The following is a 114802-nucleotide window of genomic DNA, read 5'->3' on the forward strand; positions in this document are numbered from 1 at the left end:
GAATTATGATTATTTATGTAATTACATAAAGGAGGAGAAAGAATGACAACTTACACGATTGACCAACTTGCGCAAATGATTGACCACACCAACCTGAAGCCTTATGCCGCCCCCGAGGATATGAAGCAGCTTTGTGACGAAGCGAAGGCTTACCACTTTAAAATGGTAGCGATTAACCAGGTGCAGTCTAAGCGGTGTCAGGAGTATTTAGCAGGCAGCCATATCGAAATTGGGGCGGCCATCAGCTTTCCGTTAGGCCAAACAACCATAGATGCGAAGGTTTTTGAAACGAAAAATGCGATTGAATGCGGGGCAACTGAGATTGATTACGTCATTAACATAACCGAAGTTAAAGGGAAAAATTGGGCGTATCTAAAAGAAGAGATGCAGCAAATTGTTGCAGTCTGTCGGGAAAAAGGCGTGGTTTCCAAAGTGATTTTTGAAAATGCCTACTTAGAAGATGAAGAAAAAATCGAATTGTGTAGAATTGCGAAAGAAGTCGAGCCGGATTTCATCAAGACTTCCACCGGCTTTGCGCCAAGCGGAGCCACCTTTGACGATGTGAAACTAATGAAGGAACATGTGGGCGATAAAGTGAAGGTGAAAGCCGCTGGCGGGATTCGTGATGCGGAAACCTTCAAGAAAATGATCGCCTGCGGGGCAGAACGAATCGGCTCCAGTTCAGGCATGACCATCATCGACGCGTTAAAAGCAGAAGCGGTGGATGGAGAAATTACGATATAAGTTTGACCCAGCATGTCTGCAATTCGGCATGCTGTTTTTTTAGTTCTCACTCAACTTAATTCCAGGCTTCAAGAATATGTTGACACGATTCCTTAAGAAACGTATGCTTTCATTAGCTAAATACCGCTTGTTACTATGACCTAGCGGATGGAAAATGGGAGGAACTATCATGTTATCATTTGAAAACGATTATTCAGAGGGCGCTCACGAGAAGGTGCTGCAGCTTTTAATGGAAACAAATATGGTGCAGGAATCAGGCTATGGCTCGGATTCATACACTCAGCAAGCGATTGAAAAAATTAAGGAGCGGCTGGACTGCCCGGAAGCTGAGATTAAATTTTTAGTTGGCGGTACGCAAACCAACCAGATCGTCATCACAACTTTGTTGAAGAATTACGAAGGTGTTCTGGCAGCTGATACTGGTCACGTCAGCACCCACGAAGCTGGGGCCATCGAAGCTGGCGGCCACAAAGTCTTGACCTTGCCTCACACTTTAGGCAAAATCGACGCAAGCCAAGTAAAGGATTACTTGGAAACCTACTATGCTGATCCGGTTTACCAGCATATGGTAGCACCGGGAATGGTCTATATTTCTCAACCAACCGAATACGGCACGTTGTATTCTTTAGAAGAACTGACCGCCCTTTCGGCTGTTTGTCGTGAATACGAAATTCCATTATATATGGATGGTGCACGTTTAGGCTACGGTTTGATGAGTAAAGAAAATGATGTGGCGCTGGTAGATATCGCGCAGTTGTGTGATGTATTCTACATTGGAGCGACTAAAATTGGGGCCTTGTGTGGAGAAGCTTTGGTTTTCACGAAAAAGAATATGCCGAAGCATTTTCTTTCTTCAATTAAACAGCATGGTGGATTGTTGGCAAAGGGCCGCTTGCTAGGCGTGCAGTTTTTAGCTTTGTTCAGCGACAATTTGTATTTTGATATTAGCCAAAATGCCATCGACATGGCGGAGTTGTTGAAGACAGGCTTTAAGGAAAAAGGTTATAAAACTTTGATTGACTCACCAACTAACCAGCAGTTTTTCATTATCGATAATGCTAAGCTGGAGGAACTGTCAGAAAAAGTCAAATTCTCTTTCTGGGAAAAATATGATGATCAGCATTCCGTAGTGCGTTTTGCGACTTCTTGGGCAACGACTGAAGAAGCCGTAGCGGAGTTGTTGGAGATGATTTAAAAAAGATACCCAAGACAGGAAAAATTTCTTATCTTGGGTATTTGTATTGACTTATTTCTTACTCGCCACGACATCCTCAACCAGCTGATCAATCACTGGATCTTGCAGATAATTTTTTAATGTGACTACCTGCATATTCGGGTGAGACTTGCGGGTTCGTTCTTCCAAATCTTGATGGACGACTACGATATCGCTATCGGTCGGCACATCCTCAATCCGATAATTCTTCACTTCCACATCTTCCACACCAGCCTTTTTCAGCTTGTTTTTGAAGGTAGTGGCTCCCATTGCGCTGCTGCCCATACCAGCATCACAAGCGAAAGAAATTTTAGCAAAGCTAGTTGCAGCTTGTGGATTCAATAGACTTTTGCCTTCTGATTTCATCGATTTTGATTTTTCCGCAGCTTCCGCAAAAGCATCTTCTTCATCTGAAGTTTTGTCCGCTTTCAAAATGACCGAAGTAACTAAGAAGGAAACCAGTGTCGCAGTTGCTACCCCAGCAATCACGCCAACAAAATTTCCGCGAGGGGTTAAGGCCAGGTAAGAGAAAATCGAACCCGGACTAGGTCCAGCTACCAAACCAGCACCGAACAATTGGAAAGTGATCGTTCCGGTCATTCCCCCGGCAATCATTGCAAGAATCGTAATCGGTTTCATCAGTACATAAGGGAAATACAATTCGTGAATCCCGCCAAAGAAGTGGATAATAATCGCGCCTGGAGCTGTCTTTTTGGCTGCTTTTTTGCCAAAGAAAGAGTAGGCCAATAACAATCCTAAACCAGGTCCAGGGTTTGAAGCTACCATGAAGTAAATGGATTTGCCGGCTTCAAGGGTTTGCTGCATCCCTAATGGATAGTAGACACCTTGGTCGATCACGTTATTCAGGAACAAGACTTTTGCTGGTTCATTGATCAGTGACAATAATGGCAAGAATCCAGTTGAAACTAAGGCTTCAATCGCATTGGTGACAAATTGATTGGCCCCTTGAATCGTTGGTCCAATTAATAAGTAAGACAAGATCATTAACAAGAAGCCGATAATTCCGATGGAGAAATTGTTAACCACCATTTCAAAGCCGGCGGGAATTTTACCGTCTAAGAATTTGTCGGTTTTCTTCATAATCCAGCCGCCTAAAGGTCCTACAATCATCGCACCCATGAACATCGGGATGTCTGCACCAATGATTAGACCCATTGTTCCTAATGCCCCAAGAACCGCTCCCCGCTGACCGCCGATCATCCGTCCGCCGGTGTAAGCTAATAATAATGGCAATAAGTAACTAACTGTCGGCCCGACAAGTTCATTTAAGGACTCATTGGGGAACCAGCCACTTGGAATAAATAGCGCTGTCGCAATCCCCCATGCAATGAAGGCGCCAATATTTGGCAAAACCATATTGGTCAAAAAGCCACCAAAAGCTTGAACCCGTGCTCTGGTCGACACTTGCTTCTTTTCATTCGAAATTTCCATCTTTTTTCCTCCTGATTCGTTTCAGTCGTTCGTTCTCTACCCGTTTAATAAAGCCAACAACTCTTCTTCTGTTTGTACTTGCAATAAATCTTCATACAATTCTACGTCGCTTAAAATTTCCGCCAATTCCGCCATTAATTCTAAATGGCCATCTGGTGTATTAGAGGCCAAGACGAAAAACAGCTCCACAGGCTCCTCTTTGGGAAAAAGCACTGGTTCCTGCAGCCGCAGAAAACTCATACCCACTCCTTGACTGCCGAATTCTGGTCGTGCGTGGGGCATCGCCACTTTCGGTAGAATAATAATGTAATTCCCGTTGTCCAGTACATTTTGAATCATCGCTTCGATATATTCTTCAGTAATTGTTCCTTTTTCTAATAAGGGCTGAGCTGCAAGTTTTGTCGCAGCCTGCCAGTTGGATACTTTTTGTTGGAAATGACTGTTGCCTTCAAGGTAATCTTTAAGCATGCTCTTCACCTTCAATCAAATAGTGTTTGTCTTCTTTTACTTTATTATAAAGCGGGTTCAACTTGACTGCCAACTCTCCTTCAATCTCCGAAATTTGAGAAAATGCAGCTAGTGGCCCTTTTTCTTCTATTAATTGTTGCAATTCTAGTGCTTCCTCGTCGTCTGCATTTTTATAAAGATAGGCGGCCACGATGACCTTCAAGCCATTTTGATAAGGCAAATTCATTTCTGCTAATGCCTTAACTGGTGCTACTAATCGATCTTGGCTGTTCAATTTCCGGATTGGTGAGCGGCCAACTCGGTGGACACTATCTGCCAGCATTGGATTACCGTGCCGTTTCAATGTTTTCGCGATAAAGGTATCCAATTCAGCTTCGCTGCTTTGGTACTTTTGCTGGAAATAGGCTTTGTTTTCCGTTAAAAATCCGTGGACAATTTTGACTAGCGTCAAATCTTGCATCGCTTCCTGCACGGTTTCGTAGTCGAACAGAGACCCTAAATAGGCAAACGCCGCATGAGCCGCATTGACAATGTACAGCTTTCGCTCGATAAACGGCTGCATATCCTCAACAAACGTCACTCCTTGCAGGTTTACGCCGGTTTCCGGATTCCACTGACTTTGACTGATCACCCACTCATAATAAGGTTCTACCACGGCCACACTTTTGCCAGCTATTTCTTTGGCTAACGCCTGCCGGTCGATTGCCGTATCCACAAATGAGGCATATTGGTCAAACAGCTGCCGCTGGGATTCAGTTAATTCCTGATAAACATGTTCCTTCAGCAGTGAACTGGCATTGATGATATTTTCGTTCGCCAAAATATTGATGGGTGCCTGTTTTTCAGTAAAACGAGTGGTTAACGCTTTGGCAATCGTTGGTGCGATTCGTACTAAGTTGTTTGCGCCCACTGAAGTTGTCAGTAAATCCGCCGTTTGAATTTCCGGCAGCACTTGATCCGTCTGATTCAACGAATGGAGTGCCCGAACGTGGTCAATAAATACGGTAGATTGCTGCTCCTCTAAAAACTCAATCGGATAGCCGTGATCCTGATTCAGCTGGTCAATCACCGGCTGGGCTGTGTCCACATAACAAAGTTCGAAGCCATTGTTATGCAGCACCTGCCCGATAAAGCCGCGGCCGATATTCCCGGCACCAAAATGTACTGCTTTCATCTGATCACCTACTCCAAATTGGCATGATAGCGCCACAAGCCATGCATGTCGATATTTTTTTCTTCTATTAAGGTTAAGGCAATTGCATCCCCTAAGAGTAATAAGCTTTGTTCAAATAAACTGGTCATTGGTTGAACCGATGGGATTTCGCCGTCTAGATTCAATTTTGTTTGGACCGGAATTCTAACGAAAATATCGGCATACTCCTTCATGGAGCTGTTAGGATTTGAGCCAATATGGGCAACTTTTGCATCAAAAGTTTTAGCTTTTCTAGCAATTGCCAAAGGAAAGGCACTTTCGCCGCTGCCAGATCCGACAATCAGTAAATCTTTGTCAGTGATGGCGGGTTCCGTGATCTGGCCTACAACCACCGTTTGAATGCCGATGTGAGCTAGACGTTTGGCGATGGCTTCTAATGAAAGCAGCACCCGACCGACGCCGACGAAAAAGACTTTTTCGGCCTGTTGAATTGCGGCGATCAGTTGATCGACTTGCGCCTCATCAATGCCAGCTAAAGTGGATTCAATTTCTTTGACCATTTTTTGTTCCGATGTTCTAAAGGACATGTGCATTCACCTCACCCAATCCTTGCCGGACTGCTTCTTCTACTTTTTGCTTGTTTTCTGTTAAGGTATTGCCTTTAATGAACAAACTGGTACTGCCTAAAACTAAATTATTGGCGCCGGCTTCCACTAATTGCGGAATACTGTCTAATGACACCCGACCGTCTACCTGCAGCTGAACTGCTGGGTTCACTTCGGCAATTTTTGCCTGTAAATCGCGAATTTTCTTCGTCGCATACGGCACTTGTTTTTCATTTTTATTAGTAGCAAAGCCTGGATTAATCAGCATCAGGCAAACCAAATCAATTTCCGGCAGCACATAATCCAATACGGTTAATGAAGTCGATGGGTTCAAAGCCACACCGACTTTAGTGCCAGCTTGTTTGATTAATTGAATGTAACGATCCACATGCAAGCTGGTTTCGTGATGGAAGGTAATGCTTTCCACGCCGATTTTCAGCATTTCTTGGATAAAAAACTCGTTGTCATTGGCCATAATGTGAATATCAAAATTCATGCTGGTCACTTCCCGCATCCGTTTGATGGTTTCCAAGCCTAAAGGCATGCTGGGACTAAAGGTACCATCGATGACATCAATGTGCAGCGTGTCTAAGCCTAATTCCTCCAGCTCCTTCATGCCATTTTCCAAATTGACTAAATCGGCGCACATGATCGAAGGGGACAATTTCACTTGCTTTTCCATAATTGCAACTCCTAACTTCTTGTCGTAAAGTTTTTAATCAGAAATGCTCCGCCCGCGCGTTGGTTAACAGCGATGCCTCCCTTGATTACACCCTCATTGTAAACGCTCTTAAGGCATAAGTCAACACAAACATGCAAATATTTGCGCGTTTCATGCCTGTTTATGCCGCAAAGATAAAAACAAATTGACACAAAACCGCATACATGGGAAAATTAAAGCAAAGAAAAACAAAGGAGCAGCGTATGTTAAAAGAGGAACGGCAACAGAAAATCATCGACATTTTAAATATTGAACAAAAAGTCATTGCCAGCGATTTAAGCCACCGGTTTCAAGTTTCGGAAGACACGATTCGTCGCGATTTAAAGGAATTGGACAGTCAAGGATTGCTGAAGCGGGTCCACAGCGGCGCCTTGCGGGTAGGACCACCAGTCACTGATTTTACTTATCGCGAGACTGTCGACAGCGAAAGAAAAAAGGCACTTGCCCATAAGGCACTGCCTTTTTTAAAAGAAGATTCCGTGATTATTATTGATGGCAGCACCACTAATTTGGCTTTAGTGAAGGAAATTCCCAACGATTTTCGGGCAACTATCATTACTAACAGTCCGCCGATTGCCGTTGAGTTGGCCCAGCACGCCAACATTGAAGTGATCAACATTGGTGGTATTTTCTACAAACAGTCTATGATTAACTTAGGTGTAGAAACCTACAAAAGCCTGCAAAAAGTTCGTGCCGATTTGTACGTGATGGGCATCTACAATGTCGACATTGATGCCGGAACCAGCGTGCCAACCTTGCAGGAAGCCGAAATCAAGCAGCAAATGACCCGTGTTTCTACGGAAGTTCTGGGGATGATTACCAACGACAAATTCGGCACCGTCAGCAACGCCATCGTCGGTCCGGTGGATGAATTGAGTTTTCTGATTTCAGAGGATATTCCGGAGAAGGTGCGGAAGGAATACAATAAGCAGAAGCTGTTGTTAATTGATTGATTGAAGTTGGATAAACATGAAAAATCCCTCTTTGAGCGAGACTTCCAAGTGGTTTGGGGGTCGCTGTGGAGAGGGATTTTTTTATGTGCGGTTATTCTTTTTCAGGATCGATGTTCATTTTTTTCATGTATTCCTCAAATGGTATAGCCATTTCTGGATTCTTTCTATACTCTTCACTCCCCAACTCAGCAGCATGAAGATCATAGATATCCTCAAAAGATTCAAATAACTGATCTTTTAATAGATCACCCAAATCTTCACCTTTTATTTTAGCCACTTCCTCCAAGAAAGCTTTCTCTTCCTCGGTTACTTCAATTATTAATTTCGGCATACGCTCGCCTCCTATTCAATCATATTTTAACGCATAGTAAGCTAGTGTCAAAGCCGATTTTAAGAAGATCACTGATAATTTATGACCAGAAAGATATAAAAAACCTACCAAACGAAATCTCTCATCCCATTTGATAGGTTATCACTCATTCACTATTCATATTATTTAGCCGCTAACACGCTCACCGTCTTCAACAATTCTCTAGGACTTTCTACTACATAATCAGGAATCACCGTTTCATCAACCGCTTCATGTTCCCTGTAGTTTGCCCAAACGGTTTTCCAGCCAGCAGATTGAGCACCGATTATATCATTCAGAAAATTATCACCAATGTAGTAAATATTTTCTTTCGCGACAGGCAGTTTGTCTTCCAAAGCTTTAAAAATACTAATGTTCGGCTTGGAAATTCCTACTTCTTCTGAAACCAACATGTTTCCTGGAGAAATCCAGTGACTCAGCTCCAACTTTTGGATTTTATGCGTTTGTTTTTCTTTGGTGCCGTTGGTGATAATTCCCACAATTTTTTTTTGGCTGACGAGGTTATCGAAAAGTTGTTTCACCTCTGGGAATAGTTGAATTTCTTTTTGGAATTTCTCGAAATCCAGCTGAAAATTTAAAGCTTGCTGGTCATCAATAACGATAGCATAATCCTGCAATGCCCGTCGGATCCGATGGATTTGCATGCTTCGCAATTTGCTTTGGTCAAAACCGTCACGGAAGGTTTCGTCGCCGTATTCTCTGGTAAGTTTATATAAATGGGAACAATCGACTGTGGCACTTTCGGGAATGCGCTGATTTTCAAAGGCTCGCTGAAAAGCCTGCTGCTGATCATAAATTGTGTCATCAATATCAAAAATGAAGGCTTTGTTCATGATTTAGGTCCTTTCTAGATAAAAGAAAAAGTACTGCACCGGTTTGTCAGATGCAGTACTTTTATAGGCTATTTGACGTTATTTTTAATTCGTGTTGTCACACCATTTAAATTGTAGCATTCTGCGTAGTCGCGAATTGGACGCTTGATGTGATCGACTACATAGCGTTGACCGTCAATGTTATGGGCCTTCAAGTTAGCATACATTTTTTCGATTTCTGCTTTGACTTCGTCATCATTGAAGGTATAGTGTCCGGCAATATCAAGGATTTCTGCCTGCAGCTGTGCATCATCTTGTTCCATGATTTGCTCAACTGTCAGCTCTTTTTGTTCGCCTACCATCCATTTTCTCCAGCGTTCGCTCTTGATAGCATGCTCTAACAATACTTCGCGGGTATTGGACACATCTTCGACTAATCCATATTCCACTAATTTAGCTTCAACAGCAGCCAAGTTCAAGTAGGCCCGCGTTTCTTCCGTGCCATATTGAGGGGCTACGTTGGTTGCAGTAATTTGTGAAGGGATGTGTTCCAGCAACGTAACATCATCTAAGTAATCGCCGTTGTGTTCCTTCAAGCCAACACCATATGATTTTGCCATTTGAGCCAAGTCATAGGCATTTTTGAAATTGAAGGTGCCGACTTGTTCGGTCTTACGGGTTAAGGTTCCAGTTTGACCGACGATGAAGGTTGGCATTGGCAAACCACGTTTTTCCAATTCTTCCTTCAAACGTAAAATGAAGGTTTCGTAGGTTTCAGTTGAAGTCAACCCGCCATTGGTTTCTTCGGTCCCCACTTCGTAACCAATTTCTGGTAAATTCCGAGCTTTACGTTCTTGCTCACAAAATTCAATTAAATCCACCGTTCGAGTTAACACTGTGTCTAGCGGAATGACTTTACCTACTTCAAAGGGATCTTTGGTTGGGTCGATCATCAGTAAATCAAAGCCGGCTTCAATATCTGCCACATAAGATTTTTTGCCTAATTCCATCGCTTTTTCCGTTGGTAAATGGTCGTTACGTTCTTTATCTCGTTGCCAAGGACCGCCATGATCTCGGCATAAGTAATATAAATTGTCATAACCAATTTCAGCCGCTACTTCTTCCACTGCTTTGGCAAAGGTGAATTGATTCCAGCCATTTACATAGCCGCCGCCTAATTCGTCTGCGTCCACCTGGTTACGACTGGCAATAAACATTACTGGATAATCATCGTCTTGTGATAACTCCAAGGTAGCCTGCACACAGTTTTTGGACATTGGTCCGATCCCCAGCAGGGTAGCGCTTTCTCCGGTAGCCTGTAAATCTAGCAGTCCCTCTACGACTTTTTTGATAGGTAATTTTTCCATGTTTAGTACATCTCCATTTCCTAACTTTTTTGATAACAGTTCCTTATCACACTTAAAGTATAGGATGGATCGCCGCCGCTGAATATTACATTTCCCTGCAACAAGTCTGTGCATCAACACGGGACTTGTTGCAGTAGATAATTACTTGTTGCAGGGAGATTTTCTTGCTGTAAAAGCCAATTAAATCAACGAAAGAAGCAGCTGCTTAACATTGGTATTGTTGTCGATTAGATAATCAGGTAAAAATTCTTCAGACTCTGTTGGATGGTTCCGTCGATTTACCCAAATAGCTTTCCATCCAGCCCTTTTCGCACCAATGATATCGTTAAAATAAGAGTCGCCGATGTAGTAAGTAGTTTCTTTCTCTAGTTGCATCACCTGCTCCACTTGCTGAAACACCCGAATATCCGGTTTGGCAATTCCCAGATCACCGGAGACAAAAATATACTCTTTGGGTACCCATTTCTCCAACTGCAAACAGTTGACTTTTTTCCATTGATGTTCAGCTGGCCCATTGGTGATAATGCCAATTTGAACCTGTTGCTCCACGCAAAAATCCAAGGCTTCATTCATGCGCGGATCCAGCTGCAATTTACTTTGATACTGTTGATAGATTTCCTGGAATTTGATCGCTTGTTCATCCATTATCTGCTGGTCGAAGTGTTCCATCGCCTTTTTTATACGATAAATCTGCATCTCCAACTTAGTGATTGTGCCGTCTTCTGATTGTTGGAACACTTCATCGCTATAAATGCGGCTGTACTTAAACAGCTCCTCCAGCGGAATCGACGGGTCATTGAATACTGCATCAAAAGCTTGTTGAAAAGGCGTTAATTGGTCATATAAAGTATCATCCACATCAAAAATAATCGTAGTCATTGTATCTCCTCCTATGTAAGAAAGGTTGAAGCTGGTTCACTTCAATCTTCTTCATTTTACCTTAAAACACGCGTGGTTACGACCTGAGCAAAAAAACAGCACTTGCCCCATGATAAAAACCGACTCCTAAAATAGGAGTCGGCTCATATTCTTTCATCTATTTTACTACTTCTACTTGCTCTGTTGCTTCTTCTTTTTTGGCTTTCGGCTTTTCTTCTACCAAGCTTGGTTTGGTGAAATGAAGAATGGCCGCCGATACTGCCGCGCCAGCAATAATCGCAATCGCATACCACACCTTGCCATTGACTACTGGTAAAATAATGAATCCCCCATGGGGAACTAAAGCCTCCACGCCTGCGGCCATACCAATCGCACCGCCAACCGCACTACCTACAATAATGGCTGGCAGCACTCGTTTGATATCTTTTGCAGCAAAAGGAATCGCCCCTTCTGTGATCCCGATTAAGGCCATGAAGAAAGCCGAAATCCCTAAATCTTTATCTTCAGAAGTATATTTCTTGCGGTCGATGAAGGTAGACATCGCCATTGCCAATGGAGGAATCGCACAGGCAATCCGGTGAGCACCGTTTGGTCCATAAACGCCTTCAGCCATTAAAGCTAAAGTAAAGGCAGTCGCTGTTTTATTAATCGGACCACCCATATCGATAGCCGTCATTGCGCCAATAATTACACCAAGCAGAATCGCACTGCCGCCTTGCATTTGGCCTAGAACTTGAACTAACCAATCCATCGCTGCACCGATCGGAATTGAAATCACGTAGATATAGAACATCCCTAAAACAAAAGTGGAGACTACTGGTACGATTAAAATTGGCATAATCGTACGAATAGTTGCTGGAACTTTCCAAGTTTTACACCAACGAACAAAGTAGCCGGCTGCCACACCCATGATCATGGCTCCAAGGAAACCAGTCTTAACTTGACCCTCACCAATTGGATTATTGGCAACAAATCCTAAAATCATCCCTGGGACCAAGCCTGGCTTGCCTGCTAATGAATTGGCAATATAACCAGATAATAGCGGAATCATCATGGCAAACCCAGCTGCTCCCAGATCGTTTAAATTCTGCATGAAGGGACTGGTAATTTCCATCCCTGCGTCAGTGGCTGTCCCCGTCGCTAGTGCGACAGCTAAGAAAATACCTCCGACTACTACTGATGGCAGCATGAAGGAAACACCGGTGTTAAAGGCTTTTTGAACGTCTTTAAAGAACTTGTTTTCTTTCTTCATTTTTTGTCACTCCTACTTGATTTTATTGTTTTTATCAGCACGAATACCATTCAGCTTTTTATAATTTTTCAGCTTGATCGATATATTTTGCCGGATACTTAATCATTTCTCCTGGCTCTACCGACAATGATTTTCCTGAATCAATTTTTTCTTCAAAACGTTCGGCATCCTCTACGTCGATAGCAACGGCTAGAATCAATACATCGGCTTGATCGATGGTATCTTGCTCTAGTTCGTTCTCGATCCCCATACTTCCTTGGGTTTCTACTTGAACCTCATATCCCCGTTTTTTGCATTCCTTTTCGATTGCCTCTTGTGCCATATACGTATGTGCGATCCCTGTTGGACACGCGGTAACTGCTACTACTTTCATGTTGTTTTCCTCCTTAGATTGAAATTGCATTTAATTGTTCAAATATTTTGTTTTTATCCGTTTCCGTTAATAACTTGGCTCTAAATTCGTCGTCTAATAATTTTTTGCTTAATTGGGAAATAAACTTAAGATGCAGCTTGCCTTCACTAGTTTCTGGAACACCAATTAAAAAGACTAAACGGACCATTTCTTCCGTTTTGGTCGTCCATTGAAAAGCTTCCTTGGTTCGTAAGAAAGCTATAAATGGATGAATCACCGCTTCGGTTTTCCCATGTGGGATGGCAATGTCATACCCAATCGCAGTCGGAACTTCTGCTTCCCGGCGTTTGACTGCTTCATACAGCTCATCGGCTTCCTCCACATAACCGACAAATTCGGAATTTTCCACAATAAACTGCAGAACAGCGTCTTGATTATCTAGTTCGCTATCTAAATAAATCAGATCCGTGGAGATGACGCCCTTATTGCTCTCCTGAATTTTTTCCATACTAATCACTCCCGAGTTTTTTGTACAACTCATCTTTCGAGGTTGCTTCACGTATTTGTTTTAGTTGATCACTGTTGTCGATAATGTTGTAAATATCTGATAAGATGTTTCTCGTTTGGAAGGTGTCTTGTTTGGCAATACAAATCAGAAAAACAATATCTACGTAATACTTGTTCCACTTAAATTTTTTGCTGTTTTTCACTACCACGATCGTTGTTTGATTAACGTAAAGCGAATTCCCATGAGGGACCGCTGTACCTGTTGGAAGATCTGTGCCACCTAACGCTTCTCTTTCAAGAACTGTCTCAGAAAAGGCAGGTTTAATACTTTTCTGCTTGAGGAGTACCTCGCCTATTTGAGTAATCAGCTCTTCCTTAGAAGTAAAATCGGAATTAACATACAGCGCATCCATAGGAACAAATTTCTTTAGATGATGGGAACGAGCTAATTTGACAATTTTATTAATTTTGTTCGGTCGGTACCCAGAATTCTTAATCCGTTCGATATCTTGACTGCTGAGAAACGGTGAAACCAAGATCACATCTTTTCCTGGAATCTCCACTTTGATCGTAGAGATGATCAAATCATATTGGTCAACATCTGTATGCGCCAGCTCTGGCACCGAGGCAATCTCAAAGCTGTCTAATGAAGGCAGTACATTTTTAATGCGATTAATTAATAATTCCGAGGTGGCAATTCCCATTTGGCATACAATTAATATCTTGCGGTTCATTCTAGCCCGTTCGATCGCTGCTTGGAAATACATGGTCAAAAAAGCAATCTCATCTTCATTAAAGCTGAAGCCCAGCTCCTGCTCGTATTCACTTAAAACCACCCAAATCACATTAAAGGTAAGGGAAAATTCATTTTTGATTTGTGATGTAAAGGGATTTTCCGTCTTATTATTGGATTTCAACCGATAAATCATCGGCGGAATATGATTTTTCAACTGTTCCTCCAACTTCTGGTCACTGGAAAAATTAATGTTTAAGGCTTCAGACACCTTAGCCAGCAGCTGATCCACAATCACTTCATCAATCTCATCTTCAGGTAGCGGCTCAAACCGATTAGAAACCAAATGCAGTGATAAATATTGCACGTCTTCATTGGTATAAGAGAACCCCAACCGTAAAGCAGCTTTATGGAGCATTCGGACAGCACTTTCCTCGAAAAACACATTGGATTCCAGCGGACTAGCACTTCTCTGTTCCTCCATATGCTTATTCTGAGAGATGCGGTAAACTAAAATGATGAAGATGTTCAGGATATTTTGAACATAATAATCAGAAATCGCATTCACATTTTCCCGGACATAAGTGTACAAAATATTGGAACACACACTAATCAAACTATCTCCATAATAAGGATTCAGCAGCTTAATTTTTTCCGCAAAGTCATCGTTTGAATAAATATCCGAATTACTTAATAAATAGCGATTAAATTGCAGCAGCGCTTTTTGAATATCTTCCTCAGAACCCACTAAAGAAGTTCCGTGAATATCGCTGCATAATTTAATCTCAGAACCTACATTCAGGATCTTCATAATGAACTCAAAATCCTTGATAATAGAAGATTTGCTGACCATAAAATTGTCTGACAAATAATTAAAACTTACGAGTTTTTCTTCAAACAGCAGCTGATTCATGATTTGAATTCGGCGGTTAAAAGTATCGTAAACATCACTTCCTTCGCTGTTTTCTTTAGTTGTTTCAACTTCTTTTAATCCTCTTAACGCAATGCCAACACCACGCTTTTTTTCCAGGTATTTACCTGAACTTTGAACATATTCTTCAATAATCTGCAGTTCGATATGGGTGGTTCGCTTGGAAACGCCCAGCTTGCCGGCAAAATATTCTACGGTCTGAAAGTCATTTTCTTGTGTTAATAACTCCAGCAGTTCTTTTTGTCTTCTTGTGAGCATAATGATACACACTTCCTAACTATCTTGAATAAAGGCCTTCATCTCTGATAGCGTTATCATGATCATGGCTTAATTATACGGGCTGAATAAAAACTTGAATATTACAATTCCTTGCAACAAGTCCCTACAACATCCTGTTCACTTGTTGCAAAAAGCAATTGCTTCATTTACGACATGTTGCAAAGGCTCCAAGTACCTCTTTACAAACATGTACTTTTTATTATAGAAGTAACAGATGCAAATTTGGTGCTTTATTGAGAATAATCTATCTGAAATTTTCTTTCAGCCTTGGAATTGCTGATTTAAGGTTATTTCAAAAAAATTGAGCCTACCATTGATGAACCCTACCTCCAACACAAGAAAACCAGCCAACATCATCAATTTATTTCTCATTAATTTCCATTTGTAATTAACACTTGTGACATATGTAACAATGTTTATCTTTATCATCAGAAAACTTTTACACATCTTAAGAAAACGCTTGATTTCCGTCATGTAGTTTTGTATTATATTTGAAAACATATAACTTACATAGAACTGACTCAAAAGAATTTATGGAAAAGTTCGGACTCGGTCGCCTAATGCGCCGCTCAAGCGTGGACTGTCTGTCTTCGAAAAATGACTGCCCGAAGTCTCTAGCTCAGTTCTTAGTATCAGTAAATTTTCCCACTTAAGTGTTCATACCCACCAAACTAAGTAAAAATAAACCAGCACAAATAAGGCTTTGTTAAGTACTTCTAACCGCAAGCCAAGTTTAGAACACCTTTACCAACAAATCATTTTAAATAATGCAAACAGACGAGGAGCAGTGAACTATGACAACCGCAAAATACGTATTATCTTCCAGACAGATCAACACCATGAAAAGAGCATCTCTCGAAAAACGCGTTCAGGATTTCCATTCGGAATCAGGTAACGATGTCTATACCATCCAAGCAGCTTTAGCCGTGATGATTCGCAACGCCCTATCGACAGAGGACTTTTCTTTCTTGGCGGAGGAGTTAATCCGTAATATATTTTTGACTAGTAAGGCTGTCCACGAGATTCGCTTGTCCTGCGTCTATTTCCGTGATTACTTCGATGCTGATCAGTGGAAAAAGGTCAAAAACCGTTTATTTGCCAGTGAAGCCGAGTTCGAGCAGCTGACGAAAAGTACAGAGCTTTACATAGAAAAACTGCGTCCGCGCCTGATTTCCAAGGCCCGACCCACCGAAAAGAAAACCAACATGATCTCTTATTTTAAGGATGGAAACGGCAAAAGACACAGCTGGAGTCTAAGCAACGTGAACCCTGATATCACCAAGGAGGAGCACTACGCCTTGATGTCTATTTTGGGTACGCTGAATATCTTCCACAAAGACGGTGTTCAGCGTTTTGCGGAGCCTATTTATGCTGATTTCACAGTTTACGAACCCAGTTTTGATCGTCGGGATGAAGAAGCGGCGGCAGAATTGATGGCAAAAGCTGGACAGCTGTTGCCGCTTGATGCATCGTTATCTGCTGCGGTTGAATCTAATGAAGCTGCTATCGATACTCAAATTGAAAACGCAACCGGGGAAGAAGACACTATTGTAGCAGAATCGGCAGAAATCATTGATGGCCCTCCCAGCAAAACCTTATCCGAAGAAGAAGCGCAAGCTTTAAATGATTTCTATACCGCTGGCTTTGATTCTTCCTCCGTTACTGATGAAGAACGCGAAGTAATCGCCTTTAAAGCCGCCTTAGACAAACGGCCGATGCGGGAGATTCAGCTGGAAATGGAAAAAGAGAAGGAACGGGAGCGTAAAAAAGCGGAAGCAGCCGATGCGCCCGCTAAAGGCAAGAAGAATTTGACCAAAAAGGAACGAAAGAAACTAGCCCAAGAGCGAGCAGATAAAATACAGCGGAATAAACAGAATAAACGCGGAATCTTAAGCCAGATCAATAAACGTGGCGGGAAAAAGCGGAAGTAAGCTGCAGAAATCGTCGGGGCGAGCAAAAAGTCGACAACCTCACTCGTCTCGCGGGGCTGTCGACTAAAAATATAGTTTGATTTATCATTTTTTTCCGTCCAGTGTCGGGGATAGTTAACTAAATTCCTTCACGAAACGCTTGATTGTTTCAACCTTATCCAGTTTTTCCCAGGGGAAGGCACTGAGGTTGTTAAAGTGGCCGTAGACAGAGGTTTGTTTGAACAATGGCGTCTTCAGCTGCAATGTGTCAATCATACCTCTCGGTGACAGGTCGAAGGTTTTCAGCACAGCGATTTTCAGCAGCTCTTCAGGTAGACAGCTGGTGCCGAAGGTCTTGATGTCAATCGCCACCGGTTCTTGATAGCCAATCGCATAAGATAGCGCGATCTGGCATCGCTGGCAAAATCCCGCTGCGACAATATTTTTGGCGATATAGCGGGCCATGTAAGCTCCCGAGCGATCCACCTTGGTGCCGTCTTTTCCTGAAAAAGCTCCGCCGCCGTGGGGAATGACACCGCCATAGGTATCGACAATAATTTTCCGGCCGGTAAGCCCAGTATCGCCGAAGGGTCCGCCGATGACAAAACGACCAGTGGGATTAATCAAATAGCGGGTTTTTTCATTCAGCAATTTGGCTGGCAAAACAGGCGCAATGATTTTTTCTCTGACCTGGTTCCGCAGCTCTTCAACGGTAATTTCTTCAATGTGCTGCGTAGAAAGAACCACATCAGAAATCTGAATCGCCTGCTGTTTTTCATTATAAAGAATCGTCACCTGCGCTTTGCCGTCCGGCAATAAGAAGGGCAACTCGCTGCTTTGTCTGGCTGTATCTAATTTTCGCGTCAAAGCATGGGCCAAATGAATCGGAAGCGGCATAAAGTCCACCGTTTCGTTACAGGCATAGCCGTAGACACTTCCTTGATCGCCAGCACCGATTGAGCCCGCGGCTTGATCTACGCCTTGGCTGATGTCTGGTGACTGCTGATGAAGATTGGTGAGAACAATACAGTTTTTGGCATCAATCCCGATTACATTACTGGTATAACCTACTTCCTGCAGAAGTGTTCTTGCTACCGCTTCTATGTCTACTTGTGCACTGCTGGTTACTTCGCCGGCAATGACTAGCAGGTTATTGGAAATCATGCATTCAACGGCGACACGGGATTCCGGATCGCCGGTCAAAAAAGCGTCCAAAATGCGATCGGAAATTTGATCGCACAATTTATCAGGATGCCCTTTTGTAACGGATTCAGAAGTTAAATAGTTCATCTTATTTGCTCCTTTTATTCATCGAAGGTGTCAATGATTCCGATAATGGCGGCGTCGATGGGTGCGTCATGCTTTTTGGTGGCCATTCGAGCCGAGCTTCCTCTGACGACTAATACAAACTCGCCCCGTCCAGCACCTACTAGATCAATGGCGACAATTTCCTCCAGTTTTTCTTGGGTATTTCGCTGGATCAATTCCACAATCATCAATTTATAGCCAGTTAAGGCTGCTTCTTTTTTAGTGGAAACTACATTTCCTACAACTTTTCCAATATACATAGACTCATCTTCTTTCTAAAATAGTTGGCTCGTCCGCGATTTTGGTGGAGTATTCGCGACGTAACTTATCCGTCACAGTTCTCCTCTCCTTCTTGTCCTTAATAATAAATAGAAGCGTTTCTATTCATTATTGAGGACAAGAACTGTCCTCAATTTTTTTATAGCTGAGGTAAAATATTTTCTACATCTGTATGCGGGCGTGGAATCACATGAACAGAAACTACTTCTCCCACGTTAGCCGCTGCCGCAGAGCCAGCGTCGACTGCTGATTTTACTGCGCCGACATCGCCTCTAACCAAGACAGTTACTAGCCCTGATCCGATTTGTTGGTAGCCGACTAATTGAACATTGGCTGATTTCACCATTGCGTCAGCCGCCTCAACTGCTCCGATAAATCCTCGTGTTTCTACCATTCCTAATGCATCATTCATTGTTCTTCCTCCTTGAGCTTACTTCGACTTTTTCTTGGTCGTTTTTTTCCCGCTTGGTTTTTTCTCGGGTTGTTTTTTTGCTTCCGTCTTCGACTTTTCAGCCGTGACTTCTTTTTTGGTTTCGGTTTGTTTTGGTTCGGGTTTGGCAGACTCGCTTGGTTTCTTATCGGCTGCTGCCTCGGAATCATTTGGTTTTGATTCCTCAGGTTTTACTTCTTCTGCTTTCGTTTCCTCTACCTTTGCTTCCTCGGTTTTCGGTTCCTCAGCTTTTGCTTCTTCTACTTTTGCTTCTTCCTTTTCTTCCGGCTTTTCCGGCTCAAAAAAGATATTTTCGATGGGGCGTGGAATGACTTTGCTGGAAATAAGGCTGTTTTCTTGAGCAGCGAGGTGTTTGCCGCAATCGACTGCCGCATTAACTGCCCCCACGTCACCAAAGACCTTGACTACAATCCAGCCGTTGCCTTTGGTTTTGGTTAGTTCTCCTAAGCGGACATTGGCCGCCTTCACCATTGCATCGGCAATTTCGATCGCTACGACGAGGCCGCGGACTTCCACCATTCCTAAAGATTCTCTGTTCAATTCATCTCCTCCTTTCCAAAATCAATTTCTCCTAGCTCTTTTAGCAGCTGATAGTTAAGATAGCGCTGCTTGGCTACCGTAAATAGTCGTTTGACTCGCTCCTGAGTAAAATCAGGATGCTGAAATCTTGGTTGTTTTTGTAAAAACGCGTTAAAGGCTTTGGCATCTGGCGGCTTACTGTACAGCTTCATTTGCCCATCACAGTAGGTATAAAGCGGCCAGTACCCACAGGCCACAGCTTCTTTGCTGCTTTCAACCGCCGAAAAATTGGTATTATTCATGATACAAGGACTGTAAGCAATCACGATCGAGGTCCCAGGGTACGCTTCAGCTTCCTGAAATACCTTCTGAACATGGGCCGGATGCGAAAACAACGAAACCTGTGCTACGAAAATTTCCTCATACTGCATGGCATAATACCCAAAATCCTTTTTCATGCGGCGATTGCCTTTAGAAGCAAATTTTACTTTGGCCCCTAACGGCGTTCCTTTTGACAGTTGGTTTCCAGTATTGGCATAGCCCTCATTGTCTAAAATCAGAACGTTGCAATCTTCGCCGCGGGAAATGAGATGGTCCAATCCCCCAAAGTCGATATCATAAGCCCAGCCATCGCCACCGACAATCCAGTGGGTTCTTTTGACTAAATAGGCCTTCATTTCGACAATCCGCTGCAGCTTTTGATCCTTAGAATCAGCGACCAGAGTTAAAAATTGTTGAATCGCAATCAGATCTCTTCCCGCCAGCTTCAGCAGGTCTTCAGCGAATTTACGAATGACAATTCCCTGCTGTTTGTCGACAGACACTTCCTCCAGCAGCTGATACACTTGCTTATGGCGAAGCTTAAAGCCTTGCTCCATCCCTAATCCAAAGGCACTATTGTTTTCAAACAAGGAGCTGGACCAAATCGGGCCGGTTTGCTGCTTGGTTTGATAAAAGGCGGAAAAAGGTGCACTAGCTGACCAAATCGATGAACAACCAGTGGCGTTAGCAATACTTAACCGTTCCCCAAACAATTGGGTCAGTAATTTTACATAAGGTGTTTCGCCGCAGCCGGCACACGCACCGGAATATTTCAATAACGGCTCTACAAATTGAGTTTCCCGTACATTTCGTTTGGTTGGAGCAACACTTTCGTTTAGGTTCCCAGATTCCGCTGCTTCCCATTGTTTCTGCTTATCCTTCCGTTCAGCTTGAGGAAGACGTTGTAAACTTAACGCATTTTCAGCTTTGGCCGGACAAGCTTCGACACATAATTGGCAGCCGGTACATTTCTCAGGATTAAGCAAAACTTGATAATCCAGCTTGGGCTTCCCTTTAAAATCCCCCTGCGCTTCTTTAGCCTCTGTCACAAACGGGCGAATCGCTCCGTGAGGACAAACCAGCGAACACAGGTTGCACTGACGACAAGCGTCCTTTTGCCAGCAAGGAATTTCCTCCGCCGGCGGCACCAGCATATCTCGGCTGCCCCCTAACGGAATTGAGCCATCCGCCATCCCGTTGACTAACAGGTCGCAAGTAGAAATCGTGTCGCCTGAACGTTTTTGCACCGGCAAGGAAATCGCCTGTTGAAACTTGTTCAGTTTTCGATTGGCTGGTAAGGGTTCATCCACCAAGTTTGACCATGTAGAATCAATGGTAAGCTCCTCACTTGTGGCTAACACTTGAGCCATCGCCGCAAACACAGACTGGCGATATTCTGAATCTTCCATATAACTATGCTGCTGCACAAGTTCGCGATAACTTTCCTGCACTGAATCAATCGCTAAAAAGTCAGTCTTCTCTAACAAACTCGCCATCATCAATGGTCCGATTTTAGGGCCCAGTTGATACTGGCGGGCAATTCGATTGGCATCCGTTACAAACACTTTGATGTTTTTGTCAGCCATCACCCGCTTCACCTGATTAGTCAGATGCTGCGGCAGGTTTTCTGTTCGATAACTGGTATTTAAAAGTAAGGTTCCCCCATCCTTCAACGATTCGAGGGCCTGATATTCATTTAAGTAACTCAGCTCATGGCACATTAGAAAATCGACTGGCACCTCTTCGTCAACACCGCGGATCTTCTCTTTAGCAAAGAAAAGGCGGGCTGAGGTAAGTCCGCGAGACTTAGTAGCGGGATAGACGAAATCAGCCTTCACATCAAAATTGGTTTCTTGACTAATCAGCTGAACAAAATCCTTGGCACTGGAAACCGTACCGTCGGAGCCAACACCGAGAATTTCAATCCCGATCACTTCTGCTTCACGAGTTCTTTTACTGGGTGTTAATGAAAGCTTGGTCACATCATCGGTAATTCCGATGGTGAATTCGGACTTTCTCCCGGTTTTCTTCAATTCAGCAAACACCGCCAACAGTTGAGCCACGGTGGTCTTTTTACCACCTAACCCATAACGGCCGCCAATTACTTCGATGGCGGGATCATGGGCAGCAATCACTCGTTGAACATCCAGCAATAAAGGTTCCCCAGAAGCGCCAGGCTCCTTGGTACGATCCAAAACCGCCAGTTGTTTCACTGTAGCAGGCAAGGCGTCAATAAATTTATTTTTCGGAAACGGTCGATACACATGAACCGTTAGTAGTCCCACCTTTTCATTCCGAGCTAAGCACTCATCCACGGCGGCTTCCGCAATTTCTCTGGCAGAACCCATCAGAACCATCACTGACTCAGCCTGAGGATCACCATAATAATTAACGGAAGAACAGTCGGTTCCAAAAAGCGGGTTCAGCTGCTGGATCGTTTCCTCAATGATTCCTTCAATTGAAAGATAGAAAAGATTGGCGGCTTCCCGTTGCTGAAAATACAACTCCGGTCCTTGGGCGGTCCCGCTGACCTTAGGTGAAAAATTGGAAACGCCCTGACTTTTGAACAATGTCAAGGCCTCCTGATCCACCTGCTGGGCCAGCTCACTATAAGTCGGTAATTGAATTTTCCGCAATTCATGGCTGGTATCAAAGCCGTCGAAAAAGTGCACGACTGGCAAGCGGCCTCGAATAGCGGTTAAGTGAGCAGCCGCCGAAAACAGAGCGGCTTCTTGCACACTGCTGGCCGAAAGCATTACCGCGCCGGTTTGACGCAGGGCCATCACATCGCTATGATCCCCGTGAATATTCAAGGTACTGGTGGAAACCGAGCGGGCCGCCACCTGAAAGACGCCCGGCAAAAGCTCCCCTACCATTTTGTATAAGGTAGGAACCATTAACAACAATCCTTGTGAGGAAGTATAGGTAGTGGTCAACACACCTGACTTTAAAAGTCCGTGCATCGAGCCCGCCACATTGGCCTCCGAATCCATCACTAGCGTTTCCACCGTTTCCCCCAACGCATTTACTTTCTGCTGCTGGGACCAGGCTTCCACCACTTCGCTCATTTTGGAAGAAGGGGTGATCGGGAAAAGGCTGACTGCCTCTGAAAAAGCATAGGAACTGTAAGCGGCTGCTTGATTGCCGTCCATGACTTGTTTCATTTCCCGTTCCTCCTTTCCATTTATTTACCCACCAATTTTACAAGGCACTCCGATTCCTTCGACTAATTCCTGTAAAATCGTCATGCGATTGGTGGACGGTGTATCAATATCGGCTGCCAAATACGTCATATCCAAATGGCCATACTTGTTGGAACCATAGGGATGATACGGCAGCAAATTGATTCTGGTTGCCTTCAAATGCTTGGCGATTAATGCAATCGCCGCAATGTCCTCGGGACTATCGTTAAAATCCGGAATCACTGGGATTCTCACCACCAGCTCGACTCCTGGAAATTCAGCGATCACCTGAGCGGCTTTCAAAATTAAATCATTAGGCTGGCCGATATATTTCTGATGCTTCACGCTATTTAAATGTTTAATATCCAACAACACTAAATCGGTATAGGGCAGTAGTTTTTCCAATACTTCTTTTCGCGCATAACCAGTCGTTTCAACCGCGGTATGCCACCCCTGTTCCTTGCAGGCAGCCAAAAGTGCTGCGGCCATTTCCGGCTGAGCCAATGCTTCGCCGCCGGATAAGGTAATGCCGCCGTTGGATTTCCGGTAATGAACCTCGTCTTTTCTCAGCTCGACAATCAAGTCGTTAACCGTCATTTCTTTTCCGGTCATCGTCAAGGCCTCGCTAAAGCAAACATCGGTACATTTGCCGCAATTGATACATTTGTCCCGGTCAATCGTTACCTCCGGCGTGTAAGAAATCGCACCTTGAGGACAAACCGGCGCACACATACCGCAGCTGATACAGTTTTTCTGAATCAGCATCAGCTGCTTGCTGAAGACCTGACTTTCGGGATTACAACACCATTCGCAACGCAGCGGACAGCCTTTGAAAAAGACAATCGTCCGAATGCCGGGCCCGTCATGAACCGAAAAGCGCTGGATATCAAAAATCATGCCGGTCTTTTCTTTTGTCGCATTCATACATCCACCTCAGTCGTATTGCCTAGAATACTTGTTCCGTCCGGGCAATAATATCTTCTTGAATTGATTTATCCAGTGAAACAAAGTGTGCACTGTAGCCGGCTACCCGAACCACCAAGTTTTTGTATTTGTCTGGATTCTTTTGAGCATCTACCAGTTTTTCACGACTGATTACGTTAAATTGTACGTGCATGCCTTTTTGTTCAAAGTAACCGCGAACCAACGCTGACAAGTTGTTCAAGCCTTCTTCACCCTGCAAAGCAGATGGATGGAATTTTTGGTTCAGCAAAGTACCATTTGAAGCAATGTGGTGATCCAATTTCGCTACTGAATTCATAGCAGCTGTCGGGCCATTTTGGTCGCGACCAGAAGTTGGTGATACCCCATCAGCTAAAGGTTCGCCTTCATAACGTCCATCCGCCGAAGCTTTGGTTTCCATTCCGCAAGAAACGTTGGCAGAAACTGGGTACAAGCCTGGTTGGAAGGTGCCCCCACGTGGGTTAGTATATTTTTGGACTTCTTCACAATAAATCAAAGCCACTTCGCGAACGATATCATCGACTTCATCGATGTCATTCCCAAATTTTGGTGCGCCGTTGATTAACAATTGACGAATGTATTCGCCGTCTTTGTTCGTCGCTGCAGCTGCAACCGGTGTTGGATTTTGTTGTTCTGCTAATAGATCCTTCAACAGATCCACCAATTTTTCGCTAGTCAGGTTGGTCAAATCAACATTGGTTAATTTATCAGCTGGCGCAGCTTGACTGATGGACGCACCTTTGCCAAAGTTGCTGTCTAAAACTTGTTTTAATTCTGGTAAAGTCAGCTTGCCTTCTTCAAAGACCACTTTCTTGATCGCCATCAATGAATCCCCAGCGTTGGCAATCCCAACCCCTTGAGGTCCAGTGAAGTTGTAATGTGCGCCGCCTTCTTGCAATGATTTGCCTTTTTTAATACAGCAATCTACCATTGAAGATAAGAAAGGCAATGGTGTTCTTTGGCCGTGAGCCACATCCACTGAGTTATCGGCATTGATTAACAGCTTAACGAAATATTCCATTTGTTTTTTGAAGGCTGCTTCCAGTTGTTCGTAGCTGGTATAAGAAGCGGCATCGCCGGTTTGCAAACCAACTTTTTTGCCGTCTGCGTAGCCGTTGTTCAAAGTAAGTTCCAATACTTTTGGAATGTTGAAGAACGCTGCATCATGCCAGCCTTCGGTTTTTCCGCCTACTTGCGGTTCCACACAGCCGATAATGCCGTAATCCCGCGCATCTTGTAAGCTGATGCCGCGATTTTCCAACGCTGGAATGATTACTTCATCGCTGTAGTATGCTGGCATCCCTAAGCCCATGCGAGAAACATCGCCGGCTTTATGCAGCAGCGCTTCTGGCGTTTTATTCCAAACGCGAATCGAAAGTGATGGCTGCGGTAATTTGGTATGAGCAGTTGCTTCTAAACAAGCGAATGACAATGGATTGGTGGCATCAATTCCGCGGCCGTTTTGTCCACCAACAATTAAGTTTTGGAACATTGGGTAACCACCAAAGGCTTTAGTTGAGCCTTCATCACGAATTTTGTTGACGTCATTGAATTTCACCCATAGGCAATCCAATAATTCTTGAGCGCAATCTTCGGAAATACGTCCACCTTCCACGTCTTTTTTGTAGAATGGGTAAACATATTGGTCAAAACGCATTGGTGAAATTGAATGACCGTTAGATTCAATTTGAATTACCGCTTGAATAATCCAGAAGGACTGCAGGGCTTCATAGAAACTTTCTGCTGGGTATTCTGGTACGCGACGCAGATTTTCGGAAATTTTAGCTAATTCGTTTTTGCGTTGGCTGTCGCTAGTCCGGTTCGCTTCTTCAGCAGCCAAACTTGCTAAACGATTGGCATAATTAATTACCGCATTTGTCGAAATAATCACGGCTTCCAAGAAATGTGATTTAGTCACGGCTTCTGGATCGCCATAGTCTAAGGAATCTAATTCTTGTTGTGCTTCATCTTTGATGCCCTTCAAGCCGATTTCCAATACTTTGCCGTAGTCCACCGAAATATGACCCACGCCGTTAAAGTAGTAATTACCAACTGTGAACACGCCAGCATTCATAGCATCTTTGGTTTCTGGGAACATTAATTCAGTCGCTAATTCGTTAGTGGTGCGGCCTTTCCAATATTTGAAGGCTTCGGAAAGCTCCCGTTTTACTTCTTCAGAAATTCTGAACAAGTCGCCGGTTCTTTTTTCGATGCGATCAAATTCATCCTCTAACCATTGATTCGAAAACTCAGGGAAAATTTGCGTTCCCCGCGGTGATTTGGTTAAGTTTCCGACAATTAACTCGTCAGGGCGAATCACTAAACTCATGTTGCCGAGAATTTTTTCCAAGGCTTTTGCGCGACGGATAATTACTGGTTGGTTTTCGGTTTCTTTATAAGATTCTGTAATCAATAGCACCCTTTCAGACTCAATTCTTGGGTCCACCGAATACAAATCATCAATTAACTTATCAATACGTTTACTTTTTTCTACCATTTTAAAACTCCTCTCAATTTTCAGTATCTACTTCTTGGTATATAGAGATAGATAGATTTCCTTTAGTGCTTCCTCCGTTACTGCGCGTGGATTGGTTTTCGTGCAGTCGTCCTGTAAAGCAAAGGCCGCGATGGTTTCACCCGCCTGCTGATAAACCGACTCAGAAATTCCAAAGCAGCTAAAGCTCTTTTCCATCTCTAAGGCTTCATTTAATAATTCAATTGCTAAAATCAAATTGGCTGTGCCTTCTTCGGTTGTAGCCGCCGGCAAACCTAAAAGCTTAGCTAGCCGACAATATTTCTGACCATTTTCTGATTGGGCATTGTAGGCAATCACCGCTGGCAAAAGCAGCGCATTGATACGACCATGGGGCAAATGATGAATCCCGCCAATCGCGTGGGCCAAGCTGTGATTGATCCCTAAGGAACTGTTGGTAAAGGCCATACCCGCTAAGGCTGAGGCCTCGTGCATTTTTTGTCGCGCCGATAAGTTATCCGGATGCTGAAAAACTTCGATCAGTTTTTCAAAAACCAGCTGCACCGTTTTTTCGGCTAAGGCATCGGTGAAGGTACTGGCATTGGTTGAAACATAGGCTTCCAGGGCATGGGTCAGTACGTCCATCCCGGTATCGGCCGTAATTTTAGCCGGTACGGTTTTCACCAAATCAACATCCAAAATCGCTACCTCTGGCACTAGCCGTTGATCAACATAGGGCTTTTTATCGTTACTGTTAGTAATCACCGTAAAGGATGTTACCTCGCTGCCGGTTCCGCTGGTTGACGGAATCGCGATGAAATCCGGCTTTTGATAAGCGGCAGACAATTTGTAGTTGGCTAAAATCATACCCTTAGCTGCATCAATCGCTGAACCGCCGCCGATGGCAATCAGGCAGTCCGGTTGAAATTGATTCATCTGCCAAACTCCTTCACCGATCGTTTCTACTGTGGGATCCGGTGTGATGGCATCAAAGAGTAAAAAGGCTTTATCGGTTTGATGGAACTGTGAACTGATCTGATCGACAAATCCCAGCTGCACCATCATCGGGTCCGCCACAATCATGGCCCGTTGATAAGGGCTTTGACTGAAATACTCCCTTAGCGACGTATCAAAAATGACCTTTGAGGCAATCGTAAAATCTTTCATTCTTGACTCCTTTCTAAGAAGTTTCAGACAGTTTCTTCAAGGCTGCTTCAATTAATTTACGCACATCGTTGTCCGAAATATCCACGGTGCTTGCGCCGATAGAAATCGCTGCTTGAGCTGTATCCTCTGAGCCTCGCAAACTTTCCATCGATTTCACGCCGTAAGCGGCTTTTCTAATGTTGATTAAATGAAGCGGCGTGATGTTATCCGAGGTTGAGCTGCCACCTACTGCGCCACAGCCTAAAGTTAAAGCCGGTTCAAGATTGGTGGTGCCGCCGATTCCTCCCAACGCACCAGGTGTGTTGATCAACATTCTAGAAACGGGTTTATGCAAAGCAAATTCTTTAATGACCTCTTCGTCTTGGGAATGGATACATAAGGTATGCCCTCTGCCTTCCACATTTAGCAATTCAATCGAACGGTTGCAGGCATCCAGCCAATTTTCTTCAATGTAAAAGGCAATCACTGGGCAAAGCTTTTCTTTGCAGTAAGGATTGCTTGGTGCTACCGTTTCTTGCGGTGAGACTAAAATCGTCGTATTCTCAGGAACAATAATATCGGCCATCTTCGCCACCTGAACCGCCGTTTTCCCAACAATCTGCGGATTCATCGTCCCGTTGCCGCGTAAAATGAAACCGGCTAATTTGTCGCTTTCAGATTCAGAAAGGAAATAAGCTTGGTGCTTCTTCAATTCAACAATCACTTGTTCTGCGATCACTCGCTCTACCACAATTGATTGCTCCGACGCACAAATCACGCCGTTATCAAAAGTTTTACTGGCAATAATATCAGCAACGGCTTGTTCCACATTGGCTGTTCGTTCGATGAAGGCTGGACCATTTCCCGGACCCACACCAATGGCCGGATTGCCGGAACTGTACGCCGCCCGAACCATTGCTTCGCCGCCGGTTGCTAGAATCAAGGCGGTGTCGCGATGCTTCATCAGCTCTTCGGTGCCTTTGGCAGTTAAAGTCGTTAGCGCACCGATAATTCCATTAGGCGCTCCCGCTTCTGAAGCTGCTTGACGCAAAATTTTGACCGTTTCTAAAATCGCATTTTTCGCCCCGGGATGAGGTGAAATGACAATGCCGTTGCCGGCTTTGACCGCGATTAAGGCTTTGTAGATGGTGGTGGAGGTTGGATTCGTTGAGGGAATCAACCCGGCGATTACGCCCATCGGTACCGCCACATCCATGATCCGTTTGTCCTTGTCATCTTTCAAAATTCCAACGGTCTTCAGATCCTTAATACTGGACCAAACCACGTCGCTAGCAAATTTATTTTTTAAGGTTTTGTCTGTCACATTGCCAAAGCCGGTTTCTTCGTTGGCTAGCTTGGCTAGGTAAGCCGCATTTTCGCTGGTCTTCTTAACCATCGCTTCCACGATGGCGTCGATTTGCTCCTGCGACATTTCAGCTAATTTCTTTTGGGCCTTTTTAGCGGCTTCGATCACGAATCTTGCTTCTTGGATCGATTGTAAATCTTTATCGTATTCCACTAGTTATGTCTCCCTTCTCCTTGATGCTCGTTAAGAAATTCTCGTGCTAAGTCCGTCATTTTTTGAGAAGAACTTAAGTAAGCTAGCGGGTCTTGCTTTACATCCTTCAAGGTTAAAACTTTGGTTGAGGAATGTACTTGCGGTGTTTCCATTTGTTTGATTATTCGGCTCTTTTTAGTAATAAAATCTTCAAAGGCTTCCTTCCAGTCTTGCAAGGTCAGGCTTTGGACACCCAGCGTCTTCAGCTTGGCTTCATGATCATAGTAAAGCTGCTGCATCGCTGGATTTTGATTGATTTCTCGAAAGGCAGCAAATTCATTGTCGGTCAGCCAGCAGTGATTTGCGGCCATGACCGGCTTTGCCATCAGCAATCCTTGATTCACCAAGGTAAGCGGCAAATTATCAGCAACGCCTAAGGCCAGCTTGGCTAGACTATTGCGGGTCAAGTAGGGAATTAAAATCAAGTCTACCTGAGCTAAATCCGCCAGCACAGTTGCATCAGCTGTTTGAATTAACCCACCTAGCTGCTCCCATTTCGAGGAATCGAAAAATTCTTGGTAGGCCTTGGAAAATACAAACTGGTACTGACAGTGACTTTGGTGCTTCTCCAATAAAGAAAAGATATGCTCTTCCTTTTGATTGCTGCCAAATCCCACCACCAACACGTGATACTGTCTTTCCGTCAATTCAGCCAATACTTTCTTCAGCAAAAGCTCTAATTCTTCGGCATTCATCGGCCTCACCTCAATTATCTTTGACGATTTCGACAAAGGTATTTTTATTGGCTAATCCGGCCGCATTCGCTTCATCAGTGTCAAGATGACATTCCAGTCGGTAGCGATCGCTGATTCGCACAAGCGTGTTGTAAAAAACTGCTTGGCGTTCACCGACTGTCTTGATCGCCACGGCATCCCCTTGAACAACCTCAAAACGTTGTGCATCTTCTGGGGTCATGTGAATGTGGCGTTTGGCGATAATCACGTTTTGTTTCAGCTGAACCGAGCCTATAGGTCCCACAATTAAAGCCGAACCGGCATTGGTTAAATCTCCAGATTCATTGGTGGGAGCCTTGATGCCTAACTGGAAGGAATCCGAACGGGAGATTTCCAGCTGCGATTCGCTGCGAACCGGACCTAACACCCGAACGTTGTGAATCGTACCTTTAAGACCCACCACGGTAACCGTCTGCGCTGCCGCAAATTGCCCAGGCTGCGACAAATAGTTTTTACGAGTCAGCTCAAAGCCTTTTCCAAACAACGTCTCAAGATCCTGCTGACAAAGATGAATATGCCGATTAGAAATCCCCACGGGAATCTTCTTTTCTGCCGACTGTTCCTGCTTCTGGTTTATCTGACTCAACAGCTGCTGGGCAACTGCTAGTAATTGTTCATCAGAAAATTTCGTGCGATTCATCTATTTTCGCCCCTGTCTAATATAGAGTAGGTGTAGATGAAGAAGGAGCATCTCCGCCCAGTGCTTCCAGTGAAGCCAAACCAACTTCTTGTGCACTAAGCAATGCTTGCTTCACAGCGCCAGAGTCGCCAGTAATGGTAACAATAATTTCATTCGAGCGAGCCGTTCCGCTGTTAGGACTTGCAAAGGTAACGATGGAAACGTTGGCTGTCTTCACCGCTGTATCGGCCATTAGCAAACCAATCGCAGCCGGTGCACCAACAATAATCCCAAATGATTTTCCAACCGGTGCGGTAAAGCCCATTTCCAAGGCTTGACTTGCCCGTGCGGTATAATGCAATTCAATATGTCCAGCGTCATTGCCGTACACATTGCCAAAGTTTTTCTCAACGGCTGACAACGTAATTTCAACTGCTCGACGTGCATCAGACACATCTTCTGCTGCAAAGATAATGGTAGCTCCATGTCCAGCACCGCCCTTTGTATCCCGAGCCATTTCGATTTTAACGATTTCAGTATTTGTCGCTTTCACTGCTTCATCGGCGGACATGATATGCGGCGCGCCGCCGGTACGGGCACTTAAGAACCCAATCGAGCGATATTTACGATCCAAGCCTAAATGTTCATGCAGCTGAGGATCAATATTGGCGATCACCATGCCGATGGTATCTCCCATAGCTGTTCCCACAAATTCAGTTAAATGGACTTCTCTGCTGGTTCTTGCTGGCGCCGAGTTGGTATTGTTTACCCGTTTCTGCGCTTCAGATAGTACTCTTTCTAGTAATTCTTCGTTCATTGTATTTCCTCCTATTATTTTGTATTAAGTTGGACTGTCATCCTAAACTGATTATTTTGGCAAGATAACTGATTCGATATCTGAATGTGGTCTAGGGATTACATGCGTAGACACGACTTCACCCACTCCGTTTGCCGCAGATGCTCCAGCATCAACCGCCGCCTTGACTGCCCCGACGTCTCCTCTAACAAGCATAGTGACTAATCCTGATCCAATTTTTTCTGATCCCACCAGCTGCACATTGGCTGCCTTAACCATTGCATCCGCGGCTTCAACCGATGCGATAAATCCCCGCGTTTCGATCATTCCTAAAGCTTCCTGACCCATAATGTACCCTCCTATAGCGTTTTTTATTCACAAGTAAATTTTAACGAGAAAACGTTTCCTTTTATTTGCTGGAGACGACCAATTATTGGCGGCAGATGACTAGCAAAAATATAACTATTTTGACTTTATATAATAGAAATGACCTGCCCATGAACCTTCCCAAGTCATACATTTCATTAAATAAATTTGATATAATGAAGGAAATCGTGCAAATGTATTCTGGGGAGGATAACTATGGATTCGAGGGAAAAGTTACACTTAACTGACGTAATCGATATCGATCTTTTGCAAAATGTACAAGACAAGCTGTCTAAGCTGGTAAATGTATCCGTTGTCACTGTTGATTCTGAGGGAAATCCAGTGGGCGATTTAAACAACTTCACGCCCTTTTGTGATTTGGTGCGTTCGTCAAACGTAGGAGCCCAGCAATGCATCGCCTGTGATGCCCAAGCCGAAAAGAAATCATTTTTAGAAAATCGCTCCATTACATATGATTGCCATTTAGGCCTGAAGGATTGCTGCGTGCCGATTATCGTGGATGGTGAGCTTTTGGGGGCCGTACTAGGGGCGCAGGTCTTAATCAAAGACCCCAACAGTGAGGAAGATCCTCGTAAAAAATTTAATGTACCTGAATTAGCCGCTCAGCTTGAGGTCACTGAAAGCAAACTGCAAGAAGCCATTGATCAACTAGCCATTGTTGAGGAAAGCTATTTGCAGGATTGTGTGGATCTGTATGAATTAATTGCCAATTACTTAAAAGAAATGGGCTTAAAATCCATCGCTCAAAAGCAGTTCGTCCAAGAGTACCAAGAAAAACTAGCCTACGAAAAGCGCCTGAAAAGTGCCGAGCTGAAAACCATCGAGGCTCAGATCAATCCGCACTTTCTCTTTAATACCTTAAATACGATTGCCCGCATTGCCATGAAGGAAAACGCCGAGGACACTGAAGAGATGATTTACAACTTGTCCGACCTGTTACGCTACAACTTGCGGCAAACGGAAGAATTCCCAACCTTGGAAAGTGAGTTAGCTAACATCAAGCGTTATCTGTACATTCAAAAAACCCGTTATCAAGATCGTTTAAATTATACGATTGACGTACCAGATGAACTGCTGCAATGCTGCATCCCAAACATGATCATGCAGCCGATCGTTGAAAATGCCATCATTCACGGGATTGAACCGCTGTTAAAAGGCGGCCAGGTGGCGGTGTCCGTTACTAAAGAAGATGACTCGATTATTGTGGATGTCAGTGATACCGGCGTAGGGATGTCGGAATTTATCAAATCAACCATTTTGGATTATTCAGCCAGTAAAAAGCATCCGGGATTAGGCGTGAACAACTCCCATCTGCGTTTGAAGGATTATTTTGGCGAAGGGTATGGGCTGGTGCTGGAGAAAAAAGAAGGGTTTGCTACGACGGTTAAGATTATTTTTCCCGCTTTTACGGATATTCGACAGCTTAAAACGAAGGAGCGTGCCTAAATGAAATACAAGTTGCTCATTGTCGAGGATGAGAATTTCGAAAAAGAAGCCTTAGAAATGATCGTCAAAAAGACATACAGTGAAATCAGTATTGTCGGCATCGCCAGCAGCGGCAAGGAAGCCATCAAAAAAGCCAAAGTGTTTAAACCAGATATTATTCTGATGGATATTGGCATCCCCGAGCTGGACGGCCTTTCGGCTCAACGGCAGATTTTAGAATTTTTGCCGGACGTTCGCACGATTATCCTAACTGCCTACTCAGATTTTCAACACGCCCAGGACGCCATTAACTGCCGAGTGGTGGACTACTTAGTCAAGCCGATCCGAACCAAGAAACTCACCCAGTCCATTGATCGGGTGCTGGCTGATTTACAAAAAAATCCCGTCCATACCTCGTTCATCCAAGAAACTACCAAAATTTCCCAGAACGAGTTTATCCAACAGGCCTTGGTATACATTGAAAATCATTACCTGGAAAATATTCAGGTGGCTGAGCTGGCTAAATTGCTCTATCTTAATCCCCAGTACTTCAGCCGCTTGTTCAAAAAAGAAATGAACATCAGCTTCAGCGAATTTTTGCTGCTTTATCGTTTAGAAAAATCAAAGGATTTGTTGATCGAAACCGACCTGCCGATTTACGCCATCGCCAGCAATTCCGGCTTTACCGATTCTTCCTATTATTGCAAGACCTTCAAAAAATACGTCCACATCAGTCCGTTGAAGTTCCGCAATCAACAAAGAAAAGGGGACCTTGCTTCTCCAAGCTAATTTTAATGCTGCCAAAAAACCGCCTGAGTCTGTCGCAGATTCAGGCGGTTCAATTTTTATTGGCTTATTTCAATATCCGCCGTATCCACTTCAAATTCTCCTCATTATACGGGGGAAAAATAAACGGCGTATCCATTTTCTTCGATGACAAAATACTGCGAGCGTTAGAGAAGGTTTCAAAGCTGTATTTGCCGTGATAAGAACCAATCCCGGACATTCCGACACCGCCAAAAGGCATTTTGTCAGAAACTAGATGCATAATTGTGTTGTTGATGCACAAGCCGCCGGAGCTGGTCCGATCGATAATGTATTCCTGCTCCTTCTGGTCCTGAGAAAAAATGTACATCGCCAATGGTTTCGGCATTTGATTGATTTTTTCGATGGTGGCATCCAGATTCGTATAAGAAATAATCGGCAAAATCGGGCCGAAAATTTCTTCCTGCATGGCTGCGGAATTCCAAGAATTTTCCAACAGCGTCGGCTCAATATAGCGATCATCCGGATTGACCTCGCCGCCGAACAGCCACTCATCCTGGCAGGCTTCCAGCAAATCCATCAGCCGCTCAAAATGTTTCCGGTTCACAATGCGAGCATAGCTGTCGCTGCGGGCAATTCGGGTGCCATAAAATTCCTCCAGCACTTTGCGGGCCTCATGAATAAAGGCATCCTTCACCTGCTGATGCACCACTACGTAATCGGGAGCAACGCAAGTCTGACCGGCATTAATCGTTTTACCCCAAATGATTCGTTTGGCAGCCAGCCGGATATCGGCGTCTTTGGTGACAATTGCTGGACTTTTGCCGCCAAGTTCTAAAGTTACCGGCGTCAGATGCTCGGCGGCAGCCTGCATCACAATTTTGCCGACTTTTTCGCTGCCGGTGAAAAAGATGTAATCAAAAGGACAGCTTAATAAAGCATTGTTGGTATCCACGCCGCCTTCCACCACCGAAACATATTGTTGATCAAAGGTGTTTTTAATCATGCTGGACACCACTCGGGAAAAATTCGGTGTCAGCTCAGAAGGCTTAACCACCGCACAATTCCCCGCCGCCAGTGCGCCAATCAGCGGTTCAATCAACAGCTGGAAGGGATAATTAAACGGTCCGATCACCAATACCGTGCCATAGGGTTCATAATGAATACGGCTAGATGAAGGCCACAAGAAAAAAGGCGTACTCACCCGCTGATCCTTCGCCCACTTAGGAACTTTTTTGATCATGCTGCTAAGACTTTTTAATACAAAACCGATCTCAGTCGCATAGGATTCCTGGGGATGCTTGCCTAAATCCCGCTGGAGCGCCTCCATTAATTGCGTTTCATAATCGATAATGCTTTGTTTTAATCGTTTTAATTGCTCCACCCGGAACCTTGGATCTTTGGTTTGATGGGTGGCGAAAAACTGCTGATGCTGAGCCAGCAGCTGATGGGCATCTTCTTTGGTCCATTCTTGTACCAAGGTTATCCTCTCCTTCAGAGTATCATTTATCCTTACTATAGAGGAAATAGGCTAGAATGAACATTTTTTCGCTTAAATCAGCAATTTATTGACAATTTCTCTAAAACATCGCCGTAATCTCCTGCTGAATCAACGCCAACCAATCCTTCGCTTCCGACATAAACAACCCTGTCATGGAAACCACCAGCTGCTTTTGCGGATTCACATAAATCGTATTACCGCCATCCCCAAGCGCCGCAAACGAACGCTCATCATCCAACGCCCACCACAAATAACCGTATTTCAGCCCCAACTTTTTCCAAGCACTCTGCTCTCTGGTACTTTCTTTAATCCATTTCTCAGGAACCAGCTGCTGTCCTTCCCAAACGCCGCCATTCAAATAAAGCTGTCCGATTTTCGCCAACTCTCGCGCAGTTAAGCTCAGTCCCCAGCCAGCCGTATGCACACCAGTCGGTCCGGCCACCCACCCCCTCACACCAGTTGTTTGATAAAAGGCCATCTGTTCCTCCTTGTCACGAAAAGTAATCGTCTCCTCCATCTGAATCCCCATCGGATCAAACAAATTTTCCCGCGCAAAATCCAGCACTGATTGCCCCGTAGCTTTCACCAAAATCCCCGACAAAATGTCTGGCCCAATTAAAGGCGCATACTTAAACTCGCCCACACGACCTCTGCCCCCGATTGCCTCCAAAGAAAACTTCACCCAATCAGGACTAGTAAAATATTGGGGATACGGATTAAGCATTCGTTTGTAAGGCACCGTCATCGTCAGCAAGTGCCGCAGCGTAATCGCCGAAAGCATCTTTTCTTTTTTAGGAAACGAATATTCCGGGAAAAAGTCCAACACCTTTTGATCCAAACTCGTGATATATCCCTTTTCCAACGCGATCCCAATCAAGGCTGAGACGATACTTTTCGTCACCGAAAAAATGTGCACCGCCGTATCTGCTTCGCATCCGTTGAAATACTTTTCGTAAACAATCGTACCCTCTTGACTAACAGTTATCCCCGCCGTATTCCCATACTCCCGCTGAATTTTCGCTTCCAAAGCGACAAATTTTTCGTTTTCCATTGTGCATCCCTCCATTACTTACTATCAGGTTAAGCGTTCCAGTAAGGGCAAAGTCAACCAAAAAAACCTCAGAGAAATTGCTCTCCAAGGCTCCCCACATTAAGTTAATTCATCTCTTAACGCATCAATAATATTTTCCTTTCTCAACTGGCTCACGGCGTACAGCATGGTAATAATCACGATCAGAAAAACACTCAAGATGCTAATGGCCAGACTGCTCCAAGGGAAAATAAAAGAAATTTCTCCGCCTCCCATGACGATCCCTTGATAAATCAACCACGACGCACCCGCCGCAATCGGCACACCCACCAGTAAGGACTGCATGCCATAAAAGAAGCATTCGAAAATCATCATCTTGTTAAAATCACGGTCTGCCATTCCCACCGAACGCAGCATCGCCAACTCCCGCCGCCGCAGTTTGATGTTGGTGGAAATCGTGTTGAAAACATTCGCCACCGCAATCAAGGAGATCATCACTACAAAGACATAGGTGAACACATCCACTACAAAAAGTATATTGCGATTTTGGTCAAACATTTCCTTGGTGTTGTAAAGGTTATAGGCCGCGGAGTGTCCTGTGCCTTCAATGATCTCTTTCATTTCCTTGACTGACTGGGCCGGGTTATTCGACAAGAAGGTCAGGCCTAAATTCTCCTTGATTCCCGGCGGCGAAAACTGTTCCTTCAATTTATAAGGTGCCACAATCATAAAGACAAAAGGCTTGTTTTCACCGGGCTGACTTGGCAGCGTGTCTAACGGAATCGTATCCACAAAGGTGATCGCGATATCCTGCGTCTTACCAGTTACAGGCTCACTTTCCAGTTCGGGGGTAACTGAGAAATTCTGCTCGCCGGCTTTGAACATGTCGATCAATTCACTCTTTTCCTTCGCTTCACCCTCCCCTTGGACCTTGGCAACCGCCGTCATTTTGCTAGGATTTTCCAAATATTCGTCGGCAGGCAAATCCAAAGCCGCAAGAAATTTTTCGTATTCACTGTCTTCAATAAACTGGATGTCCAGTGGCAAGGTTATCTCTTCATCTGATTGATCATAACCTGCTTGTGCTCGGTAATCTTTTGAAAAAGCGCTGATCGGCACAGTAGTGGAATAAGTAGAAATTGCCTGATAGGAACTATCGGTAACTCCATCCACCTGTTGGAATTTCTCGTACAGCTGAAACAGCTCCGCTTCCGGCAGGTCAGTGGTGGCAAAGATGATATCAAAATCTGTATCCACTACGGAAGTTTCCGCCGCTTGCTTCAAGTGACTGCCGAAAGACTGCGCGGAGACGAACAGAATCACACTTAGCGCCAAGGACAAGACAATACTACGGTAACGTTTCTTGTTTCGTTTGAAATTTTTCAAAGCCAAGGTGCCTTCCAAGCCATAAATGCGTTGCGCCAGCCTTGACGTTTTGACTTTTTTCGCTTCAATCTTGACCTCATTGGTTTGCCGAATGCTTTCCATCACCGGCGTGTTCGCGGCTTTCCGCGCCGGAATATAGGCCGAAATCAGAATCGTAACTAGACTCACCAAAGCCGCAAGAGCCAAAACCGGCAGCGAGATGTTCAAGGTCAGGGGAACGCTGTTATAAAGAATGTTGCTGAAATTTTTCGCTACTACTGAAATCACCAAACGAATACTGCCTAAGCCGGCCAAAATTCCTAAGGGTATACCGATTACCCCGATGCAAATCCCTTCAAACAACACCGAATTCCGCAACTGCCGAGGAGTTGCCCCAACAGAAGAAAGAATGCCGAATTGCTGGGTCCGTTCATTTAACGAAATCACAAAAGAATTGTAAATCAGAAAAATCGATCCCACCATCACCAAAATTACCAGGATGCCGCCTACCGCATAAAGCAGCGCATTAAAAATCTTGTCATTGGAGGCACCCATAAAACGCAACATATTTTCGTTAAATACATAGGCGTGTTTGCCAGCCTTTTCTTCTCCGTAGGCATTTGCTTTGCGAGGATTTTTCAAGGTAACAAAAACACTGCGGGTTTTCGATTAATCCGTGGCTGCAGTGATCAAGGTATAGCCCGGCGCCGTAGATTCCTCAAAGCTGGGTCGCTGACAAATTCCGACGATCCGATACGTTTTTTCCGTAGTCGGCACTACCGCTTCACCTTCCGAAAGGTATGGATCATGCTGTCCCAGAATTTTGTTGCCCTCAATCCGATCACCCACAGCTAAAGTTAACGTGTCGCCAATTGCATAATTGACCCCGCCGTTTGCGGCAAGATGCGCCGGCAGCAAAACCTCCTGACTATTTTTCGGCAACCGGCCGGCTGTAATCTTTAGCGGCAGCTGGTCAAAAGCTTCCTGGCCAAAACCAGCAACAAACAAATAAGGCTTGTCCGGATTGTTCCCGTTTTCTAGCGTGGCATAACCCAGGTTTTGAAATTCTGTGGTACTGACAGCCTCTTCGTCCTGCGCCCGCGCCGCCGCAAATTTTTCATCAACGTCTAAAAATTCCACATGCCAATCGCCGTACTTCACCATCGAACCTTCCACCATATAATTCTGCAAAGAAATCGCAAATGTCGCCACCGCCGTAATCATCGCCGCCGACAAGATCACCCCAATAATAGTGACCAGCGTACGGGTGCGGTTTTGCTTCATATTTTCCAGCGTGACTTTATTGAAGATGTTCATGATTGCATCACCCGCTCATCACGAACCACCTTGCCATCGGAAATACCGATAATCCGATCCGCCTGTAACGCAATGTTTTCATCATGGGTCACCACAATCAAGGTTTGACCATATTTCCGGTTGCTCAGCTTCAATAAGTTAATAATTTCATGTCCATTGCGGCTGTCCAAACTCCCAGTCGGCTCATCGGCTAACATCACAGCTGGCGCATTCATCAAGGCCCGCCCCACCGAAACCCGCTGCTGCTGACCGCCTGAAAGCTGATTGGGCAAATGATTTTGCCGCTTTTCCAAACCTAATAAATCCAGCAATTCCCGTAAGCGTTCCTGATTTACTTCCCGTTTGTCCATCAGGATCGGCAAGGTGATGTTTTCCACCACATTCAGAGTAGGAATTAAATTGTGAAACTGGTAAATCAACCCCACCTGCCGCCGCCGGAAAATCGCCAGCTTTTCATTGTTTTGGGCATAGACATCCTGTCCATCCAGATACACCTTGCCGCTGGTGGGCACATCCACGCCGCCAATCACATGCAAAAGTGTCGATTTCCCCGAACCCGAGGAGCCGATGATGGCGGTGAATTCGCTTTTTTCGATCGTCAACGAGACATCATCCAAGGCGACCACCCGACTTTCCCCTTTGCCGTAGATCTTGCTGAGGTTTTCAATTTTTAATAGCTCCATTTTACGAGACTCCCTTCTTCTTGACTCACCTCTATCATAGAGCCTTCAGCTTGCAGCCAGGTGACTTTCAGGTGAGAGATCCGTCACTTGGGAAAACGAATCGTAAAAAGCGCGCCGCCTTGGGGAACATTCTTGGCCGTAATCGAGCCGCCTTGCCGGACAATGATCATTTTACTAAGAGCTAATCCAATGCCGAAACCAGTGGCGTTGGCGCTCTTCCCTCGATAAAACCGTTCAAATAAATGAGGCAAATCGACTGGATCGAAGCCTGGACCGCTATCTTGAATCTCCAGCTGGGTAAACAGCGGATTGTCAGTGCAATGAATAGTTATCTCTCCCTTTTCACCAGCACTTTCCATGCCATTTTTCAAAATATTTTGCAGCGCCTCCGCCAACCAGCCCATATCTCCAATGATCACAGCTCCCTCAGGCACCTCTAGCTGCACCGTCAAATCACGCAGCTCCATCGGAATCGCCAACGGTCGCAACGCAGTTTGAAGCAAAGCCTCAACCTCCACTGGGTCGTTTTGAAACTCCACTACCCCAGCATCCAAACGAGAAATTTTCAATAATGCTGTCAGCAGCCAATCCATCCGCACCAGCAGTTCTTCCGTTTCCCGCACAAAAGCTTTACGTCCTGCTTCCTCAGAAGAATTCTCCAACAATGACAAAGTAAGATTCGCCGAAGTCAAAGGTGTCCGAAGCTGATGGGCCACATCCGCCAGCGAATCTGCCAAGTGTGCCTTCTCCTTTTTCAAGGCCTCATTTTGTTCCCGGATACGCTGAGTCATTTTGACAATCTCACTTTGTAAAATCGACAGCTCCCCTTCGTCCAATTCTTCAATAAATAAACGCTCCTCATTATGCAGCACCAAATCAATTTGACTGGATATCCGGTTTATACTTTGGTACCTCTTTTGAGTAAACAGAAAAAAGACCGCACCAAAAATCGCGGCCGAAACTAGCAGTAAAAGGCCCGTCGCCAGACTAAGCATGAAGCCAACAACACTAAATAAGACAACTAAGACCAAAAATAAAAGCGAAAACTGCCGAAACTCCCTATTGCGAAACATGGTCTGTGCCTCCCAACCGATACCCCGTTCCCCGAACCGTCAAAATAATCGTCGGCTGGCTGGGATCATCCTCGATCTTTTCCCGCAGCCGCTTGATATAAACCGTCAGGGTATTGTCATTAACAAACTCCCCGGCGGCATCCCACAACTCATCCAGCAAGCGCGCCCGCGGAATAATACTCTTAGGATTATTAACAAATACCAGCAGCAGCCGATATTCCAAAGCCGAAAGAAACACCTCGCTGCCGGCCTTTTTCACCACACCGTTGGCGGTATCTACCTGCAGCCCCTGAATCTCAAAAACCGCCTGCCCGCCGCTGCTCTTCCGCAACGCATTCTTGATCCGAGCCACCAGCTCCCGCGGACGAAAAGGCTTCGTCACATAATCTTCCGCTCCCATGTTCAAGCCAGTCACCACACTCGCCTCATCATCAGAAGCCGTCAAAAAAATCACCGGGATATTCTGTGCCGCCTTCACCTCGGTGCAAACCGCAAAACCATTACCATCCGGCAAAGAAATATCAATCAGTGCCAAATCAAAGCGATTGTCTGCGATCAATTCCAAAGCTTCACTCCGCGTCGCCCCATGAGTCACCGTGTATCCCTCTCCCCGCAACAGCACATTCAAATTCTTAGCAATCGCTGCATCATCTTCAACCAGTAAAATTTGCGTCATCGGTCACCCCTCCACTCTCTATCTATTTATAAAAAATAGTTTCCTATATAATGCTCACTTAAGTATACCACGCTGAAAATTTACGCTTCAAAACTCTTCAGTCACATTTGCTTGCATACAAAAAAGCACCACAAGACTTCATTGGCAAAATCTTCCAACAAAAATCTGCGATGCTTTTACATGACCGTAATCAGTTTTACGGCGAACCGATAGAACAAAGACATTCCCACTACTGTATTTTTCCGCGAATACAGCTGAAAAAACTCATTTTGAGTCATCAGATTCAAAAAAAGTGTAGCCCGAGTTTTTCCGATACCTTTATTTACCGGTTCATATCTAATATACGACAAAAAAGACGAATTGTTTTAATTTTTCCGAAAAATTTTTATCTTCAATTTATGAGAAAAAAATGTTGCGTTAGCTCACCCTCCTAATTTTGCTAAGAGATCTATCCTTAAGCTAACAAAACGAAACTCATTTAGTTGCCAGCCACTCAATCTACCGATAAACTATTGATAAAATAGAACAAAGAAAGAAGCGTGCCAAATGAAATCAATATTACTGATCGGTCAGTCCAACATGGCTGGACGAGGCTTTATCGAAGACGTCCCCCTTATTCACCACGAAAATATCCATATGCTGCGTAATGGCCGCTGGCAGATGATGGCCGAACCGATTCATTTTGATCGGGAAATTGCCGGAATCGGACCAGCAGCATCCTTTGCCTTGGAGTGGGTAAAAGCTCACTCTGGTGAATCATTGGGACTGATTCCTTGTGCGGAAGGTGGAAGCGCAATGGATGAATGGGCGCCGGATAGCGTGCTGACTCGCCACGCTCTAAACGAAGCAAAATTTGCGATGGAGAGCAGCGAACTCATCGGAATCTTATGGCACCAAGGTGAAAATGACAGTCTGAACCAGCTGTACAAAACCTATGCAGCCAAATTGAAAACACTATTCGATCATCTGAGGAAAGAGTTAGACGCCCAAGAAATCCCCATCATCATCGGCGGCTTAGGCGATTTTCTAGGCAAAAGCGGTTTTGGGGCCAGTGCCGTTGAACACGGGGAAATCAATCAGCTGCTGCAGCAGACCGCGGAACAAGAAGATAACTGCTATTTTGTGACCGCCCAAAATCTCACGGCCAATCCAGACGGCATCCATCTTGACGCTGTCTCCCAACGAAAATTCGGCCTGCGATATTACCAAGCCTTCTCCCAGGAAAAATCAGTTTTCGAACCTTTATCGGAAGAAGACAATCGGCTGGAACAGTTGAAGACAGAACCAACTGCCGCCATTCGGATGTATTTGTTAACAAAAGAATTTGCGTTGGGGAAACTGACCGAAGAAGAATTTTTCACAATTTATTCAGAAATTATGCAGGGAAATTAACGTAAAGCGGTGGAGAGCAAAAAAACTCCACCGCTTTTCAGAATGTTTTTTACTCACAGAATATCATCGTGAGACCCGGTGCGAGTTAAGGTTAAAACCAACTCAACTTCATTTATCTTATAGATCAATAGTCAATCTTGTTGAATATGTAATTCACGGTATCCTTGACAGTTCCCCCTTGCTGATTTCTGCATGCCTCCTTGCAAAAACACATCAGACTCATACGTGGCACATTTCTCGATAATTTAACTCTCCCATCACAAAAATAAATACCCACTATTCTCTTTTAGATAAATCCGCAAAACAAACTTTGCTATACTATAGATAGCAAAATCTGTCACAAAGGAGCGTTTAAAATGAGTGAGATTAGAGAGTTGTCCGCAGAAGATTTAGCCGCCCATACGGAAATCGCCTTCCACGCCTACCCTAGCTTTAAAGATTTTTCGCCAGAAGGCAAACTACGGTTTACGAATCGCATGCAAACGATGCGAGTGCAGGACCCGCAAATTAAATTTTATGGTTTATTTGAAGAAGACAAGCTAATTGCCCAAATGCGCCTGCTGCCCTTTGAAATGAATCTTTTTGGCAAAATGACTTTAACCGCTGGTTTAGGTTCTTTAGGTGTACATTTGTTTCATAAAAAACAAGGTATTGGTCACAAAATGCTGGCTTATTTCGAAGACTACTTTCGTGAAAAAAACATCCCACTCGCTATGCTTCTCCCCTTCGAACCAAGTTTTTATCATCAGGCGGAGTATGGCTACGGTACAAAGCTGAACCATTACTGCCTGGCAACTCCAGCCTTGCCGAAATACAAAGCGCCTTGTCATTTGGTTTATTTAACATCGAAGGACGAAAGTAAATTACGGAATTTTCACGAAAAAATAGTCCAACAAACTCATGGCATGGCAAAGAGATATAACTATGAATGGCAGGACATCTTTACTGATCCTGAGAACATCCTCGTTGCCAGCCTGAATGAAGCGGCCGAAATTGAAGGTTATCTAGTATTTCAGTTTAAAAATACGAAGGCTGATAATTATACTCGTAATCAAATTGTTGTTAAGGAAATGCTTTATCAGAATCCCTTGGTTCTACGAAAACTCTTGGGCTTTTTACGCAATCAAGATGATCAAGCACAATCCGTTCAATTCAAAACGTTTGAGCCAGGTTTCCATTTTCTGTTTGACAATCCGTTAAATGATTCCAGGAACTTTCTTGATTTCGGCTATTTGGAAACCAACCAACAGTATATTGGCAACATGTACAAAATCCTAGACATCCCAGCTATCGTCCAGCAAACGCAGCATCGCAATTACAATAGCGCAGATTTGTCGGTTGCCTTCACAATTTCCGATGGTTATCGTAAAAAAACCGCGGAATATCAGCTGCTAATTGAACAGGGAAAGGCCAGACTTTTAGACTCTTCCAAGACCGCGGAGATTTCAGTTGCGCTATCCTTGGCTGATTTTACTTCAGCTTTTGTGGGGGCCGTTAGTTTTAATGATTTATATCGAATGGGGCAGCTGCAGACAGAACAGCCACAGGTACTGCTGAAATTGGATCAAGCCTTTTACCTGGAAACTCCGCCAGTCGGTTGGAGTGACTATTAATCACAACAAATTTTATATTCATCTAATAACAGTCAACTTGGCAGATCAAAGCAGCAACTTTTGCTCAATCGCCAAAACAGAGAGCGACTCAGAAGTTGAGCCGCTCTCTGTTTGTGTTTAAATTGTCATTGATTGAACAAATTCTTCTTTGATTTTGTATGCATTTTATTTTCAGGTCGTTAATTCCACTGGAGCTTTTTTTACTTTCTTCTACTGCAGATCTTCGTTCCCGTTCTATCAACTATCTCCCTTAATCAAACTTCCATTCTACCGACTATTCATCTGACTTTTTTAATTTCAAAAAAAAATATTGTTTAGCAAGAAAGGAATACCTGCTATTCCATTTAAGTATATTTTGCCTTCAATAAAGCTTTACATTATTAGTAAAGAAACTGTAAATTCTCCAACTTTTGTAATAGCGAACTCAGTTTTTCTTGCTGATTATTTAAGTGTTAAAAATAACGAAGAAGGCGTTTACAAAACGGAATCTTACGCTATACTTGAACTATAGCAGTTGCATGATGGCAATAACTAACCAAAAAAGGTTTGTGTTGTGATCATCGAGGGTTATATCTGGAAAGGAGATGAACTAATCTAAAATTAAATGCATTGGGAGGAGAAAGGATGGAAATTAGAACGCTGCAAACATTTCAAGTAGTTGCCGAGGAGCTTAACTTAACTCGGGCAGCCATGAAATTGAATTATTCACAACCGACTGTTACAAAACATCTGAAAAGCTTGGAAGAGGATTTAGGAACGCAGCTTTTAGAAAAACGCAATGGTCATTATGTACTAACCTACGCTGGGGAAGAACTGTATAAGCGAGTCATCACCATTTTGAAAGAGGTGAATATGATCAAAGGAATTCCAGCCGATTACGGCGCACGATCCTTTGTGAAGGTACAAGGTCATGATTATTATTGCTACCGCTATTTGATACCTGCTATTCGCCAAATCAGCCGCAACGATCCCACAATATCCTTTAAGGTGAAGGGATCATCTAATGAGGAAACCATCAGTCAGCTATTAAAACAAGAGATCGATATAGGCATTGTATCCGGCAACATTGCTTCTTCCGACTTGAAGTATGAAGTCATTGATTATGAGAGTGTCGCATTGTGTATTCATTCAAAATACTATCGAAGCTCTTATCAGTTAGAAGATTACTTTGATCGATACCCCATCGTCATCGATCAATCAGAATACTACAACTACCAAAACTTATTCAAGCAATCCTTGAATACGCCGCAAATTATTGATACCACCAGTGATGAAGTAGTCCAAGAAGCCGTCATTAATAATGCGATGCTTGGTATCGTACGCACCGGACGGCTTCAGTCCTACATTGATTCGGGAGAGCTGAAGGTGATTAAAGAACTAACCATGCATGAACCGGTCAACGTGGTCATTAATAAAGCAAGTGTCCAACGTGAAACCATCGATCAGCTTTATAATGCCATTAAACAGCAATCCAGTTCCTTTAAATCCACGACTCATGTTCACTGGGTTTAACCCATTTCAAAAGAGCACTCCGACATGCTCTAAATAGATGAAAACAAAAATAGCCGCTTTGTCTTTAGACAAAAAGCGGCTATTCGTTTGCATGCTAGCCACTTTTTTACTCCCGAAAAAGTGAATTAGAATATCGTCAATGTTCCTGACTTGGATGACAGCATCCTTACAGTTGCGGGTACAGCGTTGGCTTTTCACCAACTTCCATTGTAATCTTCCGATTAAATATTCTAATCTATTCAATTGAGTTCAGTATAGCATATCTTTGATAGAAACAGCTGATTTGTTCAAGATTTTTAGCCCTCAGCAACTATTCGATTTCTGTTAGATGGGCTCTTCAAATCTCTTAGAGTCAGATCAGCCAGGTACATTTCTCATCAGGTTAATAGTTGTGAAAAACCTACACTTTCTCGATCTTTAAAATAGGAGATCTCAGCGAATTTTCTAAAAGCCGCAACGCAGCTTCTTGGTATTTATAGGCTAATACTCCCAATGACGCCATAATATAGTCATGATCAATTAGCACTTGAACTTTACCTGTAGGCAGCAGCTGCGAAGAGCCGCTCTCTTTTTTGAGGATTTCCTGTAAAATCTCTGGGCCTTTTTCCAATCGTGTCAGGGCGCCCCCAGTTCCAATCACATACTTGATATTGGACAAATCTTTCCCTTGGGCTAAGGTACCGCGACCTGATGGACCATATACGTAGCGGATTTTACCAGCATGACGATCAATTGCCGTTTCAACCGCAATTTTTGTTAAGCGGCTGACGAATTCCCGTTCTGCCTCATTTTTAGGAATCGCATGATACTCTTCACGCATTTTCGCTAGATCATAGCCTTCCTTCGCCAGCTCTGCTTCCCCGACGATGTCAATCACATTTTCCATATTAACATACAGGCCTAAGTCACCTTCAACCGTTCTTTTAGCAACTGGCTCTGGTGCGATTTGGATTTTGGCAATTGCTTCGGTACCTTCTGTAACCGAGTGGACATCGGTAGTTGCTCCGCCGACATCAATTACTAGTACATCGCCGATTTGTTCGTAAAGCAACTTACTCAAATTCATCACCGCAGCCGGCGTTGGGGTGATGGATTCATTGACAATATCAAAAATGTGTTCCATTCCGGGTGCATGAATAATATGCTTCTCAAAGGCTTCTTGAATCACTTTGCGGGCCGGCTCAACATTCAATTCATCAATTTTTGGAAAAACATTTTCTACTATATATAATTCTTGAGATTGATCTTCGAAAATCAAGCGGATTTCTTCATCGTTTTCAATATTTCCCGCATAGATCACTGGAATTTTCAAATCCAAAGCCGCAATTTTCTCAGCATTCTCTAGCGCAGTTTCCCGTTCGCCGTAATCCACTCCGCCAGCAAGCAGGATAATATTAGGATTTTGATCAGCCATTTTTTTCAAGTCCGTCCGGCGCAATTTTCCGGCTGTGACCATATGAACGATGGCTCCTGCTCCTAAGGCTGCTTCCTTAGCCGCTCGAACTGTCATATCAAAAACCAGACCATGAACCGTCATTTTCAGACCACCAGCGGCACTCGACGTTGCAAACATTTCTTTGTAGGTAATTTTATCCGTTGCTAATTGCTTTCGCAGATCGTCAATGCTGTTTTCCAACCCGATCCGAACATCGCCTTCTAATACCGTTGTTGCAGCCTGTCCTTGACCAATAAAGACAGGCTGATTTGTATGAATTTGATGAAAAGCATTGACGACAGTCGTAGTTGACCCAATTTCGGCCACTAAGATGTCAATTTCCATTAGCTCTCTTCTCTTTCCATCTTTTTCCTACCTTCAACAAGTGCAGTGGCAACGTTGGCACCATTGCTTCCGCGACCGAAACCGGCATCCATCCCATTTTGAACAGCTACTTCAGGAACAACCTGGGTTCCTCCTGCCATGATCATAATCTTCTCACGGATCCCTTTTTCAACAGCCAGATCATTAATGCGCTTCATGTTTTTATAGTGAATGTCATCATGACTGATAATGGTTGAAGCTAAGATCGCGTCCGCATTCAATTCAATCGCCGCATCGACGATTTTTTCTACCGGTACGCTAGTTCCTAGATAATGAACTTCCATCCCGTATTTTTCAATACCGCCATGTTTGATATCAATGATTTCACGCAGCCCAACTGAGTGTTCATCTTCTCCGATTGTACCTGCCACTAGAACGAATTTTTTCCGTTTGACCTCTTCGCGAATTTCGTCATCAGACATGACTTTTGGTTCTTCAGGAATCACCAAAGTATCCTTTTCAATCGCAAATGGCACGCGTGCTTTCAATTCAATCCGGGTACCTTCAGCCGCTTGCATGATTTCACGGTTGATGACTTCGCAATCCTGCAAGCCCATCTTTTTACCCATTTCCAAAGCAGCAAATTCTGCTACACGGCGTGATTCCGGAATCATCATGGTAATCAGGATAATCCCATCACCCATCCATTCGGCTTCTGGTTTGATTAAACCAGCTTCTCGCAATTCTTTGGTTTCTTCCAAACGCAGATTAACATTATCATTTTCATCTAGCTCATCAATAAAGATGATCTTTTCCGGTTCTTCTAAGGTTGAACCGCCGATTAATTTTGCTGGATCCTCCACTGCATCCGGATCATATTGAGCCACATTGTTGTAGCCATAGTGAGCTGTCACTGGTGCAAAATAATCTTCATCCCGTTCATAAACAGTACCTTCACCCACTCCGCCATTGATTTTACGGGAAATACCGTCACCATTTCGTTCAGGATAATTGCCAGAGTCTACAAAGAAAGCATCTTCCACTGATTGGAAGTAGCCACCTGCAGCAACCATTCCTTCGAAAAATAGAACGGCCCGCTCTTTGATTTCCCGCGCCATCTCTCTTAACGGGCCATCGTCTAAAAGCTTAACCATATCTCCAAAGCCATCTAAGCCTTGGAAGACTTGCTTGGCAGTATCTACTGCTTCAACATTGTAAATATGCCACGGCACATTTCGTCCTTCATCAGGAGTAATCGTGGACTGAATATCCGCACTAGTAAGTTGTGAAATCAGCAAGTTCAGCACATGAGTGACTGTAGCTTCACGAGTGGAAGCTTCCATATATTTGGTGTTTTGCTGAGCTCTGATTCGGTATTCACTGAAGAATTCCCGCAAAGCAACTGCATAAGGCAAATCCAAGTACATCGATGGAGCCGGTGGTGCAGTTGGCGGCACGGTAGATAGACAGATGTTAGCCTTGTCCATCCCAACCTTATAAGAAAATACCGAGTTAATCGCATGCTGTACCATCAACTCTGGCATCACCTTCCAAGCTTCCCGAGCAGTCGCATTGGCATTATGAGCGCCGTCAATCTGAGCGATACCAGCCCAAGCCATTACTTTTTTCGATTCACAGGCATCAATAAACGAGCGCACCATGTTGATGTTGCGATACAATACATTATATTGTGGATCCTGATGGGCCCCGTTCACCCCTTCTTCGGCGAACATAACCGCTACCTCTGGTCCTGCGATTCCTGAAACATAGCTATGATAATTGATTGGACGTCCAACTTCTTCTTCGATAGCATCTAAGGCTTTACGCTGCGCCCGCACCTGTTTGCGTGTAATGGGAATCCCGCCAATCCCTTGCGGAGTTCCTTCAATCAATCCATCAAAATGCGATTGACCGGCAGTCCGAATAACCATCAGATGGTCCGCGCCATGCCAAGCAGCCATTCTCATTCTGCGAATATCATCTTCAAAACGGCCCGAAGCAATTTCGGTCGTAATCGATGAGGTTCCTTGAGGATCGATATTGTCGAAATATTTCGCTGATGGCAATGGAACGTATTGCTTCAAGGATTCTGACATATCATGATACTCAAATTTGTGCAGCTGATAACGAGGCACCGGCGTACGCCAAGTCCATCCGCGACGCTTTGGATGATAATGTTCTAAATCGTCTAAAATTTCATGAATGTCCAATTTTTTATTCTTCTCAAGCTTCAGTTCTTTCCCCATCACTTACTTGCCTCCTTTGAAAATCGTATTTGCTTGGTCCCAATATTCGCCTTCAGCCAGCTTCAAGCCAGCCTCCCGAATCTCCAAACCATTTTCTTGTGCGATTCGATAAACAATATGTCCAGCACCCTTGCCCATTAATTCATGAGCTAATACTTGATTAACAATTTCTGTGGCTTCAATCGATGAAAAACCCATTCTCAGCAGAATCGACCGTTCAATAGAAGGCGAGGTATACTTTTTCCCCAGCTCCAGCATCGGTTCTACCACTTGTTCTGCCAGCTGCCAGAAACGATCTTTTAATTCTTCATCCGATAAGTTTGCCAACGGCTTTCTTGCCTCTTCAAATGTTACTTGATTTTCTTCAACACTCATCTTATTCACCCCTACCATTCAATTTTGCTATAATTTTTTCAACTTCTGCTACCGTACTATTGATTTCTGCGGCTAAAAATTCTAATTCCATTTGACTCAAAGGCATTGTGGCTTCCTTCAAAGAATTTTTGACTAACGAGTTTCTCAATCGTTGCAAATCAATATCTCGAACCGTGATTTTCTCAGGAGATGCCGGTAAAACAATTGATTTTCCAGGCACTTCATCTTTTGGATCGCCAAAATACAACTCAATTCCATTTTCTCTAGCAAAGGACAGCTGCGGCTGGACACTTTTCCCGGCCCCTGTATACTCAGTTTCCTGTACTAAAATAATTTGATCTTCCGGCATTTCCTGCGCCAAAACAAAAGCAGCCGCCAAAGAAGTGTTGCCGGCGGGTCCTTTTTCCAGACCTTCTAAATTAGCCAGCGCTTCAGTAATAAAGAAGACTTCCCCTTGACGAATCATGACATAGCGATCCATATATCTTAATGGTCGAGCGGCCGAACGAGGAACGTCCGAACGATCCGGCCAAGTAGAAAACGGAACCCCAAAACCAGTATGACCAGTGGTAAAAGATTTGCGATTAAAATCTGTATCAGAAGCCATATGAAGACCACTTAAATCAACGCTGGCACCTACCACTTTACAAGTGGTGTTGCCGGCTTGCCGCATTCCGCGGGCAGTTCCTGTTAAATTGCCCCCACCAGCGTTCGTTGCGACTACTACATCCGGTTGTTGACCTACTTCAGCCTCAAATTGTTTGACGATTTCATAGCCTAAGGTCTCTACGCCAGCAATCCCAAACGGTGTATATAAAGACGCATTAAAATAGCCGGTCTCTTCAATCAACTGTAAAAATTGGTAAAATAATTCTGGTCCAACGGTCAACTGGACTACTTCAGCACCTAAAGCTTCACACTTGCGGGCTTTTTCAACAATCTCCGGCTGACCGAGGCCTTTAGAATCAAAGCACTCTTGAACAACGATACAATTTAACCCTAACTTCGCAGCATGACAAGCAACTGCCGCCCCATAATTGCCGCTGGTTGCAGTGACCACTCCTTTATAACCCAGCTTTTTCGCATGATACACCGAAACAGCTGCCCGGCGGTCTTTGAAACTGCCGGAAGCATTCGCCGCCTCGTCTTTCACGAAAATTCTCGCTCCTTTACCGGGTTGAGCATATTTTCTAGCTAGCCGAGTGAAATTTTTCAGCTCTACAATCGGCGTATTCCCCACGCCTACTGAACGTTGAATTTCAATCATTTCTTCCATTGAATAAGCAGCTTCTGACATCATTTTTTCATAGTCAAAGGCGATGCCCTCTAATTCAAAATCATCGTAATTAATTCTTAGAGAATCTTCCATGATTTTTCCACGACGCGCCATTACCGCTTGATAACTGTTTTCTTTATCCGTCACTACCGCTCACCTCCGAACAATTCTGCTTGCAGCATCTTATCAATCTCTACGATTTCTGGCACGAAATCGCCGAAGCTGTGATAAAAGGTCGGGTTCCCTTGAACCAACGTTCCTTTAGCGATTCGTTTAGTTACCGTTTCTATTTCGACTTCGTCACCTATCTCGGCATCTTCTAACAAAAAGCCCTTAACCCACATTTCCAGGGGAACCTCTCGAGTATCATCAGGTACTTGTGGTGCACGTTGGTCTGGTGTCAATATAATCGTATGGATTTGAACCCATTCACCCTTTTTTAACATGATAATTTTTCTCTCCCCGCTTGTTTTATTTGACAATTTTTGCTTCTTCCTGAATTTGATCCCGGAAATCCCCTAAGATTGCATGAGGGATCGGCAAATCGATCATGGTCACCAAACCAGGTCTAGCATTAATCGTTTGCGGAATCATGTTGACACACATAGCGATAGTTCCCACGCCGCCTTCGATTTCCGGCGAATTAACCATATTGACCATAGGGTTGCCATCAATAATCACGTAATCTCCCGTATTTACTCCAACTTGTTCCGGCTCAATCTGTTGTGGATGATCCATTTCAATCAGTTCCTTGCCATCCTTGATTCCACTGGCTTTCATTGATACACCTGCGACGGAACCGGCTTTTGCTTCACCATATGGCGCCACACGATCCTCATCAGTAATAATAGGGTCCATCGATTGTGTCACTTCATCCAATTCAACACCTAAAGCTGCGGAAATCATCCCTACCGACTCAGCAAAGCCGACATGCCCAGCTAAAGTACCATCCGCTTTTCCTTGTTCAAATTCTTCAACCGAAATACCAATACCCTGCTCTTCCATAACCGCTTTGCCAAATGGTGACAATGAATTCACGCGTCTAGAAGTGATGTGATTGATATCTTCGCAAGCACCTGTCATCACCAAGACCAACACGTCCATAATCAACCCTGGATTAATCCCTGTTCCCAAAACTGAAACGCCATTCGCTCTGGCCAAATCGTCAATCTTTTTCGCCAGCTCAGGATTTTGTGCCTGCGGGAAAGCCATTTCTTCTGCGCTAGTAATGACATTCATTTTATTTTCAACAATCAATTTAATTTTATCGAAAGCTTTAGCTGTGAAAGAGTCGGTACATAATAAAACGACATCTGCTGCTTTTTCTTGAATTACTTCTTCAACTGTTCCGATTTTAATATTTTCGTTTTCAGGGTATTCTTCGCCTAAGATTTCGAATATAGGTTTGCCCACCTTCGCGCCAATATCAATGGCACCGACAACATCGACCCCTTTTTTCTTCATTAACATTTTGGCCATTCCTGAACCCATAGCACCCATACCCCAGACAATTACTTTTACGTTTTTCAAATTCCTTACCTCCTAATATATTTTAGTGAATCATTAACAGCTCGTTGACACCTATTCACCAGTGGGGGTTTTAAGCCCTTTACGCCGAGTGTTATTCCAAACCGTTGAACCGATAAATAAAGCAATAAATACTGGTGCGCCCGTCGTCAAGGCTCCTCGTTGCGTTGGATCAAGAACCATTCCGGTGGCTACCAAAATACACAATACAATCAACAAAATTGGAATAAATGGAAACAGCGGAATTTTAAATTTGAGATCCGCGATTTTCTTTCCTTTGCCTAAGAAAACTTTTCGATATTTAAGGGCACAAACACCGGTGATGGCATAAACAACTAACTCAGCAGCTCCAATAAAGGAGGTCATGAATAGATAAACCACATCCGGCGATACAAAGCTGGCCGTTACTGCGAAAAGAGTGAAGCAAGTCGTAACTAATAAGGCGTTCATGGGAACTTTTTTCTTGTTTGTTTTCTTTACAAATGATGGCGCTTGTTCAAAGTGACCAAGAGACCATAATGTACGAACCGCTGCAAAAACATGGGCATTTGCCGATGATAAAGCCGAAGTAACGATTACCAGATTCACAATCAGTTCTGCTGAGCCGATCCCCAGCTCACGGAATACATACGCAAAAGGACTCCCCAACAAATCTGCCTGACGCCATGGTAAAACGGCAATCAGGATAAACAAGGTGACTGCGTAACTGATAATAATACTAAGCGAGCTCACCTTAATTGCCTTTGGTAAAACGACTTCCGGATTTTCACTTTCTCCAGCAGCTGTAGCAAACATATCAGCGCCGCTATAAGCAAAAACGGCGGTCATCATTGACATCATGATAGGTCTCATTCCAGTTGGGAATAATCCGCCATCATTAGTAAAGTTGGCTAAACCAACGGCTTCTCCGCCAACAAGACCAGTAATGATGCCAATCCCAACTAAAGCAAAAACAACAATCAAAATGACTTTTATACTACTGAAGAAAAAGGAAGAGGAACCATAATCTTCACTCGATCTTGAATTCAAGAAGAACAACAGCATCGCAAAGCCGATAATCCACACTAGCGAAGGAACTTGTGGGATAATGTTCCCCATGATAATGGACGATGCCACGATCTGTGTGGGCACAGTGATCGCCAATTGCAGCCATTTAATCCAACCAACAGTAAAACCTGCCCCATAGCCTAGAAATTTAGAAGCGTAAGCCTGCACATTTCCGGACACCGGCATTTCCACCAGCATTTCCCCCATACAAAGCATCATCAAGACCATGATCAACGCCCCGAAGCCATAGGCGATGAAGGTCCCGCCAGGTCCAGCTTGCTGAACAACATAACCGGTTCCTAGAAACAGCCCGGTCCCAATCGTCCCCCCAACACTTAGCATCGCAATATGGTGAGTTTTCATGCCTCGATTCAATGACTCAGAACTATCCGTATTCAATTGAACTTCTTCATTTTTATTACTCATGATTTCATATCCTCCTGAGATTTTTTTGCTTCATTAACGCTTAAAGTTAGCGTATAAATTCTTTTTTTACATATCTGCTTGTAAACGAACTTAATAAGGAGCCGTAGGATAAGGAAAACTCAACTTCCTTTCCAACTTGATAATCATCTCCGGTATTGCTCATGTCTAAAATCAGGTGATCCGAGCTGGCACCCAAAATTTCAATGCGTTCATCCAGTGGTGTAATGTCATCGGGATTCACATCCTGTCTGCCAATAGCCGCAACACCTCTCTTCATATTTCCTTTATCAACGTACTCTGGACGATTACCAAAAGCATCTACCCCAATTTCACCAATCGGGTAAGAAGGCTTCGTTTTTAATTCGACTAATTCAGCCTTCAATGTAAACACATTTTGGTGCATTTGCGGGTAAGTTTCCCCATAGGCGGTTTCCCTGCCTAAAACAAAGGTTTCACCAATCCGTAAATTATTAATTCCTTCAGGCAAGTAGTCGGTTGAACTGTCTAATAGATACAAGGAACTGGAGTTGCCCCCGGACACCATTTCCAGTGTTAAGTTATATTTTTGCTGCAGCTGTTTTTTCAATTCCACTAGTTGTCCTAAATTTTGGTGATTCGGTATAATCGCTCCATAACAAGTTAAATTGACGCTTAATCCTTTGATCCAAATGTTTGATAGTTTCATAATTTCTGCAGTATCTGCAAGTAATTCTTGTTGATCAAAATACCCTTCTCTCAAATCACCCAAATCAACCATCAACACAATTTCATGAATTTTGTTCTGCTCTTTTGCGGCTTGATTTAAGCATTTGACGGTCTCCAGCTCCGAATTAAAGCTAATGTCCGCGTACCGAACGATCTCTTCAGCTTCACTTTGCATTGGAATACGAATCAGAATTTTTTTCTTTGGTGAAGCTTGATAGCTGATCAAGTTCTCAATCCGCGAATCGCCAAAATAGTCAATTTCTGGAAATTTGTCATAAACAGCGATCATTTCCGGATGAGCTTCAAATACTTTCGTCACCGCAGTAATCGAGAGCTCAGAGGCCGCTAATTTTGCGGCAATAAAGGCGATGTTTTTTTCAAGTTTTTCTAGATTCACAACAATCCTTGGGTTTTTCACTTTTCTCCTCCTTCTTACAAAAATTGTTAAGCGCTTTCTGTAATTAGAATAACCAACAAGAGGCCTTAGAAGTATTTCGAAATGGCATAGTTGCTATTCAAAAAGAGAAGGGCAGTGACTAAGCGATGCCCTATAAATAAGATAGAGACGATTTACTAGACTTAAGGAAAAGAGGCGCAGTTATGAATAGCATACAAACCACTTTCAATTTAGATAATGAACCCCAGCTTGATACTTTTTTAAAGGATTTCTCTTTTGCAGCAAACGTTGAATTGATCGTAGTTAAGAGCCATCCGCATTCTTCAAAATCACCTATTTGCTACAACAAAGAAGGAGAAGCACGTACATTGGATTCAGATTCCTATCCGCAGCAATACTCAGCTGTCCAAACCATCGTGGAACGGCTCGCTGATTGCCAGCAAACTTGTTACTTGGACAACCTGCCCTTCACCATTTTGGAACTCAAATTCAATGAGCGGCTCGCCGGCTATATTTTTATGATCCATGATTTAACTATCCCGCTTAAATGGTTGGCTATTCATGAAACTGCAACAGATGCTTTTTTGTTGCAGCAACGCCAACGCCTCGAAAAGCTGACCGACTTTTTTGTGATGTCCTCAAAAGAGGCCCTTAAAGATAGAAATAGTCCCAATTGTTTGACTATTACCCGAAAAAAAACAAACGAAAAAGACCACACGCTAAGTAATGAAGTGATCTATGCGCAAAACTATATCAACGAGCATTTGAATCACAGTCTCTATTTGGAGGATGTTGCTCAGCAAGTCTATTTAAGCAAATATTACTTTTGCAAGCTCTTCAAGAAAGAGGTGGGTATGAGCTTTGTCAATTACCTCAAACTGCAAAGAATCCAACGTGCTAAAGAACTGCTGGCTTATTCCGATTTAAAAATTGAAACCATCAGCAAAGAGGTTGGCTTTTCACAGCCCAGCTACTTTTGCAAAATTTTTAAAGGCTTGGTCTCCGTTTCACCGGCTTACTACCGGAAAAGCTTTCGGAAAAATAAAATTGCGTAATTGTTTCTGAAGGAAATTTTTAAGGATACAAGGAAGGTCTTACGCTAGCACGACTTACCAACGCAAAAAAAGAGAGGAATACGGTTTTAATAAAAAAACTCTTCGCCAACTGCATTAGTAGTGCAGCTGACGGAGAGTTTCACATTTATCTATTCAATTAATTCGTTACCTTTTAAAACTGTCCAACCACGTTCATGCTTGTAGTTTAATGGTTCCTTTTAAAAAAAAGAAGTTCCGAGGCTGAATCTCTTCTTATCACTCCAACCCTTGCCGCAACTGGCGATAAACAATCAAACCATAAATCACATACGTCACTAAAAAGATTAGATTTACTAGGGGAATCACTTCAAGTGACCACAGCCTGGCTTCTGGAATCGGAGTAGTGAAAAATGACCCGCGAATAATCTCCAACACGAGAATCCAGGAAATGACGTTACCGGCAAACAAAGCTGGCAATAATGGAACAAAAAAGTAAAGCAACACTTGATTACGCAGTATTTTTCTTCTTTGCGACTGAGCTTCTCCCAAGTGATCCAGTAAAATATCCTGCTGGCTCACCATCCGACGATCGCTTAATAGCTGTACTGCTAAAATTGTCGCACCAGTAATACAAAAAATAATTCCCAACAACGTAATCGGCAAAATCATGGGGAGCCCATCCGAGCCTTCATTTTCGATCTTGCGGCCGAATACATAATCATCTTTAGTTACTAACAAGGAATTATTCACGGTTGACATCATTCCGCTGCCCGTCAATAAGGTAGTCAAATTTGGCGTCTGCTGAATCACTTCACTTAATCCTGTCTGATCGGCAAATGATTTGATCTGCGCTGCATACAAACTATACAAAACAGACGTGTTTGCTACCGCGCTGTCCGGCACTATCAAAATAAACCCGTTACCGTTGCCATAATCTGTGTATTGGTTGAAATCTTCCGTATAAACACCAGCCAGTTCTAATTGCCCTGCTAACTTCAACGGGTGCTGTTTGCCGTAAGCTGATAATGCCGGCTCTAAATAGTCCAAACAGTGAATAAAATAACCCAAATCCATTATTTTAATCGGTTGTAATCCCAGCATTTTCCGCAAGGCTTGATAGTCACTCAGCTTCATATAAGTATCGTATTGGCTTTCCTTTATCTCCATATCAACCACCTGATAATCGGCAATTTCCTGCTGGCGAATAGCTGAAAAATCAGTCTGCTGATTGTGATAAAGATTGTAAGCGTAGCTTTCCTGTATTTTCGCCACCTCAGACAAAATCGGATCGTAATCCCGCATACCAGCTGCAACGCCTTGATGCAGTACCACCACATCAAAGGCGACAAACTGCTGGCGTTTTTCGGCTACTTTACTAATACCTGAGGCCATTGCTAAACTGCACAATCCCAACATAAATAACACACCTAAAGCCTGCAAAGTCCGCTTCAAGCTGTGCATTTTCGCTGCAAATGTCCGATACAAAATCAAGCGATGCTTGCTATACAGAAAACTCTGGTGCTTTTCTATCCAAAAAACAACTACGCCTGACAAGCTTTCGAAAAACAAAAAGACAAACAATGTGCAACCTGCTAGTCCCAACAAAATATCATAAGCATTTACAAATGGACGTTGCACAAGACAATACACTCCGGCCGCAAAACTCACCACCGCTGCTGCAAACAAAAACAACTGAACATAGCTGGAGGTCACCACATTTTTACCAACGGTGGATTCTAGATAAATTAATTCCTTCAAAGTCAGCTTTTTCAACTGGCGACGATTCAGCAGCAACGCCACCACAAAAATCAGCAGCACATAGACAATTGTCAGTTGCGTCCCTTCTCTAGACAAACACAAAGAAAAGTGATAATTCTGGCCTAAAATCACCATCGTCGCTGCCTTAAGAATTTCCGCAAAAAATACTCCACAAGGAATGCCTAATACCAGTGCTCCGATACCCAGCAAGCTATTTTCCATCAGAATCATCTGGGAAATTTGGCGATTGCTGATTCCTACTAACATGTAGGTGCCCAGCTTGCGCCCGCGTTTGGTCAGCATAAATTTCAGCATGTAGTTCACCAGCCAGCCGATAATCACCACAATCAAAAAAGAAACAAAGAACGTCAGCGGCTTCATCCCCGCCATTTGCATCGTAACAATCGGCGTCATCTCTGGGGAGAAAATCAAACTGTTAAACCCATACAACAAGACAATCGCCAGCAGCAACGTCACAAAATAAATCAAATAGTCGGCTACTTGGCGTTTAGCATTTAGAAAGGATAAATGACGCAGCATCTAAACCCCTCCAATCACTGACAACACACCCAGAATTTCTTGGTAAAAATCCGGCCGCGAACGCCCGCCGGCATGCAGCTCATTAAATAACCGGCCATCTTCTAAAAAGAAAATCTTCTTACAGTAACTAGCTACAAAAGGATCGTGGGTCACTACTAAAATAGTGGTCTGCAGCAACTGATTTAATTCCTGCAGCGTCTTCATCAAGGTTTGAGAAGATTTACTGTCTAACGCGCCGGTCGGTTCATCCGCCACCACCAATTTTGGGTTGGCAATCAATGCCCGAGCACAAGCCGCCCGCTGCTTTTGTCCCCCTGAAACCTCTGACGGATATTTTTCCAATACATCCTCAATTCCCAACTGCTCCGCCAGTTCTTGCACTCTTCGTTGAATTTCCTTGTGAGGCCTTTTCTGAACGATTAACGGCAGCGCGATATTTTCTGTCAGCTTCAAGGTATCCAGCAAATTGTAATCTTGAAAAATAAAACCTAAATTTTCCTGACGAAATGCAGTGATCGCTTTTTTGCTCAAGGTTCTTAAGTCCGTCTGATTCAAAATAATTTGTCCCGCTGAAACCTCGTCAATCGTCGCAATACAATTCAGCAGCGTACTTTTTCCTGAGCCAGAACTTCCCATGATCCCGATAAAATCTCCCGGCAGCACATCGAAGCTGACCCCGTCTAAAGCCTTGGTCAAATTATTTTGGCTGGTGCCGTAATATTTTTCCACCTGCCTGACTCTTACTAATGGCTCCATCGCCCTCACTCCCTTACTACCTCCAGTATCAAGGAAAATACCGGCCGATTGTAGCACTTCTTGTTGCAAAAATCTGTCATTTTTGACAGAATTTACCCTCTTTGCAATTGCGGAAACTCGATCATTACTTCGGTATACTCCCCTAAAACCGAATCAATCGACAGACCCAGCCCCAGTTTGTCACATAAGCGCTTGCACAAATACAGTCCAATCCCCGAAGATTTTTCATGAATACGGCCTTTTTTTCCAGTAAAACCTTTATCAAAAATCCGAGGCAGCTCCTCTTGGCTAATCCCTAAGCCGTTATCACGGATGACTAAACAAGTCCCCGACGCCGTTTTTCTAGCATAAAAACAAAGATCCGGATTATCGCTGCGATATTGTATACTGTTGTTGATGATTTGCGTTAGGATAAAAAGTACCCACTTTCTATCCATCCAAACAACTTCTTCATCCACTTCTACCTGAATCCGAAAGCCATGACCGATTAACTGCCGCTGGCTTTTCTGAATCGCCTCGTGAACTACCGTAGCCAGCGAAACCTCCTGCAGCAAATAGTCCTTATTCGCCTCACCACTGCGAGCATAAAATAACGCCTGCTCTACGTAATAATCCACCAAACGCCATTCCTCCAGCAGCTCCTGCTTTTGCTGATCCGCCAACGACAAATTCTCCAGCATCAGCTGACTCGCCGCAATCGGCGTCTTCACATCATGTACCCACTGCTCGATGTATTCCTGATATTCCTCAAAGCTCCGACGGTAATCCGAAACCTGCTGGGTCATGGAGCGATTCGCTTCCCGCAGAAGATCAAAATAACACTGCTCCAAAGCTGATCGAGGTTTTCCCGCAATTTCCGCCAACAGATTCTTTTGATCTAAGGCCGCCATCGTCTCTTTCAATTTCCTGATTCGTTGCCGCTGACGAAAAAACTGCCAGCCGTAATAGAAAAGCAATACCAGCAACCAAATACCAAAGATCAAAAATAAATAATCTCCAGCAACTCCAATAAACCGCAAAAAAATCGCCAAGGCCACGCCGCCAAAACCATTCAATACCAGCGATAAATAATGATCATCTAAAAATTGTTTAATTGTCATATCAAATACCCCTGTCGATATTTGGTTTGGATGAAGTTAGACAGGCCGATTTGCAGAAGCTTTTTCCGCAGCCGAGTCACATGCAAGCTCAAAGCATTGTCATCGATATATAGCTGATTGTTCCATAAATAATCAATCAAATCACCGCGACTGACGATCGTCTCCTTGTGCAAAAACAAAAAATGCAAAATCTGCAATTCATTCTTCGTCAGCTCCACCGTTTGCTGGGCAAAGGTTGCCGTCGATTTAGCCAATGACATTGTGACTCCTTTATAAACAAGTTCACTGCTTGTATCATTACTGCCTGCCCGTTTCAATAACGCCTTGATTTTCAGCAACAAAAGTGAAATGTTGTAAGGCTTGGTTATGTAATCATCGCCGCCTAACATCATCCCCTGAATCTCGTCCTCCACCGCCGAACGACTGGTCACAAAAATAATCGGCACATCCGACTCCGCCCGAATCTCGCTGCAAATCGTAAAGCCGCTTGTTGTTTGCTCCTTTAAATTCACATCCAGCAACACCAAATCAATCGCCGCTTCATTAATTTGCAGAGGGATTTTTGCATACTCCTCCACCACTTCCACATCGTACTGATTGTTCCGCAAAATCAATGCCAGCTCCCGCTCAATCACCGGATCATCTTCCACAATTAAAATTTTCGCCATTCCCGTCACCTGCTTCCTGTACTAACTGTCTTAATTAACTATAGCCTATTTGCAAAGACCGATACAACCGGCTAAAGGCGGAAAACTAATAATTTTGATTGATAGATATGATGACAAAATTCACTGAAGGAAAAGTTCCCTTCGATATAGCCTTTCCAAAACGTAAAAAAGCATCGCTAGATTTAGCTAAAATAGTAGAAACAATCCCTAAAACAAAGATTTCTTCACAGGAAGATTTAGAAAAGTGGCTGGAACCAAACAAAAAAGCCTGAAAAATTCAGACTTTTCATTCACTACTTATCATCATGCCAAATTAATCCGCGTCCCTTTATCGGCCAACTCATCCGCTAAATCATTCAGTCTATCACCCGAATGGCCCTTAACCTTAACAAAACGCACAGTCATATCTTGTGTCAATTCATCAAACAAAGCAACATAAGCTTGAGCGATTGGTGCATTGGCTGCCCATTGTTTCTCCGCCCAAGAAGCAATTCCCTGGTAATCGTAATAAATTTTGATTTTATCGACCTTATTGGCTTTCGCCCATTTCACAGCTTCGATGCAGGCGAAAACTTCCCCGGCGATTTGGTAGCTGGATACATATTTCGGATCATTGCCGCCAAAAGACAACTCTTCAATAATTTGATCGCCCTTCAAAATAACCACACCCGAACCATATTGCTGGCGGCCTTTGTTAAATGATCCGTCAACATAAGCCTGGTATTCATTTGGAAGCGTCGGCGTGTCTTCAGTACTCATATTGACAAAATTCTCTGCCTCTTCCCGCGTTGGAAAAGACTTAAAAATTGATCCCTTAAAACCGCTGACTTGTTTTTGCGCCTCGCTCCAAGTCGTATATACACCCGGCTTGCGCCCGATTCTGATTCCGTAAAACTTTGCCACTGATTCGTGCTCCTATCTGATTGTAAAATTTGTCCTTCTCATTATAGCTTACCTGTCAGATTTTTACAGTTATCTTTTTCAAAAAAAGCTCGCCAAAAAAGCCTGAAAAAAATTCAGACTTTTGCTTGATTGTTACGCTGGTGCTTCTTAGCAGCTGTTTCGTCGATTTTTATAATTAACTCTATCCCGTTGTCGAAATCTTCAATCAACAAATCAATTACCTTTTCCTCTAGACCGCGAAGCTTGGACTTGCCTTTTGACCAATTGTCTATTGTCCGTTCGTTAACGCCCATTAACTCCGACAAGCTAAGGTGTTGATCGTTAGCTTGTCGCGTGACAATTTTTATTTGATCAGCGTATTTACGACTTTCTTCTTTTCTAGCTGCTTCTTCCTTACAGTCAATGTTCTCCTTTTGTTCCTGCAAGCGTTCCTCTAAAATGGGACTTAATTTTAGCAGGTGTTAGTAAAGCTTCCAAACGCTCAGCGTATATGCCCAGTTCATTGGCAAGTTCTTCGAAGGTCCAGTTCATATTATTGGATACAGCAAGCAATTCTTTAGTCTTATCTTTATACGAAATGTTCTGCCAGAATCCCAAGTTTAAAGCTTCTGGATTAATTAACATTCGCATCAGCTCCTTTATTGACTTAACAAGAGTTACTATCGTTAGAAAATCCGGCACCGCCCAGCCTAAAAACTCATACGAATGATACGGCCTCATCAACTTACCTGAAATCTTGATTGTCATTCTCTTACCTCCGATTATACGCAAACTGCCAGTGTTTGCAACTTTGAATCCAGAAGGCTTTTATCCATTTCCTTCTATTATAAAGATACGCAAAAAGGAGAGACTTATTTCCGTCCACCCAAAAAAAAGCAATGAACTGATAGAATCACCCATCAACTCATTGCTTCCTATCTAATTTACAAAACACCAAAATATTTCAAAATAATCGTCAAAACCATCATCGTGATGATTAACGCCGCCGCATGTTTACCTTGGTTCTTTTTCAAAATGCGGTAAACGATAAAGGTAACCAGCAAGCTAAGGAAAGATGGCATAATCTTATCCAGCATTTCTTGAACGGCGATTACATTTCCGCCGACATCGCCAGTAACGTTAGACTTAACTGCAATTTCCAGCGGAGTGACTACCTTGATGACACTGGCAATCAATGAGCCTACCACCATCAACCCCACAACATTGGCCATAGTTGAAATACGATGAATAATATCACTGTTTTGATTTTCATTCAGAAATTCAATCCCTTTACGGTAGCCGTAGATCACCGCAAAATATCGGCCAACAATATTGACTACGTTATACATGATAAACATGAAGATTGGTCCGATAATACTGCCGCTTAAGGCGAATGATGCCCCGATACTTCCCACAATCGGTACCCAGGTAAACTTCACTAAGCTGTCCCCTAAACCGGCTAATGGTCCCATCAACCCAGTTTTCAGCGGATTGATCCCCTCTTTTTCGTCTGGTCCAGTGGCTTCCTCCATGGCAGCAGTCAATCCAAGAATCGCCGCATCGCCATTGACATGGGAATTGTAGAAAACCGTGTGGCGCAGCATAGCCTGCCGCAAGTCTTCCTTGTCAGGATAAATCTTTTCCAATGCCGGTGAAATAGCTCGCAGAAAACCGACTCCTTGCAGCGTTTCATAATTCAACGGAATTCTCATAGTATTTAAGCGTAAGAACATGACCCAAAGATCTTTTTGCGTTAATTTTTGCTCCATTATAAATCATACTCCTCATCATCAAAATTTTGCGCTTCAACTGTTACCACTTCTGATTTCCGAGTAGCTAAATCGTACAAGTAGGCAATGACTAAGGCAATCAAGGTGATTGGCAAAACAGCAAGCTCCAAATAAGAAGCTAAAACAAACCCAAAGATCAAGAATACCCACATTTCCACCCGTTTAATCATGGACATCATCAACAGGGCAATACCCACTGCCGGGATGATTTTCCCCGCTGTCGACAAGCCATCAATTACAAAGGCTGGCAAGGAATCCACCACATTTTGAATCGCCCCTGCACCAAACTGCAAAGCGATGAAGGTTGGTACTGCTCTAGCTGCACCAGTCAAAATAGCTGGCGGATAGATCAACCATTTAGTCCCCTTCACATCTGCATCATCTGCTAAACGATGTGCCCAAGCATTTAATGAAACATTGATGGTTTCGATTAACACTAATAATTGTTGTGCCAACAAAGCAGTCGGTACCGCCAGCGTCACCGCTGTTGCAACGGTTGCTTCAATACTGGAATCACCACGACTCATAATAGCTAAAGATGTACTAATCAATGTTCCGGTGATAATATCCGGCGCCATATAAGCACCTACGTTACCAATACCCATCCACATAATTTCCAACGTCGCCCCGATAGCTAGTCCAGCCTGCAAATCTCCCAGAATCATACCGATAATCGGTGCGATCAATAACGGTCTTCTAAATAATTTATAGCTGACATCATCGATCCCAATAAAGAAGGCAGCGATAGTAATGATTAAAGTTGTCATGCTTACAACACCTCTTTCATCTTCACGATGTTCTCACTAGGTACCATTTGAATTTCAACGTCAATCCCGCTTGCAATCAATCTTTCAAAGGAAGTTCGTTCCTCCGGCGTTAACGATACTGCTTTTGTTACTTGCGAGCGTTCCGCATTTCCCCGCATCCCGCCGACATTCAATTTATCAAATTTATATCCCGCATCTACTAAGGTTTCCACATCAAAGGGTGAAGCAAACAATAGCATCGTATTTCTGGTAATCGGATTTTTCTCAATGATTTTCAAGAATTTTTCTGGTGGAAAAATGTGCAGCTTGATATTTGGCGGCGAACTCATTTTCAACACGTTAGACTGAATTTTATCTTTTGACACTTGCTCATTTAAAATAATTACTTGTTCAATCTTATGAACATTTACCCAAGTTGTTACGACTTGACCATGGATCAAACGATCATCAATTCTACAAAATTTCACACTCATCTTCTTCTGCTCCTTCTTTAAACAATTTAGTTACGTTATTAAATCCAACTTGATAAGAACTTTCTAACGATTCCGCAATCTCGTCTAAGCTGCGGCCTCGATTGGTTAATAAATCCAGCAGCATCGGTAAATTCAATCCACTTAAAACCAGTACGTTCTCCTGCGTCAAAACCAAACGACCGCTGACATTAGAAGGCGTTCCGCCCAAAATATCCACTAAAACAACTACTCCGTTGCTGCAATCCAATTGAGCTATTTGGCCTTCCATCTCTTGAATTGCATCATCTAACGTAAAATCCATCGAAACGGTTAAAGCACCACAATTTTCCTGCTTCCCAACAATCATCTCAGCACTTTCCAGCGCATACTTGGCAAACTCCCCATGACTTGCCACTAATAAAGCTACTTCCTGACTCATGTTTCTACCCCTCTTCCAAATAGAACGTTTTCATTTCTTCAATTTGATCTCTGCTTAAACCAAGATGTTGGACAAAGTAATCATCCACTGTTGCGTATAGTTCATAAATGCGATCAATGCTGGCTTTGATAAACTCTCTACGGGTTTCAATCATCGCCATTAGATAGGCTAAATAATCTTCATTGTCGGTCAACTCACGATACAATAAATACTTATAATGGTTTCTTTCTTCTCTAATAATGCCAGTAAGAATATAATCCTGAATAATTTCTTCTTCCTTCACCCCCAGTAACAACAGCAAGAACATAGAACCCAGACCTGTTCGATCTTTGCCACCACGGCAATGATGAATCAGCGGAGCATTGTCCGTTTCAGCACAAGCCAGCAAAAATTTGCTGTAGGCTTTTTGCGCAGCTTCTGAAGTAACCAGCTCACGATAATCCTCAATCACATTTTCCCCGCGACCATTGATGTACTTGGCCTCAACCTTACCCTCTTCTAATTGCCGAACCAATTTCGCATTTTCCTCATGCAAATCAATCGCATTGGCCGCCGCCTCCGAGAAACTCGACTGGGGATCAGCATGAACATTCACTTTAACCGTCCCGATTTCTCGATTTGGATTAAGGGTCCGCTCATGTTCCGAACGATAATCAACAATTGTTTTAAGACCCATACGCTCCAGCAGCTTAACATCCGCTTCTGTCAGCTTAGATAATTGATCGCCGCGAAAAAGTAATCCCCATTTAGTCAAACGACCATCCGCTGTCTCATATCCACCCATATCTCTAACATTAATGGCTTCTTCTAACTGCACCACCCGTTCACCAAATAAATTGGTCTCAAAATCTTCACCTCTGATAAAAAAATAATACGGACCTTCCGAAGTCGGCAAGTCTAACTGAAATAGACCGGTTTCATTTTCAGCAGCCAGCTTCGTCAAGGCTTGCTTATTAGGACTATTGCCTACGAATAATTGATATTTTCGGCCGGGCTTGTTTAAGTGCCTAATTTCAATTTTATCGCTTTCTCTCTTAACTTCAATACCAGAAATCGTATACGGTTGATTGTAAATACACAATTTTTTTCTCCTCCTTTATTTCTTACTGTTATCATACATCGTGATAATTATTATTGCAATATAAATTTACGGTAATTATTACCGCTAAGAGACCTAAAAAGGCGCTCCTCTCGTGAAGAAGCGTCAAAATGATAGCGTTTTATTTGATTTATTCAACAAAAAAACTTGAAAATGATTTTCTCAACCCACATAATTTTCCAAAACTTTTTTTAATCATCCCCCACAACTTCACGGGTAGAAAAGGTATGGGCTTTAAAATCAGGATCTTTCAACAAATAGGTGGTGATCACATCAATCAAATAGACATTGGAAAATTGCGAATTGGAAAATTTTTCGTTATCAACAAAACGGGTATTGTAGACGTGAAAGCTTAAATCACTCAGCTGAGAAACCGGATTCTCGGAAAAACTGGTGATGGAAACAATTTTTGATCCTCTTTTTTTGGCACGTTCCAGTGTTTCAATAATCGAATCTGTAGTCCCCGAACTGGAAATCGCAAAATACAAATCCTCTGGTTCAGCAATGCTAGCCTGCATCAGCATCCATAACGGATCGGAATAGCTAACTGCCGGCAGCCCCATCCGCATCAAACGAATGCCAAATGTTTCCGCCGTGACACCTGAACTGCTAATCCCAATCAACACAATTTTTTTCGCTTGCTTTACGATTCGAATGAACTCGTCCATTTTTTCTTGATCGAACAAACGCTGCGTATTTTTGATTACATTTTGATAATATAAAAAAACATCATCTGCTACCCCTTGAGAAGGCAAAGTTTCTTCTGGTTCAATTTGAGCGGTGATATAAAGCTTCATATCAGAATAATTTTCACACCCGATTTTTTTAACAAAGCGGGTAATCGACGCATTGGAAGTACCGGTGTTTTTTGCCAGTTCACTAATTTTCATATTACGAATTTCATGACTAAAACGCAGGATGTAATCTGCTATCTTACGTTCCTGCCTTGAAAAATTCAAATAATCCTTTTGAATGGTCATCAATATATCCAAAGCCTTCAACTCCCTTTGATTTCTATTATTATCTTATCGGTAAATAGGTGAAAAGTACAGATTTAATCGTTCGATGTGTTTTTCCTTTTTTACCGGCTGAGGCCTGATGAATTTGAAACTGCTACCTACTATAATAGTAGAAAAACGAGCCCAGAAAAGGCGTATTCACCTTAAAAATAACTGAAAAATCTCTAACCAATCTTCAATTTATCGGTTTGCGCCCTGGGTTATAATAAATCCACCAACCCACAGGAGGCTGCAATGATACGAAAAGAACTGAGACGATTGTTTTGGAAATTTGCGGGAGTATATGTAATAGGTTTCTTATTACTATCCACGTTATCATTTATTTTGCTTAATACTAAATGGTTCCCTATCTTTCCACGCTCTAATGAGAGCATAGCTTACAATTTTATTCGTGCCTTTGACAAAATTCCAATCGTACTTTTGTATCTTCCTTTTCTGAAAAAAGAAATGTATAACAGCACAATTAACAGTCTCTTGGAGCTCCAAGATCTAACACTTGCTGAATATGTTGAGCGCTGTCAGCTAGATAAAAGCTATGTTAAACGAAAAAAAGGCAAACTGGTAATCCGATTCGCCAAGCAAGGGGAAGTATTAGACTTCATGGAAAATCATTTGCCCTCAGAACTTTTGGAAGACCCGTAGTTTCATGAATTGCAACACAAATAAGCGGCACCAAATCTGGCTGCCGCTTATTTATTTTCTAGCTTTTAACCTACTTAATATCAAAAATAAATTGCACCAAATAGCCGCCTTCGAAATCCTTATAATAACGAATCGAATGAATCTTGCCTAAGCAGTCGCTGTCGATTTCCTCTTGTAGAGCAGCTTTGTAAAAATCACCTTTAAAGCTTTTCTTGATGTATTTTTCCGGCATCTTCACCAGGTGGGTGCGCTTGTTTCCATCTTCAGTCATTTGCCGTTCAAATTCTTCCAACGGCTGATCCTCCACCGATTCAAATAAATCGCCGATGGATAGCTGAAAATTATCCATCGCAGCAGGTAGAACATCCCCGAAAAAAATAAGTCCTGGAATATTTTTTTGATTGATTTTTTTGTAGTTCATTACTTGCTCCCTCTCTTTTACTCATACCGTAATTTTATGCTAAGATGTTTCCTTTGTATAGGTTAGATTGAGCAAAAATCCAAAACTTCTTTTACCCTTCATAAAAATTTTGTATGATTAGATTAGAAAACATCGATCAAACGAGGCAATTGTCTCTTTTTTGAAAGGGAAAGGTGATGCTCATGTCTAAAAAAAGAAAAGAAAGAACTTCTACTGTCCTGACTTTTCTTGGGGTAATTGTGATGATCTTGGTAACCACTAAATTCGATGCAATGCCGACAGAATTTAACAGCACGGCTGTCTTTTGCGGATTGGGACTCATGCTGGGCACCTTGCTTCATTACTTCAAGCAAGAAGACAAAAGAAGCAGCGACGTAGAAGGCGAAGAACCTGAAATAGACTAGTACACAAAAGCAATCCTCCTAGATAAACGTCTCTATCTAAGAGGATTGCTTATTAATTAATTTGCAGTTCCTGACATCATTTTCCGCTGCACAAATTTCACACACTCCACAATCGGAATAATCGCAAAGGAACTTCCCACAACAATTCCCCATTGGAACAGATCCAGATGAGCAACCTTGAAGATATCATTCAATCCAGGGATCACGATAATCATCATCATTAAGGCAAAGGACAATAAAATGGCCCAGTTGAAGGCTTTATTTTTAAATGGTCCGACTTTGAACAACGATTGATGCACCGATTTGACATTAAAAGCATGGAATAGCTGCATCAGCCCTAAAGTCGCAAAGGCCATGGTCAATGCATCGCTGTGAACAGCATCATAACCGCTATGCACCGGCCATTGAATCGCCGACCAATAAACAAACAACACCGTAGCCGCTTCTAAAATCCCTTGGTAAATAATGCTGCTGAAGACACCGCCTGAGAATAAATTAGAGTTCCGGCCTCGTGGTTTGTTTGCCATCAAGTTATTTTCCGCTGGCTCCATCCCCAAGGCAATCGCTGGAAATGTATCGGTTACTAAATTGATCCACAACAAATGAATCGGCAATAACGTATCCCAGCCCAATAAAGTAGCAATAAATAACGTCAGAACCTCACCCAAATTGGCAGCCAATAAATACTGCACTGACTTTTGAATATTGGAAAATACTTTTCGTCCTTCTTCGACTGCAACAACAATAGTAGCAAAGTTGTCATCTGCAAGGACCATGTCCGAAGCACCTTTGGATACTTCCGTTCCGGTAATTCCCATGCCGACACCAATATCCGCCTGTTTTAAAGCCGGGGCATCGTTGACCCCATCACCAGTCATAGCAACTACTTTACCTTCTTGCTGCCAAGCCTTCACAATCCGAACCTTATGCTCAGGTGAAACCCGGGCATAAACCGAATAGTTGGTGACTTTCTTAGCAAATTCAGCTTCTGACATTTGCGCCAATTCCGCTCCAGTTAATACGGCAGCATCATCGCCAGGTTGAATAATTCCCAAGCGCCCGGCGATTGCTTCGGCGGTATCCCGATGATCTCCAGTAATCATAATTGGACGAATTCCGGCTTGTTTAGCGATGTGAACCGCTTCTGCAGCTTCCGCTCTTTCAGGATCGATCATTCCCACCAACCCAGCAAAGACTAGTTCATTTTCAATCACTGCTGATTCTAAATTAGCCGGCAGCTGATCCACATATTTATAGGCCATCCCTAAAATACGCAAAGCTTCCTTCGCCATTGAGCGATTTTTGCTTAAAATATCATTTTGACTAGCTTTATCGAAAATTTTTTCTTGGTTATTGGTCAAAATTTTATTACAACGACTAAGTAATACATCCGGCGCCCCTTTGACGGCGATCAAATAACGGCCATCGGCTTGTTGATGAATGGTACTCATCAACTTCCGCTCAGAATCAAAAGGTAAATCGGCCACTCGCGGGCTTTGAGCCAACTGATCAGCTAAACCAAACTGTTGATCGTTCCCAAATTGGACCAAAGCAGTTTCAGTTGGGTCTCCAATCAAACTGCCGTCTTGGGCAACTTTTGTATCATTGGCAAAGTTCATCACCTTCAAGGTCATGTCGTCTGCATTCAGTTTTTGATTTTTTTCAAAGAACTGTCCGTTGGAGTAAATCTTCTCTACGGTCATTTGATTCAAGGTTAAAGTTCCAGTTTTATCAGAACAAATAATATCTGTTGAACCTAGCGTTTCTACTGCAGGTAGTTTCCGGATCACCGAATTTCGTTTCGCCATCACCTGCGTACCTAAAGCTAAAATGATCGTCACAATTGCTGGCAAACCTTCAGGAATTGCCGCAACCGCCAATGATACTGAAGTTAGTAACATCTCTAATGGATCGGTTCCATTTAGCATGATTCCTACAAAGAACATAATGACCGCGATCACAATAATCGCAGCTGTCAAAAACTTGCCTAAATGATTCAAGTTGTTTTTCAGCGGTGTTTCCGTTTCATCGGCTTGTGCTAACATATCAGCAATTTTTCCAACTTCAGTGTTCATACCAGTGTTGACGATGACCCCTTTGCCCCGTCCGTAGGTGACATTGCTATTGGAATACGCCATGTTGATCCGGTCACCGATTCCGACATCTTCACCTTCGATTACTGTCAGGTCTTTTTCCACTGGTACGGATTCCCCGGTCAAAGCTGCTTCTTCAATTTTTAAAGAGCTGACTTCAATCAAACGCATATCTGCTGGTACTACATCTCCGGCTTCCAGCAAAATAATATCACCTGGAACCAGATCAGTACTTTTCACGGTTTTAGTATGGCCGTCTCTCAAGATATTCGCATTTGGTGTCGACATGTCCTTTAGAGCTTCGATCGCTGCTTCAGCTTTAGATTCTTGAACGACTCCCATGATGGCATTGATGATCACCACCAATAAAATAATAATAGCATCCACTGGTTCATGGGGCGCTGAAATCACTGCCGCCACTAACAAAACTAAAATCATCAAATCCTTAAACTGTTCGGCAAATTTTTGAATCATCGATTTCTTTTTGCCGGCGTCAAGTTCATTGTACCCGTATTCTGCCAGCCGTGCTTTGGCTTCCACCTCGGTTAAGCCTTCGGGATTACTGGCTAGTTTTCTCAACACTTCTGCTTCAGTCTGACTATAAAAAGCTTCGCTTAATTGCGTCTTTTTCTCTGCATTTTCCACGATAACTGGCTTTTCCTTTACTACGTCTACCATTAGTTCCCTCCTATGTCGTTAAAAAGGTATTCATTTTTCTTTGGAAAAATGAGTTTGTTTCTCTCCACGGATACCATTCTGCTAGACTGCTCATTATCTGTTTCTGGTCATAATTTTTTTCTGATCTCGAACGATTAACTACTGCCAAAAGCAGAACTGGCACCTATTTCGTTAATAAGGTATTCATTTTTCCTCGGAAAAATGAGTTTGATTCTCATAGCGGATACCATTCTGCTAAACTGCTCGGTGTGATTTATAGTCCTAATTTTTTTATTCTGATCGCTAATGTTCAATCACTACCAAAAGCAGAACTGGCACCTATATCGTTAATAAGGTATTCATTTTTCTACAGAAAAATGAGTTTGATCCTCTCCACGGATACCATTCTGCTAGACCTCTCGTTACCTATTCCGGATCACGAATTTTTATCTGTTCTCTAACAATTAATCACTACCAAAAGCAGAACTGGCAAAAATAAGTGAGACCCATGTACACATTCGTACATAGGTCTCACTTTTTAAGACAGCACCAGAAATTGCTTTCGGGAATGATGGTGCTGCCACAGATTCTTCTGCAAGTTACTCCCCCATGTTGGGTCGTTTTTCAGTTCTTTAAAATCGTTTGTTACTTATTCAAAATGTGAATCGCAAAGCCGCCAAATTCACCGTCTAGATAAACATTTTTCAACTTGCCATCTTCATTATAAGCAGCCGTATCCATGTTGAACGTCAGACCTTTGCCTTTCAACTCCTCTACAGCATTTTCTAAATCCGGTGTGCGCATTGCAATGTGGCCGTTTTTTCCTAAGAAGGGACTTCTCATACACTCGAAGTAATCGCCGGCGAATTCGGATTTTTGTCCGTGGCGGGGTGTTAAGTTAAAGATACTGCTTAACAAAGTTGCCAATTCTTCGGCTACCATCGCATTTTCAGTATTGATTCCGATATGTTCTAATTCAAATTTGTTTGACATTTTAGCACCTCTTATTCAGATTTTTTTACATAGGGAACATGATTAATGCGCCAACAGTTAGGGCGATTAATCGGATGAAGTATTGCGGTATGGTAAAGACCCAGAACTCTTTGGCCGAGTACTTCCCATATCCTAAGATCATGGCCGGCATTCCGTCGATTGGCAGGAAGTGGCCACACCAGCCGGAAATTACGATCGCACAAGCTGCAGCTGTTGGATCTAGACCTAAGCTGGTACATACGGCAATCGCTAGCGGCGTAAATACATACACCGTACCAATAGTTGAACCGGTTAAAGTAGCCAAAAGACTAGTTAAAATACAGAATCCGAAAATCATGATGAACGGATTCACGTTAGTACCCAACACGCCGGCAACAGTTTCACCAACTAGATTCGTTAACCCAGTACTTCCCAAAGCATCCGCCACACCAATAACACCGGCTGACATCAGGATGATTGGTGCACTTAGCGCATCTCTGATTTCAGTGAAATCAAGAACGCCTGTGATTAGAATAACAGCAACTGATAGACCGGCCATCGCATAACCAGCATCACCGATACGGCTTTGCAGCAGCATACCGACAACCGCAAAGATAAAGGCTCCATAAGTTACATTTTGTTTCCATTGCGGCAACAACGAAGCAGTCTCACCTTCAGCGGGACTGACATCTTCCGTGTCATCATCTTTAATCGGATGATCCGGCAAGAATTTGTACTGAATCAGACAATTTAATAGGAAACCCATCGATAAGAAAAAGTTGACAATAGCAAATTTAAACACAGAAACATTAATTGCTTGACCTGCCGCTCCCAAAACAGCGGTTACAATTCCATACTGTAACGCGGTGTTAAAAGGAATCAGCGGATGATTCGCCGCAAATCCAGCAGTCATAATAACCTTGGATGGCGGAAGTTTTTTACTGTAAGGCAAGGTTGAAAGCAAACCAATTGTCAATACATAGTAAGCAGTTGAACCTGTTCCGAACAAGCTGCAGCCTAACATAACAATTAAGATAATCAGTACGTAGGATTTAAATCCACCCTTATTGGTCATCGAAAACATTGCCTTTTTGAAGACCACAATGAAATTGGTTTTCTGGAGGGCCGCAATAATTGCCATAAATTCTGCCAGCATAACAATAGTAGAATTGGAGAACCCGGCAAAGGCTCCCGAAATGTCGGTAATACCAAAAATAACTAATAATAGACAGGCAAACAATGGCGGCGCACCGAACGGTAGTTTATCAATCATTATTAAAACAATCATCAAAGCGGTGATTGCTAAAGCAATAATCATTTGAATAGTCATAATATCCCCCTAGAGCTTTATTTTTACATCCCTTTTTTAAGTAGATAGAACAGCCGAAGCTATTCTATCCACCCGGTAACACAGTCTTACTTCATGCCTTTGGCTTTGTTTTCCTCTAGCACTTTTTTGATCGCTTCAATGCCTTCTTCCGGCACTTGGTTGAATGGTGCGCGGCAAGGTCCCACATTGTGTCCCAACAAACGAGTCGCTGTTTTCACGATGGTGTTTGGATTGCCGTATTTGAAGCAAGCACGGAAGCTTTGAATACTTTCATTGGCTTGTTTCGCTTCTTCAATTTTGCCTTCCATAAATAAGTCGTAAATTGAAGCCATTGTTTGTGGATATACGTTAGCGCAGCCAGCAATACCCCCAGTTCCGCCAGCTAGCAATGTCCAAATAATCAGCTGGTCGTTACCTGACAAGGTGTAAAATTTGCCGTTGGTTTTCTTTTTACCCGCATCGATATAGCCTAGAATATTGGCGAAGTTTCCGCTAGAATCTTTCGCGCCAATAATATTTTCAATTTCTGCTAATCGTCCCACTGTTGCTGGTGCCAGCGCATTGCCAGTACGTGCTGGGATATTGTACAAAACAATTGGCATATCCACTGCTTCCGCAACTGTTTTGTAATGAGTGTACAATTCTTCTTGGCTGGCTGCCGCAAAGCTAGGTGTAATAATTGATAATACATCTGCGCCAGCTGCTTGAGCCATTTTGCTTTGCTCAATTGTTTCTTTAGTTGAGATGGTTCCAGTTCCAGCATAGATTGGCACGCGACCGTTAGCTTGATCTACTACCGTTTCCACCACTAATTTCTTTTCTTCTGCCGTTAAAATGTAACCTTCACCATTAGTACCGAATGGGAAAATCCCGTGAATCCCGTTTTCGATCATCCGGTCTACTTGGGCCCGCAGCTCTTCTACGTTAATCGTTTCGTCCTCATGCATTGGTGTTAAAATCGGGGTAATAATTCCTTTTAATTCTGTCTGTTTCATTCAAATCGCTCCTCTTTTTTTGTTTTTTACTTACACTTGTCGAATAGTGGTTTATTTATACCCCTTCACCAGAGGTTGGGTTGTACAAGCCTTCTGCTTCACGTTTTTCACCAAACAGATCTTCCACTGTAAAGCGGACATATTTGACGCAAAGACGATTTTTGTAGGCATAAACTAGATGCAAGATGCCTTGGCTATCTTGATACAGGGTTGGATATTCGTGCTGCGAGTTATTGGTTTTATTTTCAATCCCGATGTAACCTTCTGCTGGTTCAAACACTCGACCGATAGGCCAGGTTTTACCAAAATCCTCCGTTACCGAAACAGCTACTGGGTTACGCAATCCCGGCCAAGCGACTTTACCGAATTCAGCATTGTTAGCTGCATTTACGTTGTAGGCTAAAGCGATTTCACCCGATTGCAACTTAATGGCACTGACACTGGCATTGTTATTTGGTAAGACTGTAGCTTGAGGTACGCTCCAGCTGTCACCGAAATCAAGGGACTCACTTGAGTACACATGATCGGCAAAGCGGCTGCGCATGAAGGCCACCAGATGTCCTTCTTCGACTTCCACCACGTTGGCGTGAACTCGACCTCTGCTGTCTGGCATCCGTACTGCTTTCCAGGTTTGACCTTGGTCATCGGATACTTGGAATTCTGTCGGGTCATTAGTTAAACCATCCGGCGAGTCTTCACACAACCAGGTGCTGAAAATCCAGCGGCCATTGCTTAAGATTTGAATCGCTTGGCGGGAGAAGGTGCCTTCGTTAGCGAATAATACTTCCGGTTCGCCCCAAGTTGCCTCTTCATCACTTGATTTTTGAACCATGATGATAGAGGTAAATTGCATATTGTCTTTACCTTCTTGACGACTTACTTGCGAAGTATAAATTAACCAAATTTGGCCATCCGGTGCTCTAAAGAAGGCAGGATTTTGTTCACTGCGGTCTTCGCCTTTGGAAACAGTCACTGGTACTGACCACACTTGGGTCTCAGGATCTAGTTTTGATACTACGATGGAGATGTCGCCGCTGCCTTCAAAGCTGCCGGCAAACCAGGCGCATAACATGCCGCCGTCGTTGGTTTCAATTAACGTTGGTGCGTGGGCGGTGTTGTTACCGCCGGTTGGAATAAGTCCAAAATCGACGTTCAAAAATTCATCACGATAGACGACACCGTTTGGTTCTGATGCCCGTACACTAGGTAATTTTGTAGCCATTTTTTTGAAATCCCCCTATATCAATTTTTATTCTTCATTAAGCGCTTGCTTAATAATTGCAAATGGGTCCCATTTGGCTGCCAAGCTCCCCACTGCCAGCTTCAATCAGCAGCGGGAAAACTAGCAAATTTATTTTAAGAATTTTCAGCTAAACGAATCGCGTAATCAATCGCGTTTTCCAAGCTTAACTCGCTGGCAGTCCATTTTCCAGCTTGGTCAAAAGCCGTACCGTGATCTACGGAAGTTCGGATAATCGGCAAGTTCAAGGTGATATTGACACCCTTCACTGCTTCCCAGCTAGCCGTTTTCTGATCATAGACAAAGCCTAAAAGCTTCAATGGAATGTGGCCTTGATCATGGTACATAGCAACAACGATATCGTACATGCCGCCATTAGCTTTAGAAAAGACAGTGTCCGCTGGCAGTGTGCCGTCAGCGTTAATCCCTTCTGCCTTGGCAGCCTCAACTGCTGGATTGATTTCATCAATTTCTTCCCGACCGAACAGACCATTTTCCCCACAGTGCGGATTCAATCCTGCTACTGCAATCCGCGGATTTTTGATCCCTAAGTTTTTACAAGCTGTATCAGCAATCCGAATCACATCTAACACGCGTTCTTTAGTCGCACGATCGCAGGCTTCCCGCAATGAAACGTGGGTTGAAACATGCACTACCCGCAAGTTGCCGTCAGCCAACATCATGGTATATTTATCAGTTCCTGTTAAATCAGCATAAATTTCCGTGTGACCCGCGTAATGATGACCCGCCGCATTCATAGCTTCTTTGTTCAAAGGATTCGTCACAGTAGCATCCACTTCTTTAGCTAACGCTAGTTCAATCACTTTTTTCACGTATTGGAAAGCCGCATTTCCGCCGACCTTGGATACTTCACCAATTGGCAAGTCCTTCATGTCTACAACTTTCAAATCGATGAGATCAATCGTGCCCAGCTCGTATTTACCTTCAATTGGCTTTTCGATCGGGTTCACCGTTACATCCAATTCTGAATGCTCCGCTAAATAATGATCCAGGACACTTTTGTCTCCTATTAATAATGGATGGCAACGATCATATAAATCTGCTTTTAGAAAAGCTTTCAATGAGATTTCCGGTCCGATTCCAGCAGGATCTCCCATAGTAATACCGACGATTTTTTTCATTGCTTCAAGACTCCTTCTATTTACATAACTTCCAAATAAATGTTGCGGGCATCCTCTGGAGTTACTTCCCGTTTGTTGTTAACTAATAGGCGAGTAACTTCCATCCCAGCTGCCACTAATCCGTCTAGATCTTCCTCTGGTACGTTGAAGGTTTTTAAGCTAGTTGGGATTTCTAAAATTTTGACAATTTCTTCTAATTTACTGATCATGTAGGCTGATTTTTCATCCACTGCTAGATCCTTATCGCCATCCTTAACTACTCGGTCGTAAGCAACAGCTAGTAAATCTTTGATTGCTGGTTCGTTAAATTTCATTACCGGTGTCAACAGCATCGCATTTGATACCCCGTGGGCAATGTGATATTTGCCGCCTAATGGATAAGACAGCGCGTGAACCGCGGTTGTTCCTGAAGAAGTAATCGCAACTCCAGCGTAGAAGGAACCTAACAGCATGTGGCTCTTGGCATCCAAGGCTTCAGGATTGGTACATGCTTCAATAATGTTGTTCATGATCAAGTCCAGCGCTTCTAAGGCGAAGGTGTTGCTGATAGGGTTCGCTTTGGCTGAAGTGAAGCATTCAATCGCGTGACATAAAGCGTCGACGCCAGTTGCTGCAGCGATTGGTTTCGGCAAGTTTTTAATCATGCGGCTGTCTAAAATCACATAGTCCGCAATCATTTCTGGATTCACGATCCCGATTTTCAAGTCTTTCTCCGGCACACCCACGATACTGTTAGGGGTTGCTTCTGCTCCAGTTCCCGCGGTGGTTGGAATCATTAAGCTGGTGATTTGTTTTTTCGCCAACAATGGATCATCCAACAGGTCTTTCACTGTGTATTCGTCAGTAGCTAGGATCGATGATAATTTCGCTACGTCCATGACGCTGCCGCCGCCGATAGCGATGATGAAGTCGGCGTTTTCTTTCTTGAATTCATCCACCATGGCTTGGGCTTCATGATAATTCGGCTCAGCCGGAATGTCTGAGATAATTGTGTAATCAATGCCAGCCTTTTCAATAATTGCTTTCGGTAAATCTACTAAACCAGTAGCTAAGATTCCTTTATCAGTGAAAATGACGATTTTACTGGCTTGAGTAATAATTCCTTCTAGTTGTTCAATAGCATGTTCCCCGGCGTTGATGTTCTTAGGCATTTTTAAACTGTAATCTGTTAACATGTTGTTCCTCCTATTTGGTATTTAATTGACTGATTTCTTCAAATAATTCTTCGTTGCCGAAACCACCTGATTTCGTAATCACCTGTCTTTTTTTCTGCTTCCATTCAATGGTGGAGAGTACCACCCCTGGACTGATTTCAGCGATGGGTTCAATGGTGTTAACCCCCAGCACCTTCATCGATTGAAACAATGTATCTCCTCCGGTAAAGAGGAAGGTATTCTCTGAATGCTTTGACCACAAGGCTTGGGTTAAAATCCCTAACGATTGACCAATTCGAAATCGATATTCCGTAGAGGGCAAATTGTTTTCCTTGCTGTAAGCCGTGATGCCTTTGGTTGTTTCTTCATTTAATGTTTCAAAAATCAGCAATGGATGCTTCTCCATTAAGGTTAGATACCTGTTTAAATCCTTCTGTCCGTCCGAGCTTTCCCAATAGCCCGTTCTCAGCAGTTGTTGCGGAGTTAGCGAAATGCGGGGAAATTGTTTGTTTTCCGCATGTTCGATCTGCTTTTTGGTAATCGGATTGACGCTGCCGCAAATCACGACTAACGGATCTTTTAAAGAATAGCTGATCGGCCGTTCATTAGGAAAGAGCTGCTTGGCTAGCACCTTAGCAAAGCCGGCACAACCGATGGACATTCCCAGCAGGTTCGCTTGCTCTAATGCTTCTAGTTGTTGAATCAAGGTGTCGTCGGTTTCAGCATCAAACACCAGCAGACCGTGGGCATCCGACGGAATTGTGTTCCCTTGGATTAACTGCGCCTCAATCTGGGCTTCCTGTTTTAAACGCCGCAGTACATTGCTTTCCGTGACTGGCTCATAAGGATCATCGGCAAAGACACTTTCTGTCACCAGCACTTGATCGATGTACAAATTTCCATCTATCAGCACCCGATTCATTTCAGGATAAGCTGGCAGAAACGGAATCACCGTTTGCTGACTCACATCCTGCACCGCTTTAATCTCAGCACTGATGTTTCCTCTTAAGGCTGAATCCACCTTTTTATATATATGAGGAATTTTCACTTTTTGAGCGCTTACAATAATAGCTTTAATTTGCTGGTAAGCCATCTCAAAACTCAGATATCGGCTTTCGGTATTCATCACCAGGACTTCCACATCTTCATCCACGTCACGATAATCTAAATTCGTATCCGTTGAGACTAAGGTTTTGATCCCTTGATTGGAAAACTGAACCCCCGTATCAAGCGCTCCTGTAAAGTCATCTGCAATGACCAATAGTTTTAACATTCGTTCACCACCTTGTTGATAGTTTCATTTTAGGCCTATCACTGCTCTTTGGATATTTAAAAAAAGAAAAAAGCGTTTAATTTTGAAACGATTTGTGAATCAACCTACTTTTAAGAAGCTATACCAGCTATAATTGTTCCTATATGAAACACCAGGAGGAAAAATATGACTGCGACTGTTAAGATATTGGGCATTGCCCCCTACGAAGAGTTGAACAATTCTATGAATATTGTCAGTAAACAATTTAGCGATGTGCAATCAGATATTTACACTGCCGATCTGGAAGAAGGTCAGCGACTGGCTGCCCAGCTGTACCAGGACGACTATGATGTCATTATCTCTCGCGGCGGGACCGCTGATTTAATCCGCCGTTCAGTATCCATTCCGGTAATTGATGTTTCCATTTCCATTTACGATATTCTCGGAGCAATCCGCTTAGCTGAGAACTATACGGAAAATTTTGCCATAGTGGGGTATTCCAGTATTACCGAGAAGGCCCATTTGCTGTGCGACATTTTAGGCTACACCATTAAAATCATTACGCTGGATGACACGGTAGAAGCCGGTAAAATTTTGGACACTTTGGCCCAAGAGCACTACGGGATGATTTTATGCGATGCTATCACCAATCGACTGGCGCTGACGAAGTCCTTAAACACCATCTTGATTACTTCTGGTTTTGAAAGTATCAAGCATGCCTATCAAGAGGCATTAACGATTGCTCAATATTTAAAAAAAGTGAAGCTGGAAAAAGCCGTGCTTGAGCAAAGCATCAATAGCCAACAACAGGAATGCTTAGTCTTTGATGAACATTTTCAAGTCCAATTTTCGAATTTGGAGACTGTTTTGCAGGAAACAATTTTGAAATACTTGAGCTCGAAAAAAGAGTTAGAACCGGAAAATCAATTTTATCCTACTATTAAGAACAAAATCTATAGCCTCCATACAAAACGTTTCATAGTCGATGAGGCTACTTACTATAGTTGCGTGGTGAAAATTTCCACTCCGCCCGTTATTAATAATCGACTAGGCATCCTGTATCAAAATAGAGCCGAAGTGGCGGAAGCTTTTAAAACGAAATTATTGTTCACCAAATTTATCCAAGAAAGCACCAAAGAAGAGCTGCAAAAGGTCAAAAACTATTATAGAGCCATCCTGATTTTCGGCGAAACCGGAACTGCTAAATCCAACATCGCCTACCAGGCCTACTTAAATCAGGAAAGTCATAACAATAATTTGATCTCCATTGATGCTAAGTTTATTGATGAAAAAATGTGGAAGTTTCTGGTGAACCCTTCAAACGGGCCTTTAGTAGATGCCAATAATACCCTTTTGTTCGAGCACGTGGAGCATCTTTCTCTAGTGGATGTGGAACGCCTGATTGCTATTGTAAAAAACACCAAGCTTTTGCAAAGAAACCAGCTGCTGTTCACCTACGACACGAACCATTCCAGTGAACAGACAATATATAACCGTCTGTTGGTGGAGCTGAATTGCGCCAATATCTACGCACCATCGATTAAGGAACGCAAAAACGAACTCAGTGCCATGACCACGCTGCTGTTAAACAAAATCAATATCGAATGCAACAAAGAAATCATGGGCTTTGACCCCAATGCCATCAAGGAATTTTTAGCCTATGACTGGCCGGGGAATCTTAATCAGCTGCAATCCGCCATTAAGGAGCTAGTGATCAATGCCACTACCCATTACATTTCTGAGCATCAAGTGTCGGTGCTGCTGAAAAAAGAACGTCTGGTACAAAACTTCTCCAGCAACAAGCTGGCGTCCTTCACCTTTCAAAATACGATTGAACAGCCGACGTTGTTTGATTATACAAAGGAAATCATTATGAACATTCTGGAGCAAAATGGCGGGAACCAAACCAAAGCCGCCCAGCAGCTGGGGATTAGCCGGACCACCCTTTGGCGCTATTTGAAGGAGGATTAACGGAAGAGCAAGTATAAAAAAGCCTTGAAATCCTCCGAATGGAAGCCCTCAAGACATCTTAGCTCTTTTGATTGATTTTACGAAAAACTGATCTTTAACACTTTCTGCACCGTAAGTTCACAAATCCATCATATTTTTCTACTATTATAAAAGTACCAACAAACAACCCTAACACTTTTTCATTTTTAACTCCTTGCTAGCCGGCCACCCACCGGCTAGCTATTTTTTTGCCAGTCATGCTTTTCATAGTTTGTCATGAGCGAGAGAAATCGTAAAAATTATCATCTGGATAACTACACGTGACGTTTAGCATGATGGTATGCGCAACGACAATATAATTCATTTTTCACGCTCTTGGAAAAATGAATTCCTTAAAAAGAGTTAGCTGCCAGTCATGCTTTTCGCAGTTTGTTATGAGAGAGAGAAATCATGAAACTTAGCATCTGGATAACTGTACGTGACGTTTAGCATGATGGTATGCGCAACGACAATATAATTCATTTTTCACGCTCTTGGAAAAATGATTACCTTAAAAGGAGTTATCCGCCAGTCATGCTCTTTCAAATAATCAATTATCGCAAATACAAAGTTCTTTTCAAATATCTCCTAAATGTTTCATCGTGAGGAGACATACCCGCACTTTCCAAAAAGTAAGTCCATCTACCAAAGCGTTCAACTGCCAAGTCACCATGTTCGAACTGTTTTTTGGTGGGTGCTTTACCTAGCTCAGCTGATTGTTTGATAACTAAATCAATCAACTCTTCATCGCTGATCTTACTTATGGCTTTGCGGTCTCTTAAACCCGCAACCTGCAAAAAATGACGCCAGCTGCCATAGCGTTTCATGGCCAATGAACTATAGCCAAACTCCTTTGTGGTTGGTGATCTACCTAGCTCTGCAGCCTTTTTTTGAACAAGCATTATCAGATGTTCGTCACTGACAGTGTCCTCTGGATAATCAAGCTTTAGGCCAGCAGCTTGTAAAAAACTTTTCCAGCTGCCATAACGACTGACTGCCAGATCAGCATATTCAAATTCACTCTCCATCAAGGGACGACGCATTTTTCTTCCTTTTTTCCGAGCCAAATGGATCAGCTCTATATTGCTTAGTGCTTCTTGTGAAGAATCGTTTTCCATTTATCAAGTCTCCTTACTATATTTTTAGTGGATTACGTTTAAATAAATATGTAGTTGCATTTGCTATAATCTCATAATCTTCCGGCCTATCATTTGTGAGAATTGCCTGATAATTCTTCTTGCGCCATTGGGTAATCTAGCACCCCTGCATTCAACAAATGACTCAGAAAATTCTAAAAACCACCTCATGGAAACGAATACAAATGTCTATGTAAAAGTCATGTACATTGTTAATAAACAGATATTCAGCTAATGATTTTTAACATTTCCTCCGCTTAAAAGAGATTAAGTAATCCTCATTTATTATACTTCATTGCTTAATTTATGGAAATAGCAAAATACATGGTTACTCCTCGTTTTTTGAAACTTCTCGTCATTGGATAGTAAAGCTGTGGTTAACTTAATTAGGAAACTGGACGCATACTTTTACTGCGTTTTGCAAAGCTAGTTTCTTTAGGGAAGATATTAAATAACCATTCAAAAAATGAGTTTTAATGATTTCAACGAAACAGTATATTACAGATCTTCTCAAACAAAAACAAATACCAACTTAAACAATAAGGAAGGATTCTACCTGGCATTTATGTCAGGAGAATCCTTCTTTTTTTGATTACTTAGCCAAAAAGACGGTCGCATGATTCCCGATGTAATCGTTATTTTTAAGTACATTCAACCTAAAAAAACGTGATCATATCAACTTTTATACCCTTTTATCTCCCAAAATCGAAAATTGTCAAAACACTCTCAAAATTATTTTAAGTAAAATTCACTATACGATTTATTCAACTTTAGGTATTTTTTCCTTTTTCTGATCTGTTATCTTTTAGTCGCCGGCCGAAAAAAAATTATTCAGGTTTAAATCGAACAAGAAGGCGAAGACAAACAAAAGAAAGTGAACTTCAGCAACGTCATCACTAACCAAATCCGTATCGTGAAAACTGCCGAATAAAGAAACTCACCTATTTATTCTAGGGAAAACGCAAAGCAGAATCAACGGAAACTAAACCCGCAGCACCTGTCGCACGCAACTTGTCCCCTGTAAAATCCCGAAAAGAACGGGTAGATCGACTGCGAGCCTTTCACGAAGTCAACAAGAAGAATTAAAAAGGGAACAAGAAAAAGCATTAAGTCCCTGCCCTAATCTCTTGTGTCGGAAAGGTGATAATGCCTAATTTACCAGTATTTATGACGATAGCTGAACTCTGTTATTAAGGAGGGAAGCCGGACATGGTTAAACCAACTTCCTCACACACAACCATCGCCTTAAATGATGCTGCTGAAGCTACTTGCGCGACGTGCCTTCATTGTAAGTATGGGTCACCTACTTATAATCTTTCAGGTTAGAGCAGGCTGCTTGAATGCCTATAACTATTATTAGCTTTTTTAAAATTGAACAAACGAGGCGAAATACATCAATAAGGGCAATCGTTGCCATCTTACATATTTCCCCGCAAAAAAAATGACTTCTCGTGAGAAAAGTCATTCTGCTGTTTCATAGTTATAAAATTCCAGCAACTTAGGAGACATCCGGTAGCCGTAACCCCAGACCGTTTCGATCAGGTCGTCTTGAAAACCTGCGCCTTTTAGCTTTGCCTTCAAACGTTTGATCAATACGGAAATCTGGGTGAGGCGTGAATTGTTTGGTTCAGACTTCCATAAATAATTGCACAGCGACTCCCGCGAAACCAAACCACCCTCGCTGCTTAACAAACACTTAAAGGTGCTCAGCTCTCTTTTGGTCAATCTGCTTTGAAATTCTTCCAAAGATTGCGGCGAGCTTACTTTTGGAGAAGAAATAAAATGATCGTTGTCTTCATTTTCTTGGAACCGTATTAAGTTTTTGACTAAATGTTCCCGTAAAATATCCAATGATTGCCCTTGATAAATCCAGGTGTCAAGCCCCATTTCAGTGAGTTCTGTTTTTTCCGTAGTTGATGGTTCATGAATAAACTTCCGAATCAAAAGACTATCCTCTGGCTCAGCAAATATCAACAACTTCTTAACTTCCTGATTGGTTAATGTTTCACTGAAAATAATTGCCTGATAACTTTGGACTATTTGAAAATAATTTGGTTTATTCCGCAACTGCGTTAGCATGTTAATGGAACAAAATACTTCATAGTTCAAGTGCTGCAAGTCCTCCTGCAACTTTTGTTCTGCCAATAAATTTTTAGTTAAAATCAAAATTGGACGCATATATCTTTCCCCCTTTGAAGAAAAGCAGCATTTCGCCCTTTTCCTATTCCATGAATAACTTTAATGATTTTTATGTTCTAGTTTAAAACTTTAAAAAGATTTGACCGGAATGTTCCGAATAATCCAGTCAAAACCCTACTTTTCACAACAATCATAAATTACTATGGCGAATAAATCAATAGTCTAACCAACAATATAACCCAAATGTTATATATATCCCTTTTTTTGTAAACATTTCTGATAAAACAGATACATTTATTTTTAACGTAAACAAAAACAGGAACTAAGCTGAGTCAAAAAGTGAAGGATTCTTGGAAATATTCTCTTGAATTTTATTTGAAATAAAAGCCAGGATAGTGAAACTAGGTGTTAAGAAGAGCCTTTTTCTTAAACCGTGTATAGGGGGAGACAATTCGTGATTAAACGGCAACAAAAAAACGCGCTGCTTCTGGAAAACAGCACGTTTTTGAATGGATCTTAGATGATACTTGATGATGATTGAAACTATATATGCTAGGCGGTCTTCGTTTCTATATCTAAACACCTTAAGTTAGATTGGATTTTATTAAAGCCCCTATCTCACTTAAGCTCCACAAAAGCTTAGTGAATTGACGGATTTCGCCAACAAAATATTTTATACCTATAGCGCTTTATGTGAATGGTTAAAGTTAAATCGTAGAATGCTTAATTAGTCCATCAAAAGAAAACCCAGTCATCACTAATGCTCAAACCATCACTGATCCAATTCCTCAACTAAAGCATCTACAGATAATTCTTCAAAAGACCCCACCAATCGGTCAACGTCTTTAAGTTTGTCTCTGGGATCAATTCCGACTGCAAAAATACCTGCTGCCTTCAGGCCATCGATTCCCGCTTGCGCATCTTCAAAGCCGATGACTTCATGAACCTCAAAGCCGAGAGCTTCAGCTGCTTTCAAGAAGATTTCCGGGTCGGGTTTGCCCTTTGTTAGCGTCGTCGGATCAACAACGGCGTCAAAGAAGTGAGCAATCGCCAGCTTTTCCAGAATGATTGGGGCATTTTTTGAGGCGGAAGCTAAACTGCAAGGAATCTTTTCAGCGGATGCCGCTTTTAGAAAGTCTTGAACTCCTGGCAACAGATCTGCCGGCGACAATTGTTCCAGCAATCGAACATAATGAGCATTTTTTTCAGCTGCTAATTGTTCTTTTTCTTCTGAAGTGAAATCCGACGCTTGTCCACCCCGTTTAAGTATTTTTTCCAGCGAGTCCATGCGGCTGATCCCTTTTAGCTGTTCATTAAAAGTCTGGTCAATCGAGATTCCCAGCTTTTCTCCTAAGGCTTGCCACGCTTCAAAATGCAATTGGGCGGTATCCGTCAACACACCATCTAAATCAAAAATAAATCCAGTCATCATGTTTTTCTCCTTAAAAAAAGTCAGGCGAGAATTGCTTCCCCCTGACCTTATATTCTTATTGTTTTGTATCCCAATAGCCGCAGAAGGGATCGATTGGGTTGATTCCCTTAAAAGGTGATTTGCCGACTAATTTTTCCACTAGAACTTTTGGGTTAAACTCGTTGGCGGTATAGGCATTAATATAGGTCTTAATCATCGGCACATCCTGCAAATGGTACGGGTTGGCGATCGAAATGAACATGGTGGGTATTTCCTCCACAAACCATGGCACGTCCACGCCCATTGGTGCAAGCCAATTAATTCGCACCGTTGTTTGGTTGCTGGCGGTTTTGATATTGGCAAAATAAAGAACTAAATCAAACTGAGCTGTGAGTTCTTCGACAGGTGCCTTGGTTAATAAGTCGCCGTGAAGTTCTTTTTGGAAAATGGTAGGCTCAAAGCCTTCTGCTCGCAAATGCTGGATAAAGCTCTGGCTGACCGGCGGCTTGCCGCTGGCACTAACTACATCGCCTAAAACAATCACTAATACTTTTTTGTAGTCCGCTGACGTTAGCGGCAGCAGATTTTGCGTATCCTTAACTAAGGTAATGGATTCATCCGCCAACTCATAAGCCCAGCGGCGATGCTGATCACAACGCAATACGCTCAGGGCATCCTTATCTGGTACTAACTGCTCTTTGTCCAGTAATCCTAAAGAAGCTTTCGTTGCCAAAATCCGCAGGACGGCCTCTTCCAAACGTTCCGCTGAAATGATACCTGAATGGTAACCCTCCAAAACAGAAGCGTAATCCTCCGCCAAATTGCGAGTGAACAGCAGCATGTCACATCCTGCCGCGATCGCTTGCGGCAGCAACTCTTTGCGTTTGCCACAGCTGGAAAAACCCGCCATATTAGTAGCATCGGTGACGATCAATCCGTTAAAGTTCAATTCTTTTCGCAGCAAATCCTGCAACAACTCCGGCGAAAGTGATCCTGGAAGAATTTCATTATCGCTAATCCCGGGGCGCAGTTTTCGAGAATACGCTGGCTGCATAATATGTCCGGCCATCACCGTTTTCGCTCCAGCTTCAATCAACTCCCGATAAACCACCCCATAGGTTTGATCCCATTCATCGGTCGATAGGCTGTTTACCGAGGTTAGCAAATGCTGGTCCCGATCATCTACCCCATCACCTGGAAAATGCTTGATGGAAACCGCCACACCTTCTTCCTGGCAGCCGCGAATATATTGCAGCGCCAAGTCCTTCACCCGTGAGACATCCGAGCCAAAGGTCCGAACATTGGTAATCGGATTGGCAAAATTCAAATTGATATCAACAACTGGCGCGAAGGCCCAATTGCATCCCACTGCCGCGCCTTCTGCTCCAGCAATTTTGCCTAAGCGATAAGCATGCTTTTCATCTTCAGCCGCGGCAACTTGAATCGCCCGACCAAAAAAAGTGCCGTCTTTGCCAATCCCATCGCCGCCGGCTTCCAAATTAGCCGCCAACAATAATGGGACCTTGCTGTTTTCTTGGATCAAGCGATGAATTTCCTGGATTTGCTGGCTGTCGCCGGGACGATACATCATGGCGCCCGGGGTATAGTCAGCAATCACTTGCTTAATTTCATCGGTATCTTTGTAATCACCGTGTAAGCAGAAGAGTTGCCCGATCTTTTCTTCCAAAGACAGCTGCTGCACGATCTGCTGAACCTTTTCACTTTGTTTCTCCGTCAAATCAAATGGCTTTGCTTTCAAATCAATCATTAGTATCCTCTTTATCTATTATTATTCTGCAACAGTTTCCTTTAAATCAACTTTTGTTTTTTCTTCGGTGGTGTCACGGTACAAGAATAGGGTTGCCACAAACGAAAGAATCATGGCTACACCCATCGCGATCACACTCATCCAAATACCATTGAAATCGCCAGACGCTGGATTCAAATAGCAAGGGAAAGAGAAAATCCCTTGTCCTCCCATTTGATAGAATTTTACGCCTAAAGCCATGGCCAATGCTCCGCCAACACCAGAAGAAACACAGCTGATAATGAACGGTTTTTTCAGCGGTAATGTCACCCCATAAATGGCTGGTTCGGTAATCCCGAAGATCGCTGGGAAAATCGCAGCCGTAGCAGTATTTTTAATCCGTTTGTTTTTCGTGCGAATCACAATGGCGATCAAAATTGCCAACTGAGTAAATGATGCGGTACAGGTTGCGGCAAAAATTGTGTCGTATCCTAGTGTCGCCAAATTGTTGATTACAATTGGAATCATCCCTTGGTGAATCCCGAACATAACGAAAATCTGCCAGAATCCGCCTACAAATGCCCCAAACAAAATCGGACTAAAGCCGTACAATACTTCGACAAATGCGCCGATAATAGTTGAAGCCCAAGTAGCCAATGGACCAATTACGATGAAAATAATCGGCACGGAAATCAACAACGTCATTAATGGGACAAAGAAATTTTTCACGGCAGCTGGCGCGATTTTCTTCACCTGTTTCTCCACAATCGAAGCAAACCAAACCGCCAGGATTGCCGGAATCACGGTGGAAGAATAGTTGGTTAGCACTACCGGAATTTTCAAAAAGGTCAAGAAAACATTAGACTCGATGATACTTCCGGCAAACAAGGTATCCAACGGTGTGTCGGTAATCGAATTAATAATTGCTGGGTAAATCATAGACGCCCCAATTGCCATCCCGGTAAACTCGTTAAGCTTGAATTTTTTAGCAGCAGTGTAGGCTAAGAAAATCGGGAAAAAGTAAAACAAGGAATCCCCCACAGCATTCAGCATGACATAGGTGCCGTCGGTTTCAGTTAACAAGCCAGAAACAGCCAAAATTGCCAGCAACCCTTTGATAATCCCACAGGCTGTCAGTAAGCCTAACAGCGGCATGAAAATTCCCGAAACCGTGTCAACAAACCGATTAAACAGCGATTTTGATTCACTGGTTTCCGGCTCTTCTTCCACCGGTTGACCTTCCAGATCCAGTCGTTTCATTACTTCTGTATAGACTGCCTCCACCCGCATACCAATAACCACTTGATATTGACCGCCTTGTTGAATCACATCAACGATGCCGTCGGTTTGCTTCAGTAAATCCGTATTGGCTTTGTCTTCATTCTTCAACACAAAGCGTAAGCGGGTAAAACAATGGGTCAGTGAACGAACGTTGTCTTTACCACCCACGTGTTGAATGATCATCTTTGCCAAGTTCTTGTTATCTGCCATCATAAGTCCTCCTTCAATTGAATACGTTCTCATTATATGAAGGATCAACCGGACAAACATTCCGATTTTTGAGATAGATTTAGGCAATTATTGACTTTTTATCGAATTTACTGTCAAAAAAGCCAGCATAACCGTTCTTTTTTGATGTTAGCTGGCTGAAAACTGCTTGCGATACTGGCTGGGCGTCATGCCATGCACCTCTTTAAAAGCTTTGACAAATGCTTTGTGATCGGCAAAACCGCTGATGTAGGCAACTTCCGTTAGGGTCGCACCGGTGTGGTGCATTTCTCCTATAGCCTTATTCAAGCGGACCTTTTTCAAATAATCTTTAAAAGAAATACCGATATACTCTTTGAAGTTGCGGGAAAAGAAGTCGGGATTCAAGTGAACCACCTCAGCTACTTCAGACAAGGTAATCGGTTCGGTAAAGTGTTCATTGATATAGCCGATCACGGTTTTGTAGCGTTGGGCATATTTAGATTGCTGCAGGGCGGTTTGGTGGTCTTGCAGGCAATGGGAAAAAAGCAAATACGCACATTCGCTGGCTTTTCTTTGAAGTAAAAATGTTACCCATTGGTCCTGTGAAAGATAGAGATCTCTTAAATCAATCAGCAGCTGCTGTATTTTTGCCAGCACTTGGTCGGCCTTTTCCAAAGTAAAACTGAAGTGATCCAGCTGAGGCACCTGCCGCTTGAGAAATTCGTAGGAGACAATCAGGCTCACTCCTTGATAGAGATGATTGCGCTCCAATAAAAACTCGTGGCTTTCCTCGCTGTTAATCAGCAGCACTTCACCGTCCTTCAATGTGTGCGTCGTTCCTTCTTTCCAAATCGTCAGATCGTCTCCTAAAACTAGGACGATTTCGATACTCCGATGCCAGTGTAAAGAAAGGGGCTCTTGGATCAGACCTCTTTCTGAAAAAATCCGGTGAGGAATCACTTTAATGGGATAATTCTTTTTCATCTGGTGAATTTCGTATTTACCCTTCACACAATCAGCCTCCTGTATCTTTCTATTATACGTGAACAATGGTGCTAGATAGATAGGACACCCAAAAATGCAGTAGCTTTTGTTTAATTGGAGGTATACAAAAAAACGTAGCTTTCGGCCAAAAGCTACGTTTTTTTGTCGTGCCTTAGCACGTATTATCATCATATCGGGTACCTATTAATTATAATAACATAACGAATCAGAAATTTTCAACACCTAATTTCAACGTGAACAAACACAAGCAACGCTTAAATCTCCAACTGACATCCAACCATTTTTTCTCGTGGCGTACATTTCGTTTTGTAGCTGCAGGTATCACACAGCGTTCGCTTCTCTACTTCAAATAACAGCACCGATTCGTTGACCGGCTGCTCTGATAAATTGACCATTACTTCTCTGTTTCGGCAGTTCAGGCCAGATTTTCTAGCTTGCTCGGCTTGCAAAGATTTAGGGATGGTATACTTTTTGCCAGCCTTAACGAGATAATTACCGGTTTCGATGAAATCCATGTTGACCTTGTGCTCTATGCAGGCTTGATAAATTGCTTGAACCCATTCAAAATGCAGCGGACGGGCACCGTCGTAGTTCTCGCCACCGACGATCACATGCTCCAGCTGACCTTGTGATAAATAATCAGCTATCTCGATGGATTCAATCAGCGGCGCGCACATGATTCCTTTGTGTTTTGCTGGAAAAGATAACAGCTGAGGGATTCGTTCATCGGCAGTTTTCTGATTTTCCACCGAGACATTCAGCCAAACATTTTCCCAGCCCTCGCCCCAATCTTTCGGCAGACATTCCTGGCCTCGGTGGATTCGCTTGGTTAGAATAAAAAAGAAAACGTCAGAACGTTGGCGAATAATATCCCAGACTTCTTCCCGCCATTCGTCGGCTTCCGCCAGAAAAAAATCAGAGGTCATGCAGACGCGAATGGTTGATCCGCTGGGAACATAATAACGACCTGCGCGATCCTTTTTTAACGGCCAGTCGAACATCTGCTGGACCCGATAAATGTCCGAGCCTTTTTTGTTTCGCTGCTTGTCCAAGGTGTACATATAACAATTTTTGCAGCCGGGACTGACTTTTTTACAGCCATGCCACGGATTCCAGATATCACTCATTTTTATCCCTCTTTATTTCGCTGGTTGCTGATCGTATTTATTTCGAAGCTGATAGGTTTTGGCTGGCAGCTCTTTGGCAAAGGACATAAACTCTGCCTGTACATTTGTTAAGTAGTAGCCGATCACGGTCTCACGATGTTCACTAAATTGCGAGGTCAATACCGGACTGTTTTCAAAGCAGCGGTCGATGATAGCTGGATCATCGGTGAAATTCACCGTCCCGCTGACACGCACGTAGCTCATGGTGCTTTGATCACAAACGCAGATTTGCACACAGGGATGCGCCTGCATTTCTTTATAAGAAGTATAATAAACAACGGTATCAAAATACAAGACACCGTCTTCTTCAAATTTGAATTCCAATGGTCGGATCTGTGGGTTTCCGTCCAGTCCTAGGGTCGTTCCATATTGCAGAGGGAATTTCTTGAACACAGCGGTCACAACCGAGAGGCCATCCTCATAGTTGAGACCTTTGAAAAAAGCGAAATGATCCTCCAATTTTGTCTCCTCCTTGTAGTCAGCTTCAAATTGGTGCAACTAGGTCTTTTTGTTTTTTGTTGTATAACGATGGACCTTGCCAGGCCGTTCCTTTTGCACGCCGCGGGCATACTTGATTTCAGGATAACCAAAGCCGATGATCAGCTTCATATAGTGATCCTTGGGAATTCCCAGCATCGCTCTTGCCTCTGGTGCCAGCTCCTGCAAAACATCGGAAGAATAGGACATAATCACCGTTCCTAGACCATAGGCATTTGCGATCAGTTCAAAATAAGCGCTGGCAATGTTGCAGTCTACTTTAGCATCTTCGCCCCACTTTCCGGTGCCTTTTTTATGAGCGATAAACAAATGCGGGGCACCGCAAAACAGCAGATCATCTTTTCTGACCGTTTTTTCCGACTGCTTCATTTTAGTATAGTAAAAATCATCAAAGCTTGAGGTGTATTCATGGCGAGCGGCGGCCTGTTCCATGCCTGGATAGGCGGCGTTCCAAATTTTTTCTACTCTCTTTTTATCGTCAATAATCGTGTACTCGACGCTGTTGCTATTGCCACCGGTGGGTGCTGCTTGCAGCGCACGCAAAATCCGTTCTAAAATCTCGGGGTTCACATTCTTTTTCTGATACCTTCTGCAAGAGCGGCGATTGACAATCAAGCGCTCCATGTATTCCCCCATTTCGGCCGGGGCTGGAGGCAGTGACTCCTCTGGCTGCTTATTAAAAATAGAAATGGCGCCGGTGGGACAAACCGCTAAACAATGCTGACAGCGCCAGCAGCCCCGCCAACCAAATCGTGGGAAGTCGGACATTTGAGGATGCCGCTCCTCATCTAAGCTCAAAACCATCCCAGAACACACGTTGACGCATTTCCCGCAGCCGATGCATTTCGAAAAATCCACGTTAAAACGGGCTGCTGCTTTTTTACTTTCCATGAGTTGCCTCCTTCATTTAATTTTATGAATACAGCAGTCGCTGATAAATCTCGTAATCCTCATCCTTGAAAACATTGAAGACAATTTTCTTGAGCTGATGATTTTCAGTCAGGAAGTTTTTCACCGTTTCCACGGCAATTTCAGCCGCCCGCTTTTGCGGAAAACCGAATACACCGGTTGAAATACAGCAAAAAACCAGACTTTCCATTTTGCTTTCGACCGCTAATTCCAAACAAGCACGGTAAGACGAGGTCAAATCAGCTTCATTTTGTTTTGTTAATCTTCTAGTAACAATCGGCCCTACCGTATGCAAAATGAAGCTGCAGGGAAGATTGAAGCCTGGCGATAGCTTCGCTTGACCAGTAGGTTCCTCATGCCCTTGCCGATTCATCAGCTCATCCATGAACAGCCGCAAGCCAACGCCGGCTTTAGATCCGATAACATTATCGATACAGGCATGCAAGGGTTGAAAGCAGCCCAGCATTTGACTATTGGCGGCATTAACAATTCCGTCGGCTTTTATCCGAGTGATGTCCCCTTGCCAAAGAATCAGGTGATCATTACTAGGAACTGATGGTAAATCCGCGACCTTCACAATGCCGGCCGATTCATTTTCTGCTCGCAAGTAAACATCCTGAATTGCCAGAAATTCTTCACTAACCGGCTCCGGCAGTCTCATATTTAGTAATGCCCGCAGCAGCTCCTTTTGCTCCAGCTCATCTGAAGGCATAATGGCATTTTTATAAACCGCTTGTTCATCCAGCAAATATTGAATCAACCAAATCCGTCGCTCACGATGACTCACACCAAAAACCTCCTTTTGGGTATTCCCACCAGCTCGTTGATCACCACGTCAGCATCGCCAGCTATCCCAATTGAACGATCACGAATTTCCTTTGGGATATGAACTTCAGCTTTATTCAGGCAAATATAATAGGCCTGGGGATTGGCGTGGACTTTTTTCCAAAAATTGTATTTGATGATGATGGGTGTGTTGAAGCCCACTCCGATCTCAAGATAGATTATGGGACCTGCTGCATGTTTTTCTATGAATTGATTGTAGCGCTTAGCCGCGTCATGCCAGCCGGCGTCCTCCACGAAACGGTCATCGGCTCGCAGATTCATTGCAAACGGCAGTCCATCCTCGCCATAAGGGACTAATTCAGAAGGAATAGCCAGCTTCAGCTGCGACCAGTCAATGGCAGAAGTATGCTTGGTGTAGCCGCCATCAAGAGAAGGCGCCAGCAGATCGTTGTCCGCGTCGATTCGCCATCCCTGTGACAAAATCATCTGCTTCACCTGGTGATAATTGTCGTAGGTCTTTTTCGGCTGACCGGAGCCCGCTTGCCAAAGACCATAATCCCCTTGGGTGTAAAACAAACGCTTCTTATCAAAACCAGCTTTATGAAAGCAGTGGTCCACATTGGTGGTTAACACAAAGTAGTTCTTTTTTTCTACCAGCTTTAAAAGATTCCGGTAAACATCTCCCGGACAATCCAGGTAACGATTCACCCAAATGTAGCGCGACCAATAGCCCCAATACTCCTCCAGTGTATCGTAAGGATAAAAGCCGCCGCTATACATATCCTGAAAATCATACAGCCCTGCAAAATCAGTGAAATAACGGGCGAATGGTTCCCCGCTGTACCGATAACCAGCCGCGGTGGACAAGCCGGCACCCGCTCCAATCACCACACTATCTACCCCTTCAATCAGCGCCTTCACTCGCTCTAACCCGTTGAGCGCATCATTGCTTTTCTTTACTTTATTACTCCTGAACATGGTCTGCCTCCCGTTTGTTTTCTTATTCTTACTATAGCTGAGGAAACAAGCCTTGGTAAGTACGCACAAATCTATTACTTAGTTACTAAAAAGTAACCCATCGACACACCAAAATTCGTATGCTATATTCTAAATAAATGCAGCAGTCAATTTGAAACTAATGGAGAGTGAAGCTTTTGAAAAAATTAGATGAACTACCTGAATGTCCTGTAGCCACAACCGTCTCCCTGATTGGCAGTAAATGGAAGTTGCTGATTCTGCGCAATCTTATCCAACGTCCTTGGCGTTTTAATGAATTGAAAAAGGATCTCGAAGGCATTAGTCAAAAAGTTCTCACCGATAGTCTCCGCTCCATGGAAGCCGATGGTCTCATCACCCGAACGGTTTACCCAGAAGTCCCGATTCGGGTGGAGTATGCCTTAAGTCCTTTAGGCGAATCAATCCAGCCCATCTTCAAATCCTTGGAGGTTTGGGGCAACAATTATAAAGAGACTTTAATGTGAAAAAGGAGCAGTGAGAACGTCTCATTGCTCCTTTTTAGATTATCCGTAGCCGGCAAACTAGCCTCTTCTATCTCAACTTATTCCGAAATCCGCAATTCTTTAAAGAATCCTTTGATAAAATCTTTTTATTCATAACTCGCTTGTAAAAATGTCTTCATATCCATCGGTGCGTGACCGGTAATTTTCTCAAAATCAGTAGAAACGCCATTTAACATTCCCAGTGCGCCGCCGTGATACATGGAGGCTAATTCATTTCCATCGCCATCGCCTTTGTAAATCTCAGCGAATTCAGCTAAGGTCACCGGTTGGTAGCCGATCGGTTTGCCGGTCACTTCACTCATCACAGCCCCTAATTCTTCCATCGAATAGTTTTGCTCTTGGCTTAACAAGTAGGATTGTCCGGCATTTCTTAACGCCGGTTGAACCGCTAATTTCGCGATGGCTTCGGCACTATCATCTAACGAAATGAAGGACAACTGCGCTTCGCCAATAGGATAAATGATGTTTTGGCGCTCAATCAGTTCTGGTAAATAAGGAACTAACGGATCAGCATACAATGCATTTTTTACGACGGCATAATCAAATCCTGAACCCGCCAAACGTCTGGGCGCATAACCATAATAAGGCGACATGACAAAAGGATTTTTTTCTTGATCGGCAAAGAAACTGACGAAAATAATCTCTTTGACGTGAGCCTGTTCCATCGCCTTTAAGGTATTTTCCAGTTCCCTCACCCGTTCCAAAACGTCGTAGGTCTTGCTGGGGATATAGATTAACAGATCAATACTTTTTAACGCTTCAACCATACTGTCGATCGTCGAATAATCCCCCGGCCTTACTGCAATACCCGCTTTTTTCAAATCTTCCGCTTTAGAAAGCGAATGGACCACTGCCACGATATCCTGCACATCCACTAATTCAGCTAACTCCTTAACCACGCGACTCCCTAAGTTTCCTGTAGCTCCTGTAACAGCATATTTCATATTTTTCACGCCTTTCTTTTTCTATCAATTTTCTCAGTTCTCAGAAACAGCACTCCCGTGAATACCCTCCCTAGTATCATAAACCTTAAAACAAAAAATATCGAACCATCCCCCATCGGCTTTAGTACGGATCAACGGGTGCGTTCGAACGATATTTTTCGCTAGTATTCATTCAGATTTTTTACTTCTTATTTTATCGACTCATAGTAATCTTTGGCAACTTTCTCATAGTCTTCGCCATCTAGATCAACTTTAGCATTTAGTTCAATCAATGTGTCTGTGTCTAAGTTTTCGTCGATGGTATTAATGATTTCAGCGGCTTCTGGATTGGCTTCTAACATATCTTGACGAGCTACTGGCACTAGATTGTAAGGCGGCCAAAATTGTTTGTCATCTTCTAAAACAGTAAATTCTTCCTTATCAGAAAGCTGTCCTTCGGTAGTATAAGCCGGTGTTGCATCGGCTTCATCGTTTTTCAAGACTTGATATTTCAAGCTGTTGTCATACACAGTAGAAGATTCAAAATTGAATTCGCCGTAGGATTCAGCAAGTCCTTTCAGACCATCCGCCCGTTCGTCAAATTCTCCTTGAGAAGCAAAACGGACCTTGTCGGCATTTGCCTGCAAATCGCTGATAGTCGCGATCCCATATTCTTCCGCCACACTAGTTTTAATAGCAATTCCTTGACCATCATTTCCTGGTGCGTAGTCCAAAACGGTTAACACGCCGTCTTCTTCATAAGCATCTTTGACGGTTTCGTACACTTTATCAGGGTCGGTTTCTAATGGTAATTCAAAAATACTCAGCAACGCTGTTCCAGTGTATTCAGGGTAAATATCTACCTCACCGTCTTCGATGGATTGGGGAATGACGGAGCTGGCGATGTTTTGTACCCGCTCGACGGTGTAGCCGTTATCCTCTAAGGCGTTGGCGTAAATTTCGCTGACCACTAAGCTTTCAGTAAAATCCTTTGAACCGACTTTAATGCTTTCGGCCGTTTCCTCGCTGCTGCCGGTTGTACTTCCTGAATCTCCTCCACAGGCTGCTAGTGTCACTAGTGCCAAAGCTGCTAAACCACTTACGATTATTTTTTTCAATTGTATTTGCTCCCTTCGTTTCTATGTTTTAATACTAACCAGTAAAAATTCATTTGGGAAGTAGGCACTTTTTTATTAGTCACTTACCTTTTTGTAACTACCTGATAAAAAAGTGCCTACTAGTTTTTCCAGAGGTGGTTGGTTATGATTAAATGGCATAGAAAAGAAGGTGTAAAGATGGAGCCGGTTGAAGTATTCTTGCAGTTTTCGGCGTCGGCCTTAAAGGTGACGATTTTAAAAAGCTTCTATTGTAATAGAAACATTTCTCTGCAGGACTTTCAAATGATCTATCATAAAATGCCCCATCAAGCCACCGCCTGTCTGTGGGAGCTTTGCAACGAAGGCTTGATCCAAAGAAATGACCTGGCCTTTCAATTAACCGAGTTAGGCCAAGAATATGTCGCAATTTTAGAAGAATTGGCGCTGTGGCAGGAAAAACAGCAGCTTAATGGAGGGATTTTCCGTGATTCAAGAAATAATGACTTATTTTCAAAATAGTATGAACCAATATATTGGCCTTCTGATGACGCATTTACTCATCAGCTTCAAGGCCTTGTTCTGGGCAACCATCATCGGCCTGCCCCTAGGCTATCTCAGCTTTCGAGTGAAAATTCTAGCTGAGCTGTTCCAAACCGGTTCTCAATTGCTGCGGATTATTCCCAGCTTAGCGGTGTTGTTCATTTTGATTCCTTTAGTAGGTGTCGGTGAATTTCCGGCTTTAATCGCTTTGACTTTTCTAGCCATCCCAGCAATTTTAATCAATACAGCTTTGGGATTCCACGAGGTTCCGGTGATCACGAAAGAAGTCGCGCGGGGAATCGGCATGAACCAAAAGCAACTGTTCCGACGAATCGAGGTGCCTTTGGCGATGCCGTATATTTTAAATGGCTTGAAGCTGGCGCTGGTTGAAATTCTAGCTAGTGCTACGTTGGCAACCTACATCGGGGCGGGCGGTCTTGGAACCTTAATCTTTACCGGCCTAGGCCTGTATCGAATGGATTTGTTGTTGATCGGCGGCGGAACGGTGACTTTATTGTCACTGATCAGTATCGCTCTCTTTGATTTCATCATTAGAAAGGTGCAAAAAAATCATGTCTAACACAGCTGTCTCTTTTAAAAACGTCCGAAAAAGCTTTAACGGTGCCACTAATCACGCGATCGATAACTTGAGTTTTGATATTCCGGAAGGTGAATTCGTGACGATTCTAGGCACCTCCGGCTCTGGAAAAACCACCACCTTAAAAATGGTCAACCGCTTGATCGAGCCCGATGCCGGCGAAATCACGGTTTACAATCAGTCGGTAGAAGCCTTTGATGTCAATCAGCTGCGGCGCAAAATCGGATACGTCGTCCAGCAAATTGGCCTTTTCCCGCATTATACAATTGAAAAGAATATCGGGGCCGTGCCGGAACTGCTGGGCTGGGAGAAAGCTCGGATTACGCAACGGGTGCAGGAATTAATGGAACTGGTACAATTACCTTATGAAGAATACGCCACCCGTTTCCCCCGCCAGCTTTCCGGTGGGCAGCAGCAAAGAGTCGGCGTGGCACGAGCTCTTGCGGCCAATCCAGATATTATGTTGTTGGATGAACCTTTTGGCGCGGTGGACGCCATAACTCGAAAAGAGCTGCAGGCCCAAATAAAAAATCTGCACCAGCGTTTAGAAAAGAAGACCTTTCTTTTTGTCACCCACGATATTAATGAAGCTTTTGCGTTAGGAACCAAGGTAATGATTATGCGGGAGGGAAATTTGGATCAATTTGATACCCCGGAAAACATTATTCGCCAGCCGAAAACCGCGTTTGTGAAGCAGCTACTGGATACAGTGTATGCTGAAGAAGAAATTTGGAGGAAGTATCGATGATTGATTATTGGATAGATTATCATGAACGGTTAACCACAGCATTGCTGCAACACTTGCAGCTAGTTTCTATTTCGCTGGCAATTGCTCTGGTGCTGGCAATCCTGATCGTTGCCGTTTTCAGCAGCCGAACCAATTGGCTCACCAGCTTGATCTATTTCTTTTCGGCGCTGTACTCGATTCCCAGCTATGCCTTTTTCGCCTTGTTGATCCCTTTATCCGGACTAGGAACTACCACTGCTGTGATTGTTCTAAGTTTGTACAGCGAGTATATTTTACTCCGAACCTTCACGACCGGGATTCAGCAGATCGATCCGATGGTGGTGGAAGCCGCCCAAGGAATGGGGATGACCTCGCAACAGGTTTTCCGGAAGATTCAATTGCCCTTAGCCGCAAAATCGATCTTCAGCGGGATTCGTCAGGCGTTGACAGCGATTATCGGGATTGCCACCATCGCGGCAACGATTAATGCTGGTGGCTTAGGTACCGTATTGTTTGATGGGCTGCGAACTCAGAGTATGGTAAAGCTGCTTTGGGGAACCCTGCTGACGGTTTTATTGTGTATTGCCAGCAGTCTGGTATTTAAAATTATTGAAAAAGTTGCGTTGCGAAAACTAGGATTGGAGGAAGTTTAAATGAAAGCCATTGTAGTCTATGAAGCCGGCGGGCCGGAAAAATTAGTTTACACCGAGGTGCCTACGCCTAAAGTTAAACCCGGCTGGTCCTTGATTCAGGTAAAGGGCTTCGGGATCAATCATTCCGAAATATTTACCCGCCAAGGACTCTCGCCTTCCGTTCAGTTTCCCCGGATTTTAGGAATTGAAGCTGTGGGTGTCATCGCGGAAACTTCTGATGAAACGAAACTGCCGGTGGGACAAAAAGTCATCTCGATTATGGGAGAAATGGGTCGGGATTTTGACGGCGGCTATGGGGAATATGTATTGCTGCCAAATGAACAGATCTATCCGGTAACGACAGACTTATCTTGGGAAGAACTAACGGCTGTGCCAGAAACTTTTTATACCGCCTTTGGTTCTATGCTGCGTTTAAAAATCAATGCTGCCGATAAGGTGTTGGTTCGCGGCGGGACTAGCGGAGTGGGGATTGCCTTTTTGAAATTGCTGCGAGGAAAGTTTGCAACGATCGAAGTTGATGGAACTAGCCGCAATTTAGAAAAAGTTGATGCTTTGCTGGCGGCTGGCTTTTCGGATGTTGTAATTGACCGCGATGGTCAGCTGCAAACTGAGAAGAAATACGACAAAATTTTGGAGCTGGTTGGTCCAGCGACGATAAAAGATAGCTTCACTCATATTTTACCTGAGGGAATTGTTTGCAGCACTGGGCAACTTGGTGGAAAGTGGTATTTAGAAGAGTTTGATCCAATTATCGATTCCAACGGCGGCTATTTGACGGGCTTTTACTCTAATGACGTCAGCAGTGCACAAATAAATCAGCTTTTGGATTATCTTGCTGCGTACCAAATTAACGTGAAGCCTGAGAAAATCTTCTCCTTGAAGGACACACAAAAAGCCCACGAATACTTAGAAAGCAGTCGCAGCTTCGGAAAAGTCGTTGTGATGAATGACTAAAAACTTGGCCCTAAAGGTTGGCATGCCGCTGACCTTCAGAGCCAAGTTTTTCACATCATATTTTCTTTAATATAAGCGGTACTTCTCGACGATTTTTTTCCATGGCTAAATGTTCTGTCATTCTAAAGATCATTAATTATTGCCTAAATGATAGCTTTCTGTATTTGCTAACTTTAAGAACACATTTATCCGAAAAAGGCCAGCAACACACCAGCTGCTACTGCAGATCCAATCACTCCGGCAACATTAGGACCCATTGCGTGCATCAATAAGTAATTTGATGAATTATACTTTATTCCCTCTTTTTGTGCTACTCGTGCTGCCATCGGAACAGCAGAAACGCCCGCTGCGCCAATTAGCGGGTTTATTTTTCCATTTGTTAAGCGATACATGATTTTCCCCATAATCACTCCAGCAGCAGTTCCAATTGAAAAAGCAAACAACCCCATTGCAATGATTTTTAAAGTTGTGAGGGAGAGAAAGATATCCCCGCCTGCTTTTGCACCTACTGTTACTCCAAGAATGATAGTGATTATATACATGAACGCATTTTGCAAAGTTTCTGTCAGTTTGGGAACTTGGCCGCTCTCGCGAATTAAATTCCCCAGCATCAGCATACCCACTAAGGCAGCCGCTGATGGAATAATAATACTGACAAAAATAGTTGTGATAATTGGAAATACTACCTTTTCTTTTTTTCCTACTGGCCGCAATTGTTTCATCACCGTTGTACGTTCTTTTTCGGTTGTTAATATTTTCATTATTGGTGGCTGAATAATTGGCACTAGTGCCATGTATGAATATGCTGCTAAAGCGATAATTGGTAGGATATGCGACGCAAGTTTAGAAGTCAAATAAATTGCGGTAGGACCATCTGCTCCTCCAATTATTCCTACAGATGCTGCCTCTTGAGGTGTCATTCCCAATGCTAAAGCACCAAAAAAAGCTGCAAAAATTCCGAATTGTGCTGCCCCTCCCAGTAGTAACGTTTTGGGATTTGCGATCAAAGGTCCGAAATCCGTAGAGGCCCCTAAACAAAGAAAAATTAAAGGTGGATAAATCCCTAAATTTGTTCCTTGATAAAGGTAATAAAGCAAGCCACCCGGTTGGCCTCCACTAGGTTCCATCATTAAACCTGCAAGCGGCAAATTCACCAAAATGATTCCAAAAGCAATTGGAATCATTAGATATGGCTCGTATCCCTTGGCAATCGCCAAAAATAAAAATATACACCCTATTCCAATCATAATCACTTCTTTATAACTCATGTTTAGAAGACCCGAACTTTGAATTAACTCTGTTAAAACGGCTACCATTTTTGTCCTCCTACATAATAATTAACGTTTGTTCTGAATCAACCAGATCCTGATTTTTTACAAGTATTTTTTTTATTTGTCCATCTTTACTGGCGACTATTTCATTCTCCATCTTCATCGCTTCTAAAATAACCAAATTGTCACCTTGCTTCACAAACTGTCCTTCTTTTACTAATACGTTAAGAATCGTTCCAGACATAGGTGCCGAAATCACAACATCTGTTTCCGAACTAGAATCCATGACCGTGCTCGAAGTCTTTGAAGAGTATTCGTCTTCACTAATATTCCTTACCTTCACCTGATAAATAGTATCGTCTATCTCAATCTCGTATATTTTCATATAGCCCTCCACCAGCTTCTTACTATATATAGTGATTTAGTTCCTTATAATTTTTTGTACTTCTTCTACTTTGAATCGATCAGCACCATTCTCTTCATGTGCAAGCACTAAAGCCATAGCTATAGCTGCTCGTTCTCTGGCGCTATCTTCACGATTATCTACTCCAATAGCACAAGCTGTCTTATCAGAAGTCGTTGCTGACTCGTTCAATACAGTTTTTCCAATCAATTTATGCGTAATCTCAATTAATAACCATAACCCAGCTAAAACTAAAAATACGATGGTCATTGCCACAACTGTTACACTAAGACCATCGAACAAACTAAATGCTTCCATAACTGATTCTCCCTTAGTTCTTATATCTAGCAAAGATACATGTCACACCATTCTTTTGGTCTATCCCTTGTGATGGTGGATTTGCCGCATATTTCCGTTCTAAAAATTCTCTTCCAATCTGAGGAAAAAGAGCATAAGTTAAAAGATCTTCTTCACACCTAGCAAGATCTCCAAGTTCTTTTGTCAGCTCTTCAATTTAAGGTTTAAGATAGTCAGCCGGACGACCAGAAACCACTTCACTATCTTCTACAATCGTTTTTCTAAAGCTGGCAGAAATATCAATTGGTGATTTGCCGTATTTCCCAAGAAGATAATCTTTCACCTCACTAGGTACTACCTTATATCGTTCATTAGTTAAAACATTAAAAACCGCTTGTGTTCCAACCATTTGACTCATTGGCGTTACTAATGGAGGATAGCCTAGATCCTCCCGAACCTTCGCAATTTCAAGTAGAACTTCTTCGAATTTATTTTCAGCTCCGGATTCTTTCAATTGAGCTAACAGATTGGATAGCATACCCCCAGGAACTTGATACAGCAGCGTTTCAGGATCGACAAACATCATCAGGGCATCTAGTCCCCCGGATTCCAAATACTTGTCACGAATAACTTTGAAGTGTGAGGCGATTTGTTTTAGAGCCTTAACATCCAGATCAACATTAAATCCTAGCTCTCTAAGAATGATACTCAGAGACTCAGTCGCCGGCTGACTTGTTCCTTCAGCAAAGGGGGATATTGCACAATCAATGATATCGGCCCCCGCTTCGACGGCTGCTAAATACGTCATCTGAGAAATGCCGCTTGTTGAGTGAGTGTGAACCGCTATTGGAATAGCTACTACCTTTTTAATTTCGCCTATCAGCTGTGTAGCCACACTGGGTGTTAGTATTCCAGACATATCCTTTATACAGATTGAATCTGCACCAAGCTCGAATAATTCTTTTGCTAAATTAGTAAAGTAATCAACCGTATGAACCTCGCTGATTGTGTAGCAGATTGCAAGCTGAGCATGAGCCCCATATTTTTTTACTGCCTTTAGCGCAGACGTTATATTTCTTGTATCATTCAATGCATCAAAGATACGAAAAATATCAATGCCGTTTTCAACGGCATTCTTCACGAACAAATCCACAATATCGTCTGCGTAATGTCGGTACCCTACTAAGTTTTGTCCTCTTAGCAGCATTTGAAGCGGTACGTCCGGTGCTTTTTCTTTAATTATTCGCAGACGTTTCCAAGGATCTTCATTGAGAAATCTTATACAAGAATCAAAGGTTGCTCCACCCCAGCATTCAAGTGAATGATACCCTGCCTTATTCATTACCTCGACAATTGGCAAAATATCTGATAGCTTCATTCTTGTCGCCATTAAGCTTTGTTGTCCGTCACGCAAGACGGTCTCTGTAATTGACACTTTCCTTTGCAAAACAACACCATCCTTATTCTAGATAATTAAAAAACTCAAAGACATCGTTGATGGCCTTGAGTTTTCACTTTTACGTTAAGAAACTACGCAGTAAACTGGTGTAGAATGATAGTGAACAGAACCATGCCGATCATTGCAAACGGGAAAGTAGCACCATAGCCTGTCGCTGCATCGTCTGAATCAAGTACATCGATCAGTGTACCCATACCAGTTGTATTGGTCATACCCCCGCAAATGGCTCCAGATAATAATACCCAGTTCATCTTGAACACATATCTTCCAACTAAGAAACCGGACATAAGTGCTACAGCTGCTGTGATGAATCCGACAACAACGAAGGTCAGTCCAGAACCGGTAATAGATTCAACCACTCCAAAGCCATAACGTAATCCGACAATAGCTAAGAAAATTTCTAAGCAAAGCGTTCGCAAAACCTGTAGTACCTTGTCTTCCATGCGGAAATTAATGAATCTGATTTTTCCAATTGAGCCTAGAACCAACCCGCCCAGTAAGGCACCACCAGTCATCCCTAAACTAAATGTTCCGAAACTACCTAGAGGTATTTCAATACTTCCAATGATTAAGCCCACCAACGCAGCTAATGCGAACCCAGTAACATCAAATAGAACATTTTTTGAAAACTTGTTTGTTTTCTCTGTTTCATCCGCATCACCATCTGACATAATTTTGGCAAACTCTTCTTTTTCATCTTTAAGATTGATTCTAAAAATCTTATGAATAAAACTCATGGATAGAATCACTACGATTGATCCAATCGGAAACGAGATCGAGTGTCCGATTCCGACATCAGCTGACGCTTTTTCCACAAAAGTTTTTTGCTGACTTTGAGTCAGTGTTTGGGTATTTTCAATCGTCAGATTTTCTTGAGAATTATCATTTAATACATCAAGAATCATCTGTTTTTCTTTCGTTGGTAAGGTTTCATAATTCTTGGCATCTTCAGTCGTAGTAGCCTGCACCGTTTCAAGTGCTGCAGCTAATGAAGGCGAACTTGTCATTGCCCCTGAATACGTTCCAGAAACTTTAAAGATATCCTTTTGCGGCAGAGACTCTGTTAAAACGAAACTTGTAGCTGCACCCATAAAAGTGATCAGAAATCCTAAAATAACGAATTGAAAGCCATATTTTTTAATCACTTTCTTGATGCTATTGGAAGCCAGAAGTCCGATAGCAGTCACAAATAGAACTAGAAATGTATTGAACAGCAGATGATCAATAACTCCTTTTTCAATAAAAGCCTGTGCTGCCGCGTATTCATCCGAGCTTTCACTAAAACTGTGGGCATACTTTAGAACAAAATACCCAATAAAAAGTCCAGCAAATAAGACCCCTGATCCTCCGAAACAGAAGCTCTTGATTCTAATTCGGCCAAAGAGCATTCCTAAAAAGATTGCTGCAAAAATCAAAACGAATGGATTAAAAACAAATTCTGTCAAATTAAAAAACATGATTCTCCCCCCAGTTAATCCAGCACCCCTAATTTTCGAAGCTTCTCATCGATATCAGGTTTGGTAATATGTCCCTTTTCAATTTCAATCGCTCTATTTGCTTCATATTTCAACTTCTTCTCAGTTCCACTAACAATTTCGTCGATATGGTCGGGTGGAATAATGACTACTCCATTGTCATCTGCGACAACATAATCTCCCGGCATTACAACAACTCCACCACAGCTGATGGGATAATTGATTTCACCAGGGCCGTCTTTGTCTCCAACCGCCGGTGTTACAGCTTTAGTAAAGATAGGGTATTGCTTTTCTTTCAATTCTTCAATGTCTCGAATGGCTCCGTCAATCACAAAGCCGCCAATTTTTTTCTTGAAGGCTGCACTAGACATCAGGTCTCCCATGATTGAATAGTTTTCAGTACCGCCAGTATCGACAATGATGATGTCGCCTTCTTTTGCAATATCTATTGCTTTGTGCAACATTAAATTGTCTGCTGGTCTAAGCTTCACCGTAATGGCCGGACCTGCTAATTTCACCCCGCTAGAAACCGCTTTAATTTTTGAATCTAAGGTATTAAATTTATTAAGTCCGTCACTAAGAGGCGGCGTCCCAAAATCCATTAATTTTTGAAAGATTGACGTATCCTTCGGACGGTTGATGTCTTCCCCAATTCTGAAACCAATTCTACCTTTACTCATACGTTTCTCCTTTATATGTATCTCACTTCCCAGTTTTAGGAAGTGAGATAATTTTATTGTTTTAAACTAGTTCCTCTGAAACTACCGCATAGAAATTTGCGAAGCTCTCAGCATACTTATACGTGTTGTTCCCAGATAAACGACGGGCATGATTGCCTCGCATAAATGCTCGTTGTTTGTAATACTCAATTAAGTGGTGCTGCCCTGCAAAACACTCCATTGCTTTGACTTTTTTGTCGTATACTTCAGTAATGTCGATGAACTGATCCGGCACGTATCCGCTTATTTCTGTCTGATGAGGCTCAAACCCAAACATTCTCATTTGTTTTGTAACTGGATGACCCTCAGTCAAAATACCTGCAGAGTTTGACATAATACTAGCTCGCCATACAAGATCATGGATGTTGTTATGATCCGGATTTAAGATATCATTTTTATCATGAGTGATGATAATATCCGGTTGCATTTTTCGAATGGTTTCTACTACTCTGTTTTCCAATTCTTGAGTAATATCAATTGGATAGTCTACCAAATCCCAATATTCCATGTCAGTGACACCCAGAATTTCAGCCGCAGCTGCGGTTTCTTTCTTTCTTACTTCTTTTACTGAATCATAGGTAGCGTTCTCTTTTTTCCATAAACCATTTGACTCTCCACGAACACCAAAAGTCATAACGACAACTTTAACATTGGCACCATTTGCAGCATACTTTGCAATTGTTCCACCTGATCGCCAAACATAGTCAGCGGCATGTGCACTAAATACTAATAAATTTTTTCCCTTAATCATCGATTTTTCTCCTTTACTCTGCTAATAATTTTGAAGGATTTTCTACAATCATTTTTCTAATGTCTGCTTCGGTAAAGCCTTCTTCATTGATCAAACGCTCAGCAAATTCTAAAAGCCCTTCATCTGGGTAAACATTGTTAGATTGACCTAAATCTGTAGCAAGAATCACTTTATCTGGTGTCAATTCACGAATTTGGCGAGCTGTTTCAGCAAAATCAACCTTTCCTGATTTCCACGTCACATAACAATGTTCCATGTATGCACCAAATTCAGCCAGTTTTTTCTGATCTTCTACACTGTAATAAGTTGTCGGAAAATCTACATGAGTGATAATTATTTTCTTAACCCCACGTTTTTGTGCTTCCTCAACAAGCGCGAAGGTTTCTTCATGGGATAAATGGCCAGTAGCTAAAATGATGTTGTACTTAGCAATTGTGTCGATTACTTTAATAGTGTCGTCTGTCAACTTTCCATCTTTCAGAATAGTGATCGTTGGAATTTCAATATTTTCATCCTTAAGATCTTTAACAATTTTGGCCCAGTAAGGAAGTTTTTTATTAGGATCACCAGTCATAACATGGGAAATCTCGTTTTCTGAGTCCGTAGTTGGGAACCATACAATTTTTGCTCCCGATCTGGCCGCCATTTCAACCGCAATTGAATTAATACCGCCGACTGATTGATTTAATGCAATGGCACCAATGCAATTACATTCTGGAGTTACCTTATTTACTAAATATCCTCGTTGTGCAGTGTTGAAATAATGTGACTTTAACACATAACCAGCCATTCCAGATTCTTTGATTCGTTCAGCCATTTCCAAATCGTCGAACTTTCGCGGCATAATATCTGGACCTGAATGTACGTGTAAATCATATGCACCTTTTAAAATATTACTCATATTGCTTCTCCTCCTGTTGATCAATATTGTTGAACAATTTTGTTGACAAACAAATTGTAACCGCTGCCGGATAAGATGTCAACAAGAAATTAAAAAAAAGACATTCAAGATTGAAATGTCTTCCTCCAAAGTCTGTATTATTCATGGTTGAGTCGGTACTTTAATGATTTAAATAATCGTTATAGTCTAGAAGTGTATCTCTAACACTGAAGATGTGTTCCTTAGCTCTTTGAGAAGCAAGTGCTCCATCTCTAGATTTGACTGCTTCCAATAAGTTTTTATGCTCGATTAACGTAGCTTCTTTTCGTCCAGGAATCAATATTGTTTTAAAGTTGTATTTTGATAGTTGGTTTTTCAAATCTCTTATAATGCCAATAGCCACAGTATTATCGCATTTACTATAAACTACTTCGTGAAAACTTTGATTTAAACCAGAATGATTTTGTAAATTATTTTCTTCAATATTTTCGACCATTTGCTTATATATCTCACTCATCTTTTTAATCTCATCGTCACTTAAAAGCGGAGTAACTTTTTGAAAAACATACCCCTCAAGCTCAGCTCTGACTTCCAACAAGTTAATGATATCCTTAGTATTTAGTGCCGTGACCTTTGCACCTTTGTGAGGCACAATAGAAACCAAATTGTCCTTTTCCAATAAAGAAAGCACATTTCTGATCGTGTTTCTACTAGTCTCGAATCGATTCGCTAGGTCATTTTCTATTAATTTTTCATTCGGGCTGTACACACCCTCATTTATGTCTTTTTTTAGTTGGTTCAATATTGTAGTGGTTTTGCTTTCACGCATAATTTCACCCCATTTATCGTTCTTTCACAAAATATTTTATTTCGACTTTGCCACCCTTAACTCACGCTTTAGTTACACAATTATACTATAATCTATTTGAGTTAAATTTTACCACATATTTCAAAAAAAATTCTGATCAAATAAATAGTATTAGCACCGCCACTTAGTTATGAAACAAAAATCATGCTAAAACAGCCGGTACTTTTCTATTCTAAGAGGCCAGTATTGATGTAAAAAATGAAGAGTACCGATCTAAAAAGCCCCCGGATACTAAGAAAGGCTGAGCAAACTCTCATAGCTTTTGAGTATTAAGACTAAACTAGTTTGTGAAGTTAGACATCCTCAATATTAATTTAATCATTTTTCTGATTGTGAATAACTTCTACTTTCTTTATTTTTTAGAAAGCAGCCGCAGCTTCGGTAAAGTGGTTGTGATGAATGACTAAAAACTTGGCCCTAAAGGTTGGCATGCCGCTAACCTTCAGAGCCATTTTTACATCATATTTTCTTTGATATAGGCGGTGCCCCATTCACTCATTGAGTCGATAATCGGGCGTAATGATTCCCCGACTTCACTCAAGGAGTACTCTACCCGCGGTGGAACCTCCGCATAGGCTTTGCGGACAACAATTCCGTCTTTTTCCATCTTACGCAAATTTTCGGTTAACACCTTTTGACTAATACCATCCACTGCCTTATGAATCATATTAAACCGTTGTGTTCCCTTCAACAATTCCCGCATAATCAACAATTTCCATTTGTTGCCAATCAAATCCACCGTCGTAGCCACTGGGCAAAACGGTAGTTCTTCTTTCGTCAGCATTTACTCCACTCCCTAGGTTTCAAAAAGTATGTAACTTAGTTTATGATAGCAAGTTTTGGGGTGGAATACAATCAGGTTAAAAGATTTTCCGATGACGACAAAGGTCTTGTTTTTTCGATTATGTTTAGCGCGATTGGGGATTGTTTTTGGATTCATAACCATCTTTACTGATCATTCCAGAATTGACCGATGAAACAACAAATGCACTGCTGAACGTTTCTAAAGATTTGGTAGTAACACCTCAGTATAAATAGAGAGCTGCATCACGCCTCCTCCCGGGTCAGCTTGTAGATCCACTTGCCAAAATTGGCCTTTAAAAAGACCGGCACACATTTGAAGAGCTGGTCGGAATTCAAAGCAAACACAACCACTGCTGGAGAAGCTTTAAAATAAAAGGCCAGCATATAAGACAGGGGAATAACAATCATCCAACTGCATATCAGGTTCATCTTAATAATAAACATCGGATTGCCGCCGCCGCGAATAATTCCTTCGCTGGTGGGCATCTGATAGCCCATCCCCACATAAATCACACTCAAAATAATCAAAAACTGATTGGCCATCTCCTGCGTTTCCGGCGACAGATCATAAAGACCCAAAATCGGAATCCGAATGAAAAACAGCACGATGCCACCAACCACACCAATCGCAAAAAACATTTTCTGCAGCTTTTTGGAATAGGCAATTACCTGTTCTAAATTCCCGCTGCCGATTTCTTTCCCGATAATAATTGCCCCGGCCGACGCCGCCCCTACTGCTCCACCTTTCACTAGCAAAAACAAAACCGAAGCCACACTATTGGCCGCAATCGCCGCCGAACTCATATAGCCTAAGATCGAAGTTTGCAGTCCAGTACTCAAGCCCCACAGTCCCGAAATACCCACCATTGGCACAACTAGACGGAAATAATCCTTTCTCAGCACCGAATCAAAGGTCAAATAATCCTTCAATTTGCTTTGCAGCGTTTTATCCCGCAATTTCAAATAAATAATTAATAATAGCAATTCCACAATGCGGGCAATCAGCGTTCCCACTGCAGCCCCCTGGGCACCCATTTCCGGCGCACCAAATTTCCCAAAAATCAGCGTGTAGTTAATGCAGATATTTAAAAAGAAGGCGATAATTGATAACTGAAAGCCGATTTTGACAATTTCGACACTCCTTAAAGAAGCCAATAAAATCATGGTAATCGCCAAAAAGAAATAAGAGAAGCGGACAATCATTAAATAGTCAATCCCTTGATTAATAATCGCTGGCGAAGTGGTAAAAATCCGCATCACCTGCTCAGGAAACAACGAAACCGCCGTGAACAGCAGCAACGCAACCCCTAGTGTGATCTTAATCGCAATCGCCACTACTTTTTTTATCGGTTCAATGCGGCCGGTTCCCCAATATTGACTGCTGATCATCACCACGCCTTCACTTAAGGCGTTTAGAATTTGCTGGTAGAAAAACTGCACCTGATTAATCGCCGCAACCCCAGATAGCGCGATTTCACTATAGGCGCCAATCATCATATTATCGGTGAGGTTAACACTCAAGGTCACCACATTTTGCAGCACAAATAGTATATATAAGGAGAAAAAACGTTTAGAGAATTTCATAAGCCCCTCCCTTTTTTATCGAGTATAGCATTTTCGCCGCCACGATTAAAAGAGCTGCCGGCGATTGATTCGCCAGCAGCTGTGTGTTTTATGCTTTTCCGATGGACCCAAACTCTTCCATCTTGTTTTTGACCACTTGACTGATGGCTTGTTCACCGGGTTCGATCAATTGTCTTGGTTCGTGGGAATCGGGAAATTGCGCCATACTTTGACGAACGGCTTCGATCCAGGCCATATTCATTTCAGTATTGATATTGACCTTGGCATGTCCCTTGCTGATGGCTTTTTTCAATTGGTCTAAAGGAATGCCGCTGGCTCCATGCAGGACTAACGGAACTTCGATGGCCGCTGCGATAGCTTCCATTTCCTTAAAGCCAAGCTTTGGTTCGCCTACGTATTTTCCATGAACCGAACCAAGCGCAGCCGCTAAGGCATCAACCCCGGATTCTTCCACCAGCCGAACTGATTCGTTGAAATCCGCATAATTAATTCCACTGACTAAACCGTCTTCATTTCCGCCAACTGTGCCAATCTCTGCTTCGACAGTCACACCGTTTTTATGTGCATGCTCTACCACACGTTTCGTATCTGCGATATTTTTATCAATCGGATCGTGGCTGCCGTCATACATCACCGAGCTGTAACCTGCATCAATCGCCGCAAAACAGCGAGAAATGGTTTGCCCGTGATCCAAATGCATCACGACAGGAACTGTGATCTCCAGCTCATCGCCAATGTTGCTGACTAAATCAGCAATCGTCTTGAAGCCCCCCAGGAAATCCACCATGCGATCAGAAGAAGCGATAATCACGGGGGACTTTGCTTCTTCGGCTGCCGATAGAATCGCCTTCACCCAGGGAATTCCATTGAGATTGAAGTGGCCGACTGCGTAACCCTCTGCTCGAGCTTTAGGCAGCACATCATTCAAAGTTACAAATTTCATTTTTTACGCCTCTCTTTAAGCAAATTTTACTTACGGTCTAAAATCCATTCATGGGCTTTTTCATTATGGAACTGCCAAACACGAGTTGGTCCCGCCATGACATTTAAATAGTAGGAAGTATAGCCGTCTGGCACCCCTACAGGATGGTAACCTTTTGGCACAACGACCACATTTTTATTTTCTACTGACATGGTTTCGTCCAATGAACGATCCTCGGTGTACACCCGTTGGAAGACAAATCCTTGTGATGGATTCATTTCATGATAATAGGTTTCCTCCAAGAAGGACTCATTTGGCAAATCGTCCTGGTCATGCTTATGGGGTGGATAGCTGGAGAAATTCCCACCTTCAGTATAAACCTCCACCACGAGCAAGCTGTTAGCCGTATCAACATCATCCGGTAAAATATTGTGAACCAAGCGTTTGTTTTGGTATTTGCCCCGTTGTTCCGTAGAATTATCCGCTGCCTTGATTACCTTGGTTGGTAACTGGTTTTCGGAAGGCGAATAGCAAAGCGCTACCCGCACATTATCGGTTTCAGCGGTAATACTGAACTGGCGATCATTGGAAATGTAAACACTATCCGTTGGAATTTTTTCAAAAACTGATTCTCTTGTTCCCAGGTTTTGATAAGCTTCTCCTTCAACCACAACCGTAATTTTACCGGTCAAAGCAACTACACAAGCTTCTTGTTTGCCCAGCTGTTCCTGATAATTGGCACCCTTTTCAAATTCCAGCACTTGAAATTCAATGTAGGTCAACCCCGAATTTTCTTGGCGAATATTTTGCAGCTGAGTCACTCCTTGAGCTAATTCGACTGCTTGCGGTGTATGTTTTAATGATTTAGACATGCATAAAGCTCCTTTCATACTTCTTTTAGATACTACCAACACTACCTAATATATCTGGTTTTGTCAATCGTTTATGGTTACTTTTTGTATATTTTTTGGATATATTCTGGATTTAAGCGTAACTTCAGTCTAAATAACTGGTGGCTGCATTATTGGCCCAGGCGTAACCCAGTCCCATCACCAATCCGCCGCCTATATAATTACCAATCAAGGCGAAAAATAAATTATGAGTAACAGCACTCACAGTAAAGGCCTCCATCCCGCCGGAAGCAAAATACGCTAAAGAAAAAGCTGGAAAGTTGGCAATCACGTGCTCATAGCCTAAAAAGGCAAAAATAAAAATGACAAAAACAATCGTTATCACTTTCCCAGCATCATCCTTCATGCGCATGCTGATTAAAACGGCAGTATTGACGACAATATTGGCAAAAACACCTTCAATCACGATCTGTACCGTCCCCTTGTCCAGCTTTCCGGCAATCGATTCAAACAGATAGCTGTCCGCCGGCAACCCTTGAAAGGCCCCGGTTTGAGCCAACAAGAAGCCCACCAACACACCACCGACTAAATTGAAGAAAATACAAAGTCCTAATATTTTCAGAGCTTTGATTACCTTCAGCCGTTTCTGATAAACCCCGACGGTCAGGTACATCATATTGGATGTCCCCAGCTCTGCGTTCATATAAACAATCATCACCAGCGCCCAGCTGAACATAAAGGAATACAAAATTTTCCCTAAACCAGGGGCAATTTCTTCCCCCTTGATCGCTATCGCAAAAGCCACCGCTGTGCCTAATGCCAAAAACATACAGGCCATTATCGCCCGAAAAATATAACGTAATTTAAAATGGTCAAACAAATCCAGCTTCTTTTGGATCGAAGCATCGATGGTTTGCATCAGCATCGAATTCGAATTCACAACATTCCTCCTGCTCACTAAAATTTATTTTCAATATCCGACAAAACTACCATTATTTTGTCCACTCTGTATCCACTTTGGTTAATTATTGATTAACTTCAAAAAATATGCTAGTATCGTTACTATAAAGAGAAGGAAAAGTCTAGTGGTAATAAGT

General features: G+C 42.9%; 109 protein-coding genes, 1 pseudogene and 1 riboswitch. Of the genes and pseudogenes, 20 read left to right on the forward strand and 90 right to left on the reverse strand.

Features of this window, described 5'->3' with window-relative positions; all coding sequences use genetic code 11:
- Window positions 1-42 precede the first annotated feature (42 nt).
- Together deoC and JZO70_RS05625 are read left to right on the forward strand one after the other, a co-directional pair.
- Window positions 43-744, forward strand: coding sequence for a deoxyribose-phosphate aldolase (deoC, locus tag JZO70_RS05620; RefSeq protein WP_207672571.1), 702 nt, complete (start codon window positions 43-45; stop codon window positions 742-744).
- A gap of 169 nt (window positions 745-913) precedes the next feature.
- The gene (locus JZO70_RS05625; protein WP_207672572.1) at window positions 914-1939 is read left to right on the forward strand and encodes a threonine aldolase family protein; all 1026 of its coding nucleotides are present in this window, start codon (window positions 914-916) and stop codon (window positions 1937-1939) included.
- A 51-nt stretch (window positions 1940-1990) separates the two neighbouring features.
- On the opposite strand, the gene JZO70_RS05630 is transcribed toward JZO70_RS05625, so the two are convergent.
- From JZO70_RS05630 to JZO70_RS05650, 5 genes are read right to left on the reverse strand one after another with little or no spacing between them, the layout of a single operon-like run.
- Window positions 1991-3409 (reverse strand): PTS mannitol transporter subunit IIBC, encoded by a 1419-nt coding sequence (locus JZO70_RS05630; RefSeq protein ID WP_207672573.1) that lies wholly within the window; start codon window positions 3407-3409, stop codon window positions 1991-1993.
- Between the two features lie 36 nt (window positions 3410-3445).
- A complete protein-coding gene (locus JZO70_RS05635) occupies window positions 3446-3877 on the reverse strand; it encodes a PTS sugar transporter subunit IIA (protein WP_207672574.1) in 432 nt (143 codons plus the stop codon).
- Complete coding sequence (locus tag JZO70_RS05640) at window positions 3870-5051, reverse strand: mannitol-1-phosphate 5-dehydrogenase (protein WP_207672575.1); 1182 nt, start codon at window positions 5049-5051, stop codon at window positions 3870-3872. Before JZO70_RS05640 ends, JZO70_RS05635 begins: the two co-directional genes overlap by 8 nt.
- 8 nt (window positions 5052-5059) lie before the next feature.
- Window positions 5060-5617, reverse strand: coding sequence for a 6-phospho-3-hexuloisomerase (gene hxlB, locus JZO70_RS05645; RefSeq protein ID WP_207672576.1), 558 nt, complete (start codon window positions 5615-5617; stop codon window positions 5060-5062).
- Window positions 5607-6317 carry a ribulose-phosphate 3-epimerase gene (locus JZO70_RS05650; protein ID WP_207672577.1) on the reverse strand — a complete coding sequence of 237 codons (711 nt, stop codon included), beginning with the start codon at window positions 6315-6317 and terminating at the stop codon, window positions 5607-5609. Before JZO70_RS05650 ends, hxlB begins: the two co-directional genes overlap by 11 nt.
- Window positions 6318-6559: 242 nt before the next feature.
- Here JZO70_RS05650 and JZO70_RS05655 point away from each other — a divergent pair, with 242 nt between their 5' ends.
- Window positions 6560-7309, forward strand: a complete 750-nt coding sequence (locus tag JZO70_RS05655; RefSeq protein ID WP_207672578.1) for a DeoR/GlpR family DNA-binding transcription regulator — start codon at window positions 6560-6562, stop codon at window positions 7307-7309.
- A gap of 91 nt (window positions 7310-7400) precedes the next feature.
- Here JZO70_RS05655 and relB read toward each other — a convergent pair whose 3' ends face one another.
- From relB to JZO70_RS05695, 8 genes are all read right to left on the reverse strand, one after another.
- The gene (gene relB, locus JZO70_RS05660) at window positions 7401-7640 is read right to left on the reverse strand and encodes a type II toxin-antitoxin system RelB family antitoxin (protein ID WP_207672579.1); all 240 of its coding nucleotides are present in this window, start codon (window positions 7638-7640) and stop codon (window positions 7401-7403) included.
- Window positions 7641-7801: 161 nt separating this feature from the next.
- Complete coding sequence (locus JZO70_RS05665; RefSeq protein WP_207672580.1) at window positions 7802-8512, reverse strand: HAD family hydrolase; 711 nt, start codon at window positions 8510-8512, stop codon at window positions 7802-7804.
- Window positions 8513-8580: 68 nt separating this feature from the next.
- Entirely contained in the window at window positions 8581-9858 is a 1278-nt protein-coding gene (locus JZO70_RS05670) for a class II D-tagatose-bisphosphate aldolase non-catalytic subunit (protein WP_207672581.1), read from the reverse strand.
- Window positions 9859-10038: 180 nt separating this feature from the next.
- Window positions 10039-10737, reverse strand: a complete 699-nt coding sequence (locus tag JZO70_RS05675) for an HAD family hydrolase (RefSeq protein ID WP_207672582.1) — start codon at window positions 10735-10737, stop codon at window positions 10039-10041.
- Window positions 10738-10894: 157 nt separating this feature from the next.
- Window positions 10895-11989 carry a PTS fructose transporter subunit IIC gene (locus JZO70_RS05680; RefSeq protein ID WP_207672583.1) on the reverse strand — a complete coding sequence of 365 codons (1095 nt, stop codon included), beginning with the start codon at window positions 11987-11989 and terminating at the stop codon, window positions 10895-10897.
- A gap of 58 nt (window positions 11990-12047) precedes the next feature.
- Window positions 12048-12362, reverse strand: a complete 315-nt coding sequence (locus tag JZO70_RS05685; RefSeq protein ID WP_207672584.1) for a PTS fructose transporter subunit IIB — start codon at window positions 12360-12362, stop codon at window positions 12048-12050.
- A gap of 13 nt (window positions 12363-12375) precedes the next feature.
- Complete coding sequence (locus JZO70_RS05690; protein WP_207672585.1) at window positions 12376-12849, reverse strand: fructose PTS transporter subunit IIA; 474 nt, start codon at window positions 12847-12849, stop codon at window positions 12376-12378.
- A 1-nt stretch (window position 12850) separates the two neighbouring features.
- A complete protein-coding gene (locus JZO70_RS05695; RefSeq protein WP_207672586.1) occupies window positions 12851-14770 on the reverse strand; it encodes a BglG family transcription antiterminator in 1920 nt (639 codons plus the stop codon).
- Window positions 14771-15585: 815 nt separating this feature from the next.
- Between JZO70_RS05695 and JZO70_RS05700 the strand changes: the two genes are divergently transcribed.
- On the forward strand, window positions 15586-16722 hold the full coding sequence (locus JZO70_RS05700; protein WP_207672587.1) for a DUF2922 domain-containing protein: 1137 nt from the start codon (window positions 15586-15588) through the stop codon (window positions 16720-16722).
- Window positions 16723-16836: 114 nt separating this feature from the next.
- On the opposite strand, the gene metK is transcribed toward JZO70_RS05700, so the two are convergent.
- The 13 genes from metK to JZO70_RS05765 form a co-directional block, all read right to left on the reverse strand.
- On the reverse strand, window positions 16837-17991 hold the full coding sequence (gene metK, locus JZO70_RS05705; protein ID WP_207672588.1) for a methionine adenosyltransferase: 1155 nt from the start codon (window positions 17989-17991) through the stop codon (window positions 16837-16839).
- A gap of 14 nt (window positions 17992-18005) precedes the next feature.
- The gene (locus JZO70_RS05710; protein ID WP_207672589.1) at window positions 18006-18269 is read right to left on the reverse strand and encodes a EutN/CcmL family microcompartment protein; all 264 of its coding nucleotides are present in this window, start codon (window positions 18267-18269) and stop codon (window positions 18006-18008) included.
- A 158-nt stretch (window positions 18270-18427) separates the two neighbouring features.
- On the reverse strand, window positions 18428-18700 hold the full coding sequence (locus tag JZO70_RS05715) for a BMC domain-containing protein (RefSeq protein WP_207672590.1): 273 nt from the start codon (window positions 18698-18700) through the stop codon (window positions 18428-18430).
- An 18-nt stretch (window positions 18701-18718) separates the two neighbouring features.
- Window positions 18719-19279, reverse strand: a complete 561-nt coding sequence (locus JZO70_RS22570; RefSeq protein ID WP_278252589.1) for a BMC domain-containing protein — start codon at window positions 19277-19279, stop codon at window positions 18719-18721.
- On the reverse strand, window positions 19276-22743 hold the full coding sequence (gene nifJ, locus JZO70_RS05725) for a pyruvate:ferredoxin (flavodoxin) oxidoreductase (RefSeq protein ID WP_207672591.1): 3468 nt from the start codon (window positions 22741-22743) through the stop codon (window positions 19276-19278). The genes JZO70_RS22570 and nifJ overlap by 4 nt, the downstream gene beginning before the upstream one ends.
- A gap of 24 nt (window positions 22744-22767) precedes the next feature.
- Window positions 22768-23685 carry a glycyl-radical enzyme activating protein gene (locus JZO70_RS05730; protein ID WP_207672592.1) on the reverse strand — a complete coding sequence of 306 codons (918 nt, stop codon included), beginning with the start codon at window positions 23683-23685 and terminating at the stop codon, window positions 22768-22770.
- A gap of 22 nt (window positions 23686-23707) precedes the next feature.
- Window positions 23708-26221 carry a glycyl radical protein gene (locus JZO70_RS05735; RefSeq protein ID WP_207672593.1) on the reverse strand — a complete coding sequence of 838 codons (2514 nt, stop codon included), beginning with the start codon at window positions 26219-26221 and terminating at the stop codon, window positions 23708-23710.
- A 27-nt stretch (window positions 26222-26248) separates the two neighbouring features.
- Window positions 26249-27364, reverse strand: coding sequence for a 1-propanol dehydrogenase PduQ (locus JZO70_RS05740; RefSeq protein WP_207672594.1), 1116 nt, complete (start codon window positions 27362-27364; stop codon window positions 26249-26251).
- 13 nt (window positions 27365-27377) lie between these two features.
- On the reverse strand, window positions 27378-28862 hold the full coding sequence (locus tag JZO70_RS05745; RefSeq protein ID WP_207672595.1) for an acetaldehyde dehydrogenase (acetylating): 1485 nt from the start codon (window positions 28860-28862) through the stop codon (window positions 27378-27380).
- Entirely contained in the window at window positions 28862-29596 is a 735-nt protein-coding gene (locus JZO70_RS05750; RefSeq protein WP_207672596.1) for a flavoprotein, read from the reverse strand. The genes JZO70_RS05745 and JZO70_RS05750 overlap by 1 nt, the downstream gene beginning before the upstream one ends.
- Before the next feature lie 10 nt (window positions 29597-29606).
- Window positions 29607-30275 (reverse strand): phosphate propanoyltransferase, encoded by a 669-nt coding sequence (locus tag JZO70_RS05755; protein ID WP_207672597.1) that lies wholly within the window; start codon window positions 30273-30275, stop codon window positions 29607-29609.
- Between the two features lie 16 nt (window positions 30276-30291).
- The gene (gene pduB, locus JZO70_RS05760) at window positions 30292-31071 is read right to left on the reverse strand and encodes a propanediol utilization microcompartment protein PduB (protein ID WP_207672598.1); all 780 of its coding nucleotides are present in this window, start codon (window positions 31069-31071) and stop codon (window positions 30292-30294) included.
- 51 nt (window positions 31072-31122) lie between these two features.
- On the reverse strand, window positions 31123-31398 hold the full coding sequence (locus JZO70_RS05765) for a BMC domain-containing protein (RefSeq protein ID WP_207672599.1): 276 nt from the start codon (window positions 31396-31398) through the stop codon (window positions 31123-31125).
- Window positions 31399-31632: 234 nt separating this feature from the next.
- Between JZO70_RS05765 and JZO70_RS05770 the strand changes: the two genes are divergently transcribed.
- Window positions 31633-32883: a sensor histidine kinase gene (locus JZO70_RS05770; RefSeq protein WP_207672600.1), complete on the forward strand. Its 1251-nt coding sequence runs from the start codon at window positions 31633-31635 to the stop codon at window positions 32881-32883.
- The gene (locus tag JZO70_RS05775) at window positions 32884-33651 is read left to right on the forward strand and encodes a response regulator transcription factor (RefSeq protein WP_207672601.1); all 768 of its coding nucleotides are present in this window, start codon (window positions 32884-32886) and stop codon (window positions 33649-33651) included.
- A gap of 64 nt (window positions 33652-33715) precedes the next feature.
- On the opposite strand, the gene JZO70_RS05780 is transcribed toward JZO70_RS05775, so the two are convergent.
- From JZO70_RS05780 to JZO70_RS05805, 7 genes are all read right to left on the reverse strand, one after another.
- Entirely contained in the window at window positions 33716-35155 is a 1440-nt protein-coding gene (locus JZO70_RS05780) for an aldehyde dehydrogenase (RefSeq protein WP_347565096.1), read from the reverse strand.
- Window positions 35156-35207: 52 nt separating this feature from the next.
- Window positions 35208-36179 (reverse strand): serine hydrolase domain-containing protein, encoded by a 972-nt coding sequence (locus tag JZO70_RS05785; RefSeq protein WP_207672602.1) that lies wholly within the window; start codon window positions 36177-36179, stop codon window positions 35208-35210.
- Between the two features lie 99 nt (window positions 36180-36278).
- Window positions 36279-38165 carry an ABC transporter permease gene (locus JZO70_RS05790; protein ID WP_242703804.1) on the reverse strand — a complete coding sequence of 629 codons (1887 nt, stop codon included), beginning with the start codon at window positions 38163-38165 and terminating at the stop codon, window positions 36279-36281.
- A 27-nt stretch (window positions 38166-38192) separates the two neighbouring features.
- Window positions 38193-38840: an ABC transporter permease gene (locus tag JZO70_RS22365; RefSeq protein ID WP_242703805.1), complete on the reverse strand. Its 648-nt coding sequence runs from the start codon at window positions 38838-38840 to the stop codon at window positions 38193-38195.
- Window positions 38837-39523 (reverse strand): ABC transporter ATP-binding protein, encoded by a 687-nt coding sequence (locus JZO70_RS05795; protein WP_207672603.1) that lies wholly within the window; start codon window positions 39521-39523, stop codon window positions 38837-38839. Before JZO70_RS05795 ends, JZO70_RS22365 begins: the two co-directional genes overlap by 4 nt.
- Window positions 39524-39606: 83 nt before the next feature.
- A complete protein-coding gene (locus JZO70_RS05800) occupies window positions 39607-40596 on the reverse strand; it encodes a sensor histidine kinase (RefSeq protein ID WP_207672604.1) in 990 nt (329 codons plus the stop codon).
- Complete coding sequence (locus JZO70_RS05805; RefSeq protein ID WP_207672605.1) at window positions 40583-41272, reverse strand: response regulator transcription factor; 690 nt, start codon at window positions 41270-41272, stop codon at window positions 40583-40585. Before JZO70_RS05805 ends, JZO70_RS05800 begins: the two co-directional genes overlap by 14 nt.
- Before the next feature lie 546 nt (window positions 41273-41818).
- Here JZO70_RS05805 and JZO70_RS05810 point away from each other — a divergent pair.
- The 3 genes from JZO70_RS05810 (at window position 41819) to JZO70_RS05820 (ending at window position 45789) form a co-directional block, all read left to right on the forward strand.
- Window positions 41819-42664 carry a sialate O-acetylesterase gene (locus JZO70_RS05810; RefSeq protein ID WP_207672606.1) on the forward strand — a complete coding sequence of 282 codons (846 nt, stop codon included), beginning with the start codon at window positions 41819-41821 and terminating at the stop codon, window positions 42662-42664.
- A gap of 356 nt (window positions 42665-43020) precedes the next feature.
- The gene (locus JZO70_RS05815) at window positions 43021-44277 is read left to right on the forward strand and encodes a GNAT family N-acetyltransferase (RefSeq protein WP_207672607.1); all 1257 of its coding nucleotides are present in this window, start codon (window positions 43021-43023) and stop codon (window positions 44275-44277) included.
- 624 nt (window positions 44278-44901) lie between these two features.
- The gene (locus JZO70_RS05820) at window positions 44902-45789 is read left to right on the forward strand and encodes a LysR family transcriptional regulator (RefSeq protein WP_207672608.1); all 888 of its coding nucleotides are present in this window, start codon (window positions 44902-44904) and stop codon (window positions 45787-45789) included.
- Window positions 45790-45906: 117 nt separating this feature from the next.
- Window positions 45907-46032, reverse strand: a riboswitch (cobalamin riboswitch).
- A 157-nt stretch (window positions 46033-46189) separates the two neighbouring features.
- On the opposite strand, the gene JZO70_RS05825 is transcribed toward JZO70_RS05820, so the two are convergent.
- Genes JZO70_RS05825 through orr form a run of 8 tightly spaced genes read right to left on the reverse strand, consistent with a single transcriptional unit; the run spans window position 46190 to window position 55568 of the window.
- Window positions 46190-47569: a GlmL-related ornithine degradation protein gene (locus JZO70_RS05825; protein ID WP_207672609.1), complete on the reverse strand. Its 1380-nt coding sequence runs from the start codon at window positions 47567-47569 to the stop codon at window positions 46190-46192.
- Complete coding sequence (gene oraE, locus JZO70_RS05830) at window positions 47569-49794, reverse strand: D-ornithine 4,5-aminomutase subunit OraE (protein ID WP_207672672.1); 2226 nt, start codon at window positions 49792-49794, stop codon at window positions 47569-47571. The genes JZO70_RS05825 and oraE overlap by 1 nt, the downstream gene beginning before the upstream one ends.
- Before the next feature lie 3 nt (window positions 49795-49797).
- Window positions 49798-50169, reverse strand: coding sequence for an ornithine aminomutase subunit alpha (locus JZO70_RS05835; protein ID WP_207672610.1), 372 nt, complete (start codon window positions 50167-50169; stop codon window positions 49798-49800).
- 1 nt (window position 50170) lies between these two features.
- Window positions 50171-51592, reverse strand: a complete 1422-nt coding sequence (gene ortB, locus JZO70_RS05840) for a 2-amino-4-oxopentanoate thiolase subunit OrtB (RefSeq protein WP_347565095.1) — start codon at window positions 51590-51592, stop codon at window positions 50171-50173.
- A complete protein-coding gene (gene ortA / locus JZO70_RS05845; protein WP_207672611.1) occupies window positions 51592-51891 on the reverse strand; it encodes a 2-amino-4-oxopentanoate thiolase subunit OrtA in 300 nt (99 codons plus the stop codon). The genes ortB and ortA overlap by 1 nt, the downstream gene beginning before the upstream one ends.
- A 25-nt stretch (window positions 51892-51916) precedes the next feature.
- On the reverse strand, window positions 51917-52975 hold the full coding sequence (gene ord, locus JZO70_RS05850; protein ID WP_207672612.1) for a 2,4-diaminopentanoate dehydrogenase: 1059 nt from the start codon (window positions 52973-52975) through the stop codon (window positions 51917-51919).
- Between the two features lie 51 nt (window positions 52976-53026).
- Complete coding sequence (locus JZO70_RS05855) at window positions 53027-54445, reverse strand: amino acid permease (protein WP_207672613.1); 1419 nt, start codon at window positions 54443-54445, stop codon at window positions 53027-53029.
- Window positions 54446-54491: 46 nt separating this feature from the next.
- Complete coding sequence (gene orr, locus JZO70_RS05860) at window positions 54492-55568, reverse strand: ornithine racemase Orr (protein WP_207672614.1); 1077 nt, start codon at window positions 55566-55568, stop codon at window positions 54492-54494.
- Window positions 55569-55750: 182 nt separating this feature from the next.
- On the opposite strand from orr, the gene JZO70_RS05865 reads away from it, so the two are divergent.
- Window positions 55751-56602, forward strand: a complete 852-nt coding sequence (locus JZO70_RS05865; protein WP_207672615.1) for a helix-turn-helix domain-containing protein — start codon at window positions 55751-55753, stop codon at window positions 56600-56602.
- Between the two features lie 255 nt (window positions 56603-56857).
- Here JZO70_RS05865 and JZO70_RS05870 read toward each other — a convergent pair whose 3' ends face one another.
- The 4 genes from JZO70_RS05870 to JZO70_RS05885 form a co-directional block, all read right to left on the reverse strand.
- Window positions 56858-58879 (reverse strand): FtsX-like permease family protein, encoded by a 2022-nt coding sequence (locus JZO70_RS05870; RefSeq protein WP_207672616.1) that lies wholly within the window; start codon window positions 58877-58879, stop codon window positions 56858-56860.
- Window positions 58880-59635: an ABC transporter ATP-binding protein gene (locus JZO70_RS05875; RefSeq protein WP_207672617.1), complete on the reverse strand. Its 756-nt coding sequence runs from the start codon at window positions 59633-59635 to the stop codon at window positions 58880-58882.
- 92 nt (window positions 59636-59727) lie between these two features.
- The gene (locus JZO70_RS05880) at window positions 59728-60735 is read right to left on the reverse strand and encodes a sensor histidine kinase (protein ID WP_207672618.1); all 1008 of its coding nucleotides are present in this window, start codon (window positions 60733-60735) and stop codon (window positions 59728-59730) included.
- Entirely contained in the window at window positions 60732-61403 is a 672-nt protein-coding gene (locus JZO70_RS05885) for a response regulator transcription factor (RefSeq protein ID WP_207672619.1), read from the reverse strand. Before JZO70_RS05885 ends, JZO70_RS05880 begins: the two co-directional genes overlap by 4 nt.
- Window positions 61404-61510: 107 nt before the next feature.
- On the opposite strand from JZO70_RS05885, the gene JZO70_RS05890 reads away from it, so the two are divergent.
- Complete coding sequence (locus JZO70_RS05890) at window positions 61511-61675, forward strand: hypothetical protein (protein ID WP_207672620.1); 165 nt, start codon at window positions 61511-61513, stop codon at window positions 61673-61675.
- 31 nt (window positions 61676-61706) lie between these two features.
- Here JZO70_RS05890 and JZO70_RS05895 read toward each other — a convergent pair whose 3' ends face one another.
- The 9 genes from JZO70_RS05895 to JZO70_RS05930 all read right to left on the reverse strand — a co-directional run bounded on the left by JZO70_RS05895 (window position 61707) and on the right by JZO70_RS05930 (window position 67824).
- On the reverse strand, window positions 61707-62306 hold the full coding sequence (locus JZO70_RS05895) for a ribonuclease H1 domain-containing protein (protein WP_207672621.1): 600 nt from the start codon (window positions 62304-62306) through the stop codon (window positions 61707-61709).
- Window positions 62307-62419: 113 nt separating this feature from the next.
- The gene (locus JZO70_RS22375; RefSeq protein WP_242703806.1) at window positions 62420-62731 is read right to left on the reverse strand and encodes a hypothetical protein; all 312 of its coding nucleotides are present in this window, start codon (window positions 62729-62731) and stop codon (window positions 62420-62422) included.
- Window positions 62706-63053: a hypothetical protein gene (locus JZO70_RS22380; RefSeq protein ID WP_242703807.1), complete on the reverse strand. Its 348-nt coding sequence runs from the start codon at window positions 63051-63053 to the stop codon at window positions 62706-62708. The genes JZO70_RS22375 and JZO70_RS22380 overlap by 26 nt, the downstream gene beginning before the upstream one ends.
- Before the next feature lie 176 nt (window positions 63054-63229).
- Window positions 63230-64054, reverse strand: coding sequence for a PTS system mannose/fructose/sorbose family transporter subunit IID (locus tag JZO70_RS05905; RefSeq protein WP_207672622.1), 825 nt, complete (start codon window positions 64052-64054; stop codon window positions 63230-63232).
- Window positions 64054-64842, reverse strand: coding sequence for a PTS mannose/fructose/sorbose/N-acetylgalactosamine transporter subunit IIC (locus JZO70_RS05910; RefSeq protein ID WP_207672623.1), 789 nt, complete (start codon window positions 64840-64842; stop codon window positions 64054-64056). Before JZO70_RS05910 ends, JZO70_RS05905 begins: the two co-directional genes overlap by 1 nt.
- A gap of 2 nt (window positions 64843-64844) precedes the next feature.
- Complete coding sequence (locus JZO70_RS05915; RefSeq protein WP_207672624.1) at window positions 64845-65315, reverse strand: PTS sugar transporter subunit IIB; 471 nt, start codon at window positions 65313-65315, stop codon at window positions 64845-64847.
- Complete coding sequence (locus JZO70_RS05920) at window positions 65296-65733, reverse strand: PTS sugar transporter subunit IIA (protein ID WP_207672625.1); 438 nt, start codon at window positions 65731-65733, stop codon at window positions 65296-65298. Before JZO70_RS05920 ends, JZO70_RS05915 begins: the two co-directional genes overlap by 20 nt.
- Before the next feature lie 4 nt (window positions 65734-65737).
- A complete protein-coding gene (locus JZO70_RS05925) occupies window positions 65738-66814 on the reverse strand; it encodes a tyrosine-protein phosphatase (RefSeq protein WP_207672626.1) in 1077 nt (358 codons plus the stop codon).
- 209 nt (window positions 66815-67023) lie between these two features.
- Window positions 67024-67824, reverse strand: coding sequence for a MurR/RpiR family transcriptional regulator (locus tag JZO70_RS05930; RefSeq protein WP_207672627.1), 801 nt, complete (start codon window positions 67822-67824; stop codon window positions 67024-67026).
- A gap of 261 nt (window positions 67825-68085) precedes the next feature.
- Here JZO70_RS05930 and JZO70_RS05935 point away from each other — a divergent pair, with 261 nt between their 5' ends.
- Window positions 68086-68493, forward strand: a complete 408-nt coding sequence (locus JZO70_RS05935) for a hypothetical protein (protein WP_207672628.1) — start codon at window positions 68086-68088, stop codon at window positions 68491-68493.
- 70 nt (window positions 68494-68563) lie between these two features.
- Here the strand turns inward: JZO70_RS05935 and JZO70_RS05940 are convergent, their stop codons facing one another.
- Entirely contained in the window at window positions 68564-68914 is a 351-nt protein-coding gene (locus JZO70_RS05940; protein ID WP_207672629.1) for a hypothetical protein, read from the reverse strand.
- A gap of 182 nt (window positions 68915-69096) precedes the next feature.
- Here JZO70_RS05940 and JZO70_RS05945 point away from each other — a divergent pair, with 182 nt between their 5' ends.
- Window positions 69097-69318: a hypothetical protein gene (locus JZO70_RS05945; protein ID WP_207672630.1), complete on the forward strand. Its 222-nt coding sequence runs from the start codon at window positions 69097-69099 to the stop codon at window positions 69316-69318.
- A gap of 56 nt (window positions 69319-69374) precedes the next feature.
- Here JZO70_RS05945 and JZO70_RS05950 read toward each other — a convergent pair whose 3' ends face one another.
- The 8 genes from JZO70_RS05950 to JZO70_RS05985 all read right to left on the reverse strand — a co-directional run bounded on the left by JZO70_RS05950 (window position 69375) and on the right by JZO70_RS05985 (window position 80174).
- Window positions 69375-72089, reverse strand: a complete 2715-nt coding sequence (locus JZO70_RS05950) for a cation-translocating P-type ATPase (RefSeq protein ID WP_207672631.1) — start codon at window positions 72087-72089, stop codon at window positions 69375-69377.
- A 624-nt stretch (window positions 72090-72713) separates the two neighbouring features.
- Entirely contained in the window at window positions 72714-73061 is a 348-nt protein-coding gene (locus JZO70_RS05955; RefSeq protein WP_207672632.1) for a 2-dehydro-3-deoxyphosphogluconate aldolase, read from the reverse strand.
- A gap of 25 nt (window positions 73062-73086) precedes the next feature.
- Window positions 73087-74370: an SLC13 family permease gene (locus JZO70_RS05960; RefSeq protein WP_207672633.1), complete on the reverse strand. Its 1284-nt coding sequence runs from the start codon at window positions 74368-74370 to the stop codon at window positions 73087-73089.
- Window positions 74371-74456: 86 nt separating this feature from the next.
- Window positions 74457-75365: a 4-hydroxy-tetrahydrodipicolinate synthase gene (gene dapA / locus JZO70_RS05965; protein WP_207672634.1), complete on the reverse strand. Its 909-nt coding sequence runs from the start codon at window positions 75363-75365 to the stop codon at window positions 74457-74459.
- A gap of 55 nt (window positions 75366-75420) precedes the next feature.
- Window positions 75421-76587, reverse strand: a complete 1167-nt coding sequence (locus tag JZO70_RS05970) for a sialidase family protein (protein ID WP_207672635.1) — start codon at window positions 76585-76587, stop codon at window positions 75421-75423.
- Window positions 76588-76721: 134 nt separating this feature from the next.
- Window positions 76722-77747, reverse strand: coding sequence for a 4-hydroxythreonine-4-phosphate dehydrogenase PdxA (pdxA, locus tag JZO70_RS05975; protein WP_207672636.1), 1026 nt, complete (start codon window positions 77745-77747; stop codon window positions 76722-76724).
- Window positions 77748-77767: 20 nt separating this feature from the next.
- On the reverse strand, window positions 77768-78922 hold the full coding sequence (locus JZO70_RS05980) for an iron-containing alcohol dehydrogenase (RefSeq protein ID WP_207672637.1): 1155 nt from the start codon (window positions 78920-78922) through the stop codon (window positions 77768-77770).
- Between the two features lie 10 nt (window positions 78923-78932).
- Window positions 78933-80174: a four-carbon acid sugar kinase family protein gene (locus JZO70_RS05985; protein WP_207672638.1), complete on the reverse strand. Its 1242-nt coding sequence runs from the start codon at window positions 80172-80174 to the stop codon at window positions 78933-78935.
- 165 nt (window positions 80175-80339) lie between these two features.
- Here JZO70_RS05985 and JZO70_RS05990 point away from each other — a divergent pair, with 165 nt between their 5' ends.
- Window positions 80340-82124, forward strand: coding sequence for a sigma-54-dependent transcriptional regulator (locus tag JZO70_RS05990; protein WP_207672639.1), 1785 nt, complete (start codon window positions 80340-80342; stop codon window positions 82122-82124).
- A gap of 572 nt (window positions 82125-82696) precedes the next feature.
- Here the strand turns inward: JZO70_RS05990 and JZO70_RS05995 are convergent.
- The 11 genes from JZO70_RS05995 to JZO70_RS06045 all read right to left on the reverse strand — a co-directional run bounded on the left by JZO70_RS05995 (window position 82697) and on the right by JZO70_RS06045 (window position 95387).
- Window positions 82697-83260, reverse strand: coding sequence for a homing endonuclease associated repeat-containing protein (locus JZO70_RS05995; protein WP_207672640.1), 564 nt, complete (start codon window positions 83258-83260; stop codon window positions 82697-82699).
- Window positions 83261-84739: 1479 nt separating this feature from the next.
- Window positions 84740-85456, reverse strand: a complete 717-nt coding sequence (locus tag JZO70_RS06000; protein ID WP_207672641.1) for a helix-turn-helix domain-containing protein — start codon at window positions 85454-85456, stop codon at window positions 84740-84742.
- A gap of 733 nt (window positions 85457-86189) precedes the next feature.
- Entirely contained in the window at window positions 86190-86849 is a 660-nt protein-coding gene (pgmB, locus tag JZO70_RS06005) for a beta-phosphoglucomutase (protein ID WP_207672642.1), read from the reverse strand.
- A gap of 55 nt (window positions 86850-86904) precedes the next feature.
- Window positions 86905-88596 carry a glycoside hydrolase family 3 protein gene (locus JZO70_RS06010; RefSeq protein WP_207672643.1) on the reverse strand — a complete coding sequence of 564 codons (1692 nt, stop codon included), beginning with the start codon at window positions 88594-88596 and terminating at the stop codon, window positions 86905-86907.
- A gap of 21 nt (window positions 88597-88617) precedes the next feature.
- On the reverse strand, window positions 88618-90066 hold the full coding sequence (locus JZO70_RS06015) for a PTS transporter subunit EIIC (RefSeq protein WP_207672644.1): 1449 nt from the start codon (window positions 90064-90066) through the stop codon (window positions 88618-88620).
- A 147-nt stretch (window positions 90067-90213) separates the two neighbouring features.
- On the reverse strand, window positions 90214-91056 hold the full coding sequence (locus tag JZO70_RS06020; protein ID WP_207672645.1) for a helix-turn-helix domain-containing protein: 843 nt from the start codon (window positions 91054-91056) through the stop codon (window positions 90214-90216).
- A 248-nt stretch (window positions 91057-91304) separates the two neighbouring features.
- Complete coding sequence (locus JZO70_RS06025; RefSeq protein WP_207672646.1) at window positions 91305-92177, reverse strand: DUF5131 family protein; 873 nt, start codon at window positions 92175-92177, stop codon at window positions 91305-91307.
- 12 nt (window positions 92178-92189) lie between these two features.
- On the reverse strand, window positions 92190-92675 hold the full coding sequence (locus JZO70_RS06030; protein ID WP_207672647.1) for a pyridoxamine 5'-phosphate oxidase family protein: 486 nt from the start codon (window positions 92673-92675) through the stop codon (window positions 92190-92192).
- Between the two features lie 39 nt (window positions 92676-92714).
- Window positions 92715-93605: a nitroreductase family protein gene (locus tag JZO70_RS06035; RefSeq protein WP_207672648.1), complete on the reverse strand. Its 891-nt coding sequence runs from the start codon at window positions 93603-93605 to the stop codon at window positions 92715-92717.
- A gap of 22 nt (window positions 93606-93627) precedes the next feature.
- Complete coding sequence (locus JZO70_RS06040; RefSeq protein WP_207672649.1) at window positions 93628-94410, reverse strand: protein-ADP-ribose hydrolase; 783 nt, start codon at window positions 94408-94410, stop codon at window positions 93628-93630.
- On the reverse strand, window positions 94407-95387 hold the full coding sequence (locus JZO70_RS06045; RefSeq protein ID WP_242703808.1) for an SIR2 family NAD-dependent protein deacylase: 981 nt from the start codon (window positions 95385-95387) through the stop codon (window positions 94407-94409). The genes JZO70_RS06040 and JZO70_RS06045 overlap by 4 nt, the downstream gene beginning before the upstream one ends.
- A 167-nt stretch (window positions 95388-95554) precedes the next feature.
- Here JZO70_RS06045 and JZO70_RS06050 point away from each other — a divergent pair, with 167 nt between their 5' ends.
- Entirely contained in the window at window positions 95555-95890 is a 336-nt protein-coding gene (locus JZO70_RS06050) for a winged helix-turn-helix transcriptional regulator (RefSeq protein WP_430748889.1), read from the forward strand.
- Window positions 95891-96015: 125 nt separating this feature from the next.
- Here JZO70_RS06050 and JZO70_RS06055 read toward each other — a convergent pair whose 3' ends face one another.
- Window positions 96016-96873 carry an SDR family oxidoreductase gene (locus JZO70_RS06055; RefSeq protein WP_207672651.1) on the reverse strand — a complete coding sequence of 286 codons (858 nt, stop codon included), beginning with the start codon at window positions 96871-96873 and terminating at the stop codon, window positions 96016-96018.
- A 188-nt stretch (window positions 96874-97061) separates the two neighbouring features.
- Window positions 97062-97976: a glycine betaine ABC transporter substrate-binding protein gene (locus JZO70_RS06060; RefSeq protein WP_207672675.1), complete on the reverse strand. Its 915-nt coding sequence runs from the start codon at window positions 97974-97976 to the stop codon at window positions 97062-97064.
- 138 nt (window positions 97977-98114) lie between these two features.
- Here JZO70_RS06060 and JZO70_RS06065 point away from each other — a divergent pair, with 138 nt between their 5' ends.
- The 5 genes from JZO70_RS06065 to JZO70_RS06085 are packed head-to-tail and all read left to right on the forward strand — an operon-like array spanning window position 98115 to window position 101421.
- Entirely contained in the window at window positions 98115-98468 is a 354-nt protein-coding gene (locus JZO70_RS06065; RefSeq protein ID WP_207672652.1) for a hypothetical protein, read from the forward strand.
- A complete protein-coding gene (locus JZO70_RS06070) occupies window positions 98419-99069 on the forward strand; it encodes an ABC transporter permease (RefSeq protein ID WP_207672653.1) in 651 nt (216 codons plus the stop codon). The genes JZO70_RS06065 and JZO70_RS06070 overlap by 50 nt, the downstream gene beginning before the upstream one ends.
- Entirely contained in the window at window positions 99062-99835 is a 774-nt protein-coding gene (locus JZO70_RS06075) for an ABC transporter ATP-binding protein (protein WP_207672654.1), read from the forward strand. The genes JZO70_RS06070 and JZO70_RS06075 overlap by 8 nt, the downstream gene beginning before the upstream one ends.
- Complete coding sequence (locus JZO70_RS06080) at window positions 99832-100467, forward strand: ABC transporter permease (RefSeq protein ID WP_207672655.1); 636 nt, start codon at window positions 99832-99834, stop codon at window positions 100465-100467. The genes JZO70_RS06075 and JZO70_RS06080 overlap by 4 nt, the downstream gene beginning before the upstream one ends.
- Window positions 100468-101421: a zinc-binding dehydrogenase gene (locus tag JZO70_RS06085; RefSeq protein ID WP_207672656.1), complete on the forward strand. Its 954-nt coding sequence runs from the start codon at window positions 100468-100470 to the stop codon at window positions 101419-101421.
- 185 nt (window positions 101422-101606) lie between these two features.
- Here JZO70_RS06085 and JZO70_RS06090 read toward each other — a convergent pair whose 3' ends face one another.
- The 14 genes and pseudogenes from JZO70_RS06090 to JZO70_RS06155 form a co-directional block, all read right to left on the reverse strand.
- The gene (locus tag JZO70_RS06090; RefSeq protein ID WP_207672657.1) at window positions 101607-102737 is read right to left on the reverse strand and encodes a sodium ion-translocating decarboxylase subunit beta; all 1131 of its coding nucleotides are present in this window, start codon (window positions 102735-102737) and stop codon (window positions 101607-101609) included.
- Between the two features lie 10 nt (window positions 102738-102747).
- Window positions 102748-103077 (reverse strand): biotin/lipoyl-containing protein, encoded by a 330-nt coding sequence (locus JZO70_RS22580; protein WP_207672658.1) that lies wholly within the window; start codon window positions 103075-103077, stop codon window positions 102748-102750.
- A gap of 36 nt (window positions 103078-103113) precedes the next feature.
- Entirely contained in the window at window positions 103114-103413 is a 300-nt protein-coding gene (locus tag JZO70_RS06100) for an OadG family protein (protein ID WP_207672659.1), read from the reverse strand.
- Window positions 103414-103426: 13 nt separating this feature from the next.
- Window positions 103427-104839: pseudogene (locus JZO70_RS06105) on the reverse strand (oxaloacetate decarboxylase subunit alpha).
- Window positions 104840-104922: 83 nt separating this feature from the next.
- A complete protein-coding gene (locus JZO70_RS06110) occupies window positions 104923-106308 on the reverse strand; it encodes an aspartate-alanine antiporter-like transporter (RefSeq protein ID WP_207672660.1) in 1386 nt (461 codons plus the stop codon).
- A 14-nt stretch (window positions 106309-106322) separates the two neighbouring features.
- On the reverse strand, window positions 106323-107006 hold the full coding sequence (locus JZO70_RS06115; protein ID WP_207672661.1) for an RraA family protein: 684 nt from the start codon (window positions 107004-107006) through the stop codon (window positions 106323-106325).
- Between the two features lie 61 nt (window positions 107007-107067).
- Window positions 107068-107796 (reverse strand): PIG-L deacetylase family protein, encoded by a 729-nt coding sequence (locus JZO70_RS06120; RefSeq protein ID WP_207672662.1) that lies wholly within the window; start codon window positions 107794-107796, stop codon window positions 107068-107070.
- A gap of 13 nt (window positions 107797-107809) precedes the next feature.
- Complete coding sequence (locus tag JZO70_RS06125) at window positions 107810-108697, reverse strand: DUF6282 family protein (protein WP_207672663.1); 888 nt, start codon at window positions 108695-108697, stop codon at window positions 107810-107812.
- 160 nt (window positions 108698-108857) lie between these two features.
- Window positions 108858-109505 carry a GntR family transcriptional regulator gene (locus tag JZO70_RS06130; RefSeq protein ID WP_207672664.1) on the reverse strand — a complete coding sequence of 216 codons (648 nt, stop codon included), beginning with the start codon at window positions 109503-109505 and terminating at the stop codon, window positions 108858-108860.
- A gap of 493 nt (window positions 109506-109998) precedes the next feature.
- On the reverse strand, window positions 109999-110328 hold the full coding sequence (locus JZO70_RS06135; protein ID WP_207672665.1) for a winged helix-turn-helix transcriptional regulator: 330 nt from the start codon (window positions 110326-110328) through the stop codon (window positions 109999-110001).
- A 263-nt stretch (window positions 110329-110591) separates the two neighbouring features.
- The gene (locus tag JZO70_RS06140) at window positions 110592-111932 is read right to left on the reverse strand and encodes an MATE family efflux transporter (protein ID WP_207672666.1); all 1341 of its coding nucleotides are present in this window, start codon (window positions 111930-111932) and stop codon (window positions 110592-110594) included.
- Window positions 111933-112020: 88 nt separating this feature from the next.
- Window positions 112021-112875 (reverse strand): class II fructose-1,6-bisphosphate aldolase, encoded by an 855-nt coding sequence (gene fba / locus JZO70_RS06145; protein ID WP_207672667.1) that lies wholly within the window; start codon window positions 112873-112875, stop codon window positions 112021-112023.
- 26 nt (window positions 112876-112901) lie between these two features.
- Window positions 112902-113726, reverse strand: a complete 825-nt coding sequence (iolB, locus tag JZO70_RS06150; RefSeq protein ID WP_207672668.1) for a 5-deoxy-glucuronate isomerase — start codon at window positions 113724-113726, stop codon at window positions 112902-112904.
- Between the two features lie 124 nt (window positions 113727-113850).
- Window positions 113851-114645 carry a formate/nitrite transporter family protein gene (locus JZO70_RS06155; RefSeq protein ID WP_207672669.1) on the reverse strand — a complete coding sequence of 265 codons (795 nt, stop codon included), beginning with the start codon at window positions 114643-114645 and terminating at the stop codon, window positions 113851-113853.
- Window positions 114646-114802: the final 157 nt, after the last annotated feature.

The sequence above is a fragment of the Candidatus Enterococcus moelleringii genome, assembly GCF_017377575.1.
Taxonomy (GTDB): Bacteria; Bacillota; Bacilli; order Lactobacillales; family Enterococcaceae; genus Enterococcus_A; species Enterococcus_A moelleringii.

What these genes read in the sequence shown, in the direction of transcription:
- JZO70_RS05995 (WP_207672640.1), bottom strand. Translation starts at nt 83,260, where the DNA reads ATGGAAAACGATTCTTCACAAGAAGCACTAAGCAATATAGAGCTGATC.
- JZO70_RS05970 (WP_207672635.1), bottom strand. Translation starts at nt 76,587, where the DNA reads ATGGCTACAAAATTACCTAGTGTACGGGCATCAGAACCAAACGGTGTC.
- JZO70_RS05885 (WP_207672619.1), bottom strand. Translation starts at nt 61,403, where the DNA reads ATGGCGAAAATTTTAATTGTGGAAGATGATCCGGTGATTGAGCGGGAG.
- JZO70_RS22365 (WP_242703805.1), bottom strand. Translation starts at nt 38,840, where the DNA reads ATGAACATCTTCAATAAAGTCACGCTGGAAAATATGAAGCAAAACCGC.
- JZO70_RS05825 (WP_207672609.1), bottom strand. Translation starts at nt 47,569, where the DNA reads ATGGAAATTGACATCTTAGTGGCCGAAATTGGGTCAACTACGACTGTC.
- JZO70_RS05910 (WP_207672623.1), bottom strand. Translation starts at nt 64,842, where the DNA reads ATGACAACTTTAATCATTACTATCGCTGCCTTCTTTATTGGGATCGAT.
- JZO70_RS05675 (WP_207672582.1), bottom strand. Translation starts at nt 10,737, where the DNA reads ATGACTACGATTATTTTTGATGTGGATGATACTTTATATGACCAATTA.
- relB (WP_207672579.1), bottom strand. Translation starts at nt 7,640, where the DNA reads ATGCCGAAATTAATAATTGAAGTAACCGAGGAAGAGAAAGCTTTCTTG.
- JZO70_RS05735 (WP_207672593.1), bottom strand. Translation starts at nt 26,221, where the DNA reads ATGGTAGAAAAAAGTAAACGTATTGATAAGTTAATTGATGATTTGTAT.
- pdxA (WP_207672636.1), bottom strand. Translation starts at nt 77,747, where the DNA reads ATGAAAAAAATCGTCGGTATTACTATGGGAGATCCTGCTGGAATCGGA.
- JZO70_RS06115 (WP_207672661.1), bottom strand. Translation starts at nt 107,006, where the DNA reads ATGAGTAAAGGTAGAATTGGTTTCAGAATTGGGGAAGACATCAACCGT.
- JZO70_RS06090 (WP_207672657.1), bottom strand. Translation starts at nt 102,737, where the DNA reads ATGGTAGCCGTTTTAACAGAGTTAATTCAAAGTTCGGGTCTTCTAAAC.
- JZO70_RS05715 (WP_207672590.1), bottom strand. Translation starts at nt 18,700, where the DNA reads ATGAATGATGCATTAGGAATGGTAGAAACACGAGGATTTATCGGAGCA.
- JZO70_RS05625 (WP_207672572.1), top strand. Translation starts at nt 914, where the DNA reads ATGTTATCATTTGAAAACGATTATTCAGAGGGCGCTCACGAGAAGGTG.
- JZO70_RS06015 (WP_207672644.1), bottom strand. Translation starts at nt 90,066, where the DNA reads ATGGCAGATAACAAGAACTTGGCAAAGATGATCATTCAACACGTGGGT.
- JZO70_RS05835 (WP_207672610.1), bottom strand. Translation starts at nt 50,169, where the DNA reads ATGAGTGTTGAAGAAAATCAAGTAACATTTGAAGAGGCAAGAAAGCCG.
- JZO70_RS05940 (WP_207672629.1), bottom strand. Translation starts at nt 68,914, where the DNA reads ATGAACTACAAAAAAATCAATCAAAAAAATATTCCAGGACTTATTTTT.
- JZO70_RS22380 (WP_242703807.1), bottom strand. Translation starts at nt 63,053, where the DNA reads ATGACAATCAAGATTTCAGGTAAGTTGATGAGGCCGTATCATTCGTAT.
- JZO70_RS05690 (WP_207672585.1), bottom strand. Translation starts at nt 12,849, where the DNA reads ATGGAAAAAATTCAGGAGAGCAATAAGGGCGTCATCTCCACGGATCTG.
- JZO70_RS05665 (WP_207672580.1), bottom strand. Translation starts at nt 8,512, where the DNA reads ATGAACAAAGCCTTCATTTTTGATATTGATGACACAATTTATGATCAG.
- JZO70_RS05920 (WP_207672625.1), bottom strand. Translation starts at nt 65,733, where the DNA reads ATGAGTCAGGAAGTAGCTTTATTAGTGGCAAGTCATGGGGAGTTTGCC.
- JZO70_RS06110 (WP_207672660.1), bottom strand. Translation starts at nt 106,308, where the DNA reads ATGTTTTTTAATTTGACAGAATTTGTTTTTAATCCATTCGTTTTGATT.
- pgmB (WP_207672642.1), bottom strand. Translation starts at nt 86,849, where the DNA reads ATGATGACTGGATTTATTTTTGATTTAGATGGTGTGTTGACGGATACC.
- JZO70_RS06120 (WP_207672662.1), bottom strand. Translation starts at nt 107,796, where the DNA reads ATGATTAAGGGAAAAAATTTATTAGTATTTAGTGCACATGCCGCTGAC.
- fba (WP_207672667.1), bottom strand. Translation starts at nt 112,875, where the DNA reads ATGAAATTTGTAACTTTGAATGATGTGCTGCCTAAAGCTCGAGCAGAG.
- JZO70_RS06045 (WP_242703808.1), bottom strand. Translation starts at nt 95,387, where the DNA reads ATGTTCAGGAGTAATAAAGTAAAGAAAAGCAATGATGCGCTCAACGGG.
- JZO70_RS05960 (WP_207672633.1), bottom strand. Translation starts at nt 74,370, where the DNA reads ATGACTATTCAAATGATTATTGCTTTAGCAATCACCGCTTTGATGATT.
- JZO70_RS06010 (WP_207672643.1), bottom strand. Translation starts at nt 88,596, where the DNA reads ATGATTGATTTGAAAGCAAAGCCATTTGATTTGACGGAGAAACAAAGT.
- JZO70_RS05815 (WP_207672607.1), top strand. Translation starts at nt 43,021, where the DNA reads ATGAGTGAGATTAGAGAGTTGTCCGCAGAAGATTTAGCCGCCCATACG.
- JZO70_RS05635 (WP_207672574.1), bottom strand. Translation starts at nt 3,877, where the DNA reads ATGCTTAAAGATTACCTTGAAGGCAACAGTCATTTCCAACAAAAAGTA.
- JZO70_RS05915 (WP_207672624.1), bottom strand. Translation starts at nt 65,315, where the DNA reads ATGAGTGTGAAATTTTGTAGAATTGATGATCGTTTGATCCATGGTCAA.
- JZO70_RS05820 (WP_207672608.1), top strand. Translation starts at nt 44,902, where the DNA reads ATGGAAATTAGAACGCTGCAAACATTTCAAGTAGTTGCCGAGGAGCTT.
- JZO70_RS05805 (WP_207672605.1), bottom strand. Translation starts at nt 41,272, where the DNA reads ATGACGCAAATTTTACTGGTTGAAGATGATGCAGCGATTGCTAAGAAT.
- JZO70_RS05880 (WP_207672618.1), bottom strand. Translation starts at nt 60,735, where the DNA reads ATGACAATTAAACAATTTTTAGATGATCATTATTTATCGCTGGTATTG.
- dapA (WP_207672634.1), bottom strand. Translation starts at nt 75,365, where the DNA reads ATGAAACAGACAGAATTAAAAGGAATTATTACCCCGATTTTAACACCA.
- JZO70_RS06080 (WP_207672655.1), top strand. Translation starts at nt 99,832, where the DNA reads ATGATTGATTATTGGATAGATTATCATGAACGGTTAACCACAGCATTG.
- JZO70_RS05750 (WP_207672596.1), bottom strand. Translation starts at nt 29,596, where the DNA reads ATGAATGCCGAAGAATTAGAGCTTTTGCTGAAGAAAGTATTGGCTGAA.
- JZO70_RS05650 (WP_207672577.1), bottom strand. Translation starts at nt 6,317, where the DNA reads ATGGAAAAGCAAGTGAAATTGTCCCCTTCGATCATGTGCGCCGATTTA.
- oraE (WP_207672672.1), bottom strand. Translation starts at nt 49,794, where the DNA reads ATGGGGAAAGAACTGAAGCTTGAGAAGAATAAAAAATTGGACATTCAT.
- JZO70_RS05680 (WP_207672583.1), bottom strand. Translation starts at nt 11,989, where the DNA reads ATGAAGAAAGAAAACAAGTTCTTTAAAGACGTTCAAAAAGCCTTTAAC.
- JZO70_RS05865 (WP_207672615.1), top strand. Translation starts at nt 55,751, where the DNA reads ATGAATAGCATACAAACCACTTTCAATTTAGATAATGAACCCCAGCTT.
- JZO70_RS06140 (WP_207672666.1), bottom strand. Translation starts at nt 111,932, where the DNA reads ATGAAATTCTCTAAACGTTTTTTCTCCTTATATATACTATTTGTGCTG.
- pduB (WP_207672598.1), bottom strand. Translation starts at nt 31,071, where the DNA reads ATGAACGAAGAATTACTAGAAAGAGTACTATCTGAAGCGCAGAAACGG.
- iolB (WP_207672668.1), bottom strand. Translation starts at nt 113,726, where the DNA reads ATGTCTAAATCATTAAAACATACACCGCAAGCAGTCGAATTAGCTCAA.
- JZO70_RS05890 (WP_207672620.1), top strand. Translation starts at nt 61,511, where the DNA reads ATGATGACAAAATTCACTGAAGGAAAAGTTCCCTTCGATATAGCCTTT.
- JZO70_RS22580 (WP_207672658.1), bottom strand. Translation starts at nt 103,077, where the DNA reads ATGAAAATATACGAGATTGAGATAGACGATACTATTTATCAGGTGAAG.
- JZO70_RS06125 (WP_207672663.1), bottom strand. Translation starts at nt 108,697, where the DNA reads ATGAGTAATATTTTAAAAGGTGCATATGATTTACACGTACATTCAGGT.
- JZO70_RS05670 (WP_207672581.1), bottom strand. Translation starts at nt 9,858, where the DNA reads ATGGAAAAATTACCTATCAAAAAAGTCGTAGAGGGACTGCTAGATTTA.
- nifJ (WP_207672591.1), bottom strand. Translation starts at nt 22,743, where the DNA reads ATGAAACAAGTCATGGACGGCAATCAAGCAGCCGCTTACAGTTCCTAT.
- JZO70_RS06135 (WP_207672665.1), bottom strand. Translation starts at nt 110,328, where the DNA reads ATGCTGACGAAAGAAGAACTACCGTTTTGCCCAGTGGCTACGACGGTG.
- JZO70_RS05905 (WP_207672622.1), bottom strand. Translation starts at nt 64,054, where the DNA reads ATGGAGCAAAAATTAACGCAAAAAGATCTTTGGGTCATGTTCTTACGC.
- JZO70_RS06075 (WP_207672654.1), top strand. Translation starts at nt 99,062, where the DNA reads ATGTCTAACACAGCTGTCTCTTTTAAAAACGTCCGAAAAAGCTTTAAC.
- JZO70_RS05630 (WP_207672573.1), bottom strand. Translation starts at nt 3,409, where the DNA reads ATGGAAATTTCGAATGAAAAGAAGCAAGTGTCGACCAGAGCACGGGTT.
- JZO70_RS06000 (WP_207672641.1), bottom strand. Translation starts at nt 85,456, where the DNA reads ATGCGTCCAATTTTGATTTTAACTAAAAATTTATTGGCAGAACAAAAG.
- JZO70_RS05655 (WP_207672578.1), top strand. Translation starts at nt 6,560, where the DNA reads ATGTTAAAAGAGGAACGGCAACAGAAAATCATCGACATTTTAAATATT.
- JZO70_RS05770 (WP_207672600.1), top strand. Translation starts at nt 31,633, where the DNA reads ATGGATTCGAGGGAAAAGTTACACTTAACTGACGTAATCGATATCGAT.
- JZO70_RS05875 (WP_207672617.1), bottom strand. Translation starts at nt 59,635, where the DNA reads ATGGAGCCATTAGTAAGAGTCAGGCAGGTGGAAAAATATTACGGCACC.
- JZO70_RS06025 (WP_207672646.1), bottom strand. Translation starts at nt 92,177, where the DNA reads ATGAGTGATATCTGGAATCCGTGGCATGGCTGTAAAAAAGTCAGTCCC.
- JZO70_RS06130 (WP_207672664.1), bottom strand. Translation starts at nt 109,505, where the DNA reads ATGCGTGAAAGCAAAACCACTACAATATTGAACCAACTAAAAAAAGAC.
- JZO70_RS05935 (WP_207672628.1), top strand. Translation starts at nt 68,086, where the DNA reads ATGATACGAAAAGAACTGAGACGATTGTTTTGGAAATTTGCGGGAGTA.
- JZO70_RS05810 (WP_207672606.1), top strand. Translation starts at nt 41,819, where the DNA reads ATGAAATCAATATTACTGATCGGTCAGTCCAACATGGCTGGACGAGGC.
- JZO70_RS05950 (WP_207672631.1), bottom strand. Translation starts at nt 72,089, where the DNA reads ATGGTAGACGTAGTAAAGGAAAAGCCAGTTATCGTGGAAAATGCAGAG.
- JZO70_RS05795 (WP_207672603.1), bottom strand. Translation starts at nt 39,523, where the DNA reads ATGGAGCTATTAAAAATTGAAAACCTCAGCAAGATCTACGGCAAAGGG.
- JZO70_RS05710 (WP_207672589.1), bottom strand. Translation starts at nt 18,269, where the DNA reads ATGTATATTGGAAAAGTTGTAGGAAATGTAGTTTCCACTAAAAAAGAA.
- JZO70_RS05985 (WP_207672638.1), bottom strand. Translation starts at nt 80,174, where the DNA reads ATGTTAAAACTATTGGTCATTGCAGATGACTTTACAGGAGCGCTTGAT.
- JZO70_RS05740 (WP_207672594.1), bottom strand. Translation starts at nt 27,364, where the DNA reads ATGAAAGATTTTACGATTGCCTCAAAGGTCATTTTTGATACGTCGCTA.
- deoC (WP_207672571.1), top strand. Translation starts at nt 43, where the DNA reads ATGACAACTTACACGATTGACCAACTTGCGCAAATGATTGACCACACC.
- JZO70_RS05730 (WP_207672592.1), bottom strand. Translation starts at nt 23,685, where the DNA reads ATGAATGCGACAAAAGAAAAGACCGGCATGATTTTTGATATCCAGCGC.
- JZO70_RS06070 (WP_207672653.1), top strand. Translation starts at nt 98,419, where the DNA reads ATGGAGGGATTTTCCGTGATTCAAGAAATAATGACTTATTTTCAAAAT.
- JZO70_RS06035 (WP_207672648.1), bottom strand. Translation starts at nt 93,605, where the DNA reads ATGGAAAGTAAAAAAGCAGCAGCCCGTTTTAACGTGGATTTTTCGAAA.
- JZO70_RS05700 (WP_207672587.1), top strand. Translation starts at nt 15,586, where the DNA reads ATGACAACCGCAAAATACGTATTATCTTCCAGACAGATCAACACCATG.
- JZO70_RS05775 (WP_207672601.1), top strand. Translation starts at nt 32,884, where the DNA reads ATGAAATACAAGTTGCTCATTGTCGAGGATGAGAATTTCGAAAAAGAA.
- JZO70_RS05685 (WP_207672584.1), bottom strand. Translation starts at nt 12,362, where the DNA reads ATGAAAGTAGTAGCAGTTACCGCGTGTCCAACAGGGATCGCACATACG.
- JZO70_RS05870 (WP_207672616.1), bottom strand. Translation starts at nt 58,879, where the DNA reads ATGCTGCGTCATTTATCCTTTCTAAATGCTAAACGCCAAGTAGCCGAC.
- JZO70_RS05640 (WP_207672575.1), bottom strand. Translation starts at nt 5,051, where the DNA reads ATGAAAGCAGTACATTTTGGTGCCGGGAATATCGGCCGCGGCTTTATC.
- JZO70_RS05955 (WP_207672632.1), bottom strand. Translation starts at nt 73,061, where the DNA reads ATGTCAAACAAATTTGAATTAGAACATATCGGAATCAATACTGAAAAT.
- JZO70_RS05945 (WP_207672630.1), top strand. Translation starts at nt 69,097, where the DNA reads ATGTCTAAAAAAAGAAAAGAAAGAACTTCTACTGTCCTGACTTTTCTT.
- hxlB (WP_207672576.1), bottom strand. Translation starts at nt 5,617, where the DNA reads ATGTCCTTTAGAACATCGGAACAAAAAATGGTCAAAGAAATTGAATCC.
- JZO70_RS05990 (WP_207672639.1), top strand. Translation starts at nt 80,340, where the DNA reads ATGACTGCGACTGTTAAGATATTGGGCATTGCCCCCTACGAAGAGTTG.
- JZO70_RS05785 (WP_207672602.1), bottom strand. Translation starts at nt 36,179, where the DNA reads ATGGAAAACGAAAAATTTGTCGCTTTGGAAGCGAAAATTCAGCGGGAG.
- JZO70_RS05800 (WP_207672604.1), bottom strand. Translation starts at nt 40,596, where the DNA reads ATGTTTCGCAATAGGGAGTTTCGGCAGTTTTCGCTTTTATTTTTGGTC.
- JZO70_RS06055 (WP_207672651.1), bottom strand. Translation starts at nt 96,873, where the DNA reads ATGAAATATGCTGTTACAGGAGCTACAGGAAACTTAGGGAGTCGCGTG.
- JZO70_RS05695 (WP_207672586.1), bottom strand. Translation starts at nt 14,770, where the DNA reads ATGCTCACAAGAAGACAAAAAGAACTGCTGGAGTTATTAACACAAGAA.
- JZO70_RS05980 (WP_207672637.1), bottom strand. Translation starts at nt 78,922, where the DNA reads ATGTTAACAGATTACAGTTTAAAAATGCCTAAGAACATCAACGCCGGG.
- ortA (WP_207672611.1), bottom strand. Translation starts at nt 51,891, where the DNA reads ATGTTAAAAAAGGGTGAATGGGTTCAAATCCATACGATTATATTGACA.
- JZO70_RS05765 (WP_207672599.1), bottom strand. Translation starts at nt 31,398, where the DNA reads ATGGGTCAGGAAGCTTTAGGAATGATCGAAACGCGGGGATTTATCGCA.
- JZO70_RS06065 (WP_207672652.1), top strand. Translation starts at nt 98,115, where the DNA reads ATGATTAAATGGCATAGAAAAGAAGGTGTAAAGATGGAGCCGGTTGAA.
- JZO70_RS06085 (WP_207672656.1), top strand. Translation starts at nt 100,468, where the DNA reads ATGAAAGCCATTGTAGTCTATGAAGCCGGCGGGCCGGAAAAATTAGTT.
- JZO70_RS05755 (WP_207672597.1), bottom strand. Translation starts at nt 30,275, where the DNA reads ATGAATCGCACGAAATTTTCTGATGAACAATTACTAGCAGTTGCCCAG.
- JZO70_RS05855 (WP_207672613.1), bottom strand. Translation starts at nt 54,445, where the DNA reads ATGAGTAATAAAAATGAAGAAGTTCAATTGAATACGGATAGTTCTGAG.
- metK (WP_207672588.1), bottom strand. Translation starts at nt 17,991, where the DNA reads ATGAACTATTTAACTTCTGAATCCGTTACAAAAGGGCATCCTGATAAA.
- JZO70_RS06100 (WP_207672659.1), bottom strand. Translation starts at nt 103,413, where the DNA reads ATGGAAGCATTTAGTTTGTTCGATGGTCTTAGTGTAACAGTTGTGGCA.